General features: G+C 51.5%; 91 protein-coding genes and 2 pseudogenes (2 of these 93 cut by a window edge). 46 read left to right on the top strand and 47 right to left on the bottom strand.

Features of this window, described 5'->3' with window-relative positions; translation table 11 throughout:
• Positions 1–651: the 5' portion of a phosphoribosylformylglycinamidine synthase subunit PurL gene (gene purL, locus NDI45_RS02980; protein ID WP_348246203.1), read on the bottom strand. It extends 1,731 nt beyond the left edge of the window; the window shows 651 of its 2,382 coding nt (coding positions 1–651); the start codon lies at positions 649–651; its stop codon lies off the left edge, out of view.
• Positions 652–707: 56 nt separating this feature from the next.
• Entirely contained in the window at positions 708–950 is a 243-nt protein-coding gene (locus NDI45_RS02975; protein ID WP_190793359.1) for a hypothetical protein, read from the bottom strand.
• A gap of 476 nt (positions 951–1,426) precedes the next feature.
• On the opposite strand from NDI45_RS02975, the gene NDI45_RS02970 reads away from it, so the two are divergent.
• A complete protein-coding gene (locus tag NDI45_RS02970; protein ID WP_348246201.1) occupies positions 1,427–3,397 on the top strand; it encodes an acetate--CoA ligase family protein in 1,971 nt (656 codons plus the stop codon).
• 140 nt (positions 3,398–3,537) lie between these two features.
• On the opposite strand, the gene NDI45_RS02965 is transcribed toward NDI45_RS02970, so the two are convergent.
• From NDI45_RS02965 to NDI45_RS02955, 3 genes are all read right to left on the bottom strand, one after another.
• On the bottom strand, positions 3,538–5,901 hold the full coding sequence (locus tag NDI45_RS02965) for a chromosome segregation ATPase (RefSeq protein ID WP_348246199.1): 2,364 nt from the start codon (positions 5,899–5,901) through the stop codon (positions 3,538–3,540).
• A 193-nt stretch (positions 5,902–6,094) separates the two neighbouring features.
• Positions 6,095–6,526: a hypothetical protein gene (locus NDI45_RS02960; RefSeq protein WP_190793356.1), complete on the bottom strand. Its 432-nt coding sequence runs from the start codon at positions 6,524–6,526 to the stop codon at positions 6,095–6,097.
• A 93-nt stretch (positions 6,527–6,619) separates the two neighbouring features.
• A complete protein-coding gene (locus NDI45_RS02955) occupies positions 6,620–7,171 on the bottom strand; it encodes a DciA family protein (protein WP_190793355.1) in 552 nt (183 codons plus the stop codon).
• 381 nt (positions 7,172–7,552) lie between these two features.
• Here NDI45_RS02955 and NDI45_RS02950 point away from each other — a divergent pair, with 381 nt between their 5' ends.
• Complete coding sequence (locus NDI45_RS02950) at positions 7,553–8,989, top strand: SPOR domain-containing protein (protein WP_348246196.1); 1,437 nt, start codon at positions 7,553–7,555, stop codon at positions 8,987–8,989.
• A 46-nt stretch (positions 8,990–9,035) separates the two neighbouring features.
• Here the strand turns inward: NDI45_RS02950 and fni are convergent, their stop codons facing one another.
• Complete coding sequence (fni, locus tag NDI45_RS02945; RefSeq protein ID WP_348246411.1) at positions 9,036–10,085, bottom strand: type 2 isopentenyl-diphosphate Delta-isomerase; 1,050 nt, start codon at positions 10,083–10,085, stop codon at positions 9,036–9,038.
• A gap of 141 nt (positions 10,086–10,226) precedes the next feature.
• Positions 10,227–10,772, bottom strand: a complete 546-nt coding sequence (pyrR, locus tag NDI45_RS02940) for a bifunctional pyr operon transcriptional regulator/uracil phosphoribosyltransferase PyrR (protein WP_348246194.1) — start codon at positions 10,770–10,772, stop codon at positions 10,227–10,229.
• A 214-nt stretch (positions 10,773–10,986) separates the two neighbouring features.
• Here pyrR and NDI45_RS02935 point away from each other — a divergent pair, with 214 nt between their 5' ends.
• Positions 10,987–13,527: an HAD-IC family P-type ATPase gene (locus NDI45_RS02935; protein WP_348246192.1), complete on the top strand. Its 2,541-nt coding sequence runs from the start codon at positions 10,987–10,989 to the stop codon at positions 13,525–13,527.
• A 231-nt stretch (positions 13,528–13,758) separates the two neighbouring features.
• Entirely contained in the window at positions 13,759–14,172 is a 414-nt protein-coding gene (locus NDI45_RS02930; protein WP_190792244.1) for a response regulator, read from the top strand.
• A gap of 62 nt (positions 14,173–14,234) precedes the next feature.
• Here NDI45_RS02930 and NDI45_RS02925 read toward each other — a convergent pair whose 3' ends face one another.
• Positions 14,235–16,349: a helix-turn-helix domain-containing protein gene (locus tag NDI45_RS02925; RefSeq protein ID WP_348246190.1), complete on the bottom strand. Its 2,115-nt coding sequence runs from the start codon at positions 16,347–16,349 to the stop codon at positions 14,235–14,237.
• A 267-nt stretch (positions 16,350–16,616) separates the two neighbouring features.
• Here NDI45_RS02925 and NDI45_RS02920 point away from each other — a divergent pair, with 267 nt between their 5' ends.
• Positions 16,617–16,853: a hypothetical protein gene (locus tag NDI45_RS02920; protein WP_348246188.1), complete on the top strand. Its 237-nt coding sequence runs from the start codon at positions 16,617–16,619 to the stop codon at positions 16,851–16,853.
• Here the strand turns inward: NDI45_RS02920 and NDI45_RS02915 are convergent.
• The gene (locus NDI45_RS02915) at positions 16,828–21,108 is read right to left on the bottom strand and encodes a PAS domain S-box protein (RefSeq protein WP_348246186.1); all 4,281 of its coding nucleotides are present in this window, start codon (positions 21,106–21,108) and stop codon (positions 16,828–16,830) included. The two genes, NDI45_RS02920 and NDI45_RS02915, sit on opposite strands and share 26 nt — an antisense overlap.
• 697 nt (positions 21,109–21,805) lie before the next feature.
• On the opposite strand from NDI45_RS02915, the gene NDI45_RS02910 reads away from it, so the two are divergent.
• Positions 21,806–22,258 carry a DUF2141 domain-containing protein gene (locus NDI45_RS02910; protein ID WP_348246184.1) on the top strand — a complete coding sequence of 151 codons (453 nt, stop codon included), beginning with the start codon at positions 21,806–21,808 and terminating at the stop codon, positions 22,256–22,258.
• Positions 22,259–22,362: 104 nt separating this feature from the next.
• Here NDI45_RS02910 and NDI45_RS02905 read toward each other — a convergent pair whose 3' ends face one another.
• Positions 22,363–23,055: a hypothetical protein gene (locus NDI45_RS02905; RefSeq protein ID WP_190789704.1), complete on the bottom strand. Its 693-nt coding sequence runs from the start codon at positions 23,053–23,055 to the stop codon at positions 22,363–22,365.
• Between the two features lie 194 nt (positions 23,056–23,249).
• Positions 23,250–24,071, bottom strand: coding sequence for a hypothetical protein (locus NDI45_RS02900; protein WP_348246182.1), 822 nt, complete (start codon positions 24,069–24,071; stop codon positions 23,250–23,252).
• Between the two features lie 334 nt (positions 24,072–24,405).
• Between NDI45_RS02900 and NDI45_RS02895 the strand changes: the two genes are divergently transcribed.
• The gene (locus tag NDI45_RS02895) at positions 24,406–25,446 is read left to right on the top strand and encodes a hypothetical protein (protein WP_348246180.1); all 1,041 of its coding nucleotides are present in this window, start codon (positions 24,406–24,408) and stop codon (positions 25,444–25,446) included.
• Positions 25,447–25,469: 23 nt separating this feature from the next.
• Here the strand turns inward: NDI45_RS02895 and clpP are convergent.
• The 3 genes and pseudogenes from clpP to NDI45_RS02880 all read right to left on the bottom strand — a co-directional run.
• Positions 25,470–26,087, bottom strand: a pseudogene (clpP, locus tag NDI45_RS02890) (ATP-dependent Clp endopeptidase proteolytic subunit ClpP); the annotation flags it as partial.
• An 18-nt stretch (positions 26,088–26,105) separates the two neighbouring features.
• Positions 26,106–26,447: a hypothetical protein gene (locus NDI45_RS02885; RefSeq protein WP_347277896.1), complete on the bottom strand. Its 342-nt coding sequence runs from the start codon at positions 26,445–26,447 to the stop codon at positions 26,106–26,108.
• Between the two features lie 158 nt (positions 26,448–26,605).
• Entirely contained in the window at positions 26,606–26,839 is a 234-nt protein-coding gene (locus tag NDI45_RS02880) for a hypothetical protein (RefSeq protein ID WP_348246178.1), read from the bottom strand.
• Between the two features lie 423 nt (positions 26,840–27,262).
• On the opposite strand from NDI45_RS02880, the gene NDI45_RS02875 reads away from it, so the two are divergent.
• From NDI45_RS02875 to NDI45_RS02865, 3 genes are all read left to right on the top strand, one after another.
• Positions 27,263–28,087 (top strand): photosystem II manganese-stabilizing polypeptide, encoded by an 825-nt coding sequence (locus tag NDI45_RS02875; protein WP_190792911.1) that lies wholly within the window; start codon positions 27,263–27,265, stop codon positions 28,085–28,087.
• Positions 28,088–28,854: 767 nt separating this feature from the next.
• Positions 28,855–29,628: an RNA polymerase sigma factor SigF gene (locus NDI45_RS02870; RefSeq protein WP_190792912.1), complete on the top strand. Its 774-nt coding sequence runs from the start codon at positions 28,855–28,857 to the stop codon at positions 29,626–29,628.
• Between the two features lie 208 nt (positions 29,629–29,836).
• Positions 29,837–31,687 (top strand): tetratricopeptide repeat protein, encoded by a 1,851-nt coding sequence (locus NDI45_RS02865; protein ID WP_190792913.1) that lies wholly within the window; start codon positions 29,837–29,839, stop codon positions 31,685–31,687.
• Between the two features lie 196 nt (positions 31,688–31,883).
• Here the strand turns inward: NDI45_RS02865 and NDI45_RS02860 are convergent, their stop codons facing one another.
• Positions 31,884–35,771, bottom strand: coding sequence for a CAAX protease (locus NDI45_RS02860; RefSeq protein ID WP_348246175.1), 3,888 nt, complete (start codon positions 35,769–35,771; stop codon positions 31,884–31,886).
• Between the two features lie 140 nt (positions 35,772–35,911).
• Between NDI45_RS02860 and NDI45_RS02855 the strand changes: the two genes are divergently transcribed.
• Complete coding sequence (locus NDI45_RS02855; protein ID WP_190792914.1) at positions 35,912–36,817, top strand: YihY/virulence factor BrkB family protein; 906 nt, start codon at positions 35,912–35,914, stop codon at positions 36,815–36,817.
• 878 nt (positions 36,818–37,695) lie between these two features.
• Positions 37,696–39,279: a serine/threonine-protein kinase gene (locus NDI45_RS02850; RefSeq protein WP_190792915.1), complete on the top strand. Its 1,584-nt coding sequence runs from the start codon at positions 37,696–37,698 to the stop codon at positions 39,277–39,279.
• A gap of 3 nt (positions 39,280–39,282) precedes the next feature.
• On the opposite strand, the gene NDI45_RS02845 is transcribed toward NDI45_RS02850, so the two are convergent.
• From NDI45_RS02845 to NDI45_RS02810, 8 genes are all read right to left on the bottom strand, one after another.
• Positions 39,283–40,194, bottom strand: a complete 912-nt coding sequence (locus NDI45_RS02845; RefSeq protein ID WP_190792916.1) for a hypothetical protein — start codon at positions 40,192–40,194, stop codon at positions 39,283–39,285.
• A gap of 273 nt (positions 40,195–40,467) precedes the next feature.
• Complete coding sequence (locus NDI45_RS02840; protein WP_348246172.1) at positions 40,468–41,418, bottom strand: DUF3365 domain-containing protein; 951 nt, start codon at positions 41,416–41,418, stop codon at positions 40,468–40,470.
• A 19-nt stretch (positions 41,419–41,437) separates the two neighbouring features.
• A complete protein-coding gene (locus tag NDI45_RS02835) occupies positions 41,438–42,301 on the bottom strand; it encodes a PhnD/SsuA/transferrin family substrate-binding protein (RefSeq protein ID WP_190792918.1) in 864 nt (287 codons plus the stop codon).
• 30 nt (positions 42,302–42,331) lie between these two features.
• Positions 42,332–43,948 (bottom strand): Calx-beta domain-containing protein, encoded by a 1,617-nt coding sequence (locus NDI45_RS02830; protein ID WP_348246169.1) that lies wholly within the window; start codon positions 43,946–43,948, stop codon positions 42,332–42,334.
• Positions 43,949–44,310: 362 nt separating this feature from the next.
• Positions 44,311–44,757 (bottom strand): hypothetical protein, encoded by a 447-nt coding sequence (locus NDI45_RS02825; RefSeq protein WP_190792920.1) that lies wholly within the window; start codon positions 44,755–44,757, stop codon positions 44,311–44,313.
• Between the two features lie 132 nt (positions 44,758–44,889).
• Entirely contained in the window at positions 44,890–46,953 is a 2,064-nt protein-coding gene (locus NDI45_RS02820) for an FHA domain-containing protein (RefSeq protein ID WP_348246167.1), read from the bottom strand.
• A 36-nt stretch (positions 46,954–46,989) separates the two neighbouring features.
• Complete coding sequence (locus NDI45_RS02815; protein WP_190792922.1) at positions 46,990–47,529, bottom strand: FHA domain-containing protein; 540 nt, start codon at positions 47,527–47,529, stop codon at positions 46,990–46,992.
• Between the two features lie 1,129 nt (positions 47,530–48,658).
• Positions 48,659–52,099, bottom strand: coding sequence for a plasmid replication protein, CyRepA1 family (locus tag NDI45_RS02810; RefSeq protein WP_348246164.1), 3,441 nt, complete (start codon positions 52,097–52,099; stop codon positions 48,659–48,661).
• A 943-nt stretch (positions 52,100–53,042) separates the two neighbouring features.
• Between NDI45_RS02810 and NDI45_RS02805 the strand changes: the two genes are divergently transcribed.
• On the top strand, positions 53,043–54,179 hold the full coding sequence (locus tag NDI45_RS02805; RefSeq protein ID WP_348246162.1) for a HAMP domain-containing sensor histidine kinase: 1,137 nt from the start codon (positions 53,043–53,045) through the stop codon (positions 54,177–54,179).
• Positions 54,180–54,240: 61 nt separating this feature from the next.
• On the opposite strand, the gene NDI45_RS02800 is transcribed toward NDI45_RS02805, so the two are convergent.
• The 3 genes from NDI45_RS02800 to NDI45_RS02790 all read right to left on the bottom strand — a co-directional run bounded on the left by NDI45_RS02800 (position 54,241) and on the right by NDI45_RS02790 (position 56,118).
• A complete protein-coding gene (locus NDI45_RS02800) occupies positions 54,241–55,140 on the bottom strand; it encodes an EamA family transporter (protein ID WP_348246160.1) in 900 nt (299 codons plus the stop codon).
• Positions 55,141–55,225: 85 nt separating this feature from the next.
• Entirely contained in the window at positions 55,226–55,876 is a 651-nt protein-coding gene (locus NDI45_RS02795; protein ID WP_348246158.1) for a class I SAM-dependent methyltransferase, read from the bottom strand.
• A gap of 17 nt (positions 55,877–55,893) precedes the next feature.
• Entirely contained in the window at positions 55,894–56,118 is a 225-nt protein-coding gene (locus NDI45_RS02790; RefSeq protein WP_190792924.1) for a hypothetical protein, read from the bottom strand.
• Between the two features lie 265 nt (positions 56,119–56,383).
• Between NDI45_RS02790 and NDI45_RS02785 the strand changes: the two genes are divergently transcribed.
• The 5 genes from NDI45_RS02785 (at position 56,384) to NDI45_RS02765 (ending at position 60,695) form a co-directional block, all read left to right on the top strand.
• Positions 56,384–57,454 (top strand): gluconolactonase, encoded by a 1,071-nt coding sequence (locus tag NDI45_RS02785; protein ID WP_348246156.1) that lies wholly within the window; start codon positions 56,384–56,386, stop codon positions 57,452–57,454.
• Between the two features lie 102 nt (positions 57,455–57,556).
• A complete protein-coding gene (locus NDI45_RS02780; protein WP_190792927.1) occupies positions 57,557–58,243 on the top strand; it encodes an ATP-dependent Clp protease proteolytic subunit in 687 nt (228 codons plus the stop codon).
• Positions 58,244–58,269: 26 nt separating this feature from the next.
• Positions 58,270–58,935 (top strand): ATP-dependent Clp protease proteolytic subunit, encoded by a 666-nt coding sequence (locus tag NDI45_RS02775; RefSeq protein WP_348246154.1) that lies wholly within the window; start codon positions 58,270–58,272, stop codon positions 58,933–58,935.
• A gap of 38 nt (positions 58,936–58,973) precedes the next feature.
• Positions 58,974–59,579 carry an ATP-dependent Clp protease proteolytic subunit gene (locus NDI45_RS02770; RefSeq protein WP_190792929.1) on the top strand — a complete coding sequence of 202 codons (606 nt, stop codon included), beginning with the start codon at positions 58,974–58,976 and terminating at the stop codon, positions 59,577–59,579.
• Between the two features lie 381 nt (positions 59,580–59,960).
• Positions 59,961–60,695: a J domain-containing protein gene (locus NDI45_RS02765; RefSeq protein ID WP_348246152.1), complete on the top strand. Its 735-nt coding sequence runs from the start codon at positions 59,961–59,963 to the stop codon at positions 60,693–60,695.
• 12 nt (positions 60,696–60,707) lie between these two features.
• Here the strand turns inward: NDI45_RS02765 and NDI45_RS02760 are convergent, their stop codons facing one another.
• From NDI45_RS02760 to NDI45_RS02745, 4 genes are all read right to left on the bottom strand, one after another.
• Positions 60,708–61,805, bottom strand: a complete 1,098-nt coding sequence (locus tag NDI45_RS02760) for a tetratricopeptide repeat protein (RefSeq protein ID WP_348246150.1) — start codon at positions 61,803–61,805, stop codon at positions 60,708–60,710.
• 184 nt (positions 61,806–61,989) lie between these two features.
• Entirely contained in the window at positions 61,990–62,856 is an 867-nt protein-coding gene (locus NDI45_RS02755) for a 16S rRNA (uracil(1498)-N(3))-methyltransferase (RefSeq protein WP_348246148.1), read from the bottom strand.
• 218 nt (positions 62,857–63,074) lie between these two features.
• A complete protein-coding gene (locus NDI45_RS02750) occupies positions 63,075–63,266 on the bottom strand; it encodes a hypothetical protein (RefSeq protein ID WP_190792933.1) in 192 nt (63 codons plus the stop codon).
• A 433-nt stretch (positions 63,267–63,699) separates the two neighbouring features.
• Complete coding sequence (locus tag NDI45_RS02745; RefSeq protein WP_348246146.1) at positions 63,700–66,105, bottom strand: MASE1 domain-containing protein; 2,406 nt, start codon at positions 66,103–66,105, stop codon at positions 63,700–63,702.
• A 242-nt stretch (positions 66,106–66,347) separates the two neighbouring features.
• Here NDI45_RS02745 and NDI45_RS02740 point away from each other — a divergent pair, with 242 nt between their 5' ends.
• The 4 genes from NDI45_RS02740 to NDI45_RS02725 are packed head-to-tail and all read left to right on the top strand — an operon-like array spanning position 66,348 to position 69,511.
• Positions 66,348–67,499 carry an NAD-dependent epimerase/dehydratase family protein gene (locus NDI45_RS02740; RefSeq protein ID WP_190792935.1) on the top strand — a complete coding sequence of 384 codons (1,152 nt, stop codon included), beginning with the start codon at positions 66,348–66,350 and terminating at the stop codon, positions 67,497–67,499.
• Positions 67,500–67,503: 4 nt separating this feature from the next.
• Positions 67,504–67,800: a hypothetical protein gene (locus NDI45_RS02735; RefSeq protein ID WP_348246144.1), complete on the top strand. Its 297-nt coding sequence runs from the start codon at positions 67,504–67,506 to the stop codon at positions 67,798–67,800.
• A 39-nt stretch (positions 67,801–67,839) separates the two neighbouring features.
• Positions 67,840–68,973, top strand: a complete 1,134-nt coding sequence (locus tag NDI45_RS02730; RefSeq protein ID WP_190792937.1) for a glycosyltransferase family 1 protein — start codon at positions 67,840–67,842, stop codon at positions 68,971–68,973.
• Between the two features lies 1 nt (position 68,974).
• Positions 68,975–69,511: a hypothetical protein gene (locus tag NDI45_RS02725; RefSeq protein ID WP_190792938.1), complete on the top strand. Its 537-nt coding sequence runs from the start codon at positions 68,975–68,977 to the stop codon at positions 69,509–69,511.
• A gap of 7 nt (positions 69,512–69,518) precedes the next feature.
• Here NDI45_RS02725 and NDI45_RS02720 read toward each other — a convergent pair whose 3' ends face one another.
• Positions 69,519–69,737 (bottom strand): hypothetical protein, encoded by a 219-nt coding sequence (locus NDI45_RS02720; RefSeq protein ID WP_348246141.1) that lies wholly within the window; start codon positions 69,735–69,737, stop codon positions 69,519–69,521.
• Positions 69,734–70,516, bottom strand: a complete 783-nt coding sequence (locus NDI45_RS02715; RefSeq protein ID WP_190792940.1) for an amino acid ABC transporter ATP-binding protein — start codon at positions 70,514–70,516, stop codon at positions 69,734–69,736. The genes NDI45_RS02720 and NDI45_RS02715 overlap by 4 nt, the downstream gene beginning before the upstream one ends.
• 269 nt (positions 70,517–70,785) lie before the next feature.
• On the opposite strand from NDI45_RS02715, the gene NDI45_RS02710 reads away from it, so the two are divergent.
• Both NDI45_RS02710 and NDI45_RS02705 read left to right on the top strand, forming a co-directional pair.
• The gene (locus NDI45_RS02710) at positions 70,786–72,375 is read left to right on the top strand and encodes an ABC transporter permease subunit (protein ID WP_348246138.1); all 1,590 of its coding nucleotides are present in this window, start codon (positions 70,786–70,788) and stop codon (positions 72,373–72,375) included.
• Positions 72,376–72,679: 304 nt separating this feature from the next.
• The gene (locus NDI45_RS02705) at positions 72,680–73,384 is read left to right on the top strand and encodes a glutathione S-transferase N-terminal domain-containing protein (protein WP_190792942.1); all 705 of its coding nucleotides are present in this window, start codon (positions 72,680–72,682) and stop codon (positions 73,382–73,384) included.
• 12 nt (positions 73,385–73,396) lie between these two features.
• On the opposite strand, the gene NDI45_RS02700 is transcribed toward NDI45_RS02705, so the two are convergent.
• The 3 genes from NDI45_RS02700 to NDI45_RS02690 all read right to left on the bottom strand — a co-directional run bounded on the left by NDI45_RS02700 (position 73,397) and on the right by NDI45_RS02690 (position 76,394).
• The gene (locus tag NDI45_RS02700) at positions 73,397–74,251 is read right to left on the bottom strand and encodes an aldo/keto reductase (protein ID WP_348246136.1); all 855 of its coding nucleotides are present in this window, start codon (positions 74,249–74,251) and stop codon (positions 73,397–73,399) included.
• A gap of 720 nt (positions 74,252–74,971) precedes the next feature.
• Positions 74,972–75,244, bottom strand: coding sequence for a GlsB/YeaQ/YmgE family stress response membrane protein (locus NDI45_RS02695; protein WP_190792944.1), 273 nt, complete (start codon positions 75,242–75,244; stop codon positions 74,972–74,974).
• A 346-nt stretch (positions 75,245–75,590) separates the two neighbouring features.
• On the bottom strand, positions 75,591–76,394 hold the full coding sequence (locus tag NDI45_RS02690) for a TIGR00297 family protein (protein ID WP_348246134.1): 804 nt from the start codon (positions 76,392–76,394) through the stop codon (positions 75,591–75,593).
• A gap of 228 nt (positions 76,395–76,622) precedes the next feature.
• Here NDI45_RS02690 and NDI45_RS02685 point away from each other — a divergent pair, with 228 nt between their 5' ends.
• From NDI45_RS02685 to NDI45_RS02675, 3 genes are all read left to right on the top strand, one after another.
• A complete protein-coding gene (locus NDI45_RS02685) occupies positions 76,623–77,051 on the top strand; it encodes a VOC family protein (protein WP_348246132.1) in 429 nt (142 codons plus the stop codon).
• A 263-nt stretch (positions 77,052–77,314) separates the two neighbouring features.
• Positions 77,315–78,130 (top strand): ion transporter, encoded by an 816-nt coding sequence (locus NDI45_RS02680; protein ID WP_348246130.1) that lies wholly within the window; start codon positions 77,315–77,317, stop codon positions 78,128–78,130.
• A 360-nt stretch (positions 78,131–78,490) separates the two neighbouring features.
• Positions 78,491–78,958 (top strand): orange carotenoid protein N-terminal domain-containing protein, encoded by a 468-nt coding sequence (locus NDI45_RS02675; protein WP_190790617.1) that lies wholly within the window; start codon positions 78,491–78,493, stop codon positions 78,956–78,958.
• Positions 78,959–79,067: 109 nt separating this feature from the next.
• Here the strand turns inward: NDI45_RS02675 and NDI45_RS02670 are convergent, their stop codons facing one another.
• The gene (locus tag NDI45_RS02670; protein ID WP_190790618.1) at positions 79,068–79,388 is read right to left on the bottom strand and encodes a hypothetical protein; all 321 of its coding nucleotides are present in this window, start codon (positions 79,386–79,388) and stop codon (positions 79,068–79,070) included.
• Positions 79,389–79,879: 491 nt separating this feature from the next.
• Between NDI45_RS02670 and NDI45_RS02665 the strand changes: the two genes are divergently transcribed.
• The 7 genes from NDI45_RS02665 to NDI45_RS02635 all read left to right on the top strand — a co-directional run bounded on the left by NDI45_RS02665 (position 79,880) and on the right by NDI45_RS02635 (position 85,462).
• The gene (locus NDI45_RS02665) at positions 79,880–80,602 is read left to right on the top strand and encodes a dienelactone hydrolase family protein (RefSeq protein ID WP_348246127.1); all 723 of its coding nucleotides are present in this window, start codon (positions 79,880–79,882) and stop codon (positions 80,600–80,602) included.
• Positions 80,603–80,656: 54 nt separating this feature from the next.
• Positions 80,657–80,782, top strand: a complete 126-nt coding sequence (locus NDI45_RS02660; RefSeq protein ID WP_277879046.1) for a hypothetical protein — start codon at positions 80,657–80,659, stop codon at positions 80,780–80,782.
• A gap of 47 nt (positions 80,783–80,829) precedes the next feature.
• Positions 80,830–81,192, top strand: a complete 363-nt coding sequence (locus NDI45_RS02655) for an HPP family protein (RefSeq protein WP_348246408.1) — start codon at positions 80,830–80,832, stop codon at positions 81,190–81,192.
• A gap of 188 nt (positions 81,193–81,380) precedes the next feature.
• Positions 81,381–81,908, top strand: coding sequence for a hypothetical protein (locus NDI45_RS02650; protein WP_348246125.1), 528 nt, complete (start codon positions 81,381–81,383; stop codon positions 81,906–81,908).
• Between the two features lie 33 nt (positions 81,909–81,941).
• Positions 81,942–82,661 (top strand): hypothetical protein, encoded by a 720-nt coding sequence (locus tag NDI45_RS02645; RefSeq protein ID WP_348246123.1) that lies wholly within the window; start codon positions 81,942–81,944, stop codon positions 82,659–82,661.
• Positions 82,654–83,079: a CoA-binding protein gene (locus tag NDI45_RS02640; protein WP_348246121.1), complete on the top strand. Its 426-nt coding sequence runs from the start codon at positions 82,654–82,656 to the stop codon at positions 83,077–83,079. The genes NDI45_RS02645 and NDI45_RS02640 overlap by 8 nt, the downstream gene beginning before the upstream one ends.
• A gap of 784 nt (positions 83,080–83,863) precedes the next feature.
• Positions 83,864–85,462, top strand: a complete 1,599-nt coding sequence (locus NDI45_RS02635; RefSeq protein ID WP_348246119.1) for a gamma-glutamyltransferase family protein — start codon at positions 83,864–83,866, stop codon at positions 85,460–85,462.
• Here the strand turns inward: NDI45_RS02635 and NDI45_RS02630 are convergent.
• The 3 genes from NDI45_RS02630 to NDI45_RS02620 form a co-directional block, all read right to left on the bottom strand.
• Entirely contained in the window at positions 85,451–85,852 is a 402-nt protein-coding gene (locus NDI45_RS02630; RefSeq protein ID WP_348246117.1) for a hypothetical protein, read from the bottom strand. The two genes, NDI45_RS02635 and NDI45_RS02630, sit on opposite strands and share 12 nt — an antisense overlap.
• A gap of 287 nt (positions 85,853–86,139) precedes the next feature.
• Positions 86,140–86,526 (bottom strand): hypothetical protein, encoded by a 387-nt coding sequence (locus tag NDI45_RS02625; RefSeq protein ID WP_348246115.1) that lies wholly within the window; start codon positions 86,524–86,526, stop codon positions 86,140–86,142.
• A 101-nt stretch (positions 86,527–86,627) separates the two neighbouring features.
• Positions 86,628–87,611, bottom strand: a complete 984-nt coding sequence (locus NDI45_RS02620) for an endonuclease/exonuclease/phosphatase family protein (protein WP_348246113.1) — start codon at positions 87,609–87,611, stop codon at positions 86,628–86,630.
• Between the two features lie 587 nt (positions 87,612–88,198).
• Between NDI45_RS02620 and NDI45_RS02615 the strand changes: the two genes are divergently transcribed.
• Positions 88,199–89,071: a hypothetical protein gene (locus tag NDI45_RS02615; protein WP_190793030.1), complete on the top strand. Its 873-nt coding sequence runs from the start codon at positions 88,199–88,201 to the stop codon at positions 89,069–89,071.
• A 49-nt stretch (positions 89,072–89,120) separates the two neighbouring features.
• Here the strand turns inward: NDI45_RS02615 and NDI45_RS02610 are convergent, their stop codons facing one another.
• Together NDI45_RS02610 and NDI45_RS02605 are read right to left on the bottom strand one after the other, a co-directional pair.
• Entirely contained in the window at positions 89,121–89,441 is a 321-nt protein-coding gene (locus NDI45_RS02610; RefSeq protein WP_348246111.1) for a DUF6464 family protein, read from the bottom strand.
• Positions 89,442–89,576: 135 nt separating this feature from the next.
• A complete protein-coding gene (locus NDI45_RS02605; protein WP_348246109.1) occupies positions 89,577–90,950 on the bottom strand; it encodes a GH1 family beta-glucosidase in 1,374 nt (457 codons plus the stop codon).
• Positions 90,951–91,061: 111 nt separating this feature from the next.
• Between NDI45_RS02605 and NDI45_RS02600 the strand changes: the two genes are divergently transcribed.
• The 4 genes from NDI45_RS02600 to NDI45_RS02585 all read left to right on the top strand — a co-directional run bounded on the left by NDI45_RS02600 (position 91,062) and on the right by NDI45_RS02585 (position 95,349).
• Positions 91,062–91,541, top strand: coding sequence for a YbjN domain-containing protein (locus NDI45_RS02600; RefSeq protein ID WP_190793027.1), 480 nt, complete (start codon positions 91,062–91,064; stop codon positions 91,539–91,541).
• Positions 91,542–91,750: 209 nt separating this feature from the next.
• On the top strand, positions 91,751–92,005 hold the full coding sequence (locus tag NDI45_RS02595) for a hypothetical protein (protein ID WP_190793026.1): 255 nt from the start codon (positions 91,751–91,753) through the stop codon (positions 92,003–92,005).
• Positions 92,006–92,037: 32 nt separating this feature from the next.
• Positions 92,038–93,306 carry a murein transglycosylase A gene (locus tag NDI45_RS02590; RefSeq protein WP_348246107.1) on the top strand — a complete coding sequence of 423 codons (1,269 nt, stop codon included), beginning with the start codon at positions 92,038–92,040 and terminating at the stop codon, positions 93,304–93,306.
• Between the two features lie 150 nt (positions 93,307–93,456).
• Positions 93,457–95,349 (top strand): cation:proton antiporter, encoded by a 1,893-nt coding sequence (locus NDI45_RS02585; protein WP_348246105.1) that lies wholly within the window; start codon positions 93,457–93,459, stop codon positions 95,347–95,349.
• A 34-nt stretch (positions 95,350–95,383) separates the two neighbouring features.
• Here NDI45_RS02585 and ppk1 read toward each other — a convergent pair whose 3' ends face one another.
• Positions 95,384–97,546, bottom strand: coding sequence for a polyphosphate kinase 1 (gene ppk1 / locus NDI45_RS02580; protein WP_348246103.1), 2,163 nt, complete (start codon positions 97,544–97,546; stop codon positions 95,384–95,386).
• A gap of 2,679 nt (positions 97,547–100,225) precedes the next feature.
• On the opposite strand from ppk1, the pseudogene NDI45_RS02575 reads away from it, so the two are divergent.
• The 5 genes and pseudogenes from NDI45_RS02575 to NDI45_RS02555 all read left to right on the top strand — a co-directional run.
• Positions 100,226–100,669: pseudogene (locus tag NDI45_RS02575) on the top strand (M23 family metallopeptidase); the annotation flags it as partial.
• A 415-nt stretch (positions 100,670–101,084) separates the two neighbouring features.
• Entirely contained in the window at positions 101,085–101,534 is a 450-nt protein-coding gene (locus NDI45_RS02570) for a hypothetical protein (RefSeq protein ID WP_190793022.1), read from the top strand.
• A gap of 516 nt (positions 101,535–102,050) precedes the next feature.
• A complete protein-coding gene (locus NDI45_RS02565) occupies positions 102,051–102,695 on the top strand; it encodes a hypothetical protein (RefSeq protein ID WP_190789909.1) in 645 nt (214 codons plus the stop codon).
• Positions 102,696–102,785: 90 nt separating this feature from the next.
• Entirely contained in the window at positions 102,786–103,922 is a 1,137-nt protein-coding gene (gene mnmH / locus NDI45_RS02560) for a tRNA 2-selenouridine(34) synthase MnmH (RefSeq protein WP_348246101.1), read from the top strand.
• A gap of 61 nt (positions 103,923–103,983) precedes the next feature.
• Entirely contained in the window at positions 103,984–105,024 is a 1,041-nt protein-coding gene (locus NDI45_RS02555) for an RsmB/NOP family class I SAM-dependent RNA methyltransferase (RefSeq protein ID WP_190789910.1), read from the top strand.
• Positions 105,025–105,530: 506 nt separating this feature from the next.
• Here the strand turns inward: NDI45_RS02555 and rlmN are convergent.
• From rlmN to NDI45_RS02535, 4 genes are all read right to left on the bottom strand, one after another.
• Positions 105,531–106,577, bottom strand: a complete 1,047-nt coding sequence (gene rlmN / locus NDI45_RS02550; protein WP_242067115.1) for a 23S rRNA (adenine(2503)-C(2))-methyltransferase RlmN — start codon at positions 106,575–106,577, stop codon at positions 105,531–105,533.
• Positions 106,578–106,959: 382 nt separating this feature from the next.
• Complete coding sequence (locus NDI45_RS02545; RefSeq protein WP_190789603.1) at positions 106,960–107,910, bottom strand: alpha/beta hydrolase; 951 nt, start codon at positions 107,908–107,910, stop codon at positions 106,960–106,962.
• Between the two features lie 82 nt (positions 107,911–107,992).
• Positions 107,993–108,457, bottom strand: a complete 465-nt coding sequence (locus NDI45_RS02540; protein ID WP_190789604.1) for a tRNA (cytidine(34)-2'-O)-methyltransferase — start codon at positions 108,455–108,457, stop codon at positions 107,993–107,995.
• Positions 108,458–108,716: 259 nt separating this feature from the next.
• Positions 108,717–109,070: a DUF1830 domain-containing protein gene (locus NDI45_RS02535; RefSeq protein WP_190789605.1), complete on the bottom strand. Its 354-nt coding sequence runs from the start codon at positions 109,068–109,070 to the stop codon at positions 108,717–108,719.
• A 277-nt stretch (positions 109,071–109,347) separates the two neighbouring features.
• Between NDI45_RS02535 and NDI45_RS02530 the strand changes: the two genes are divergently transcribed.
• On the top strand, positions 109,348–110,931 hold the full coding sequence (locus NDI45_RS02530; RefSeq protein ID WP_348246097.1) for a photosystem II high light acclimation radical SAM protein: 1,584 nt from the start codon (positions 109,348–109,350) through the stop codon (positions 110,929–110,931).
• A 295-nt stretch (positions 110,932–111,226) separates the two neighbouring features.
• Here the strand turns inward: NDI45_RS02530 and NDI45_RS02525 are convergent, their stop codons facing one another.
• A complete protein-coding gene (locus tag NDI45_RS02525) occupies positions 111,227–111,970 on the bottom strand; it encodes a WecB/TagA/CpsF family glycosyltransferase (RefSeq protein WP_348246095.1) in 744 nt (247 codons plus the stop codon).
• Between the two features lie 416 nt (positions 111,971–112,386).
• Between NDI45_RS02525 and NDI45_RS02520 the strand changes: the two genes are divergently transcribed.
• Positions 112,387–115,343 carry the 5' portion of a glycoside hydrolase family 15 protein gene (locus NDI45_RS02520; RefSeq protein ID WP_348246093.1) on the top strand. 334 nt of this gene lie beyond the right edge of the window, so 2,957 of the gene's 3,291 nt are visible here — the first part of the coding sequence; it begins with the start codon at positions 112,387–112,389; the stop codon falls past the right edge of the window.

The following is a 115,343-nucleotide window of genomic DNA, read 5'->3' as shown; positions in this document are numbered from 1 at the left end:
GGTCGTAGAACCTACATACAGCACCGGATTGCCACTGCCATTCGCGCCCGATTTGACGATTTCCGGCGTTTCCATTAAGCCGATCGCCATTGCATTCACTAAAGGATTGCCCGAATAGGCGCGATCGAAGTACACTTCACCGCCGATCGTAGGAACGCCAACGCAATTACCATAGTGTGAAATTCCCGCGACCACGCCGCTAAATAGCCTTCTCGTCCGGGCATCTTCTAGATCGCCAAACCGCAGCGAGTTAAGAACAGCGATCGGACGTGCACCCATCGTGAAAATATCACGTAAAATGCCACCCACTCCGGTTGCAGCTCCCTGAAAGGGTTCAACGGCAGAGGGGTGGTTGTGTGACTCGATCTTAAATGCCAGATGCAGCCCGTCGCCCATGTCTACTACGCCTGCATTCTCACCAGGCCCCACCAGGATGCGGTCACCTGTAGTCGGGAAATTCTTGAGAAGAGGGCGCGAATTTTTATAGCAGCAGTGTTCTGACCACATCACCCCAAACATTCCCAGCTCTGCTTTGTTGGGATGCCGCCCCAATCGCTGCAAAATCTCCTCGTATTCTTCGGGCTTAATGCCTTCGGAGGTAATTTCTTGCAGCGAAAAAGGAGCGTTGGCGATCGAAGGAGCATCAGACATGAAGGCTTGCACCGTAGGGCGAAACAGAACAAGCTTTATTGTATCGGGTCGATCGGCTAATTGAAGTCCAGGTGGTGATTGAGATGCATCAGGTGGGGCGGCTGCTTGTGGTTAATGAGTTGGCGCAGAAAGTTGCGGGCGTATTCCAGCGAGAAATGGCGCGGCTTGCCTTCATAGATGATTTGATATTCATTGCTGGATTCTCCGTTGCCGTAGCCGGAGATTAAATGACGATGAAAGGCTTCCTCTGCTAATCGCTCAATCTCGTTTTTCAAGTTGGCTTGAGGACGGTTTGTCATAATTGACATTACTTAAAACTCAGCACTCCATTAGTTATAGAATCTTGATGGTTTTATTGCACCACTCATCGGTCATACGCCGATTGATAGTGAGAGAATCATTAGGATGAAATTGCCTTGGAAGATTAAGGAAAGCTTGAGAATCCTTTATAAGGAAATGCTAAAAGAGTGGGTTCAGAGAATATTGAAAGAGCGATCCCTGTGACTGGAACTGCCCCGCGCTGCGGCAGAAATCTAGCTCTCCCCATGATTTCAAAGTGTCTGCTTCTCTTAGGACGAAAAGTTTTGTGTCGTTCCAATGGGATTAGAACAAAAGATTCATTTGTGAATTTGCGCGTTTAACACTGCTCAAACAGCCTTTGAACTCCGATATTTTTATGTCATCGGATCAGGGAACGGCTTATCTAGAGATAGAGGTAAGTCCCGCATTCCCGTTATAAAGTTTCTCATGATGTGAAAGAGAAAACGATCGCCTCATGGTACTCAACCCAAGCCGGGGTTACAGTCAAGAACCTCATTTCGACCGTGGCTTCGATGCTTCCGACCTGTCTCCCGTGAATGCACGCCGAAGCGATGCCTTTGATATCTTTAATTTTCGTCATATTGAAGGTCCAAATCCTTATTTAGAAACGGCTGCTTTTGTCTTCGATTTTGCGCTAACCGGAGCGGGTGAACCGCTTGCGATCGAAGACTATCTGGATGAACTGAGCCAGCGGTATCCGCACCTGCGCGACGAGCACTATCCGTCCCATGCCCATTTGTTTGCACGGACGGCAGCCGAAGTGAACAAGCTGGAAATGGGTTTGCACTTCGAGCGCTGGTCGGTCCTGCTTCAGGACGAAAAGGCGCAGGGCGACAAAGCAAGAATCGCAATCGAGTGTCTTCATGCTCGCACTTGTCGGGAAGTGGTGTACTGTGTCTGGGACTGGTTTGAGGCAATTCGCCAGGACAAGCCTTTCTCGCTCGACGATTCGCTGGAAGTGATGCAGGGGTTATTCCGGCGATCGGTGTACGGTGGTCCCACCGTGTACGCGCTGCTGCGGACAGCTCATCAGAAGGGAATTCCTGCGTTTTACCTGTGGGATGAGGGCTTAATGCAGTACGGCTACGGACGCAAGCAGGTGCGAGGCATCGCAACCACCTTTAACCACGATAGCCATCTGGATTCTGACTTCACCACGCGCAAAGACGACTGTAAAGCTTTTCTGGAAACGCTGGGCTTTCCTGTGCCCCGGGGTCAGGTGGTGCGATCGCTGCAAGACGCACTCAGAACTGCTGATCGCATTGGCTATCCTGTAGCGGTAAAGCCTGTCAGCGGACACAAAGGCATCGGTGTGACGGCAGATGTGCAGGACGGCGCTGAGCTAGAAGCTGCCTATGAGCGGGCGGTACAGGCAATCGAAGAAGATCAGCCCGTGCGAATTATTGTGGAAACCAGCATTTCGGGACGCGATTATCGCTTGCTGTGTGTGAATGGGCGATTTGTGGCGGCAACCGAGCGACAGCCAGCCTCGGTGAAGGGCGATGGCAAATCCACAATTGGTGAACTGATCGATCGCGAAAACCGGTCGCCCCTGCGTGCGGATACTCCAACTTCACCAATGGGCAAAATCCAGGTTGATCAGGCAATGCACCTGTATCTGGAGCAGCAGAACCTCTCGCTGGACTCGGTGCTAGACCGCGATCGCATCGTGTATCTGCGAAAAGTGGCAAACCTTTCGGCGGGCGGAGTCAGCATTGACGCAACCCACAGCGTCCACCCAGACAATATCATCCTGGCGCAGGATATCGCCCAGCATTTTCAGTTGACCTGTTTGGGAATTGATGTGATCGCGTCGGATCTGGCAACGTCCTGGCGACAGGGCAATCTCAGCATTATCGAAATCAATGCGGCTCCGGGCGTATATATGCACCTGCGTCCGTCGATCGGCTCCAGCGTTGATGTAACGTCTCCGATTCTAGAAACGTTTTTTGAGTCAGGCGAAGCGGCACGAATTCCGACGATTACCTTCAACCGGGTGTCGGTGAAGGAGTTGGAGGAACTGATCGATCACATTCTGCTGCATCACCCCAACTGGACGATCGGGGCAGTCTGCCGAGAAGGTGTGTTTGTGAATCGCTCCGAAAAGATGATGCACTCGGATTACAACACTAACCTGATGAGCCTGGTGCGAAATCCGCGTCTGGATCTGCTGATTACAGAGTATCCGGGCGAAGTGCTGGAGCAGCAGGGAATGTTCTACTACGGCAGCAATATGGTGATTCTGGACAATCCTACCGAAGCCGAGAAAATGCTGAGCCGCGATGTATTTCATGAATCGATCGTCGTCACCCGTGAAGACAGCACGATTTCGATTTACCGGAATGGATTAATCGAGCAGTATCATCTCAGCCCAGAAGAGCCGTTTAGCCGTGTCTTCCTGAAGGAGGTTGCTGTAATTCTGTAATCAGACGATCGGCATGGGCTGGTTGTTCGAATCCAAGGCGATCGATTCTGCCCGCTCCGGGTAAATCATGCCTGCCGCTCCTAAGAAGGAATTGGAGGCTTGCTTATCCCTCCTCCCCTATCCCTTATCTCGTCATCCACTTACCGAGAACGGCTCTGCCAGACCTGGATCTGCTGCTGCGCACTCTCATAAATCGATGAGCTTGACGGAATGCTCTTGGCAATGCGAATTGCGCCCGTCACATCATAAAGTGCCTGGGATTCAGCCCTTTGCAGAATCTCCTGGCTCCACTGGTCGATCATCCGATCGGCTTCTGCGCGGGCGAGGCTACCGGAGGGGATGCGGTTTGCGATGCGAATGGCAGAAATCAGCATTCGGGTGCTTCCGGCACTGGCGGCGCGGTATGCCTCCTGCATCTCGCTTTGTCCCTGCGATTGCTGGCTCCACTCTTGAATGTCAGACTGTGCCTCGTCATAAAGCGACCGACCGCTGCCGATCTGGGTGGCGACCTCGATCGCATCTCCGTATCTGCCCTGGTTCGCCAACTGCCTTGCCCGATCGAGCAAAGGCTTATCTATCGAATCTTCAGCCCGATCGCGCCAGGTACGAATTTCGTCCTGAGCTTCAGCGTGAAGCGATCGACCATTGCCGATCTGACTGGCAACCTGGATCGCGCTGTTCCAATCGCCACCCGCCGCCAACTGCCTTGCCTGATCGAGAATTGGTTGATCTTGAAACTGCTCGACCCGATCACGCCAGCCACGAATGCGATCCTGTGCCTCGCCGTAGAGTGCCCGACCGGACTGGATTCGACTGGCTTCGTTAATGGCAGCCTGGAGCGCGGCAATATCACCATCGTTGGCAAACTGGTCAGCGCGATCGAGAAAAGGCTGGTCTTCGGTGGTTTCAATCTGCGTTCGCCACTCATTGATCTGATCTCTGGCTTCCGTGCCACGCGGGTTGCTGCGGGGAATCAGCTGCGCTTCAGCAATAGCAACTCGCAAATCATCGAGGGTTCCACCTGCCGCCAATTCTTTCGCGCGATCGAGAATGGTGACATCTTTGATTTCAACCTGCCAGCGGCTGATCCACTGTTGTGCTTTGCTGTAGAGCGGGCGATCGGACTTGATGCGCTGTGCCCCAATGATCGCCGCTTCCAGATCGTCCACTGTGCCGCCCCATGCCTGAGACTGAGCCATTGCCAGGGTATTGAAGTCCTGCACTTCCGACTGTAATTTGGCAGATTCGGGAATCAGACTGGTGATGTTCATTGCCTGACTGTAATCCCGGCGATCAAGGGCGGCTTCTGCCAGCGCAAACAGTTCGCGTCCCAGATCGGGCAACATTTGCTGTGCTTTGCCGTAGACATAGCTAACAGGCTTGATTTCCTCGATCAGCTTCAGAGCAGCCAGAAGGTTATCCACACCGCCCCGATCAATCAGTCCTTTTGCCCGGTTGAGTTTGCCGATGTCGTCACGGGTAATCGTAATCAGGTTGCTGAGTTCCTGATATTTAGTGGTTGCCCAGTAGCGATTATCTACGTCCGACAGACGACTAGTCAGCAGAAATGCCTGCCGCACGTTTTGCTGCTTTAGCGCGGCTTCTGCCTGCTTGTATAGGGCTTCTGCCTTAGACCAAACGGTTTGCCACAGCTTGACCCGATCTTCGACCAGCTTGTGCGCTGCTGTGTTCGATGGAATTTTACGGGCAGCATCAACAGCTTCATTCAGTTTTCCCGCCTGAAAAGACCCCTCCGCTAAATCAAGAATTTCGCTTGCCCAGGCTTCAATGCTGCGATCGATTTCGGGACGCAAGGGGTGATCCGCAGGCAAGGCATGCACCAGATCGATCGCTTCCAGCAAATCCTTCAGGGTTCGCTTCTCGGCGGCGACCTGAGCGCAGTAGAGCCGTAAAGACGCAGAAGCCGTCGGCAAAAACATTTCCGGACAGTTGGGCAGAGAGGGCAACCTCAGCAGGGCGATCGCAGACAAAATGCCAATTCCGCTCAAGCCAAAAACCAAGATCACTGCCCACCAGTGCAAATGGCGAGCCGAAAGTTTGAACCAGAAGGGGCGGGTCGTCACTGGCTCCTTGCTAGCAGGACGGCTCGATCCGTTTACGAAGGGAACGGCTGAAGAAACGGTCGATGCCAGGATGTTTTCCTTAAAGCCGTCTTCTTTTAGATTGTCTGATCCGGAATCTGAACGATGATTTAAATCTGAATCATTTTCGATCGCCTCGGCTTCATCCCAAAGCAGCGAGTCTGGCTCCTGTACAGATTTTGCCGGAATCGGATCGCGCGGCAAAGGGGCGGCTGAAGAGGGATTGGGCAACACGGCTCTTGCAGGAGAACTGCTCGGCGCAGGCTGAGGCGGCTTGCTCGGCGGAGCAGCATTTTGCGGCACGGGCGGCAACTTCAGGGGTGGAATTGTTTTGGGCGGCACATGCCCCGGTCGGCGATTCGATCGCTCTGGCGGTTCTGGCGTGCCATAAGTTCTCGTCATACCTTACCCCACACGACGCTAACCCACTCTACCGCATCTCGGAAAAATCACTCTATCTTTTAATACCAGAGAAATCAATCACGAGCAGGTAAAAATCATATCAAATCGACTGAAATCTCCCGAACGGAGAAGAACGATCGGTTTCATTCCCCTATGCAGCTTACCCGAACGAAAGATTAGCAAAGATAAAAGACTACCCTGCACGAAAGAACGGATTCAGGCTCACTGACCACCCTACTACCAGCCCTGTAAAAGAAACGAGCGTCAGAACGATTAACGACTGCACGCGATTGCACCCCATATTTTGCAGATCAAGCCGCGCCAAAATTTCTGCTGCAAGCACCACCAGGCAATAGCCAAACGCCCGAAACCAGACGAGTGCAAACGTGACGCTAATCGCCGCGATTAAAACTAGGCAAAAGTAGCCCAAGTCTGACTGAAGCCACCGTCGCGCAAACAGCCGCAGCCGCGCAAACAGCGTGGTGAGCAGAAGTGCCTGGAGCAGCGTAAAGGTAATCGCCAAACTCCAGGTCAGCCAGGAAACCGTTGTGCGGGCAACAAACCAGCTAAAAGACGTATAGGCAATAAACAGCAGAAAAAGCGATAACCAGGGCAGCTTTCGCATGAAATTTATAGGGTTCATCCAAAATTCTGAGCGGGCAGCAATATCAGACTGCGCTAGCTCATTCTTTAATATCCTGACCCTTTTATTATGAAGTCATCGAAACTGCTTCGCCGCACACAGAGCACAGGCAGACCAGCGAACCAACTCGCCTTCTGGGGTGGGACAGTGGCAGGTGGGGCAAAGAGGCAAATGCTGCGATCGGCTTCGCATCTGTTGTGCCCAGCTTCGGAAAGCCGTTTGCGGATCAGTCGCGGCAGCGGAAGTAAACGGAGTCGGATTCTTGAGGCGGCTGGGGTGGCTCTGCCAGAGGGAAAGGCTATCGGTTTTAAACAGACGATCACCCATTTGCCACTGCGCCGCCGAAAAGCGGATATCTTTTAGCCCTAGCGCGAGGCGATCGTTGAGCTTGGTGAGAATTAAGTGCCGCTCAAAGGCAAGGTTTTGCGCCCAGGCAGGACTGGATGTGGCGACCTGCAAAACTTTGCGCTGAATTTCAACCGGGCGAGTCTGGGCAGCGACAGCAAGCCCCACCACCTCATTCCAGCAGGCAAGCAGCTTTTGAAACTGACGACGACTTTGCCAATTTTCCTGATGCTCGATCGCACCCAGGACATGATTCAGCGAGTTAAAACGATGACTCGGCATTCACTCATCCTTCTTCTAAAACAGCAGGCTGAGAAAATTTAAGACGGAAACAAGTATTTTTTCAAAAATTGGTTATGATATGCCAGTAGAAATCTGGCAACCGCTGTAGACTCTACTGATAGAGTTATATCAGCAGATTAACTGGATCTCAACTCCAAATCTAGATACTAGATAAATGTTTTCCCTCTAGATCGGGTTGTCCATCGCTTGAGCTATAGGCAACCGGAGTCAAGCTCAGTCGCAGTTGCATGAGTAGAACAGGCGATCGTGTCACGATTGTATCCCTAAAATCTCTGCAAATCTCTGTCCGCAGATTTATAAACTGAATTTTTTGTTTGATTTGATTTTTGTTTGATTTGTTGTTTTGGCAGGAGTACCGCTATGAGTCAACAATCCCAGAGGGGGAACTGCGTCGCACCGTCCTCCCAGACGATTTCCTCGATCGCTGCGTCATCCGCTTCTTCGCTGCATCCGCTCTTGCAGACTGCCCTGGAGAATCTTGATGTGCAGCTTGAGGAAGAGTTGACTCGCTATCGGCGACAGCAACGCCTACAGCCAGAAACCAGTCGGCGTAAATTCAGTTTTGCCAGCTCGAAACTGCTTCAACAGCCAGCAGGTCTTCAGCTTCCGCAGGTTGCTGCCCCAACGCCGGCATCGCCCGATGAGACTCCTCTTGTACCAGACCATTCGCCCATCAGCATTGCCCCATCCATTCCGATCGACCCCGCTGCTGTCGACCCCGCTGCCCCGGAATCCCCCACTGCTCCCTCAGCAGAAGTAGCTCAGCTTGCGACCTTAGAAGCAGGGTTGAGAATCGATTCGCTCCAGTTGCCCGATGCAGAGCCAGCCGCCCCCGAAGACTATCTCGCCTCCAGCGAAGAACTGCTTCGCAGCATTGCCGAAGAAGATCCACAGCAGCGCGTTGCTCAACCCGATCGTCTGCTAGATACCCTGCTCACGCCGCTGGGCATTGGGTCACTGCTGCTACTGCTGCTCTCCACCGCGACGCTGGGCTATCTGGTAATGAACCCAACCAGTCTCGGCTTTCTCTCGGCTCAAAAGCCAGCCGCAGATTCACCTAATGCTGCCCCTAATGCTGCTCCCGCCCAGCCGTCTCCGGTTCCCGGCGTAATTGTCGCACCCTCTCCAAACCTAGCTGCAAAAGAGTTTGTTGAACTGAACCTGAACACGCTCAGCACACTACCCAAGCCTAGCCCAACCGCCCCGCAGAAACCGTCTGCCAGCCCTTCTCCCCAGGCTGCAAACAGACCCTTAGAACCGCTCATTCCACCTGCAACAAATCGCTCTGGGACAGGCAGCTCTGGGGCAAGCAGCAATGAGCTAGCCACAGTCATCGTTCCACCTGAGCCTGCGGTGATGGCTCCTGCTCCCGCTGGAAATTCTCGTCCTGCTGCACCCAGCCCCCGGCGATCGGCTTCTGCGCCATCCCAGTCTTCCGGGCAATCATCGCTTCGGGAAACTGCAGAGCAGCCGACTTCACCTGTTGCCCAACCCGCTGTATCGGCTCCTGCTCCTGCTCCCGCCAGTGAACCTGCCCCCCGTGCTGAAAGTCCGGCTCCTGCGGTGGCAGCCAATCCTTCGTCCGGGCAATCGAATTACTACTATGTTGTGACTCCCTACCGCAGCGACTCTGACCTAAATCAGGTACAGGAAGCCGTTCCCGATGCCTATGTGCGGAACTTTTCTGATGGAGCCAGTGTGCAAATGGGGGCGTTTAGCGATCAGTCTAAGGCACAGGAGCGAGTTCAGGAACTTCAGCAGCAGGGGATTGAGGCGGAGGTGAAAGCGCCGGAGTGAGAATGGATGGGTAGGATAAGGGGCAGTGTAAAAGCTTTCACGCTATTCAAACTGTCTCTAATATAGGGGAAGTTTTTAGGTCGGCGATCGTCCTCGTGCCGGTACAAAATAAAACGGTGGTTAGCTCTGCTTTCAGGGCTGTGACCAGTTCTTGTAGGGCAGTTTCTGAGTCGGCGGCGGCTTGCAGGAAGGGCAGGGCTAGACCACCCAGATCAGCACCCAGGGCGATCGTTTTTGCCACGTCGAGTCCATGACGGAGTCCGCCAGAAGCAATCAGGGGCAGGGTCGGAGCGATCGATCGGACAGCGAGAATGCAGTCTGCGGTGGGAATGCCCCAATTGGCAAAGGTTTCGCCCAGACGACGCTGAAGGGGGTCATTGGCGCGTCCACTTTCGACTTTTGCCCAGGAAGTTCCACCTGCCCCAGCGACATCGATCGCCCCCACTCCGGCTTCGAGCAGCCGCTTTGCCATTGCCGCAGAAATGCCGTTGCCGACTTCTTTCGCAATCACGGGAACGGGCAGTCTAGCGCAAAGCTGGGCAATTTTGTCCAGCAGTCCGTGAAAGTTGGTGTCACCTTTGGTCTGCACCGCCTCCTGGAGCGGATTGAGGTGCAAAATCAGCGCGTCGGCTTCCAGCCAGTCGATCGCTTTCTGGCATTCTTCAATTCCGTAGCCGTAGTTCAACTGAACGGCTCCCAGATTAGCAAACAGCAAGATATCGGGGGCAACCGATCGCACGGCAAAACTCGATCGCACTTCTGGCTTTTCGATCGACACGCGCTGCGACCCTACCCCCATTGCCAGCCCGTATTCCTGCGCGGCTTCCGCTAAGCGATAGTTAATCGTCTGTGCCAGCTCGGTTCCCCCGGTCATTGAGGAAATCAGCAGCGGTGCGCCCAGCATTTTGCCTAAGAAATTCGTCCCGAGGTCAATCTCACGGCGATCGAGTTCAGGCAGACAGCAGTGAATAAAGCGATAGCGTTCCAGTCCGGTCGTCTGGCGAAACTGCACATCGTCTTCCAGACAAACCCGCAGATGATCCGCTTTGCGTGCCTGAGTGATTTCGGCTTCTGCGGGAGCTGCACTGGGAGAAATTTGACGGTTGGGGTGAGAACTGCGAGATAAAGTCACGATCGTTGGAAACTGCGAGAAAACGTTGGCTTTCGCTAGTGTCTCACAGGATTAGAGCGATAAACCCCGTATCTTTTTTTTACGGTATCTGCAATCTTGAAAACGCTAAAGTCCGCGTCGAGTCGTCAGCTCCACCGCATCGCGTCCATCGATCGCCTGAAGATAGACCTTGACCTGCTCATCTCTAGAAGTCGGCAGCTTTTTGCCCGTGAAATCAGGGTGGATCGGCAGTTCTCGATGCCCACGATCGACCAGCACTGCTAGCCAGATTGCTTCGGGTCTGCCATAGTCATGCACTGCATTTAATGCGGCTCGAATCGTGCGTCCTTTAAAAATCACATCGTCCACCAGCACCACAATTTTTCCCGATAGGTCAAATGGGATCTCGGTTGTCTCTGGCGTTCGCAGATCGTTGCGATCGAGGTCATCCCGGTAAAAGGTAATGTCGAGTGCGCCGATCGGAACCCGCACCTGCTCCAGCACCTCGATTTGGCGCGCCAGCAGCTCCGCCATCGGCACACCTCGCGTATAAATGCCCAGAAGCACCAGCTTCGACAAATCATCTGCCCGCTCCACAATCTGAGAAGCCAGACGAGTCAGGGTGCGGCGCAGTTCGTCAGCAGAAAGAATTTCGACCAGTTCGGAAGACATGGAGGTGGGGAGTGGGGGGACTTGTGAATATTTTAAGGGGTGCGGGGATGGGGAGTAGAACCGTAAGGGAGTAGAACCGTAGGGGGCGGGTAATATTAAAACCTGGAGATTGCATAATGGCATAGTGGACTGAGACCCACGATCCCCCTTCACGCCCTCACCCACTCACCCCTGCTCACGCACCCTCCACTCATCCACCCCGCCACCCTCCAACATGACCGCCCTCCCCGATCGCCCTACTCCTGATTCTGAACCATCGCTCCAGGGTTTAACGCAGCAAGAAGTCATTGCCCGACGGGCTGCGGGACAGGGTAATGTTGCGCCGCTGAAAACGAGCCGCTCCTATAGTCAGATTCTTCGCGAGAACTTGTTTACGGTAATTAATTTCATTTTCTTTGCGATCAGCCTGGTGATGTTTCTGCTGCAGCGGGTAGGGGATGGAATTTTGGTGGTGGTGGTGATTTTTGGTGGGGTGCTGGTGAGTATTTATCAGGAAATTTGGGCGAAGCAGCAGCTCGATCGCATTGCGCTGTTAAACCGTCCACAGGCAACGGTGATTCGGGAAGGGCAGGAAGCGGAGATTGATCCGAGTGAGATTGTGCTGGGGGATATTTTGATTGCGCGTCCAGGCGATCAGTTGGTAGTGGATGGGGCGATCGTCGGTACGGGACGCATGGAAGTCGATGAATCGCTGCTGACAGGCGAATCGGATCTGATTCCTAAACAGAAGAATGCTCTCGTATATTCGGGCAGCTTTTGTGTGAGTGGCACTGCCTGCTACGAGGCGCAAAAAGTGGGGAGCGAGACGCTGGCTTATCGGCTAATGGCAGAGGCGCGGGCATTTCGGCGACGGTTTACGCCGCTTCAGGTGGAAATCAATGTGGTGATCCGCGTGTTTATGCTGATCGCCTGCTTTTTGTGGGTGCTGGTGGGCATTAGCTTTCTCAGCAGCCGCTATTCGCTAAATGAGATTGTGCAGCGGTTTGCGGTGATTGCCGGACTCGTGCCTGCCGGACTGCTGCTAGCAATCACGCTGGCGTATGGGTTGGGCGCGGTGCGAATGGTCGGGCAGGATGTGCTGATCCAGCAGGCGAATGCGGTGGAATCCCTTAGTAATGTGGATACGCTGTGTCTGGACAAGACTGGAACGCTGACCACGAATCAGATCCAGCTTGAGGAGGTTTACCTGGTGGCTTCATCGTTGGGTGAAGGGATCAGTGCTGCTCAGGGTCCCGAAGGGGGGATTGCTCCGCCAAATAAAGCCGAGCCAGATAAAGCGGAAATTGTGGCACAGCTTGCCGACTATGCTGCCAGTGTCACCGCTGGAAACCGCACCAGTGAGGCGATCGCCCTGGCATATCCCGGCAAAACCCGATCGCTGAAAGCCGAATTGCCCTTTTCGTCTGCCCGTAAGTGGAGTGCGATCGCGTTGGATGATGAGATGCGCCGGGGAATTTACGTGCTGGGTGCGCCAGAGGCACTGTCTCGCTATCTGACGTTGACAGGTGAAATGCTGGACTTTATTCAGTCGGGAGCAGAGCAGGGGTTGCGGGTGGTGCTGTTTGCCTATCATCCTGACCCGACGCTGCTGAGTGCGGATGTGGCTGAGCTGCCGATCGGGTTACAGCCTTTGGCTCTGCTGCGGTTTAGCGATCGGCTGCGTCCAGAAGCGTATGAAACGCTGGAAGGATTTGCCCGTGCCGGGATCGAAGTGAAGATCATTTCGGGAGACAATCCGCACACGGTGGCAGCCCTGGCAAAACAGGCGGGTTTACGCGAAATTCGATCGGTGTCGGGCGCGCAGCTTGCAGAATTAGATGAGGCGCAGTTTGCCCAGGCAGCCCGAGAAGGCACGGTGTTTGGCCGCGTTACGCCAGAACAAAAGGCGTTGCTGGTGAAGCATCTGCGGCAATCGGGGCGCTATGTGGCCATGATCGGGGACGGGGTGAACGATGTGCTGTCACTGAAGCAAGCAGATCTGGCGATCGCGATGGAAAGCGGCAGTAAAGCGACTCGCGGCGTTGCAGATATTGTGCTGCTGAAAGATTCGTTTGGGGCGTTGCCCCGTGCCTTTCGGGAAGGACAATGTATTCGTAACGGCATTCAAGATGTGCTGAAACTGTTTCTGGTTCGTACGTTTTGCGTCACGCTGCTGATTTTTGCAACGGCGATCGTCACCGAAAGCTTTCCGCTGCAAAACAAGCAAAGTGCGATCGTGGCTTTAATCGGTGTAGGGTTTCCCACTATGTTTCTGCCAATCTGGGCAAAGCCGGGACTGCTGCCGCGCCGGAGTATGGTGCGATCGATGCTGCATTTTGTGATTCCTTCGACGCTGACGCTCACCCTGGTATCGCTGCTAGTCTATCTCTTTTATCTGGTGGTTGCGGTGCTGAATCTGCCGCCTGGATCGGACTTAACCCAGGTGAACTATGCAATTCCGCGCAGTGCCCTGGTCACAATTTTGATTATGGGTCAACTGCTGCTGCTGCCTTTTCTGAAGCCGCCTAACCGTGCCTGGGTCGGAGGAGAACCACTGAGCCGCGACTGGCGATATTCGATCGTGTCAGGGGTGCTGCTGATAGGATACTTCCTGATCGTGTCAATCCCATCGCTGAGCCGCTTTTTTGAGCTTTATCCGCTGGGGGCAGTCAACTATTTGTTTATTGGGCTGGTGGCGATCGAGTGGTGTTTTATTTTGCGATCGATCTGGCGCAGTCGATTTTTCGATCGATTCCTGGGGATTGATTTGAGCTGAAAAAGAATTTGAGCCAGAAGAAGGATTTGAGCTAGCAAGATAAGGGGATCAAGCGATCCCACGACTTCCCTTCGCGAATCTATCGTAAAGTGATGAGTCAATCATCCCAATGGCAGAAACTAAGGAAATTTGGATTGATTAAACTGAACCCATTCAAAACTGCTTAACGGGTATCAAAAGTTCGTCAAGATACTTAATTAAGTTTCAAAGTTCTTTTGGCAGAGTGGGTTTATGGTGAGGATTGCAATTGTTGATGACAACGAGGGCTGGTGCTTTGCGCTAGAAATTGCGCTGCGTCGGCGGGGCTATGAGACACAGGCGTTTTGTGATCCCTGGCAGTTTCTTCAGTGTGCCGATCAGTTTGATGTGGCGATCGTAGACTTTTGCATTCCTGCGCCACGATATCAGCTTGAGTTAGATGGGATATCGCTGATTCGGCAGGTCAAAGAAAAGTTTGTTCATTCCCCGCTGCTGCTGCTGATTTCCTCTTATTTTCCAGATGATGCTGGCGAAACGCTTGGGGCGTTATGTGAAGAGGCGGATCGGATAATGCCTCGTCCCTCCGGGATTGATCAATTGCTGGACCCGGTTGAAAAACTGCTTGCCCAGCGGTCGGCTTCTCGCTCTCGTTCCTCGGTGGCTTAGAGCTTCTGCGGCTTAACTCCCTTGCAGCTTGAAGCCTTTGCAGCTTAAAGGCTTTTGCCACGCTACAAATGCAGCAGCTTTCTCAGGCGCGACTCTAGCTCAGGCGTAATCACTCGATCGCCCCGCTCCAGCTTGCCGATGTAGTCTGCGCTGAGGTCAAGAAATCCGCCTAGCTCCTTCCGGCTCCAGCCCAGTTGCTCTCTAGCAATCCGCACTTGATCGCCCGTCAATTCTTCTACAGGGGGCAGTTCAAGCAGTTTGGGCTTGCGGGGTTCTTTCATTTTGCCCAGCAGTTCCGGGATCGGGTGAGGCGGTTTGATCGTGAGCTTGGCTTGCAGCAGGCGATCGATCACTTTCACTTTGCGCCAGTCGTCGGGTTTGGGGGCAGTGCTGCCGGGTTGCAGCCAGTCGGGATAGGTAGCGGGATCGTATTCAATTTGCCAGCCCAGGCTAAGCAATAGTTTAATGGCGCGGTTCCAGCGGTTTTTGAGGTCGCGTGCCCGGTGTTTGTCCTGCAAAGCTTTTTCAATTTCGGTGCGAGGCAACACTTCTTCCAGCAAGCTGACCACGCGATAGTCGTAGGGATTTTGATTATGTACCCGAATCCGCGCATCCAGCGTTAATTGAATTGCCAATCGCAACGCCATCTCGTGATGATAGGGGTCGATTTTCAGAATATCTTTTGCCAGGTAGCCAAACTGATGCAGGGCTTCTTTGGCTCGGCTACCAGCACGGTTCAGAAAATGCTTGGTCCACAGTCCCGGGCTGACCGTGATATACACTTCGTCCGGCTTCTCAATCTTGCCGCTCACCCAGTCAAACTGACCGTGCAAATCGATCAAGACATCCCACATACGACCGATCGGCGTACTAGCATCGATCGGTCGTTTGCCCCGTCCCTCGATCCACACCGATTTCACCAGCAAACAGGACAGTGCGTAGGCAGTCGTCGCTACGGCATTGCGCTTATCGGGCAGGCTAGTGCTGTGGTTGCGATCCCAGCCCAACAGATGAATCATATCGCTGGCTTTCAGCGTAAAGGTGCTCTTCCACGGCTCATCTTCTTCCATGGTGCGGGCGGCAAAAATAAGCTGAAGCTTGACGGTATCAAAACCGAATTTGTTGATAATTTGCTCGGCAGCTTCCCAGGGCAGCAATGCAATATCACCAGGATTAGTAATGTAATGTTCAATGTAGTTATTCGGATTGGTTTTGCTGCGGTAGCGAAAGACAGCAAGCCGCTCAGCGTTTTCTTCCCAGAGGTCGGGGCGCAACTGAGCACGAATGCTGCTGGCGATCGGGATCGCGGTTGGAATCACCGAAATCGGGTCAAGGGTCAAACGGGTGCTGGTGATTAAAACGGGCTTTTGCCGCAGACCCAGCAGCTTATCCATTTCCTGGAGCGAACAGTTGGGCAGATTGAATCCCTGAAGAATCTTTTTAGTAATCTCCTGACAGTAAATTTGTCCGAGTAAGCTAATGCGCTCTTGCAAAAGCGGCGGACATTCTAAAAGCTGCGTTTGAATTTGTGCAACAAGCTGAGCCTGATCGGTCACGTTTTGTTCTACAAACTTATCTAGATTTTCGGCAATCCAGATCATCAAATTTGTGCCGATCGTCTTTGAAAAATCCTCCCAAAAGCCTGCATAGTTAAAAAACTCATCCAGTGAACTTTTCAGATAAGCATGAATCTTTTCCCGATTCAGATTTAGCTCAATTTTCTTTTCTCCGGTTTTGCGCTGCGTGATTCGCTTAAAGTGGGGCAGACTGCTATCGATCGCGTCGATTCCCTGCGTTTGAACTGTCACCTCAACTTTGTGCTGATACACCCGCAAAAGCTGCTGAAATAAATGCTCTGTGACTAAATCCGGCAGCGAAGATCGATCGCGCAAAATCATGATTAACTGATTCAGCGTCTCGACCGTTAACACCTCCTGCGTTAGACTTGCCCAATCAATCCCTGAGCGAACTTTGGGTAAAAGTGGCTCAATCGCGATCGCTGCTGTGCCCAGGGCGATTGGCGTAGCCTTGACTGAGACTGGTGCATCTTCAGGTAAAGTCTCTTCAGGCAGACTCTGCCGGAAAGCCAGGGGTGGCTCGTCCAAAACCGTCATCTCCGGCTCGAAGATGTACAGATTTTCCCCAAACGGGCTGACTTCTGCAAAATTTTGTGCCATGTCGATCGCCTCGCACTCTTCCAAAGGGAAAATCGCCCTGTTCTGCCTCTGAATACCTTACCGCAAGCTTCGAGCGATGAAACAAGAGTGGAACTCGATCGCGTCTGTGTCTAGCGCGTCTATGTTTAGCGTCGAGAACCGCAAGAGTCTATCGCAAGATAGCTGAATTTCACCCTGGGACTGCAACTACACTAGAGCGCAACACGAGAATACAACCTGAAACACAACTGTTGTAGAGCGTGATTATTTCAAGGGAGAACAGTGAGTATGACGGTCAACGAATCAAGAAACGTGACTGAGCAAGTTGCTGAGGAAGATTGGTTTAGCCGGGGCAGAGCGGATGCGCTTATGGGATATTCCAAACAACCGCCTGAAACCGACCCAGAGCAGTCAAGCCTGTATGACCTGGGCTACGGGGAAGGCAGTATTCAGCACTCGCTTGCCCAGAGGACGCTGGAGTCAGAAGATTCAGAATCCATTACTTCCGGCGATTCACCAAATTAGTCACTACCGTAATCAATCGGGCAGGCTCGATCGGCTTTGAAATATGAACGTCGAATCCGGCGTTGATTGCCTGCACCCGGTCTTCCTCGCGGGCAAAGGCAGTAATTGCGGCGGCGGGAATTTGTCCGCCTCGATCGCTCGATCGCTGCCGCACCTGTCGAATTAGCGCGTAGCCATCCTCGGTAGGCATTCCAATATCGCTGAGCAGAATGTCGGGCTGCGATCGATCCAGTTTTTCCAGTGCCTCCTGAGCAGATGCTGCCGTCAGCACCCGTACGCCATATTGCTCCAGAATGGTCATCAGCAGCTCGCGCACATCTGCCTCGTCATCCACCACTAAAGCACAGATGCCCTCTAAATTTGCAGCAGCGGGAATAATGCTTGGAGGCGCATCTTCGGGATTGGTCAACTGGGTGGGCAGCAGCGGCAGATACACCGTGAATGTCGCTCCCTTTCCTTCGCCATCGCTCTCTGCCTGAATAAAGCCGCCGTGCAGCTCGACCAGATTGCGAACGATCGCCAGTCCCAGCCCTAAACCCCCTTGCATTCGGGTGGTTGCACTTTCTGCCTGCCGGAAGCGATCGAATACCTGAGGCAGAAATTCTGCGCTGATGCCTCTCCCCGTATCGATGACCTGAACCTGAGCATAAGCAACATCAGGCATAAGGGTGGGCAGCTCAGAAGCGTTGTGCTGCGAGCCAGCCTGGAACTGCGCCTGCGTGACGATCGACAGCCGAGCCGTGACCCGACCAGCATTAGGCGTAAATTTAATGCCGTTAGAAAGCAAATTCCAGATTACCTGCTGAAGCCGATCGGGGTCGCCAGAAACTTTGACCGGGGAACGGACATCCATCTGCAAATTGAGCGCGATCGATTTGGTGTCTGCAGTGGGGCGGACGGTGTCGATCGCCGCTTCGATCACCTGCACCAGGTTCACCGGACGAGTATAAAGCCGCACTTTGCCGCGAATAATCCGCGAGATGTCGAGCAAATCTTCGATGAGTTGGGTTTGCGCCTGAGCATTGCGCTCGATCGCTTCCAGTGCCTTACGAGTCGTGGTTGCGTCCATTTCGCGTGTTACCAGCAGGCGCGACCAGCCCAGCATTGCACTCAGGGGCGATCGCAGCTCGTGGGAAACGATCGCGAGGAATTCATCTTTCGTACGGCTGGCGGCTTCTGCCTGTTTGCGGGCTGCCTGTTCTCGCGCCAAAATTTGGGCACGTTCCGATTCGATTCGCTTGCGTTCGGTCAGATCCAGCACATAGCCCACGCCTTCCCCATTGCCGATCATCGCGCCGCCAATTTCTACCCAGATGCGGCTGCCGTCTTTGCGAATAAACTCTTTCTCAAACGGGGTACAGGTTCCGAGCGTTCTGATTTCTGCGGCTCCGGTCTGCATCCGATCGAAATATTCGGGCGGGGTAAGTTCTGCCCAGCGCAGTTCTCCCTGTTCCAGGTCTTCGCGGCTGTAGCCTGTAATTTGCAAAAATGCTTGATTTGCGTCGGTAATAGCTCCTTCAAGCGACCCAAAAAATACGCCAATCAAATTGGAATCAATCACGCTTCGCAGGCGAACTTCACTGGCTTTCAGGGCTTTCTCTGCCTGCACTCGCTCGGTGACATCCAGCAGCAATCCATCCCAAATAATGACACCATCGGTTCGCCGTTCGGATTTTGCCCGACCCTGCACCCACTTCAGCTTGCCCGAAGGGGTAATAATGCGCCACTGACAAGACCACTCACGGTTTTGCTCAACGGCATTGGCAAGCGACTGCCGGAACGCCTCCAAGTCATCAGGATGAATTACACTCCAGGTTAGAGCTGTATTTTGCAGCAGAATATCGGCTTCCACCTCATAGAGATCGACACAGGCAGAGCTGATGTAGTTAAACCGATCGCTACTGTCTGGGTGCATCCAGTACTGATAAATCACGCCCGGAACGTTCTCTGCCAGTCGAGAAAAGCGTGTTTCGGACTGACGCAGGGCGGCTTCGGCTTTCTGACGTTCGCGCTGGGCAGCATCCTGCTCGGTGATATCCTGAATAATCACCATGCCGGCAGTAATGTCGCCCCGATCGTTCTTCACAGGTACTCCATTCACCAGATAAAGGCGATTGCCATACCAGACTTCTTCCAGCGAGGAAACTCCTTGTAGCGCGTTGCGATAGAGCGGCTCAAGCTGGTCGAAGGCTTCCGGCGGCATCACGTCCTGCATCAGCTGATTTTCCAGGTCTTTGCTGCTAAAACCTGCTTGCTCAATCGCAGATCCCTCTGCCAGGGTGTAGCGCAAATCGCGATCGAACATCAGCACCGCCCCGTTAGGCAAATTTCTCAGCACCGTGCGAGATAGCTCCTCACTGCGACGCAGGGCAGCTTCAGTTCGCTTCAGGTCGGTAATATCTCGCGTCACCCCCAGCACCGTCTCAACGGCATGATTCACGTCAAATTCTGGCACAAATCGAGCCTGATAATAGCGATCTTCCCCAGTCGGGGCAGACAGCTCAAACTCGATCGTCTGTTCCTTTCCGGTTTCAAAGGCGCGCCCGATCGCCGAGCGCCAGAGCTGAGCTTCTTTGCTAGAAAACCCTAACTCCAGATAATCTTTGCCGATAAAGTCTTCCGACTGAATTCCGGTAACGCGGGTGATCGCAGGATTGATATAAACGTGGCGCAGTTCAGCATTCAGGCGAGAAACGATATCCGGCGAGTTTTCCACCAGTGCCTTAAACTCCTGCTTACGGCGAAATAGCTCGTCTTCAGCTTCTTTGCGATCGGTAATATTGCGCCAAGTTGCAGCAATGCCATCGCCTAGCTTAACTGCACGGAGCTCAAAGGCGCGCCGCAGGTATTTGCCATTGTAGTAGTCGGCATAAACGAGCGAATCTTTGACCAGGGGTTCTCCCGTTTCCACCACATGACAATACCTGTCAAACAAGCCCGACGCTTTGTAATTGGGCAACAGCTCACATAAGCCTCTGCCAATTTGCTCTTCTTTCGTCATCTGGTTATTGTCACAGGCAGCGGGGTTCACATACTCCGTCCTGAAGTCCACAATCTGTCCTGACTCGTCCCGAATCGTCGAGTAAATGGCAAAACAGTCGAGCATATTCTCAACCGAGGTACGAAACCGCTCTTCGCTCTGCTGAAGCTGCTGGTTGGCTTCCGTAAGCGAGTAGTTGAGCTGCACCAACTGTTCTGCCAGCAATGCTCTTGCCTGACTTTCTCGGGTTCGTACCCGTTCTACTGCCAGTGCCACCTGCGCCGCTGCCCGCTCGGTCATTGCGGTTCCCACAAAGAGGCTCACCGCACACTGCACCAGCAAACTGAACTTGTGAATATTAAAAACGCCCATCAAAACGGGAAAGCTGGGCAACAGAATTACATTGGGATAGACCACCAGATAGGCAAGCAGCGTCAGGATGACACACAGGCTGGCGATCGTCATGCCACCCGTTGCACCGAACCGCGCCGCTGCCCAGAGAATCGGCACAAAGCTTAGCAGCGAGAAAAGCTGAAATGAATAGTCCGCGTGTTGACTTTCGAGCACGGTCAGCACTGCTGTAGTTGCACAGGTAAGCAGCAAAAACAGCAGCTCTGTCCAGGGGGCAGCGCGCACAATTTGAGACAAGGAAAACGGAACAGGATCATCGGAAGCAAACAGCTTGGACTCCAGCATAAAACTGGACTTCGCCAGCCAGCCCGATCGATACAAAACAGGCGTAATGAGCAGCAGTGCCGTAGGAACGATCGCCATCGTCCCGATCGCATTGCCCAACCACCATTTGCCAATAACGCCTGCAAGTTCATCCCCCGGAATGCGCCCCAGCCCCACCAGCACCGTTGAGCTAACGATCGCCGAAGCAGCGCAGGCAATCACCGGGGCACTCACCAGAAACGCAACCACATTCCGTAGACCCCTGAGAAACAGTGACCCCTGAAAAAACTGGCGATAAAGACACCAGGCAAGCAGAGGCTCGATCGCATCAATGAGTCCAACCAGCCGATACCAGCCTTCACTGCCCCACAGCGGAGCCATGACGACTGAAGTCAGCCCGGCCAAGATTGCCCCGATCGGCCCCAGCCACAGCGTCAGAACGATCGCTACCCCAGACGGCGGAAACCAAAGCGACACCGCAGGCTGTACCCGAAAAAGCAGTGCTGTTCCATGCGCCAGGAACAACAGCAGAAATGCAAAAGGTAAAGCAATCCACCAGCGCTTGGAGGTGAGAAACGGAACGCGAGACAGAGATGGCACAAAAGTAACCAACAGAATTGAGAATTTAAGGGCAAGTATAGCTGCAAATCGCCTGAGCCAGTCGCGTTAGCCCAGCCAATGCAAAGCGTTTGATTGAGATTTAATTGAAAAAAGTAAAAAAGCTTTATTTAGAGCAATAAAAACCGAATGCGTTACGGCGGATGTGTCGCGGCGAGCGCAAGAAATTGATTAATGGAAAATCAATCGGGAATCAGTAGGGAATCAAAAGTTTGTATCACTTCAGTATCACCCTCTGAAGTCGGCTTCGAGTATCCCTCCTAAGGGAGATTCGTGGAGGTTTGAATTTATGCAATCCCTCTCAAGAAACAAATCTCCGGTAAATTCTCGCTGTAACGCTCGCCAGCAATCTTCTGTTACAGAAAATGCTCCCTCTTGGGAGCGAAACCCTAGTCCCGCCTTGCTCCACTGGGAATAGATAGTGATGTGAATCAACAGTGAATAGATAACGATGCACGAATCCACTGCTGGGTCAGGAAAGACGATCGCAAAAAAATTGCCATCTGTTCCTACCCTCAACAACAATAAGAAGCGGTATCCCCTCTGTGACCCTGCGCTTGATAGACATCCTTTCGCACCGGATGGTGTAATGCCACTGCTGGTAGATGATTAGTGGATGATTAATAGTAAGAGCGCAGATGATTCAGTGGGGATTTAAGTCCTTATGATTGGAGCTGCTATGACCTTTCGTTTCAAAACTTGTGCTGCTTTGCTCACTGCGCTAAGTCTGTTTTTTCCCGCTGCCCACGCTGCGCCGACTAGCCAATTAACGGTAAATATCGATGGACTGAGAAATCGCCAGGGACAGGTCTGCCTCAATCTGTTTGCCGACGATGATGGGTTTCCTACAGAAGGCGATCGAGCCATCCAGCAGCAGTGTGTGGCATTAACAGGACAGCCCATTCGAGTGAACTTTAGCGGCTTGTCCCCAGGAACCTACGCGGTTGCGGTACTGCACGATTCCAACAGCGATGGACAGGCAAATCAAAACTTTTTGGGGATTCCAATCGAAGGCTTTGGATTTTCGGGCAATCCAACGATTCGCCTGGGTCCACCCAGCTTTAACGAAACGGCAGTAAGCGTCTCTGGCCCCGCAACAGCGATCGAAATAGAGATGCGCTATCTGCTTTAGAGCATTTTTTAGAGCATTCGTGAATTAGATAGGAATGTAGGTAGGAATTAAGCAGGAATCAGCAGTGAATCAGACGGAGATAAGCTACTCGTAATCCCATCTCCTCATCCCACCATCTCCCCATTTCCCATCCACTCACCCACCCATTCCTCCCGCTCTCCCTGCCGCACCTGATGCCCACAAACTCCGTTTGAGTCCCATTGCAGTTCGGCAATCAAATACACACTACAGCCAATGACAATGCCCGTCGTTAAGGGCTGCCAGGATGCCACATAGGGCAGAATCCCGATCGCGACTAGATGCAGCAACGCCGCCAGAAAAAACGCCCGTGAGCGCATTCCGATCGCCGTAATTAAATAGCCGATCGTGCTGAGGCTCAGCCAGAACGCGCAGATATGAGTGAGTACAGGAAGCCAGCTCAAAAGAATGCTCAGATCAGTGACAATCGCACCAAGCAGCATCAACCCCGCCCAGGCAAATAGGACGATCGCCAGCCGTCGTTCTGCGGTGAGATACCAGGTCAGGTAAATCATGCCCGCGATGCCCACCAGCGTGACACCAGAAGCAAAGATTGCCTGCGTAATCCAGCTTACGGGCAGGAATTGAGCAATCACAAAAATACTACCCGAAAGCAAGCTCCACAGCAGGCACGCTTGGTCGTGTTTTGTATAAAAAGAAGAATGAATTGTGAACTCGCCAATCTGCCAATGAATTCGCAGCAATCCAGGAGCAGGAGCGATTTCAAGTGCCGATTTCTTCTTAGAAATAACAGGTATATCAGGATTGAAAAAGTTCATGGCTAACAGAATCTGCGAACTAAAAAGAAGCCAATGGTTTGTTACCATCAGCTTCTCTCAGCCCTTCTGATTTAGAATCTGTCAGCAGAGCAACGTCAAGTTATTCGAGGATCTACCTATAGAAACAATTGAAATAAATTCACCCAATCCTTCATACCAAGCAGGCAGATAGAAGATAAGCGTAGACAATACAGCTAATCGGCAGAAAGCTCTTGCGCAGCTCTGGGTTCTAAACTGGCGGTTTCCAGGTCAACGGGTTCGGCTACACTTGCAGTCATTTCGGAGGGTGCGATCGTTTCTTTTAAAGCATTGCTTTGGGTCGGCTCTTCTACGGCTCGCTTTGAGAAACCCCAGGCAAAGATCAGCGCAATTATCGGTACCATCAGCCATTCAGGCGGCACAAAAGACGGATTAACTACCCGCACTAGCAACCTTAAGCCCACCAACGCCACCGTCACAAAGCCAGCATCCTCCAGATGCTCATAGACTTTTAACCAGCGAATAAACAGCCCCGCCATAAAGCGAAGGGCAACAATTCCAATTAATCCACCCGTTAACACTAGCCAGAGATTCTGGGAAACGGCGATCGCTGTCGTGACGCTGTCCAGCGAAAATGCCAGGTCAGTGAGGGCAATCATGGGGATCGCCTGCCACAGGGACTCAAAACGGGGACGGTGAACGGAATGCGTTTCACCAGAGGCCTCATCGTCTCCTGCCGAGAAGAAATGCTGATACACCAACCACAGCAAATAGCCTGCGCCCAGCAGCTCAAATTGCCAGTAGCGAATCACCCAGGTTGCTGTCAGGATCAAAATCACCCTTAAGCCAAAGGCTGCGACTAAGCCAAAATTTAGAGCGCGTTGCTGAAGCCGCTGTCCGTTTAACCCCTGAGCAATAGCTGCCAGGGCGATCGCATTATCGGCAGATAAAACTGCCTCCAGCGCGATCAAAACCGGAAGGAGAATAAGCGTATCACTCCCAAAGTTGGGGGATTGATCAAGCAGTTGGTCTAGCATTAATTGGCAACAAGCAAGAGAAGAACAAGGCGATCGGCGAAGCGCAAAATCTGTATTGAAGACAATTGCCCTTCAAGCCTATCTTAAACTATCGTCTTTCCCCAGCTTAGCTTGCTTCCTCCTACTCAGGAGACGAACGCTTCGCCTCTACCGCGATTGCCTCTATCGCGATTAGTTGTGGCAAAATGCAAATTTTGAAAGGTAAGCTATACTAGCTTTCCATCGATCGCAATTCTAATCCCCGCACTACTCAATTACTTCCAAAGCACTTGCTGCCTGCCACTGGGCATTCCTCACAATTTCCAGACTTTGCCGCGTCACCGCTATTACCGCTATGTCTTTATCGCTGCCTGCGCTGATTACCCAACTTCATACCACTTACCCGGCTGCTAGCCTAATATCCGAACTGCTAGCGGTCGAGTCAAATCGATTTGTGGTACGTGCCCTGATTCAAATCGGTTCGGTGACGTTAGCGACGGGGCTAGCTGCCGCTGCCGAGGTAGAAGCCGCAGAAGATCGGGCGAAATGTCGGGCGATCGAAACCCTGCTGCCGTCTGCGGTCAACGCTTCAATCCCTTCCCCGGCCATCTCTGCGGTTGAGCCTACCGCCGCTCCCTCGCCCGGTCGAGCTGCCAATCTTTCTGAAAGAACTGGTTCTCCTGCAATTTCACCCCTGCCTTCGCTTACCAGCACTGTTTCCAGTCCGATCGCCCCGAAGCCAGAACTGCTCCGCACCGCCGCTTCCCCGATCGCAGACCTATCGCCTCAAACAAATTCGCCTCAAACAGACTCGTCAGGCAGCACCGATTCCTCAGATGCCCTGACGGATTGGGATGATCCTCTGCGATCTTCTCCCAGCTCAAATCTTGATCTCGATTTTGACCTGAACAACCTGTTGCAGGACAGCCCCCCGCCAGAGGCTCTCCCCGATGCTCCGATCGAGGAAACTTTCCAACCTGCCGCAGCCGATCTTTTTGCAGCCGTCAATTCCGATCTGACGACTCCGCTCGATCCACCAGTCAGCCTGGCTGACTTAAATCTGACGAAATTAACGCTGCCCAACACCGATCCGTCTGAAGCCGCAGCCTCTGCTGGAGCAGCAAAATCAGCCCGACGCAAAGGCACAGCTTCCACAATCACTCCCCCCGAACCAGAGCCTCTTCCGATCGCTCCCCCTGTGGAAATCGATCGCTCTGGGGAAATTGCTCGCATCGGAGTCGAGATGAAACGGCTGGGCTGGGACACCAAAAAAGGACGCGACCATTTGCAGAAAACTTACGGCAAACGATCGCGTCAGGAATTAAATGATGATGAGCTGATGGATTTCTTGCAATACCTGGAAACGCAGCCTTCCTCGGCGCAGATGCCTTTCTAGCTAATTTGCCGAATCAGTGTGAGCTAGACCTGGCTTGCAACCGCTATCGGACGACCCCCGATCGCCTTTCGATCGATCACCTGATCAATCAAGCCATAGTCAGCCGCTTCCTTCGCAGACATATAAAAGTCGCGCTCGGTGTCTTGCTCGATTCGCTCAAGCGGTTGTCCGGTGTGGTCAGATAGGCACTCATTCAAACGCCGCTTCAGGTAAAGGATCTCTTTTGCCTGAATCTCAATATCTGTTGCCTGACCCTGTGCGCCACCCAGCGGCTGGTGAATCATAATCCGCGAATGGGGCAAGCTCATCCGTTTGCCTTTTGCACCCGCACTCAGCAGAAACGCACCCATGCTGGCAGCCAGACCGACGCAAATGGTAGATACGTCAGGGCGGATGTGGTTCATTGTGTCATAAATGCCCAGTCCTGCCATCACCGAGCCACCGGGGGAATTAATGTAAAGATAGATATCCTTCTCGGGGTCTTCGGCTTCCAGAAACAGCATTTGCGCCACGATCAGGTTTGCCAGATCAGAGTCGATCGGCTGTCCCAGAAAGATAATGCGTTCGCGCAGCAGTCGGGAATAGATGTCAAAGGCGCGTTCGCCGCGACCAGACTGTTCGATAACGGTAGGAATCATGCTTGCTCTCTCTGATTTTTCCTACCATTCTAGCGATTTCGGTTCGGCTGGAGAACATGAGGAGTGCGGATTACCGCCAGAAAGGGAGTTTCCGAGAATGCGGTTAATCGTTTCCTGATCAGCCACAGGCAGTTTTTTCAGAAAAGCCTGGAGTTTCATACGGTGGATATAGGGCCAGCCGCCATTGGCTTCGATATCGCGCAGGAGGGCATAAAGGGCTTGACGGTTTTCTGGCAGAGCAGATTGAAATAAGCCATCTCGGATTTCCCGGTGTAGTGCCTCTAGCTGTCGCAGCAGGGCGAGCAGCTCAATTCCCTGTCCCTGATGTTGTTGGGCAACAGCACGAACCACCGCAGCCAGCATGTCAAGCTGATCAGCGATTCCTCCTTCGAAAGACTGCGAAGCAATTGATTCTGTTAATTCGACTCGCGCTTCCAATTCCAGCTCTGAGTGTCCATTTTGCCATTCTGCCATGTGCCCTCCTGTTTTCCTTGCGATGTCCGAACGAATGCTTGAACAGATTACCAAGTTCGAGTTTCAGCCCAAAGCACCCAAACGGATTCAATAACCCTTTCGACCACCTTTTCGCTTTCCGACAGCCCTGTCTGTATCAGGAGATGCGATTTTTCTTTGCAGCCTAAGCTTGTGATGCGAAGCAGTTTCCCCAGTGAGACGATCGGCTCGATCGACTTCCATACAGACTCCAAAATCGTGAGACACTCTGGCAGCATTGAAGCATCATCAAAAAAGCTCACTTTGCGATCGCAATCCCTGAGTTCCTCACATTCCCAAATAACTAGAGCTGCATGAGTAAGATTAACCCCCTGCCCCAGCCACAGTTACCACACCTGTTTATGCCCAGCTTTCTTGCAAATGCCATAGCAACTAGATTGCCATCGCATCAGAACGGGAAGCAGATACCGCAACAATTAGCAATTCATTTCTCATTTGCATCTCTCATCTGCGCTGTGTCACCCCATCATCACCGTCCGCGTCGCCACCCAATTCAAACGACTTTTACAGATCTTCTGTCCCTCGACAGGGAATTTATGAGATTCTGCAAAAGAAAGGTAACAAGGTCTTGTAGAATTCAGTATGAACGGGATTGACCCGCTTGTCATAGATACTCCTTAACAAAATACTGTAAGGTTTTCACAATTAGAAGCTAGAGGTTGACCATGAGGTATCGCGCTTTCATCGCTGCATTCCTGGCTGTGTGCATAGGGCTGCTCACGGCTTGCAGCGATAGTTCTTCCAATGCGAACGTTGCACTCACTTACGAGCAAATTAGAGGCACGGGTCTAGCAAACACCTGTCCTCAGCTTTCCGAAACGAGCCGGGGTGCAATTCCGATCGATTCCAATCAAACCTATGTTATATCCGACCTGTGCTTGGAACCCACTAACTTCTTCGTCAAAGAAGAATCAACCAACAAGCGTCAGGCAGCACAATTCGTCACCGGAAAGCCCTTGACCCGGTACACCTCATCGCTAGACCAGGTGAAAGGCTCACTGAAGAGCAACAACGGTAAGCTAGTCTTCTCCGAAGAGGATGGCTTCGACTTCCAGGCAATCACCGTGAAGTTGCCGGGTGGCGAAATGTATCCGTTCCTGTTTACGGTGAAGGGATTAGTTGCAGCAGCACAAACACCAGACAGCATCAATACTTCCACTGACTTTGAAGGAGAGTTTCGCGTTCCGTCTTACCGCACGTCAAACTTCCTTGACCCTAAAGGGCGTGGCTTAACAGCAGGTTATGATACTGCGGTCGCGCTGCCTTCTCGCGGAGACAGCGAAGAGCTGCTACGGGAGAATATGAAGTCTTTCAAGACCGGACAGGGCAAAATCTCGCTGCAAATCGCAAAAGTGAACAGCGCGACAGGCGAGATCGCAGGAACCTTTGAGAGTGTTCAGCCCTCTGATACAGATATGGGCGGCAAAGAACCCGTTGACGTGAAAATTCGGGGACTGTTCTACGGCAGAGTTGAGCCTGCTCAAGCTTAATTCAGCAAAGAGTTTGCTCAAAATAGACTGGCTCAGGGCGTATGTTAACGATATGCCCTGATTTTTTGTTTCAAGACACCTTGCTCTTAAAATTTTGCATAGCAAGAAATTGAAGGGTGATGTAGAACACTTGCTACTGGTCAAGCACCTCTAAAGCGAACCGATCAAACTGATGCAATCGATGAATTGATTAGAGAATTTGCACGCAATCCATAACACACATGTTTTTACTACCATGCTCGACTAATTAATTCTGCCAATCTTCAAGACCTTTTCACAAATAAGCAGAGATCTTCTATTTCTCCTTAAGTTTTTCCGGGTTGTTTATCTGTAGAATTCGCAATATTCATTTAAAAATGAGGTTTTCTACGTAACGCGAACTTCAAAATATTTCCGCTTAAAAATTGTGCCTGTGCAAGTGCTGCTGGTAAATTGACTTAGAGACTTGTGAAGGGAGACTGCAAATTCAGGCTTCCAGATGTTCCGTGAAATTGCCGTTGTGATTACTTTGTCCAACCGAATACCTTGTGGAATGCAGGTATGGAAGTCGGTCTCGGTTTGAACAATTGCCCCATCTAAAATGTGTGTTCCTGCTTTAATTGGCTGATGACTCAGGTTAAAAAGGGTGCGATGTCTAACGTGATTATTTAAGAGACGGCTTCTATCTCTGTACTCCAAAGATCTGCTTGCTGCCGCTCCTGAGCGTGCATTTTGGCGGGTGTTGTGAGTTGATTTAGTTGTCTGCCTCATCTACCCTGAAACTCGTCATGCAAACTCCTGTCGCTACCGAACTTAAAAGTGAGAGTCTGCAACTGCTGCGGGAATATCAAAAATCGCCCTCTGCTGCACTCCGCAATCGATTGGTTCAGTTAAACTTTGGCTTAGTCAGAAAAGAAGCTCACCACTGGGTTAATCAATGCACTGAGAGCTACGAAGATCTGCTTCAGGTGGGAAGCCTGGGCTTAATTCGAGCGATTGAGCGGTTTGATATGTCAAAGGGTCACGCCTTTAGCTCATTCGCCATTCCCTACATTCGCGGTGAAATTCAGCACTACCTGCGTGATAAAGGCTCACCCGTGCGAATTCCGCGTCGCTGGCAGGCATTGCAGCACCAGGCTGCTAACATTACTCGCCAATTGCAAACCGAGCTGAACCGCCAACCAACCGATGCCGAACTCGCAGACGCACTGCAAATTCCCCTAACCGAATGGCAGGAAATCAAGCTGGCTTATCGCAATCGTGCGCCGCTTAGCCTCGATGCCCCGATGCGCGACGAAGAGGAAGGTTCAACTTCTCTGGGCGATCTGGTTCCTGATGCACAATACCAGAGTTTTCAGCTCGCGCAGGAAGACCAGATTCGGCTTCAGCAAGCACTGCATCAGCTTGAGAACCGCACCCGCGAAGTCCTGGAATTTGTGTTTCTATACGACCTGACCCAGAAAGAAACGGCAGAACGGCTGGGGATTAGTGCAGTGACGGTATCTCGCCGGGTTAAGCGAGGGCTGAAGCTGCTCAAAAAGTTGATGGTAACTGCAAACTAAGGATTGCAGATCGAATTTTTGCTGGGTGTTCTCTACCAAACTAGACGAGCAAGATGTCCATCCCACAAGAAGGACTGTGGATTAACTCTCGTTCTACGGAAAACTTGGCTGGAAGCTCAGCGGAAAAAGAGCAAGGAGAAAAATTATTATGATGAAGGCACGGCGATGCCCCTCGTCGCCTAATGAATCCTTCATTTGATAATCTCTTATGTCCGATGTTTCCCTCAGCGATCGCTATACTGCTCTGATTGAGCAAATCGTGCAGATGACCCTCAAGGGCAACATTCGCTCGAAAGAGCAAGTTCTGCAAATGCTGGCCGAGGGCATCGAGGCAGGCACAGGCGAACTGTTTGAGCGATGCTTGAGCGATCGAATCACGGCAACCGAGCAGCAGGCAGCCTCCGGCAATGAGCTAAAGCAGGCAAAGGCGGGGCGAATTCTGCGGGCACTCCAGACGATTCGCAGCGAGTGGGAACGCTGGCAGGTGCAGAATCAGGTAAATGCTGCCCTGGAAAGTGCCGTTCAGCAAATCGTAATGGCAAGTGGCGCAGAAACTGAAGATGCGTTGCGGGAGCTAATTCGCGTCACTGATCCGAACCGATCGCAGCCCTTAAGTCTCTCGCAGTGGCAGCAGCTTGGCAAACGGCTCCGGCAGTCACCTGACACCGAGGATTTGCAGCAGCTTGGGCAGGGCTTGATTCAGGGGCTGGAATCTTGGCAGCGGTTAGAAAATCATCTGGTGAGCTGGATCTATGACCAGAGCCAGGGACAGATTGGGTTTGAGGGCGTTCCGGGGCAGCGCGGACCCTGGAGGGTGTGGGCAAAGCAGGTGAATCGATCGCATCCGGCGAGTTTGTTTAATGCGCTGGCAATGAGTCAAGCCCCGATCGAATGGGCAGAGTCCCAGCCGACAACGCTGGCGGATTTTGTAGAGCTGGTCGTGATTTTGCGCTGCCTTCAGCAAGGGCTAGTGAACTGGTTTGATAAGCTGGTCTATAACTCAAAGGTGGGGGCAAAGCTCTCGATCGCCACATTCCTCGGATTTTCCCTGATTTGGTCACAGCTTGGGGATGGCTGGAGTCGCGCTTCATTTGCCGGACATCACCGCCTGATGCAGGCATCTTTTCAAATCACGCTGCAAATTTTGCGAACGTTTGCTCAGCAGTCTTACTTTCCGCTCTATGGCGGCATTTTTGCGTCCTTTACAGGTGAATATCTGCGGGATGCCCTCAGCTATCTGGATGAACCGCTGCGGCAGGCAGAAGGAACCCAGGAAAAAGCCCGAATTTTAACGCTGTTAGGATCTTCTGCAAGGGCAATGGGGCAGGTCGATCGGGCGATCGAGTTTCATCAGCAGGCGTTAGAGATTGCGCGAACTGCAAACGATACGATCTGCGAAATTGCCAATCTGAATCATCTCAGTCGCACCTATGTCGCGCAGGCAAACTTCAACGAGGCAATCAACTACAGCCAGCGTGCCGTAATCCTGAGCCGTCAGGCGGGCGATCGATCAGGAGAAGCAAATGCTCTGGCAAATTTGGGCTTTAGCGAAGTGTTTCAGGCAAGACAGCAGGAATACGTTGAGCCAGAGGTTTACGAAATGGCGATCGAGCGGCTCCAGCAAGGACTTCAGCTTACAGAGCGGTTAGGCGATCGGCAGAGCCAGGCGTTGTGCTACAGCAGTTTAGGCATTGCTCAGGTATTGGCAGACCAGCCGCAGGCAGCCCTGGAAGACCTGGAAAAGGGAATTTCCGCCGCCCAGTTCACGGGCGATGTTTATTTGCAGGGCATTAATCTGGCGTACCTGGCAGAGGCACACTATCGCCTGCAAAACTTTAGCAAAGCGATTCTCACGGGTTCACTGGGGATGTATCTGCTCGAGCAAATTGGCTCGACAAGCTGGCGACAAACTGCCGGACTGCTGATTGTGATTCGCGGACAGCTTGGGAAAACCGAGTTTCACAACCTGCTGGAGCAAGAGCGGCGATCGATCGTGGGGGTGATTGGGGTGGATGGATTTGATTATGTGCCGGAGCTGTTAAAGCGTTATCAGGAATAGTGGTCGTGAGATTTGGGAGGTTATTTGAGGAGTGGCAGTTCTCCTACATTGCCCCCTAAATTCCTTAACTTTTAACTTGCCGCTCTAAAAGAGCGAGGGGGGACTTTGAAACTTAGAAGAAGCTAATTTTCTCCAGAGTTGAAGGGCTGTGAGCAGTTTGGGCAAACCTCAATATCTTTCAATTGTCTGTTTGAAGTTAAAGGGTCATGGGGGCGATCGGCTCAATGTCAGGATCGTTGCCGCCGATTTGATTGGTTCGCAGTACCCAGACCGAGGCTCCTTCGCGCAGGAAAACCCGGACGACTGCATCGTTTGCCAGCCGGGGCAGCAGGGTACGCCAGCTCGTTAAACCCATCCAGAGGTTACGGAGGGGGCTATCTTCCAGGGTGCAGCCGAGGTTGTATTCGCCGCGTTTCCAGTCCGATCGCGCATCGCCTAAGGGCTGCAATTGTCGCTGGAGTGCTTTGCCGAGTCGGATGAGCTGGTCGTAGCGATCGGCTTGTGCGGGGTGAGTCTCGATCCATGCCTTGATAATGTCTGGATTGGTCCGTACGACGTGCTGAATGGCGCGAATACTGGCAAACAACGCTTGATTAGAATCTTGGGAGCAGTTGTTGGCAGGGCCAACATAGGTTCCGCCTGTGCCGTCGCCGATGCGATAGCGAGCGGTCATCACCTGGAGTTGGCGCAGCATAGTATCGAGCGGGGAAGGCTTTGTGCCGTTGTAGTCAAAATAGCCCGTAAATGCCTCCAGCTTGATCAAAATATCGCAGACCGGACGCACCCCCACCCAGCCAAACTGACGATCGCCTAGATATCTTGACCAGTGCAGCGTTCCGGCAATCAGTCCGTCGGTGTTGTGGGTGTAGACCTGATGATAGCGAATGTCAAACCGCAGCTCGTCAGCTAAGGGATCACGAACCACTTCTGCGACGCCATAGGCAAAGTGCCCGAAGAAGATCGGTGTTGCTGCCGCTGGCTCTCGCTTTTTGCCACCGATGCCGCCATAGCTGTGCAGCACGAGTGCTCGATCGCCTGCTTTCCAGGTATTCACCGCATCCTGAATTGTTCCGTCTTTAACTTCCTCGGACGCCTCAAGCAGCACAGAGCTAATTTTGCCTTTCTGTGCCTTGACATCTGCCCAGGCTTCGCGGTGGATATAGCGATAGGCGCGATTTCGTCCAAATAAAACGCGATCGGGCTGGAGCCGCAACAGCGATCGAGGGGCGATCGACTGCACGACAAACATTCCGGTCTTGTTCTGTGCCCCGTAGATATACCAGCCGGTTTCGTTCAGGTAAGACTGTTCGATGCCTTGAGTCGTGGAAGGAAAGCAGCCGTTTTGATCAGCGATTACAGGCGGCATCCTGACAATTTCGGTTCCACCGTCAAATTGGCGTGAGGCGCGGTTAAAGTGAACAACCTGGAAGCAATCGGTTCCGGCAATGGGCTGGATAAATTGGACGAGTGCGTAGAAGCGACCTGTAATCTGGACGGGTTGGGTGCGGATATAGAGGGTGGAGGTGGATGTAGAGGGGAGGGGATGCGGGGATGCGGGGTTGGGAGGGCTAATTTGGACGGGGTCGATTTGGACGGGGTCGTTGAGGAGGACGATAACATCATCGGCTGGATGCGAGCCTGGGATCGATTCGAGGGGATCGACTTGCTGCCAGTGGTTGAGGCGTTCGGGGTGGACGAGTCCGCCATATTCGCTGCTGAACTCGGCGTTGGGACTGAAGTGAACGTCGCGGGTGACTCGTTTGACGAACTGCTGGACTTCGGGATCGGTTGACCAGCGCAGTTTTACCCGTTGTCCAATGAGCGATTCATACTCTGGGGGCGTGTGATAAACCTCGAACCAGACGCCGCGCACCTGCTGCCGTTCGGAATGCTGAGGGAGGATGAGCCGTCCCATCCAGTTGCCGATCGGCTGATAGCGATCGAGATCGAGGGATTGCTCAATCGGGTAATAGTCGGGCGAATTAAAGGGGGCGCGTTTGTATCGTTGATAATTGCTGAGCTGATGTGGAACTCGCTCGATCGCCGGAATGAATTCACCGCGCAGGATTTTGAGAATCGATGCGATCGTGTGCTGAAGGCAGGTTTGCCCATCGGGAAGTAAAGCCTCCGGGTCCATCATTCCGCCCGGAATTTGATGCGCCATTGCCCCCATCGAGATCATGCTGATTTTGCCCTGCCGCTTTGCCCGATTCCAGTAGGACAAGAAAAATAGCTTCCAGCGACCGGGAAACATGACAGGACCAATTCGCTCGACAAAATCCTTATCCCCCACCAAATGGTAAAGGTGTTCAAGGACGAGGATATTATTGTTCGCGCTCATTACGCCGCCAAGGGAAATGACATCGATCGGTGCGCTCGTGGCTCTGGTCAGATACGGAGCGGCTGCAATCGACATTTCCCCGCCGCCGCTATAGCCGATCAGCGTAATCGGAACCCCGCTTCCGACGACATAGCCTCGCTCCTGTAAGCCGTTAAACAGCACTTGAGCAATGCCCTGGTTGTAGATCGGTCCATAGCGTTTGTCGGCGGAAACCGCGACGATGAGTACATTGCGGAGGTTAAGCAAAATTCCCAGCAGCGCAGTCGGATTGCTGAACCGCACCTTATCCGCCAACTGCCAGAGAAACGCGAGGGGACGGTCTTCGTTCAGCGGCTTGTTCAATACCGAGTACATCATCAGCCCCCGCACTAGCATCACGTCCCTGGGCAGGGCAGATTCCAGGGCATCTAGAAAGTCCATCACGTCCGGCGTGTATTCGTCGCCCGATTGCCCGATGCCATCCAGATAAACGATGTAGCGCGAAACGTTTGGGGCGGCTGAAGCCGTGTCCGCTGTTTCCGGTTCTCGCAGTGCGGTATTGCCAGAACTCGTGTCTAAATCATCGCCATACCAGCCAGCCCACCAGCCCAGCGTTTCCAGAGGAGCCAGGATTCCAGCAAAGACGATCGCCACTACGCCAATCCAGAGCAGGTCGACCAGAAAAATCAGCAAACTGGGCAGCGTGTTATACCAGCCAAACAGGGCTTCTTTGACCGGACGCAGCAGGATCGCAATGACGACAAACAAAATCGCCATTGCCAGCAGCGACAGCAGCTTAATTTGCTGAAATGAACTTTGTGCAGAAGATTGCGGCTCACTCGAACCGATCGCATTTACCGCCATCGGTTCTTCGATCGAGAACGGTTTCCGTGCTGGCACATTCCCTTTAAGAGACTGGGAAGCGACGGTTGCCGATGCTTGAGCCGCCTCTGCCAGCGATCGAACCCGATCGGGTTCTACTCGATTGCCACGCAGCCTGGTAACGCCCTGCTGAATTGGCTGCTCCTGATTTGCCTGTGGTGTTCGAGCTGCCGGGATTATCGGGGAGGCTGCCTGGGAAAAGCTCGACCGCACCAATTCTATTAGCTCTGCCTGCCTCAGTCGCAGCGGTACACCTGCCACCCGCTCGGCGAGCAGCTTTCCTAATCGGGCAATGGGCTGTCCGATCGTTCCTTCTAGGAGCTGAAGCACAATCCACCCGATCGCAACATAGCCAAACCCGGTTCCTGCCGTCACGCCTGCCACTGCCGAGAAGCCTACCACCGCAGACAGCAATCGCCACACTGACAGCACCGTGAGAATTGGAACCCCTAGATAGGGCAGCGCGCCCAGGAAGCTAAATAGCAGCGGCGCGTAGCTGAGTCCCAGCACTTTAATCAGGGTCAGGAGCGGGAAGCTCACTGCCCAGGAGACCCAGCAAATCAGCCAGGTACTTGCCACCAGAAACAAAAAGCCAAACGTAAACAGAATGGCATTCAGCAGCAAACTAAACACAAAGCGGGCAGGCTGCACCCGATTCACAAACAGAACGATCGCCTGCCCCAGTGACAACGACAGACCCGCTAGGAGAACGGTGAGCAGGGCAATCCAGAATTCGCTGGACAAAGACAGCGGCAAAGCGAGTGCGTCTATAAACTGACTGACGCTACGGTATGTCTCAGAATTCAGGCTTAGAGCTCCGCTCAGTAATTTTCCTGCGGTTTGCAACCCTTGAATTTCAGCACTCGACATAACGCTCGACATAGCAGCGGATTCAATCAGAAGATTTTGAGGAAAGATTAATCTAAGTCAGTTTAGCGTACGGCATCCCTACCCACAGATCGCCTGCAATTGGGGATAATTTTGCTGGAGACTCCCATCCGCCACTCGTAATTTCACAACCCATGCTCTCTTCGCGCTTTGTTCGATTCTTTCTGCATATTAATTTTCGCAATCTGCGTCAGGTGCTTCAAGAAGTTGGCGATCGACGGCTGTTTGGACTGTCGGCAGAGATGGCGTACAACAATCTGTTGGCACTGTTTCCCATGCTGCTCGGCATCTTGGCGGCGATCGGTTCGCTGAAAATTCCTCAAGATCGGGTCGATTTTGTGGCGCGTCAGCTCCTGCCCGTTGCGCCGCCCGAAGTCATCTTTCTGGTTCAGGGGTTTATTAACCAAACTCGGCTACCGCAGGGTCGAGTCGTCATTTCAATCAGTATCATTATTGCCCTATGGATTGCATCAGGGGCGGTTAGCGCGGCAATGAACGCAATGGATCAAATTTATCAAACGCCGCCTGCCGTGAAGCGATCGTTTTGGCAAGCAAAGGTAGTCGCCCTCATCCTGACCGTCGTTATGCTTGCTTTTACAATGAGCGCGTCCTATCTGGTGATGATCAGCGATTGGCTGCTGCGGTTGGGACTGGAGCGATACAATACATCGGCGGTAGTGGAGGCGTTTAGCACACTGATTGGCAGCTGGATGCGCTGGCTGGTAGCGTTGGGAATTGTGACGATCGCCTTTAGCATTTTGTATCGTCAGGGACCGAGCCGCTGGCTACCCGGCACGCCGCTATTACCCGGAGCGATGATTGCTGCTTTCCTCTGGGCATTAATGTCGCAGACGTTTAATCTCTACGTTCGCCACTTTGCCAATTTCAACTTCACCTACGGAACCCTGAGCGCGGGGATTGTGCTGCTGCTCTGGCTGAACTGGAGTTCGCTCATTGTGCTGCTGGGGGCACAAATGAATGTGACGATCGGGAAGGCAATGAGCAATCGATCGCGCAAATCTTCGCGGCAGGTGGGGTAGACCTGACTTGAGAAGTTGAGGCGATCGACTGAAGCGGGGTTCAAATGAGGGTTTAGGATAAGCGCGATCGTTTTGAAATGGTTATCCTCAATCCGTCTGCTGCCAATGAAAGCAGAATAACCAGAATATTATTTATTCATTACCTAACCCAGATTAGGACTCTGTGCTAATAAATTTGCCAATCAATATTAGAAGCTTGCCGATTAGTTTTAAGTTTTTAGATTGGTTAAAGGATTGATTCCCGAATTTCCATTTTCATCCGTGATTGTTTTCTTTCGTATTGTAGTTTCCTAATTTAATGATTAGTCAATTTTCTTCCGGGGAATATCTGAATTATCACTAATCTCCGACGCTGCCCCCGCTATTTCCCGTTATCCCCAACCGTGAGGGACTTTGGAACCCAGAGTGAGCAAGGTTTTTCCCCGGAACTTAGAGGCTAGAGCATTTGTTCGAGATCTTAATAGTTCCCCAAACTTTCGCCAGTTCAAGTCTCCAGACCCGTTTTCTTGATTGATGGACAATTTGGGAAGGGCGATCGATTCCGTAACTAATTCCTCAATCAATTCCGCAACTAATTCCGTAGTTTAGTCAGGCGAGGAACCGTGCAAGAAACCATGAAAAAGACTGTGCAAAAGACTGTGTGAGGTTTCAAAAGACATCCTTAGAAAGCAGTTTGCTTCTAAGAAACAATCATTTTGTATTGCTCATTTCATCCACTTTGCTAACGCTGCACAGAAGGAGCAGAAAAAGTACAGAGAAACGAATTAGGGTCAAGTTGCTTAAAATTTCGCAAAAAGCCTGCCCCAGAATCGGGAATTCGGACGAAGATATTAGAAGGTAAAGCTACGGCTTGACAGCACTGATCGAAGAGGCTTTGCATGGACATCTACTGTACTCGTCCCAGTTGTCCAGATCCGGTCAACTCCTTCTCTGCGCTCGACAACAGTGTCACATTCAAGGCGGTGCAGCAGCGGTATTGTGCAGCCTGTACGATGCCCTTGATTCTGGACAATCGCTATCTGCCCCTGAAGCGACTGGGACGGGGAGCCTTTGGCCTGACTTTTCTGGCACTTGATCTGCGATCGGCAAAGCGGCGGCAGTGCATTGTCAAGCAGCTTCAACCCACAGGCGAACTAACTCCCAGCCAACTCGAAGCCGTCAAACGCGCCTTTCGCCGAGAAGCCGAAACCCTGGAAACCCTGGGCGATGAGCATCATCAAATTCCGTCGCTGTATGCCTACTTTGAGCTGACGACCCCTGAATTTATGGGGATGAAGTTTCACCAAACAGCGTCCAGCTATTCAGAAGAGTATTTTTATCTAGTTCAGGAGCGCATCGATGGGCAAGACTTGACTAAAGAAATTAACCAGAAGGGCCCATTGTCCGAGGCAGAAGTGCTGGAAGTCTTACGGCAAATTTTGCCCGTGCTTCAGTTTATCCATGAGCATGATGTGATTCATCGAGATATTAAGCCAAGCAACATCATGCGCGACCAAAATAACCGCATCTTTCTGATTGATTTTGGGGCAGTCAAGCAAGTTACCACTGGGATGCCGATGCAAAACTCGATCGTCTTCGGTACGCTGGGATTTGCTCCACCCGAACAGGTTGCAGGGCGACAGGTCTTTCCTGCCTCAGATTTGTATTCGCTGGCAGTGACGCTGCTCTGTTTGCTCACAGCCCGCGATCCCCAGGAACTCTTTCAGCCCTATGGCAATCCGCTAAGCTGGCGATCGGCACTTAGCGCAACCTCCAAGGAATTGCACGTTCAGGTGAGCGATCGGCTGGGAGAAGTCCTCGATCGAATGCTTCAGCCCATGCCCAAGCAACGGTATCAAACTGCGATTGAAGTCATGGGGGTGCTGTTTCCAGAGCTGTTGCCCTGTCACGGTCAGTCAATGGTTCAGGCTAAAAATCCAGCAGCTTTGCTCAATGCTGGGGATACAACTTTGCCCTTTCAAGATGACAATGCCACGATTGTGGCTCAGTCTACGAATGGTGCTGCCCATCCCTTGCCTAGCCCGGTGGCGAATCAGGCAGTTAATCAGGCAACCAATCAAAAAGCCAATCAGGCAACCAATCAAAAAGCAGAAGCCCCTGTCGATCCAAATGCCACGATCGTCAAACCTCCTGCAACCTCATTCCAGAAACCAAAACCGGAGATCATTCCCCCGAAAGCCCCACCGCCCGTGTTGCCAACAACAGTTCAACCGCAGGGTAATCCTCTGCCACCTGAGGCTCCTCTGACTCGGATTGCTGCTCCCCAATCAGGACTGACCGCAGATTTTCTGGTGCGCTGCCGGGAAGCTCTGGCCTATTACATTGGACCGATCGCCGGATTTGTCGTTGAGGAGGCACTGGAGCAGGGCAGCTACAGCTCTCAGCATCAATTTGTGGAAACACTGGCACAAGAAATTCCCGACCCTCAGGAAGCCCAGGAATTTAAGCGTCGCTTATTCTAGATGCTAGGGGTTTGGGTTAAAAGCAGGGTAGTTGATCAGAGAAGACGGTCGCATTCTAGCGAATAGCTGAACGCGAGTGCGGTGATATAAAAATGCAGATTGCATTGCAACTCGCTTTGCTGAACGTTGAAGAAGATTGTGATTTCCTTGTTCAATGCTGCTTTGCTGATGAAAATATTGTGCTTTTGCTTCTGGGGTCGATTGACCTTCTCTAATTCTCACTTTTTCGATTCTGTCATCAAAGAAATCTAAGCCTTTCATCTCGCTATGATGAATTGGAAATCCGCTTTTAATTGCTGCTAAAGCCATCGCGTAAGTTGGATGCTGATGCATTCCTAAAGTATCAGCGTAGATTGCTAGTTCGCCCCAAATCTTCAAAAATTCAAGTTCACGCTCCTCGCAGGCATTCACGGTAAACAAGAATTCATTAATGAACTTCAAATCCGGGCGATCGATATCAACACCGACTCGACGCGCCATTCTTTCAATTACAGATTTTTTATAGTGAAGCTTAGACGAGTTAGGATATTTATTAAACTGTTCCTGAATGTGTTTCTGAAAACTTCCACAGCTGCGTGCGGTTAAGCCGGGAAGAAAACTCAGGGTTTTAGGCACGGGGGCACAAATTCTTACGTCTGCATCTAAATATATGACTGTGGAAGCGATCGAGAGCGCGTGCCAGATCGCAAATCTTCTTTCGTGATAAGGCAGTACGCCCCGGCATGAATGTTTCACTGCACAAACATTAGAATTGCCTTCAAACCAATGAGGTCTATCTGTATAAATCACAAAGGAAGCATCTGGAGCAAACTGCTTCAAATCCTGTGCCAAAAGTTTTGCCATCAGATTATATTTCTCACCGAAGGCAGACGTACAAAAACAGAGAGAATCGATCGCCTTGCTGCTTTCAGCCATCGCTAAACTACACTCATTCGGTTTACAAAATTAACATCCAAGTATTCCGAAGAGGTTTCGGGGCAATGACAGCTCAAAACTCATCAACCCCAAAACTCATCATCGATACGGGTCAAGTATTCCCGAAACCAGGATGTAAGTATCTGGCATTCCGCAGGTAGACGAGAGGATCAGTGAAAAATCGATGCAAAGCAGAATCTAGGCGCAAATGAATCGTGCGGTCAGGATAAACCCAGGTTTGATCGCGATCGCCGCTTCGATTCGTCCCCCAGATCAGGAATTGGAATTAGAACTGATTTCCTGACTCATATCCTTGCCAATTTCTCTGCCCTTATCAGCCCGATTGAGCCGTCGCAGTGCCATTTCCAGACTGAGCTGCATCCGACGAAATGCGCGAGTTAAGCTGCCGATCTCGTCGTCAGACAGTTGCTTGAACTCAACGCCTGTCTGTCCGGTGCTCACTTCTTCGGCAAGTCGGGTAATGTGTTTGAGCGGACGAATGACATAGCGATTGAGCAATAGGTTGATCAAAAGAATAATGCCAATGAACGTAGCAAACACGATCGCAAGAATCAGCAGTGAAGATTGATTGGCTTTATGAATTACCGTATCTGCAGGAACCGAAATCATTTTCGCGCCTACAATTTCGTTGAGATGCCAGCCAAAGCCATTGCCCGAGCCATAGCGTTCGATCACTGTTGGGGGAGCAGCTTCAGGGGTGCTATGGCACTGAAGACAGCTTGCCTTACCAATCACGAGGGGACGCGCAATATAAAATGTTTCTCCACTTGCAGTCGCTCGAAAGCCGCTCAGCTCTTTTAGCTTGTCGTTAGCTCTAAACTGTTCGACCAGCTTGGCTTCAAAAGTATCTGCCTTGTCGCGCAGATTAGTGGGATTTAGCGTCGCTTCTTTGTAAAAGAAATCGCGGTATTCCGGATTTTTTCGCAGCAGTTCAAACACTTCTCGCGCCGAGTAGGCCGGTATGGTTTGCGGCAGGAATTTTTCGTCTAGCTGTTGAATCAGCTCTGGGTTGATTTGATTGGTAGTGTAGTCCCGAACGGAGGACATCGTTTCCAGCAAAATCAGCGCAGTTGAAGTGATATCGCGACGGGCGTTTTGTCGCAGCACTGCCGAGAGTGCCATGCCGCTGAGCACCAGTCCGCCCAGGAGGATGACGAGGAGGAGGGCAGTAAATTTTTGGCGGAGTTTGAGTTTTTTGAGCATGGGAGGGGTAGGGGCTGGGTTAAAGGCGGTTGATTAGGGTGATGGGGGTTTGTTTGATGTCGTCTTCGAGGGGGCGAATTTTGGCAACGAGCTGAATGAACTGGTCATAGTTAGGAAGTTTGCCGATCGATAAGTAGCCCGCATCAGAAACAATATCGGAAGGAGCTTCGAGCATTGCCTGCTGAATCTGCTGCTGAAGGGCAGGATCAAGGCTGGGGTTAATCAGCACGACTCCGGGAGGAATCCAGCGGCTTTTGTGCAGGACGCGGAAGGGGGTGGTGGGGAATTCTCGGTGATATTGCTCGAAGTCTTTTTCAGAGAGGGCAACGACATCAACGGATTGATCGTTGAGCCAGGTTAGGGCATCTTTGGGCGTTGGGGCAAACTTAACTCCGGCAAGGGTCAGCCCATATAGATCATACAGGGGCAGATAGTAGCCTGCGGCAGAGCCAGGTTGTCCGAGGGCAACGGTTTTTTGGGAGATGTCAGCGATCGCTTGCATCGGGCTATCTGCGCGCACAATCAAAAACGAGCGCTGCGTGTTGCTCAAGCCTTCGAGCGGAAACAGGGGTTTATACTGCTGTTCTCGAATCGCGATCGCTGCCAGACCGGGTGGGGCAAAAACCACATCCCATCGTTGACCTGTTACCTGATCGATCGCCTGGAGTTCGTTATAGGCAGGTTCAAGCTGGATAACCGCTTTGGTGCGTTCTGCCAGATATTCCTGAAACCGCTCGTACTTTGCGGTCGAAGTTGCGATTTCGCCATAGCTGACCATGCCGATCGTAATTTCTTCAGACAGCACCGACTGATTGCCGCTACAGCTTGCGACGATCAGCCCCAGCAGGAAGCACAGAACCAAACGAACCAGACGTGATCTCATACTCCAAACTCCAGATAGAGCGCAGATGAACTAGGATGAAACACCAAAATCAGAGCGAGACAGAGCCGCATCGGGCGATGAGAAATTGCTGAGCGTGGCAAATAAACCGCCTGTCCCAAAGCCTGCTGCCGATCGATTTTCGTTGTAGTAGAGATTACCGGACGAGCGAACGTAGGTGATCAGGGCGTTGCTGTTCTGTGCCCTGGTTTCGTTTTTGACGGTAGCAAAAGAAATTCTTCTGTCCAGTTGAGTAAAGGTCGTGCGATCGAGAACAATTTTATCTTTACCGCGTCTAAAATCTGTAATCACATCAACCCCCATTGTCACCGCATTAAACGGACTGTTGATATCAAATATGAATCGGTCTTTACCGCTCCCACCCGTGAGTTGATCATTGCCTCCGCCACCTGTAAGCCGATCGCGCCCTCTTTTTCCGAAGATGTAGTCATTTTCTAATCCTCCAACAAGAATGTCAGGGGCATCTGTACCCATAAGGATTTTTTCATTATCAACAACGGTCAGGGTGGTTTGGGTTGTTGCACCTAAAGTCGCTCCTCCGGTTGGGTTGGTTAGCGTGAAGAGAGCAGTTTCGTTGCCTTCCACCAGGATGTCATTAACAATGGGCACGCTGACAACTTGTTGAGTTTCTCCGTTAGCAAAATTAACCGTTAGCGGAGCTGCAAGATTATAGTCAAGCAAGTTTTGGGCAGTGCCACCAGTTGAGTTGAGCTGAACACTCACTGCGCCACTGCTGCCGCCTGTGCGAGTCAGAGTAATGCTAGCCGTTCCGTCTGCTTCATTCACTTGAATCGTATTTGAACCAAACTGAATTTGACCAGAGTTTGGAGGGGCAATGTCATTATCAACAATGGTCAATGTGGTTTGGGTTGTTGCGCCTAGAGTCGCTCCTCCGGTTGGGTTAGCGAGTGCAAAAAGAGCAGTTTCATTTCCTTCCACCAATGCATCATTAACAATGGGAACACTGATAACTCGCTGGGTTTCTCCATTAGCAAAGTTAACGGTCAGTGGAGCTGCAAGATTATAGTCAAGCGAGTTTTGGGCAGTGCCACCGGTTGAATTGAGCTGAACACTCACTGCACCACTGCTGCCACCTGTACGAGTCAGAGTAATGCTAGCTGTTCCGGCTGCTTCATTCACTTGAATCGCATTTGAACCAAACTGAATTTGACCCGGAGGAGGAGTATCCAGCACGACGTTGAACGCATAGGCTGTGTTTGCTCCAGTTTCCTGATACCACACTGAGTAAGTGCCCGGACCAAGCTGACCTGTTCCAGCAGGACCAGCCGCCACTCCTACCGATGGCTCAAGCAAGTCTTGCCCTATCTCATCGGTATCAATTAACTTGCTCACCGAAAAAGTACTCGCGTCTGTGAGTGAAGGGAACGCGCTACCCGGAGTTAGAGCAAAGTAGGAGTTGCTTGCTCCGCTATAGCTCTGTAAACCAATCGCAGTGACCGTAGAGCCAGCAGGAACCACAAACGTAAAGAAATCTCGATCGCCTGGCGGATTGCCCCCGCCTATTGTGGTTCCGGTAATCACGTTAGAGCCGGGAGACAGAGCGATATTCGTTGGTACTGCCGAATTACTAGACAAATCCCCATTAATAGCTTCGTTATAGTCTGTCATTTTCTTTCACCTGTTTAGATCATTTTGCCAATGAAGCGATGTACAGGAAATTAAGCAAGAATCTGTTAAGAGAAAATACATTAAGCGAAATAGACTGCACGAAAGAGTAAAAACGATCGGCTTAATGGGTAGATGAACAGCTAATTGACAAGCCGTAAATGACTGAAGCACAAAACAATGAACTTATATTGGTTGAATCAAGGAATGCGATCGCAAACCAGGAGGAAAAGATTTTTCAGAGACGATCGCAAACCACTAGCAAGCACATTAAGCAGTGAAACAATCTGAAGCCGAGAACACCAGAGGGAAAACGATTTCAATCAAACACACGACTGCCGAACCCATCTAAAAGCAACATCAAACTAAGCTCTCCGCCATTTGCCCATCCATTCACCACCGCGAAATCGCCAGCGCGGAAACAGCAGGCGCATCACCATCCAGGAGGTGAGATAGACCGCCAGCCAAACTGCGCCATAGTGCAGCACAAATGGTCTGAAGTGAAAAGCAGCGCGATCGAGATGGGGCAAAATATCAACTTGAAACAGAATTGCAATCAAAATTCCTTCGGCAATGCCCGCGAAAAACTGAAGCAGTCCGGGCCAGTCGTGATCCCAAAGATATTGCTGCAAAAAGTTATACAGCACGTCCCAGGCTAAGCCAATGATGCCGACGTAGAGCAGCACCCAGTAATAGATTGAGCCTGCCGGAGTGCCCGCCCAGCCTGAAGCAAAAATCCAGGTGACGAGTAAGCCGATCGTGCAAAGGAGGAAGATTCGAGTTTGCCAGCGTCCGTAAAGGGTGGGGGTCATAGGAGGAGGGAGGTAGAAGATAGCAGGGGAGTAGGGATGGGGGCAAGCTTTGCTGTTTGTTCTGGAAATTTTGGGAGAACTGGGTTGCTGAACCTGCCCGTTTAAGCCTGAGGGAGGAGGAATTTAGAGAAATTAAGGGGATTGGTTGCCGAGCCATCGGAGCCATTGCACGATCGAGTTAAGGCCTTCGATGTAGTGAACTCCGGGAGCGCGGTGGCGAGCAAGGGATTCGATCGAGCGATGAGCAGCGTACTGCAAGCCTAGAAACGTATCGACGGGGGCGTAGGGTCCACCAAGGGTAATCACGCCTGCCGCGTACATTTTGGCGCGATCGTTCCGCATTTGCTGAATCTCGAAATCGTTGGCAACGTTCAGCCGTTTTTGCGGATTGAGATCCAAGTTGTAATGGGTGATCAAATCATTCAGCAGGGGGTGTTCTTTGGGATCGGAGATCAGTCCGGTACAGTCAATCACAAAGTCTGCTTCGATTTTGTCGATGCCGTCGTAGTCGCGGCTGCGGATGTAGGTCATCACTTTGCCGTCGGGACTGCGATCGACCTTATCCACTTGACCAAACTTGATCGTGTACCAGCCTTCCTGTAAGCCTTGCTTGATCGTGCGTCGCCAGGGTCCACGACTGGCAGTGGTGGTTCCGCCCCAGGCCGTTAGCAGTTCGCGTCGACGAAGGGGGTCGGCAGCTTCCAGCATCGATCGCATATCGCCACCCCAGGTTCCTTTGGGCCAGTTAAAGGGCTGAAACTCCCAGTGGTTTTCGACTTTGCGCTTTGCCCGTCCAAATTTGTTGCCCGAACGCGGCGATCGGCTCAGATGAACCACCGCAATGCGCGGATTCACTTTACGGGCTTTGGCAATACGATCCATGATTTGCGACCCCACAATACCAAATCCGCGAATTACTAGCGTCCCGCCTTTACGTTCGAGCTGCTCAAACACATGATCGTGTGGCTCGTAGCCATGTACCACTGATTTTGTATCGCCTGTGCGTTCGCGGTATTCTTGCAGATCGTCTAGCAGTTTGATTGCCGGATAACCCGTGCAAAGATGCACATACTTTGCCAACAAAAAGCGATAGTCGGGTGCGCCGGGAGGTCGGGTAGCCGAGTAAGCGATCGCATAGCGTCCGTCTTCGGTTTTGCGAATGCTGCGAATACTGCCATAGCGCACCATCCGATCCCAGCCAATCCGCTCAGCTTCTCGATCCATTGATTTGAACACATTATCCGCGATCGGCGTATAGGTATCTGCCGCGACGGGTTCTGCAAACACCTGCCATAGATAGCCCAGTGCTGCACCTACTCGACCGGAGAAGGTATCGCGCCATGCCTCACGCAATGCGTATCCAGGGAAACCCCAGATATTATCTGGGCAAGAATCTGAACCCGATCGAATTCGCTTATAGCGGGGAATTTGGCAGTTATTCAGCAGGGTTGCGTAGCGTCCGTAGGGTTTTTTCTGAATGCTGAGAACGGCAATGCGATCGGGCTTCACGCCTGAAACTCGCAGCGTATCCACCCAAACAAACGATCCCATTCCACCACCGAGAGCTGCATAATCAATTTCCTCAACTGGATAACCCGTGGCGTGCAGCGCAGAAATCGAAACCCGATCGGCGGCAAACACGTCGGCGGGAGGAAACACATTGCGCGTCGTCACCGTAGGACGAGACGGAGCCACATTCGATTCAACGCGAGATTCAATGCGATCGGTTTCTGGATTAAAGATAATGGTCGAGAGTCGCGCTGGGGCTGGGGGAACCGGAATGGAAGCTTCCTGCGGATTAATAATAATCGTAGACTGGGGGGCAGCAAGCGGTGGATTAATGACTTGAGTCGGAGCAGCAAGGCGAGCAAACGCGATGGTGATCAGATAAGCACCAATTTGCAGCCTGTCGCCCGGATAGAGCCGGAGCCGATCACGGGAGATAGACTGTCCATTCACGCTGGAGCCGTTGGTGCTGCGATCTTCATAGATGACCTGTCCTTCGACTTCGAACAGCAAGCCGTGATACCGCGAAACTTCGTGATCTGCGTTGAGCAGCAGTAGCGGAAAAACGGGCTGGTCGTCCAGCATTGCGGGCAAAAAGGGCTGGTCTCGTCCGATCGCGATCGGCAAGCGTGCAATTTGCTGCTGAGGCTCTGAAGTAACAGGATCATTCCAGGTTAGTTGGATTTCCATTGCGGTTCACCAAAAAAGGGGGCGATGAAACGGGGACTATTCTTGTTCAAAAATGAGCGTTGCACCGAGGATGGCACGTCCGCAGACTTCGCAAGTCAGCTTTTTGTAGTCCATCGGGAAAAAGTGGGACTCTCGGACATTGCTGCATCGCAGGGCATATCGTGATTGAGGCGGACGCGAGGGAGATGCGCTGACTTGAGCAAGCTCTACTTCGATCGTTTTGACATGCAGCAGCATCTTGCCCAGCTGAATATGACTGCCCGAATGAATCGGCAACTCCTGACCAATCACAGTCTGTCCGTCTACCAAAACCGGATTGGCGGCACTGGGGGGCTGACGATCGCGTGTTAAATTTCTTACGCAAAACTGATTGGAACGAGGATCAAAAAAGATTTCTGCATGAAGTCCAGAAACTGTTCTTTCGATCGCCGTATCAGGATGTTTCAAAACAACATCACATTTTGTTTCATCCCGACCAATCCGAATTGATCCCGGCTCCTTTGTGTTTTCAGTTGGCGACAGCGTTTGAGAAAGGTTCTGGCTTAAAACGCGCCACTCTAGGGTGAGGTGAGACATAAAACTAAAACCAGTGGAGGCTAAAGAGAATGGACGAACGACGACTCGAAAAAACGCTCAGAGTTTGCTGTTTTGTACCCGCCCGCTCAATTTCCCACCGTTGGAAAAGTTAAATCTAAATTTGTAGGACAAACTTTCCTCCAAACTGGAAGCTGAGATGAGAAATGTACTTTTTGATCAAGCAAAGAACCTGATCAAATCAAAACAACAAAATCGATCGTTTTAATCTTTTTGTTTCAAGACATTTACACTGCTCGGAAAAATATCTTGCTTGGAAAACATCGGACTGGAAAATATCAGGCTGGAAAACATTGAGCTAGAATCGATCGAGTGACAAAAAACAATTCAGGCAAATGCTTTCGATACAGTGCTTCAAGCAGAATGTTCCAAGCAAAGCATTTCAAACCAGGGCAGCAAGAAGTTTGCGGACAAGCAATTACTGAACTGCCTTGTTTCGATTAGGAAAATAGACTAATAATTGATAGTAAATATACCAATTACTAGACGAATTGATCTAAACGAAAAATGAAACTTTACTCTGGACCTGCTGTTTTTGCGAGGACGATCTATAACATTTTGTAAACCTTGCAAATCATCATAATCGCAGGAGCTCGGTAAGTCATTCCCCTAAAAGGGAATCTGCTTTACAGAAAACGGTAAGGGGGCTGACGGCTTTTCGAGCGAGAGAACGGGAGTGAATGTGCTTGATATCCTAAGTAACAATCCCCCCTGCTCCAATTCCGTAAGAAAGGCGGTCGATTTTATAATTTGAACAATTTTTTAAGCGATAGATAGAGCCAGAATCCGAACTGGCACTTGGATTAAAAGAAGCAATTAAGAAAAACGATCGCCCTCAATTCCCCCTGATTTGGAAGCCGTTGTTCTGTTGCGGGCAAGCCAAACAAGTTCAGAGAAAATGTTCATGATTGCTGTTACAAAACGCAAACTTCTGGGGATGAGTTGGGAGCGATCGATGATTAACGTGCAGTAGAGACATTTACTGTCCTTCGCCCTTTGCAATATCTAGAGTGAGCAATGCCTGTACTCATTGACTGACCACTAGACTACAAAACCCGGTGGGCAATGCCTTGGGTTATACAGCAAAGCTTAAAGAAGCTGCGATCGAATTTCACCTAATGAGCGTTAGTAATTCAATTGCAAGGACTTCATGATGCTGATGACTTGCGAGGGAATCGGGCAATAAGGAATCAAGGGCTACATCAACGTTGATTCTATGACGATAAGAATTCAACGAGGATTGCTTTTGGGTTTTTCCTTGTAACTGGTTTGATCCAGCTTTTGATCGATCGAATTGATCTATATCAGAGGGTGGATCAGGGTCGGCGATCGGAATCATTGAAATTAATGCTGATGTTGCAGCATGCTGGCTTGCTTCTTTGGTTTCGGTAGTTTCAGTTGCCTGAGCGATCGTCTCTTGCTGCTGCCACTGGGCAAAAATTATGTCTCGTCCGTCTTCAGGTTGGCGATACTGATAAACTCTCAACCCTCCTCGTCGCCCATCTTGCGCCACATCGCGCCCTACACAGGTTAATTTCAATCCCAGTTTGCCTAACAGCGCCTGGATAACCTCGATCGGTTTCATTTTGTTTGAAATCGTCAGGTTGAGAATGGTTTTGATGTCGTGACGGTATTGGTTAGCGCGTTCGTAAAGCTGCTGCACATCGGTATCGGTTGCGCGAACTCGGCGATCGGAATCAAGGAAATTTAGAATGCCTAAAACTCGCAGGGTTTCAACCTGGGCTGTGAGCAGTTTTACGTCCTGGAGTGCTACCTTGCCATTGCCGTGATCGAGGTGTTCCTGCAATTCCTTCAGGTCGCGCAACTGCACAAAGCTCAAATCGTGACTCAAGTAATAATGCAGTCGAAGCTGAGCGTACCATCCCTCGTCGTCTTTAATTTTTAGCTCTGGCGTTACTGGAATGGGATAGCGTCGCTGCAATTCATGTTTAGTTTGGGCATAGCGTTCGTCGATCGTCTTCGATCGCTGGTCTTTGAGGCGATTGTATTCTGTAAAAGTCAAATCGGCTGCCCTGGAGATTGCCTGTGCTTCTCTGAGCCGGCTCTGCTGCTGAATTGCTTTGATTTGTGCAAGGATTTCTGCAATGGTCTGTTTTGCGATCGCTTCATCATTTTGTTCTTGTGGCGGCTCGCCTCCAGGCAGTTTTAGGACATTGCTTTGGAGGTCTTCCTGAATAATTTGTTCGATCGATTGGGTTTTAGATTTTTCAGTTTGTTGGGAATTAAGCTGTTTGGAATCGAGTTGCTCGATGTCAGGCTGTTCGGTGTCAAATTGCTCAGCATCAAGCGATCGAATGTCAACCGGCAGGTTCAGGGAATCATCAGTGACTGTGGTAACTTTGTGTCCTTCCATAACCAAGCCATTGTGAAACTCGTTGCGATAGCTCCACAGCGATAAGTTGACCCGCGCTGCCATTTTTGCCCAGCTTCGCAATGTAATTGGATCAGTCTGGACATCAATATCAAAATCGACTTCTTTCAGCAGTGCAATGTTGTACTTTACCGCTTTCGTCGTGGAATGAATGACATCCTGATAGCTGCAACTGCCGTTACCGACTTTTCGAGGACCAAAGCGTGCTGCCCAAACCAATCGGGGAACTGGCTCCCGCACCCGTGCTAATGCCTGCCGTGATTCTGTGTCGGATGTAACGCCCTGAAAGATGCCGAAAACGGCTTGAAAGTGCCCTTTAATATCGATCGAAATTCCCGTTCCGATCGTTGGTGTTGCCAGCACAATATCGTAGGTGGAAATCACCTGATTCAGCCGCTTCAAAATTTCATAGGCAGGATGTAAAGGGTCGGCAACGCTCTCGGAGTCAATGCGAAGAATGCGTTTGTGCGGGTAGCAGGATTGCAAATAGGTTTCGAGGTTTTTAGAACTCCATTTGCCGCTGACCTTTTGGGAATCTACTGCAATATAAACTGCGCCCTTCTGGATAAACTCGTTTACCTGAGACAGCAGCGGAGCCGGATTTTTGGTGTCGTAAAACGAGACTGCCCACCCGGTTTCTGGCTTCCAGTCATTGACAACAATCCAGGGATCGATCGGTTCATCAACCAATCCTTTCAAATAGTCGATGCTGACATCCGATAAATCGGCATCCTGAGCAATGATCAATCCTCCACTGCTTAGCACAACCTGCACCAGCTCTCGCAGCGTCTCCAGGATCTTAATTCGATGTTGATAGCAAGTGCTGGAATTGAGAACGTGCCATAACACCTGCTCCACCTCATCTAGAATGACGATCGCGCCTTTCCAATTTTGTGGGTTAAAGCGTGCCTGAGACGTTGGATGGAGTGAATCAATACAAAGTCCACATCCTGATAAATTTTGTAGATTTTGGATCTCCAATCCTTTGATTTCTTCGATCCAATCAATTCCAATATCTTTGCAAATCGCACGTCCGAGCTGAATTCGGTGGCTGATCACCAGCACTTTGCGTCTGGTGCTTGCTGCTTTTTGAATGAGCGGCTGGAGTGCAGTGGTCTTGCCTGTTCCCTTAGCACTTTTGATGCAGGCTAACCCCGAATCAGGATAGGGCAGATCGCTCACATAAGGAGTGTTCAGCGCGATCGCCGCAGGATAAGTCAGTGCCCAAAGTCTTGATGCCAGCCAGAACTGAAGCGGCAGCGCAACCTGATAGAGATCCTCAAAGGATTGCTGCCCGTGCGCGACGATAAAATCATCCACGCCTTTTTGTGAACCGGGCAGCGTGATCACCTGAACCAAGCATCCAGCAGCGTCGAGCAATGTGCCAAGCTTAGTGATTGCCAGGTTGATATTTTTAATGATCTTGGGCTTGGTTTCGTAGTCAAAGCAAATATAAATCGAGCGATCGACCGTCGCAAAATAAGCCAGTTCGGGAATAAGCTGCTGAGTTTCTTTGCGATAGCCGCTAAAAATTCCTGGCAGGGCGATCGCTGCATATCCCTGCGTCAACAGGCAACCTGCCTTCTTTTCCCCTTCGGTGACGATAACGGGAATATTCCACTTCCAGACCCAGCACCAGAATCCGCAGGGGCGATCCGCAGGGGTGATCAGAGTGTTGTAGCGTTGAGCAACCTTATCCCAGAGCGACTGCGGTACATCCAGCAGAACAAGGCGACTAGACCCAGCACCGAGCCGGGGACTGAGGTATTTTGCGGGCTTGCCTTTGGTGCGATCGAGCACAGGCGTTGCAGCATCGGGTTTGAAGCGTCCCCATGCCATGCGCTGCCAGGCGTTGAAAGGGTCAACTCCGCTCACCCACCAGCCGCGCAGATGCGATCGGGTTTTCTGTCCAAATCGGGTAATGTTCCAGTTCAGTCGCTCGGCGATCGGAAACAGGCTCTCTGCGTAGCCATTGACGGCAGTATCAATCAGCGTTTCGACATTAAGCGCAATAATGCCGGGGTCAACTCCGCTATCCAACCACTCTTGAACATGGTCTGCTGCGGTCTTGTGACTCCAACAATTTGTCTCAATCGATCGTAAATTTTGCAGGCTTTTAATGTTTGCCTGATTGCTTACCTGATCATTTAACCCGATCACAGAATCATCCTAATTGCGATCGGATCGGTTATATCAGACTCAAAAATTATAGTTCGACTTGAGATCGCCGCACTTGTAATCAACTTGATTACAAAACTATCTCCTTAAAAGGACTCAACGCCTTATTCTGTCGATCGTGCCTGCTGAGATTAGAGGGGGGGATCTAGAAAGTTGAGGGGCAGGGATCTAGAAAGTTTGGGTCAGGGATCTAGAAATCCTTGTAATCATTTTGGGGGCGGGGTTCTAGAGACTTTTGTAATCACGGGCTTGGGGGCAAGGTTCTAGACGGCTTTGTAATCATACCGGGTTGGTGCAACCTGAAACCCTTGCAGCATCAGGAAGAGCGGCTCAGGAACCGTTGTAATCAGCTTAGAGATAGAGTGGATTTTGCGGGAGATGGGAAAGGGTTCTGGGAAGTGTTGTAATCAGTTTGAGCTGGAATCGTGAAAAAGTGATGGGGATAGGCTCCTAGAAAAACTGTAATCACAAATTAGGAATCACAGATTAGGAATCACAAATGAGGGTTGGGGTTCTAGAGTTGCGTGTAATACCAATTCTCTTCTGAGGAGTGAGTTTTTCCAGTCGTTCTCGTAGCTGTTGGCGCAAGTGGTCAAGGGTAGTCGGTAAACTCCAGCGCAGTCGCCGCTTGAGATATTGCCACACTTGCTTGATGGATTTATGGACGAATTGGGCTGAGCAACTCATGCGCCTCAAGCCGCAAAAACGCCCCTTTTCCCAACGAGGGCTACGGGCAATGTCCTTGATTCAGTCTGCCTTCTAGCTTCTCCGTCACCCCAGAAGGAGACGAGTATTCAGCAGACCGAATTAACCTACAGTTGAAAGCTTTAAGTAGGGGATTGAATACCAGCAAAGTGGTTTGTTACTCCAATCAACATAAAATTTTCACATACTGACACTTAGGCAGGGAGGAAAAGTACATCTTATGAGTAATCCAGCGTCTGAGCGTCTTCAGCACAATGCGGATCGAATCATGCGATTGTGGGAAAAGCGGGCGCGTGATGAAATTAGTGCCTCCATGCATCACAACTCGCTGATCTTGCAAAATTCGCTACCGCAGTACTTAGGCTTCCTCGTCACTGAACTGTCAATCACCATTGAACGCACATCTGCCCGTATCGACGCTGATAAAGTGGAAAGCGATCGCATTGGCAGGCAGCATGGACGAGAACGCGCAGGGTATGCTGATTACTCAATGTCTCAACTGATCTTGGAGTATCACATTCTCCGCCAGGTCGTCTTTCAAGTGCTAGAGGAAGAAGCGCCCCTAACTCCACGGGAACGAGACATTATCATCAGTTCCGTTGAGCAAGCAGTCAATGATGCGGCAACGCAGTTCTCAGAAACGTTGAGCGAGATTCAAGAGTTGTTTATGGTGACACTGACCCACGACCTGAAAAATCCCCTTAATGTGATGAGAATGGGCACACAACTGGTTCTACGCCGCTTTGAACGAGGGGATACCCACTTTGATGTCACCGCTAGAATGCTCGGTGCGATCAATCGACTCGATACGATGATTCAAAATTTGCTCGATGCGAGTCGGCTACGAGCGGGGCAGAGCTTGAATCTAACGTTCGAGAATTGCGATTTAGAGCAGCTAATTCAGGAAGTTATAGAGGATTTGAACTTCGCTTACGAAGAACGCTTTGTGCTGGTTTCTGATAGCGCAGTTGAAACCCGTTGCAGTCGCAAGGACCTACGACGGGTCATTGAAAACATCGCCACGAATGCGGTGAAATATGGTGCTCCTGATGCGCCAATCACCCTCACACTGCAACACACGGCAACGACCATCCGCATCACGATCCATAACGAAGGGCAGCCAATTCCTCCAGAAGCACAGTCTATTCTCTTTCAACAATTTCGTCGGACCAAGACTGCTGGGGAGCAAAAAGGATGGGGCTTAGGCTTATTTCTGGCGAAGAACTTGATTGAAGCACATCGCGGAACCATTGAGGTTGAAAGTGGAGAGGGCAAAGGGACAAGCTTTATCATCACGTTGCCAATCGTCTCGACCGAGACAACTCAACCTCAGTCAAACCAGATCGAGAATGGTTGAAATAATTTCTTCTGGATCACAGTGCTTGGGCATGAACCGCTCCAACCCCTTCTGATAATGATTAACTGCGATCGAACGATTGCTGATGAGACTGCTGAATTTGCAGGGAAGTGACTGCCGCCAGAATCAATCCGCTGCCTAGGATTTGCAGAACGGTGAGCGTTTGACCCAGCAGGAGCCAGGCGAGAATTGCTGCTATTACGGGTTCTAGCGTTGCGGCGATCGTGCCCCGTTCCACCGAGACTTGCTGAATGCCCCAGCAAAGCAAACAAAACGGAATCAGCGTGCCACCAATGCCCGTGAACAAAATGCCGGGAAGATTGCTGGGCTGAAAGACTGCCTCTGGAATGCCCTGACTGAACTGAACGCCTAGCCAGAACAAGCTGGAGATCAAAAAGCCACGAAACATCACCCCGATCGCCCCGTAATCATGCACCATCGCTTCGCTAAACAGCGTGTATCCGGCGAAGAAAATCGCGCTGAGAACTGCCGCAATCAGCCCCAGCGTATCGAGCTTGAGTTCACCCGCACCTACACCCGACACCAGCGCAACCCCCAGCAGCGCAATCCCCGCCGCGATCAACATGGTGAGGTCGGGCAGTTTTTGCTTCCGAAGGGCACTGGTTAAAACCACGATCGCCGGAGCCGTGTACTGAATCACCAGCGCGATCGCCACCGAGAGCCGATCGATCGCCACATAATAGGTAAACGTCACCATTGCCAGTGAGATTCCTAAACCGATCGATCTCGTATCCCACTTCAGTTTTTGCCCTCTCCAGGTGAGGACTGCTAAACCAATCACCGCGATCGTTGCCCGCGCAGTCGCAAGCTGAACCGGAGTCACCCCCGATCGAAACAGATTGCTTGCCACAATTGCCGCCACTGACCAGAGAAAAGCTGCCAGTGCGATCGCCGCCAAGCCTAACCCACCCGATCGATGGGCGGTAAGAGAGTTTGACAAAATCGTTGCCTCGTATCAGTAGAAGTTACTCTTCACCATAGAAGAAATCCGAGGCGAATACCTGCCGAAACCTGAGCGACTTAACCTAAGTGAGTTTACGAAATGCCAGCGCGATAAATGTATAGTCCCGGTTGTACCAGCTTACGGGTGGCTCTTGACAGGTAGGGAAGGCAGTTTCTTGAATCAGGCTGAGTCCGTGTGCTTGGGCGAGATCGATCGCCTCCTGAATCTCCTCTTTTGAAAAAATCTGCCAGGACAGCCCGAAGGGCTTGATCGCGGAATCAATCGGAATTTTAGTTTCCCAGTAGTCTGTGGTAACAAACAAGATGCCGTTGGGTTTGAGCAGCCGATCGGCTTCTGCAAAGAAAGCGTCTAAATTTACACTATGTTCAATCACGGAAATACTGGTCAGAACATCATAGGCGGCATCTGCAAAAGGTGTGTGCATCAGATCGCCCTCAAAAAGCTGATAGCGATCGGAGACCTGTGGCTCCTTGATGTGCAGATCAATTCCGTGCAAATTTTTGAACCCCAGTGCTGCTAAAAAGTTCAATGTGCAGCAGTCACCGCAGCCCATATCGAGAATGCTGATCTGGCGATCGAAGGGTTCAATAAGCTGAGCTAGCAAACCCTGATCCCAGTTTTTTTGCGGTGTCAGGTGGGTTGGTAAGCCTCGTTGCTGAAGCTTTTCCGTTACCGCTTGCACCGTTTGCCAATCAGATAAAACTTGAATCACTGCCGGTTTCCCTCACCCTACGACTGACCCAACTGATCCTGGTAATAGGATTGCAGCATCATCTCCAGCTCATCCTCTGAACAAATCTCGACCAAATCCCCAAATACTTCCAGCAGTTTCGCTGCCGTATCGCCCAGCGTCGGACTCATGCCCCACACATCCTGCACCCACTCGTCAGGCGGATCATCAGCAAAAATCAGACGCTCAAGGAGCTGTCGGGCTTCAGATTTAGAGATCGGCATAGGATTTGTCAATAAAACTTGCTAGCAGTAGAAAAATTGGTTTGTATGGATTCTACCGACTTCTCGATCGCCTCAATTACCCCCAAAGAGAGAACTCAGAGGGATGGATTGCTAGGTCGATCGCTAGCCTGCTTTTACAGGAAGCTATGTGAGAATTTTCTAACAAATGGGCAAGTAACGGCAAAAACTAGCCGATTTTCCAGGATCAACATTTTGAGAGATCCGCTAAGTTTGCACTAGTCTCTATTTGGAGGAAAGCAGGCTCATGAGCAACAGCGGACTAAACAATAAAGCTGGATTCATTACAGGCGCAGATAGGACAGGCACAAACAAGACAGGCGAAAACAAGAGATTCAGTTTTGCTCTGGCTTCTCGCTGGACTTCAGTCGTTTTGTCTGGCGTAACGCTCATTGCTTCAACCCCACTCTTGCTCCGACCTGGTTTCGCACAGTCCGCCCAATCCTCAGTGCAGCTTGTTCCTGCCCAAACGCTGGCAAGCTACCCGGAGGGATCGTTTCTAGAGAGCATTGTGATCAACTCGTCTGGAACAATGTATATCTCTCGGCATGAAACGGGGGAGGTCATTCAACGATCGCCCAACGGAACGCTTTCAACTTTGGCAGCCATTTCTAACGGAATGATTGTTGGATTAGCCCTGGATAGGGACGAAACGCTGTACGCCGTGGGAGGGCAAAAAGAACAGCCCCTGAAAACGGTTTATCGCATCAGTGCAGCCGGTTCAATGGAGCCGCTGATGACCATTCCTGACGCAAAATTTCTCAATGGTATGACGCTACTTCAGCCTGGGGTATTTCTGGTGGCGGATAGTACGGTTGGAGTCGTGTGGCGTGTGGATGTTGGAAGCCGGACTGCAACGGTTTGGTTGCAAGATGAATCGCTCAGCCCACAAACTCCCGATAGCCGCTTTCCCGGCGCAAATGGGATCAAGATTTTTGACGGTGCGGCTTACGTTTCTAACTCCGATCGTAGACATATTATGCGCGTGCCAATTCAGGCAAATGGAGCCGCCGGGCAGCCCGAATTATTTGCATCAGATACGTTCGCTGATGATTTTGCCTTTGCCCCAGATGGCACCCTTTATCTTGCAACCCATCCGACAAACACGGTGGTTGCATTTTGCCGTGATGGAAGCCGTCGTGTGATTGCAGAGGCGGCACAGGGAGTCGTGGGCAGTACAGCCGTTGCATTTGGCGTAGGAAGCGATCGTAACCATCTCTATGTCGTGAGCAATGGAGGTGTTTTCGCTCCCCTTAATGGAGAATTGCAGCCTGCAAAGCTGGTTCAGCTCACCCTGAGTGAATCGGTCTGTCGCTAAAGACGATCGGTTATCCCTAATTCGCCACAACCCCAGGACTGAACCGATCCCCAGAGGTTCACGATACTATGGTAGAAATAAAGCCGCGCTCAACTGCACGCTATGTCACCGATTAAAGCTGTTCAATCGACTTATTACGGAGGAGATTCCTTTTACCGGACTCCGCCGCCAGACCTCCCTTCCCTGCTGCTGAAGGAGCGGATTATCTATCTCGGCTTGCCGCTGGTGTCGTCTGATGATTTTAAGCGACAGATGGGCGTCGACGTGACCAAGCTGATCATTGCTCAGTTGCTCTATCTGCAATTTGACGATCCCGATAAGCCGATCTATTTCTACATCAACTCTACCGGAACCTCTTGGTACACCGGAGACGCGATCGGCTACGAAACCGAAGCATTTGCCATCTGCGACACGATGAGCTACATCAAGCCTCCGGTTCACACCATCTGCATTGGTCAGGCAATGGGAACCGCCGCCATGATTCTCTCTGCCGGAACAAAGGGCTTCCGCGCCAGCTTGCCCCACGCCACGATCGTCCTCAACCAGCCGCGTACAGGCGCACAGGGTCAGGCAACGGATATTCAAATTCGGGCAAAAGAAGTGCTAGTGAACAAAGCCGCGATGCTCGACATCCTGGCTCACAACACAGGTCAGACTTCAGAAAAGATCGCCAAAGACACCGATCGGATGTTCTATATGACTCCAGCAGAAGCGAAGGAATATGGACTGCTCGATCGAGTTCTGGAAAGCGTTAAAGACCTGCCGAAACCGATTCCTGCTCTGACCTAACTGGCAAACTTTATTGGCAAAGCTCTATGTCCGTTGATCCTATTTTGCGCGTTCCCTATAACATTCCGGGCAGTCCGAACTGGCAGTGGGTTAACATCTACACGCGCATGAGCCAGGAGCGGATCATTTTTCTGAATCAGCCGATTACGGACGGTTTGGCAAATTCGATCGTCTCAGCACTGCTCTACCTGGACTCCGACGACCAGAACAAGCCCATTTACCTCTATATCAACTCGCTGGGCGACCCGCTTGCCGCAGGCATGGCTTCGATCACAGCAGGCATGATTTCGGTGACGGCAGGGCTGGCAATCTACGACACGATGCAGCACATCAAATCGGAGATTATCACGATCTGTATGGGTCAGGCAGTCGGAATGTCTGCGCTCTTGCTGTCTTCGGGAACCAAGGGTAAACGCGCAAGCCTCCCCCACGCCTCGATCGCCCTGATGCCCACCCGAACCGGAACTCAAGGACAGGCAACCGATATTGAGGTCACTGCCAGAGAAGTGCTGGGCAAGCAGTCCCTGATTTTAGACATTCTCTCGAAGAACACTGGACAGCCCGTTGAGAAACTTGCCAAAGACACCGACCGCATCTTCTATATGACGCCTCATGAGGCAAAAGAATACGGACTGATCGATCGCGTTGCCGAAAGCAATAAAATTGCTCAACCCCAAGCTGCCCTGGTGTAACCCACTCACCCATCCACACCCCTACCCACACATCCCCTATGCCCATTGGAATTCCCAGCGTCCCCTATCGCCTCCCCGGAAGCTCCTACGAGCAGTGGATCAGCATTTACGAACGGCTGTTCCGGGAGCGGATTATCTTCCTAGCTGAAGAAGTCGATGATGCCATTGCGAATGCGATCGTCGCCTATATGCTCTATCTCGACTCCGAAGACCAGAGTAAGCCAATTTATCTCTATATCAACTCGCCCGGTGGTTCTGTCACCGCAGGCATGGCAATCTACGACACGATGCAGCACATCAAGTCGGAAGTCGTCACTATCTGCGTTGGTCTGGCTGCTTCGATGGGGGCATTTCTCCTGACTGCAGGCAACAAAGGCAAACGGCTCGCCCTGCCCCACGCTCGCATCATGATTCACCAGCCTCTCGGCGGCACGGGGCGCAGACAGGCAACCGATATCGACATCGAAGCCAGAGAAATCCTGCGAACCCGGACTCGTCTGAATGCGCTGATGGCGTATCACACAGGCAAACCCGTTGAGCAAATTGAGCGGGATACCGATCGCGATAATTTTATGTCGGCTCAAGAAGCGAAAGAGTACGGGCTGATCGATCAGGTGATTGAAAGTCAAGCACTCGTTCGATAAGGGATTGTTAGATTCGTCTCAGAAGTCTTACATTGCCCCCTGAATCCCCCAATCTTGGGGGACTTTGAGTTTTTAAAGAGAATTACGTTCTGCTCAGTTCCATGTTGTAGAGGGCTTTTTTAACCACAGGTCATTGGCATTATCCAATTGCCTGGGGAACTGCCTTCTAATCTGCGATTTTAGTACCTGAGATTTTGAGAAAACCGATCGTTCAAAGCCTCCTGGAGCGGGAGGTTTAGGGACTAAGATCAACCTTCTTTAGCGATTCGATCGATTTCTTGAAAGAAATAAAAAGCGGGATTTCACTATCAAGGTCTATCTATTTCCCGCAGTCAGTGGCAGAATCGAAGTAACTCTGCCTTTTTTGTATCCTTGTTCCCAATGGAATTGGCTGATTGCTATCGCGTACTGGGCTTGAGGAAGGGTGCTTCTCACGACGAAATCAAATCGTCTTATCGTCGTTTGGCAAGACAGTATCACCCGGATGCCAATCCGAGCGATCTGATTTTCGCGAAAGAAAAATTTATTCAGCTGACTAATGCCTACCGATTGCTGATTAATACCGTTCCTCCAGGTCAGTCTGATACGCCCACCGTTGATCTGAAGCGAGGGCGCGAGCATACCCAGAGTGGAACGGCTTTCAGGCGACAAACTCGATCTGGGGCTCATTCATCCACTGCTAAACCATCGGGTCGAACCTCTGCTAAACCCACTGCCCACCCCGATCGCCCTACAGCCAACAATCTTTCTGAGCCTGCCGCCGAAAACTCTGCCCCACCTTCACCGTTTCAGAGTGACCCCAGTTTATCCGTTGTCGATCGCAAGCTGAAGGAACGAATCTACGAGCAGCTTCAGCAGCTTTTACGCGATCAGCGGTTTGCAATGGCAGTGACGGTGATCGAAGGCTTGGCGCAGCGATTGCCTAACGACGTGGAAGTGCGGCAGTGGCAGGCAATTACCTATCAGCGGTTTGGACGATACCTAATCAATGACAAGCAGCCCGACAAAGCCCGGATTTACCTGCAAAAGGCACTTCGCACCGATCCTCAAAATCGATCGCTCTGGTATGAGGTCGATCGTGAAATGCGCCGAATAGACCAGATTGAAGTGCTTTGACCGCCCGAATTCTTAAGCCGATCGCTTCGACTTTTGCTCAAACACCAATCCGCTATAAAGCTGAAAGGCAGTATCCCAGGCAGTCGGGGTTTGGCGAAATAGATCGATGTGGGAAGGCAGTCGCACCATTGCCAGAGGCTCGATCGCACTTTCACCAAAGGCAGGAAAGTCAGACCAGACCGGGACATTTCCCAGAGCAGCCTCGATCGATCTCACAAGCTGATTCCACTTCAGGCGATTGCTCGTCAGGGGGGTCGATCGAACTGCGTCAGACGGGACAGCTTCTTGGCCCTGCTCAAATTGATAGCTCCAGTCGCCAAAGCGCAAAATGCTATTTCGGTGCGGCAGATGCAGATCAAGCACCTGAGCGTAGTCCTGCGTTTGTTCTTTTCGGACGAGCTGATTGTGGATGTTTTTATCCACGACCTGTTCAAAAATCGGCAGTCTACCCTCGGCTCGACCCGCAACTTCTGACCAGTTAAACCGCAGAGCCCCTTTCTGGTTTGTCTCACTCTGGCAAATTACCGTCGCCTGCTGCGAAGTAGATTGAAGCGACTCGACTCGAAATACGCGAATTCTTTGAATGGCAGCCAGAGGAAGCCAAAATACGGGAATTTCGGCGGCAACGAGCTGTTGACCCCATTCTTCTAACTGGTCGATTGCCCCCAGCCGATAAAGCCGCCAGCCGCGACCGGGCAACAGTAAACGCGCCGCATAGGTATCCAGCCGCATAATGCGGGCAAAGTTTTGGGCAGCGGTTTGTCGTGCCTCTGGGGAAATGGCTTCTAGCACCAGTGCTCCGTTCACTGGATTTGCCAAATCAGCTTTTGCTTCTGCGATCGTCGGATGAGACGGAGTCTGATGAGCCTCGGCTTCTAAACGGTGTAAGCCCTGCCGCGCCTGAAGCGCAATTTTGGGATGGGTAGTGTCTCGCAGCAGCGTGCGATAAATCTGCTCTGCCGAGGCAAACTGACCACTCACTTCCTGAAGCCGCGCTACATAAAGCTTCACCCACGGGTGATTGGGAGACTGCTGTTGCAGTTGCTTCACTAAACGGGCAGCCGTTTCATAATCCTGACGGGCAAAGGCAGCAGCCACCTGATCGAGCATGAGCAATCATCCCTTTAGATCAACGGGAAAATCCCTTTTTTAGCAGTGTAGCGGACGTATTAGGGCTACGGGGCATTCACAAGTCGATCGTGCTAACGTTCCAGGTTTTGCAGTCAATCCCTGATTCAGAGTTAATCCAATCTCAATCCCTCATTCATAATGAGCTTTAAAGCCTAAAAGAGAGCTAGATTCCGTCCAGAATTGACTCGCCAAGGGAGCGGTTTGGGTGATCATCCTTCTCTAAATCTCTGACAACCAACTCGTTTGCTTCTATCACGGCCCCCACCAGTGATAAAGCCACGATCGGCGCGGTGACTGCCCGCAGAATTCGTGCCCCCAGCGACACGGGCTGATACCCTGCCTCGGTCGCCTCCTGCACTTCAGTTTCAGTCCATCCGCCTTCGGGACCGATCGCCAGCGTCACAGCCGGGAGCGGATTGAGTTGATTGATCCGATTTAGATTGATTTGGTTTGGATTGATTAGTTGAGATTCCAGGCAGGAGAGCAAATGAAGACGGTTGCTTCGCAGTTCCCCGGAGGGGGAATCGCCTCGCGGCTCACAGAGGTAGCAGCCTGCCCCCTGCCACTGTTGCAAAGCTTCTTTCCAACGATGGGGCGGTAAAATGGTGGGAACGATCTGTCGTTCAGACTGTTCGGCGGCTTCCTGAGCAATGCGCTGCCAGCGATCGAGCTTTTGCGGACTGGGATTGAGCAGGCTACGGGCACTCAGGATCGGAACAATCTGGCTTACGCCCAGTTCAGTCGTTTGGCGAACAATGTCATCCATTCCGGTTTTGGGCAGGGCAATCAGCAGCGTTACAGCGATCGGCAGCTCGGTTTGTGCTGAAATTGGCTCCAGCAAATCGGCTTCTGAACCCGCTTCTCGTAGAGCTGCCAGCCACCCCTGACCTGCCCCATCCATTGCAATAAAACGATCGCCAGCCTGCAAGCGGAGCACCCGCCCCAAATAATGCTGCTGACGATCAGTTAATAGAATGCGATTGGCTTCAATCTGACTTGGAGAAACAGCAAGACGCTGAAGCTGAGTCATGTAGGGAATACAAATAGACGCGATAAGTTAGGGTGGCAGAAATGGAATTTGGATTGGTTATTGGTCATGAGTCATTTGAACAGGCGGTAACTCGTGGCGAATAACCAATAATAATTCTATCTGCCGTCTAATCTTATCGAATTGACTGGAAAATGGACGTTCTTTCCCAGTAACCAACGACCATTCCCACGTTACTAAACACAGTTTTTCCTGGCAATTTAGTAGCTGTCGTCTCCGGCAATGCGATCGCCAGATTGAGATTCAGTGCTTTGAGCAAGAGCCGCGATTCGGATTGCTTGCCACTGTTGAAACAAGTCCTGATTCCATTCGCTGTTACGGTAGCGATCGATCGCCTGTTCGAGTTCCTGAAGGGTTTGTGGAATGGAAACCGAACGAATTGAATCAAGCATCGGTCAACCTCCTGAATTGGATTGCTTACTGTTCTAAGGCAGAACGGTTTGGATGCCCCTATTATGACTCCGATTTTATGAAAGGTATTTGATGATACAAAACTATTTTCGGTTATTTGTATGAAATTTTAATCAAGGTTGGGCGATCGTCCGTAGATTCAATGAGGGATAAAGGCGGAATTCTCAGTGAAAATACGAATAGAGAGACTGAACCTGCACTTTACTTGCCCTGGTTCTTGTTCTGATCAGAGCCTGTTTTGTTGGAGCCTGTTAGAGAAGCGACAAATCTCCTACGGTGCCTCCTAAAGCATTGCCCCCTAAAGCCCCCATCAGAAACCGTGGATACGCCAGCCTGGAGAGCAGGGAGACAGGTTGGGCAACGATCGCTACTCCTCAAACCTTTTCTGAGGATTAACTTCTTGGGATGAACTGCCTAGAGCGAACTGCCTTGAATTGGCAGAGTAAACCAAAACTGTGATCCGGTTCCCGGACAGCTGGTTACGCCCATTTTTCCCTGATGCGCCTGGATGATTTGCTGACAAAAGGGTAGTCCCAAACTTAGCCCGATCCGCTTGCGCTCGTCGCAGCGACCCAGCCGCAGGTCAAACAGTCGATTGCCCTGGTCTACGGGAATTCCTTTGCCGTTGTCGGTCACGGTGCAGAGCAGGTGTCCGGCTTCGATGCCCGCCTGAATGACCACTTTGATTCCGGGCGGATTGTGTTTTGCAGCGTTGGTGACAAGCTGATGCAGGACGCGCCGCATCTTATCGCGATCGATTTTCACAGCAGGCAGATCGGAGGGAATGTGTTGGCACAGCGTTACCTGATTTTGCAGCAGGATGGGTTCGCTTTCTTCGATAACCGATCGCACCAGATCCGCTAGATCGACCTGCTCCCAGTGCAGCACCACGTCCTGCGTCTGGTTCTGGTAGACCTCCAGCAGCATATTCAGCTTGCTTAACTGCACCTCACCCGACTGAATCATGCGCTCCAGCAGTGATCGGCTCACTGAAATGGCATCTCCAGGCTGTTTTTGCAGCGTTTGCAGCACCATCAGCGTTCCCATCACAGTGGTTCGCAGATCGTGAGATACAGCATGAATCAGCACATCACGTAACTGGTTGAGCTGCTCCAGTTCTGCCATGTTGTCCTGAAGCTGAAGCGTTCTTTCCGTGACTTGCTGTTCTAGGGTAGCGTTGAGCGACTGCACCTGTTCATAAAGCTGGGACTGCTGAATCGCGATCGTGACCTGCGTTCCAAGCTGTTCGATCAAATCAATTTCGGTCTGCTCCCAGTGGCGCGGAAAACTGCACTGATTCACAATCAAAATGCCAAACAGACAGGGTTGATTTTGAGCCACAGACTTATTCGGGGGAATCTGCCCTGGAGAAGACTGAGGGCAAACGCTAGACTGTGCATCTACAAACAGCGGCACGGCAATTCCGGCTTTCACCCGATAGCGATCGTGATAGCTCTGAATAAACGGAGAGGCGTTAATCGATCGGGTATCATCTATCACGCTGATCGGGCATCGTTCAAACAGGTCTTGCAGTTCGGCATAAGTGCTTGGTGCAGTCGTCCATTGCTCTGCGGATGCCCAGCCAGGGATAACTGATTCGGCAACTACTCGTCCGCCGCCATCGAAGTCAAACCGACAAATAAAGACGCGATCGGCTTGAAGAAACTGCCGCACTTCCTGCACGGTGGTATTGAGAATGGTGCTTAAATCCAGCGATCGACGAATTCGGAGGGCCATTTCGCCAATCAATCGATTTCGTTCTGCGGTGAGCTGCAACTGTGCCTCTGTCTGCCGCCGCTCTGCCATTGCCGCCGCCAGAATCAGGGCAGTAATTGTGACGACGCCAATAAACGCCTGAAGCAGCAATACCACCTGACTCGAATCCTGTGCCTTGGTCACAAACGGCCCCAGCCCGGACACCGTGCCGCCGATTGCAATCGTAGACAGCAGCAAACTGGCAAGGATGGTGTGGGTCTGTCCCAGCCGCAATGCTGCCCAGACCACGAGCGGAAACGGCGCGTATTCCAGGGGATATTGGGCGATCGCCTCGGTCGGACGGGAATAAAACACAAAGGCACTGATCAAAATCAGCAGCCCTGCCCAGATACTTTGCTCTAGCGCAGACTCCGCCGCAAAAAACTTCTGAATTCGATCGGTTGCCCTGCGAAGGTCATTCCTCTGAAGTGGCTCTGCGGAAAGACTGTGAAGCGGCGGTCTTGCGGTGAGGCAGTGCGCGGCGTTTAGCAATAGCGGTGTAAAGACCAAAATGCCCATTCCATCCCCCAGCCAAACCGTCCACCAGTTACGGCTGACCTCGTTCCAGGCAAGATAGCCCACACTGTAGGCCATCAAGGAGCCGATCGTCGCATTGACCAGCGGTGGAATCAGAACGCCCTGCGCCACAAAATGGAGTGCATCTCGCGATCGATCAAGGGTTAAGCTCACCCTAAAGCGACGCAGTAAGTAAACGCCGACCAGAGCTTCCAGGGTGCTTCCAGCAATCGACCCCAGCGACAGCAGCCAGGGAGCCGACAGCGAATAATTCAGCAGCAAAGCACCTAGCGCAACCCCAAGCCAAACTCGTTCGCCAAACCACAGCAGCGCGGCTAGGGCAATTCCAGCGGGAATCCAAAGCGGTGAGGCATCAACTTGCAGATTTAAAAGTCCAAGGCAGAGTTGAGCCGTCCAGCAATAAAGCAGGGCGATTGACCCAGTCACTAGCCAAAAATTCCATCTCAGCAAGTGATGAAAACGATGGGAAGAGCTTGCCGTAATATCTACCACCTCAAACGTATCCATTGCTGATGGGCAGGTTTGCATCTGTTTCTGCTAACGCTGATTGTGCCGCTGGAATGATGCTAATGATGCTTCAGTGAGTGCTCAAATTTTTGAAATTCTGCATCTTTGCCTAGCGTGGCTCACCTGCCCCGATTCCTACTTCCCCCAGGCGGATGAACTGATTGGATTTGCCTTCTGTATAAAGACCAGGTGAAGATTAGTGTCGAATTCTGTCACTAAGAATGGTAGATTTAGCGGAGTATCCGTAAGCAGATCAACTCAGCATGAAAGTCCTAGTTATTGGTGGCGATGGCTATTGCGGTTGGGCAACCGCGCTCTATCTGTCAAATCGCGGCTACGAAGTCGCTATCCTCGACAACTTGATTCGTCGGCATTGGGACAATGAGCTTTGCATCGAAACCCTGACCCCGATCGCCTCCATCCAACAACGTATTCAACGCTGGAAAGACCTCACAGGCAAAACGATCGATCTCTTCATTGGCGACATCAACAACTACGAGTTTCTCAAGAACGCCATGCTGCGGTTTGAGCCAGACTCGGTCGTTCACTTTGGCGAACAGCGGTCGGCTCCTTTCTCGATGATCGATCGTGAACACGCCGTGTTGACTCAGGTGAATAACGTTGTCGGCACGCTGAATCTGCTCTACGTGATGCATGACCATTTCCCCGACTGCCACCTGGTGAAGCTGGGCACAATGGGCGAATACGGAACCCCCAATATTGATATCGAGGAAGGCTACATCACGATCGAGCACAACGGTCGCAAAGATACCTTGCCTTATCCGAAGCAGCCCGGCTCGTTCTACCACCTCAGCAAGGTTCACGATTCGCACAATATCCACTTTGCCTGCCGGATTTGGGGTCTGCGGGCGACTGACCTGAATCAGGGGGTGGTCTACGGTGTGCTGACTGACGAAACGGGCATGGACGAAATGCTGATCAACCGCCTCGATTATGACGGCGTGTTTGGAACGGCACTGAACCGCTTCTGCATTCAGGCGGCGATCGGGCATCCGCTCACGGTCTACGGCAAGGGCGGACAGACACGCGGCTTTCTGGATATTCGCGATACCGTGCGCTGTATTGAATTGGCGGTGAACAATCCTGCCGATCGCGGTGAGTTTCGCGTGTTCAACCAGTTCACAGAACTCTTTAGCGTTGGCGATCTGGCAAACATGGTGCAAAAAGCCGGAACCTCAGTGGGCTTGAAGGTCGAAATCAACCACCTGGAAAACCCCAGAGTCGAAAAAGAAGAACACTACTTCAACGCCAAAAATACCAACCTGCTGGATCTGGGCTTGCAGCCGCACTTCCTTTCCGATTCGCTGCTCGATTCACTGCTTAACTTCAGCATCAAGTACAAGCAGCGTGTAGACGAAAATCAAATCCTGCCCAAGGTGAAGTGGAAAGGTTAACCGCATGGGTTTGCGAGTTTGGGCACTGCTGCTGTTTGCAGTACTCCCCGGTGCATTTTTTGCTGGTATAAGCGCCTATTGGCTGTTTCCTGACTGGGCGCAGCTTCAGGCAAGCCAAAAACGCTATGCCGAACTTGCAAATCGCCCTGCTGTGACTGCAACGGATCTCATGATTGCTGAAGCCGCCGAAAACCGACACCGCATCAACTGCCTTGCTGAGGGCGTTGGAGTGTTGTTAGGCAGTACAATTTTGGCGGTCGGCATTCATGGACTTTGTGTCTTGCCCGATCGATCGCGATAAATTTCTGTTCCCTGAGTCCTGTCTTCACATCATCACCCTATGAAGATCGCCCTCTTCACCGAAACGTTTCTACCCAAAGTTGACGGCATTGTGACGCGCCTCAGCCACACGGTTGACCACCTGCAACGGATGGGCGATCGGGTGCTGGTGTTTTCCCCCGAAGGCGGGCTCTCTGAATATCGGGGCGCCAGGATCTGCGGTGTTCCGGGCTTCCCTCTCCCCCTTTACCCCGAATTGAAGCTGGCTCTGCCCCGTCCCTCGATTCGGCAGGCGTTAGAAGACTTTCAGCCTGATCTGATTCACATTGTTAATCCCGCAGTGCTGGGACTGGGTGGCTTGTACTATGCCAAATCGCTGGAAGTACCGCTTGTTGCTTCCTACCACACCCACCTACCAAAATATCTGGAGCATTACGGGCTGGGAATGCTGGAAGGGTTAATGTGGGAGTTGCTGAAAATGGTGCACAACCAGGCACAAATCAACCTTTGCACCTCGACTGCAATGGAAGAAGCCCTCACCAGTCATGACATTGAGCGGGTAGAAGTCTGGCAGCGCGGCGTCGATACTGAACTCTTTCGCCCAGATCTTGCTAGCCAGGAAATGCGATCGCACCTCTCACAAGGAAACCCGGACGCGCCTTTGCTGCTCTATGTGGGGCGACTGTCGGCGGAGAAAGAAATCGATCGCATTAAACCCATTCTGGAAGCAATTCCCAACGCAAGACTGGCTCTGGTGGGCGACGGCCCTTATCGGCAGGATTTAGAGCGAATTTTTGCCGACACGCCAACTCATTTTGTGGGATATCTCACGGGCGAATCTCTGGGAGCAGCGTTCGCTTCATCGGATGCGTTTATCTTCCCTTCCCGCACTGAGACATTAGGACTGGTTTTACTGGAAGCAATGGCGGCAGGCTGTCCCGTGATTGCAGCAAACGCAGGCGGCATCCCCGATATCGTTACTGACGGGGTAAATGGCTATCTATTTGACCCAACCGATGATCAGGGGGCGATCGTCGCCACGCAACGCCTTCTCGCCAACCGGGAAGAACGGGAACTGTTGCGCCAAAATGCCCGCCAGGAGGCAGAACGCTGGGGTTGGGCGGCCGCGACTAGACAACTTCAGGGCTTTTATCGATCAGTGTTAGCCGCGCATTCGCTTCCCTCAGCAGCGTAGCATGGTATTTTTGGCCGCAGAATTATTTAGCGCAGGCAATCTGGAAACGCTGAAGCTGTTACTGCCTCTTGCCGGATCGCTGCTAGGAGTTTTGCTGACAGGGGCGATCGGTCTAGCAACCTACTCTTGGCAGGAAAATACCAAACGCAAGTCGGAACTGGTAGAGCGGCGACAGAAGCTGTATGAGGATCTGAACAGTGCGCTGTTTGGGCTGATCCTGGCAAAGGCGATCGAGGACCGGCGACGCATTCTGGCAGAAATCGAAAAGGGCTGGCTGTTTGCTTCTGATGAAGTGCTGGCAGCCCTATTTAAGTATATGGAGACCTACGATCGCCACTGGACAACAGCATCAGGAGACATCCAGAAGCTGATTCGCGAAGACGAAACTGTGCGGCGCGATATCGAACAGGGCATGGCAGAGATTTTCCTGGCAATGCGGCGTGATTTGCGCGATACTCGCCTTTCCGATGCGATGGCAAAGAACTATATGCACTTTTATAACTGCGGGATGCTAAGCCAGGAATCTGATGCACTTTGAATCACGACTATCCACCAAACTCTGATTTGCCCAGCGAAGAAGCAAGAGGACATTGATAGCGCGTCACAATCATTGTTGTAGACAACTGCTCATTAAGCGCCCCAGAAATTTTCATCGCTGAATCACGATCTAAATCTATATCAAACTCCAGACTTTGAAGGCTTGCAAAACTCAAAGTCCCCCATAATTGGGGGATTTGGGGGGCTAAAACACCTGAAATCTTCAAGAAACAGTTTGCATCTGATCCTGGCGCATCCTCTGCAGGAAGGTCTTGAGTCGATCGCTTTGGGGGTTGGTCAGCACGGCTCTGGCATCGCCTTCTTCGGCAACTCGTCCCTTATCCAGGAACATGACGCGATGAGCGACTTCGCGGGCGAATTGAATTTCGTGCGTCACGACCACCATTGTCATGCCATTTTCGGCAAGCTGCTGCATGACGGCAAGCACTTCGCCGACCAGTTCCGGGTCGAGAGCAGAAGTTGGTTCGTCAAACAGCATAACGCTGGGTTCCATACAAAGCGATCGGGCGATGGCAACGCGCTGCTTCTGTCCGCCAGAAAGTTCGTCGGGATAGGCGTCTGCTTTCTCCGACAGTCCGACTTCTTCCAGGTAATAGTGCGCCCGCTCCACGCACTCGCGCTTGGGTCGTCCTAAAACTTGCTGCGGAGCCAGCGTCAGGTTGTGAACCACCGACAGGTGCGGAAACAGGTTGAACTGCTGAAACACCATGCCGACCTGCGAGCGAAGCTGCCGAAGCTGGCTACTGCTCAGGTTGGGATGGGAAAGATCCATGCCGTTGATCTCGATTCGTCCGCCGTTAATGGTTTCTAAACGGTTGAGACAGCGTAGCAGTGTACTTTTGCCGCAGCCCGAAGACCCGATCACAGCAAGGACTTCGCCTCGGTTGACATATCCACTAATGCTTTTGAGAACTTGAAGAGCACCAAAGTTTTTTTCAACTTGGTCGAATTGAATTGCGCGGGTAGCTGTCAGGCTATTTGTCATAACAATTACTCAAATGGGTTCACTCAAACCTACGGCAGAAGCAATTTGGACTTTAGACGGAGTAAAGTTTTTTGCTATTAGACCATTTATAGAAGAAGTAACTGATGATTTCGATCTTCTGGAAGGAGGATTTTGAGAGGATTTTGATCAGTTTTTCAGGTAATGATGACGATTTTGTCGTTGCCTGTTTTGGTCTAAAGGGCGATTGAGGATCGGTTGAAACCGTTGCTGTACCTCTACTCTGTATCAAATTAAACAAAACGAATTCTATGAAAATTAAAGGATTGAATCGCTGGCGATCGTTTCTCTCAGGGTTGTGCTGCTTCCTGCTCATCTTAATTGTAGGAACGGCTCATGCAACTGCGCCACGCTCCTTAACTGTTGCCATTGAACCTGTTTATGCTCCGTTTGAATTCACATCACAATCCGGTGAACTTCAGGGATTTGATGTTGATGTGATTCGGGAAATTGGAAAGGCATCAGGATTTGATGTCGAGTTTCAAAATATTGCCTTTGACGGCATGATTCCGGCTCTACAAGCTAAATCAGTCGATGCGGCGATCGGGGCAATGACGATTACGCAAAAACGGGCGGAATCCGTCGATTTTTCTCGCCCTTACTTTAAGGCAGGTTTGGCAATTGCCGTCAAAGAAGGCACGCAGGATATCACCCGTCTTGAAGATTTAGACGGCAAAAAAGTAGCCGTGCAAATTGGCACAACCGGAGCCGAGGAAATCAAGAAAGTGCCAGGGGCACGGGTCAGCACGTTTAATGGCTCTGCTCTGGCTCTACAAGAGTTGAGTAACGGCAACGTAGATGCGGTGGTAGCGGATGCGCCGATTATGCTCTTTGCTCTGAATACAGGGAATATCAATGGACTGAAACTGACGGGCGATTTGCTCAGTGAGGAGTTTTATGGTATTCCCACACCGAAAGGATCAGAAAACCTTCAGCTCATTAACCAGGGATTAGGCAAAATTCTTCAGAACGGAGCCTATGAGCGAGTCTATCGCAAATGGTTTAACACCGCGCCGCCCCAATTGCCGCAAGTGGCTCCTGTTCTTGCCGCCGCGCAGCAGGCAGGTTCCCAGCAGCAGGGTGGGTCACAGCAGCAGACCAGCCGATCGATCGGTTGGCTCGGGACAATCCTGAATGCAATGCCGACGCTGTTGGCCGGTGCGGTGGTGACGGTTGCGCTGGCTGCTATTTCAGTGGTTGTAGGGCTAGGGCTGGGGTCGCTGATTGCGATCGCTCGTCTCTCGAAGGTGAAGCCGATTCGCTGGCTCGCCAGAGCATATATCGATTTCTTCCGGGGCACACCGTTGCTGGTGCAGCTTTTTATGGTGTACTTTGGCATCCCGGCAGTGCTTCAGGGCTTGGGCATTCAGTTTTCGTTCGATCGATTCCTAGCGGCGGTCGTAGCCCTGAGTCTCAACGCGGCAGCTTATATGGCTGAAATTGTGCGCGGTGGCATTCAGTCGATCGAGGTGGGTCAAACCGAGGCGGCACAATCGCTGGGGCTAAACTCAACTCAAACTATGCGCCACATTATCTTCCCGCAAGCGCTGCGGCGGATGCTGCCTCCACTAGGCAACGAATTTATTACCTTGCTCAAGGACACCAGCTTAGTCGCCGTGATTGGTTTCGAGGAACTCTTCCGGGAAGGACAGCTCATCGTAGCGACCACCTATCGTCCGTTTGAGATTTATGCCGCCGTTGCGCTGATTTATCTGTTGCTGACGCTGCTGTCGTCGCAAGCGTTCAGCTATATCGAGCGAGCAATGAATCCTGTTGCCCGTAGACGTGCCCAGCGCGAGAGAACCGATCGAGTTCCGGCTGGGGCGGTGCGTCAGCGTTAGGGGTGGTTTAAGAAAGGGTGGGGAAGGAGTGGATGAGCGTGAGAAGTGCTGGGAACTCCCCCTACCCTCCCTTAAAAAAGGAAACCGAATTGATGCAGGCATTCCCGTGGCAACAGAACGTTCTAACGGCTCAAAGTTCCCTGGTGGAAGGGGGGATTTAGGGGGAGCTCAAGCCTTTAAACTCCAACTGAAAGCCTGCTTAAACAGCCTTCTAGATACACGGCTTTCAAAGTCACCTTGTCACCTTATCCTGCTTTTTATCTCCATGATCTAAGGTGAAGATAATTTTCTATCAGGCATTGCCATGATCGATTTGTATTACTGGCCCACTCCCAACGGTCACAAAATCACTATCTTTTTAGAAGAAGCAGGATTGGAGTATCGCATTATTCCAATTAATATTGGTGCGGGCGATCAGTTTCAGCCAGACTTTCTCAAAATTGCGCCCAATAACCGAATGCCTGCGATCGTGGATCACGCTCCTGTAGACGGCGGTGAACCGATTTCTTTATTTGAGTCCGGGGCAATTTTGCTGTATCTCGCAGAGAAAACCGGACAGTTTATTCCGGCAGAGCTGCGCGGACGAAAGGCAGTTTTAGAATGGCTATTCTGGCAAATGGGCGGATTGGGCCCAATGGCAGGTCAAAACCATCACTTTGTACAGTATGCCCCGGAAAAGTTGCCCTACGCGATCGATCGTTATGTGAAAGAAACGCATCGGCTGTATGGGGTTCTCGATCGTCAGTTGGCGCAGCACGAATTTGTGGCGGGGGCTTACTCGATCGCCGATATGGCTTGCTATCCGTGGATTGTGCCCCACGAGCGACAGCAGCAAAACCTGGAAGAGTTCCCCAACGTGCAGCGATGGTTTAACGCAATTCGCGATCGAGCGGCGGTGGTGCGTGCCTACGAAAAAGGGCAACCCTTCAGCAATCCGAGCGCAATGACCGAAGAAAGCAAAAAGATTTTGTTTGGTCAGACCGCAAAATCTGGGCAATCGGAGCAGTAATGCTTCCAAAGATCACAGCATTTCCAGAGCCACTGGACGAGACGGCGGCGGAAAGAGGGCATCGAGTTCGTGCAAATCTGCGGCAGATAGCTTCAGGTCAAGTGCGGCTCGATTTTGCTCAACGTGGGCGAGATCGCTGGCTTTGGGAATGACGATCACATTATCCTGGTGCAGTAGCCACGCGATTGCCACTTGAGCAGACGTAACGCCTAACCGTTCCGCAATTGCCGCAAGCTGTCGGTTTTTCAGCAAGCGACCCTGCTCAACAGGCGAATATGCCATGATCGGAACGCCGTGCTGCTGACACCAGGGCAACAGATCCCATTCAATGCCGCGTCGCATCAGGTTGTACAGCACTTGATTGGTGGCAATCGATTCTCCACCCGGCAGCGATCGAGCTTCTTGCATATCAGACAGATCAAAATTGCTCACGCCGTAATCTCGGATTTTTCCAGCTTGCTGAAGCGTCTGCAATGCGGCCAGGGTTTCAAACAAGGGAACTGAACCGCGCCAGTGGAGTAAGTAAAGGTCTAAATAATCAGTTTTGAGACGGCGCAAACTGCGTTCACAGGCAGCGATCGTTCCTTGACGGCTGGCGTTGTGCGGGTAGACTTTGCTCACTAGAAAAACCTGCTCCCGACGACCCGCGTTAGCTTTGCTCCACGACGTGAACGCTTCTGCAATCACTTCCTCTGCGCCACCTTCGCCATACATTTCAGCCGTATCAATCAGCGTAATTCCCAGCTCTATGCCGTGCTTCAGGGCATTTATTTCGGTTTGGCGATCGCGCGATCGCTCTCCCATCTGCCAGGTTCCCATGCCTAAAACGGGAATCGATTGACCCGAAGGCAAAGCAATAGCTTTCATGATTTCTCTCCGATTGGTGGATTGCTTGCTGAATCGCTGAACTTTTAGAAGAAAGGTAGAACAAAGGAAAGGGTTAAGACGTATCGATCGGTCTTGAGTGATTCTAGGAACGATAAATGTTTGGATAAATCATTTGATCGCACTTGAGACAGTAAAATCGCGATCGAAATTCTGAGTCCTTCTAGAGAAGTTTTTTTCTGCCTATTCCCTAACTATGGATAGAGGTATTGTTTTACTACTAGCCTTTAGTTTATAGGAACACCGAATAAACCAAGCCAGGTTATATTCATGTTTTAGCCTCTGCCTGTAGGTGGGGGCTAAATTTTTATGGAAAAAGCAATTGTTATAAAAACAATCATTATAAAAAATCAACCACAATATTAATTGTTTCTAAGTTATTGAGCTCGCGACATTGCATATATTGGCATTGTGTTGAGCCTATGGTATTGTGTTAAGCCTAAAAAATTATCTACTCTTATCTGGAGCACAAAAATATAAACAAAATAAAGGAACAATTCAAAGCAAAAGCCCCTGCAGTTGCAGAGGCTCCAGTTATATTATTGCTGAACTATTATTTATCTAAGCTGTTACTGAATGCGGCTGAAGTAGACTGCTAACCCTTGACATCTGCAGGATATGCTGCGTAATTGTTACGCATGATGTTCTGGTTCGTTTTTATTCAGTCCGATTCAGCATTTGAGTGGTAAAGCTCAATTTCGCTTAGTAAGCACCACGACGAGCGATCGAGTAGTAGATGAACAGAGCAATAATCGCGCCGATGATTGCAACAATGACACCAGGGATGCTCAAACCTGCTGCGGTAAGGGAAAGCGATCCAGTCGTGAGCAGATTGTAGACGCTGCCACCAACAAAAGCACCAATAATTCCCAAAATCATGGTTCCCAGAATGCCGCCGCCCTGATGACCGGGATAAATTGCTTTAGCCAGTGCGCCAGCGATCAAACCTAATACGATCCAAGCCAGAATATTCATCTTGATTCTCCTTGTGAAAACGAGTAATGAAAGATTGAACTTTTGCGTTTCATTACACATAAATTTAACAGCTACCGAGTGCTGTCTGAACTATCGGAAGAAATAAAACCCTTCCCACAAGAGGGATAGTTGCAGTGAGTCCGTTCTCTATCAAAACACTGAGTAATAACGGGGTGGGAAAGGCTGCTCTATTCACAAAGAAGGATGGAAATCCAGACGAGACACAAAATTCGGTTTGTGCAGGGGAAAAGACGAATTCAGGGGAATGGCAGTTTACCGAATCAGCATCGCATGATCATTCTGCTTAGCATGACCATTTTGCCTGGCATCATAATTTTGCCTGGCGTTACAATCCTGCCCATTGAATCAGCAACGCCAGACCGATCGCCACAACTGCGCCAATGAGCGTATTGAGAATGTTCACCAGTTCATTGGTGAGCCAGTCAAATTTAGTTTGCAGCGTTGCGCCGATCACGCTTTCTAGATTAGTTGCAATCAGGGCAGCAACCAAGCAGATCGGGATGCCAATCAGCGGAATCAGCGATAAGCCCCAACCGACTGTTGCGATCGCAGCAGCACCCAGAATTCCGGCGATCGTTCCTTCCAAGCTGACGGCTCCTTCGGTTCCACGAGCAACGGGCTGAAAGGTGGTAATGAGAAAGGTGCGCTTCCCATAAGCCTTACCGACTTCACTGGCGCAGGTGTCTGACAGTTTGGTACTCATGCTGGCAACGTAGCCCAAATACAGCAGCAGCACGGTATTTCTAACCCACAAATCGCTGTGATCGGCATAAAAGGTTGTCATCGCGTAAGTTCCTAGTGCGCAGAGGGTTGCCACCAGAGCCGATCCCCAAACGTTTTCGGGTCCTCTTGCGCCCGATCGCTTTTCGGCAATTCCGGCGGCTTCTTTTTCTGCCATGCCAATACGTGTGACGGCTGACCCCACCAGGAAGTAAAACAGCATTAGCCCATAGCCGCGCCAGCCTAGCGTGCCCCATAGCGCAACCCCCAGCACCCAAGCATGAACGTATCCCGCAGGCGTGAGCAATTTTTTGGGCAGCAGCCATGCCACACCGAGCAGCAGCGTGTTGATCAGGATTGCGACCAGCCAGGGCATTAGCGTATTGAGCAGAACAGGGGAAATTGCCATGAGTTGTTTCCTTGAGTGCTTCTTTTGGTCGATCGCCTAACGGGTTATCAAACTCATTTTGGCTACAGAATGACCTGATGAATAAGCTTAGAATAATTTTTTGAGTGAGTTTTCTGTTCTAAAGAAATGTAAGACAGCGTGTGCTCTTTAGAACAGCAGAGTCAAGAACAGCAGAGTAAGCAATCTGATTGCCTGAATTCCCCACCCTTTTAATCAGGAGTTAACCCGATGGATTCTGTCTTATTTCACTTGGCATTCCCTGTCGGTAATCTTGCCCAAACGAAAGCGTTTTATGTCAGGGGTCTGGGCTGCACTGCCGGACGCGAGAATGCTCAATCGATCATTTTGAACCTTTATGGACATCAGCTTGTTGCTCATCTCACTGAAGAACCACTGACTCCGCAGAAGGGTATTTATCCACGACACTTTGGCTTGGTCTTCATGCAGGAGTCTGACTGGGAAGCCTTGCTAGAGCGGTCACAGCAGCAGGGGCTAATGTTTTATCAGCAGCCAAAGCACCGTTTTCGAGATTCGCTCCTAGAGCATCGCACTTTCTTTTTGCAAGATCCCTTTCATAATCTGATGGAATTTAAGTATTATGTTCATCCTTCTGCGATTTTTGGTGAGGCGCAGTTGGCTCGAATCGGCGATCGATGATGACGCGCTCTTTGAACAGCAGCCTAGAGCAGGTTGCCTGGTAAACTACTTGGCAAGCTACTTGGCGATCTGCGGATAAGTAAAAAGACATCATTTAATCAAAAACAATGAAATTGCCATCTGCAAGGGCGATCGTCTTGATCGTCATCAGAACTGGTATTATCAGTCTGCATTCATTCGCTGTATTGATTTGGGGTGATGCTGGACTGCAAATCTGCAAGAGATCCTGAAACGCCAGCTTCTGCCAGTGATGCCTCTGTTCCATGAAACTGCAAATAACGGAACTGCGAAAAACGGTTCGCTTTTATTTAGAAGACATTGAAACTGCGATCGGTAAAGCAATTAATTTGACGATCGTGGGGCTAGTGCTGTTGTCTTCCGCCTGCTTTGTGGCAGAAACCTATCCAATTCCCCAACCGGTGCGGCTAAAGCTGAATTTCCTTAACACGGCGATCCTGATTCTGTTTACGATCGAGTATCTGTTGCGCCTCTGGAGTGCCGAGCATCGCGTTCGCTTTTTCTTCAGTCTTGCGTCTTTGATTGATTTAGTCGCGATTCTACCGTTTTTGTTTACGGCGATCGATATTCGATTCATCCGCATTTCTCGCTGGTTTCGGATTTTACGCCTCCTGCGGTTTGTTGAGGGGAAGACAATTTTTGGTTATGTGAGCCGCGAAGACAGCGTGATTTTTGCTCGAATTTTGCTCACGCTATTCACAATTATTTTTATCTTTTCTGGCTTGATTTACCAGGTTGAACATCCGCTCAATCCCGATCGCTTTACGACCTTTTTAGATGCAGTGTATTTTTCGGTAGCAACGATGACAACCGTGGGATTTGGTGACATCACGCCGATTTCTCAGACGGGAAGATTGCTGACGGTGCTGATGATCCTGACCGGCATCGCGCTGATTCCCTGGCAGTTAGGCGATTTGATCAAACAGTTGATTAAAACGTCTAATCAGGTTGAAACAATTTGTGCAGCGTGTGGTTTAGAGAGCCACGATCGCGATGCGAAATTCTGCAAAAATTGCGGTCATTCGCTAATGCAGGTGAAATCTTCTCAAGCTCACTTTTAACGAGATGCCATTCCTTAAACGCTAGCTAGGCGATCGTCTCCTATGGGATTTGCTCTCCTTCTCAGCCTGCTCCTGCTGCTCTCCTGTTGGGGGCGAGGAACCCTGGACTGACTGGACTCCCGATTCTTGCTTCTAAGGGGAGAAGGAGTCGGGTTCTGCGAATAAAGGACAAACTGCAAATTGATGTCCGTCTATTGAATCATTTCTAAATCAATTAAGGAAGGTTTCCTGCAAAGACGATCTCTGCCCAGGGTGCGGTTATCCCTTGAATCTCTATTTGTTAACTTCAGCACAGATTGACAGGGCGTTTTTATTTCCGTCTTTCTGTAATTTTTTTGTAAATGAATCAGGAGATGATTTATGACTTTTACCGCCGACCAGCAAACGAATGAAGCATTACAAATGTTCCAGGGTTTTGATGCTGATACTCAACTCGCGCTGTTGTGGTATGGCTACCTTGACCTGAAAGATCAGCTCACCCCGACAAACGACCCGGCTCAGCACGCGATTTCTCGATCGCTGGTGGATCAAATTCAGGCTCTCTCTCCCGAAGAGCAGCTCGAAGCCCAGCGCAATATTATTGCTTGCGCCGATACGGATGTCAGCCATGCTTACAGTGCGCTCAGCTCCAGCGCAAAACTTAGCTTCTGGCTCCAGCTTGCTCAGGCAATGGATGAGGGTTCTGTGATTCAAGTTCCTTCGGATTATCAGCTTCCTTCTGAAACCGATCGCTTTAGTGAATCGATCAAGAGCCTCGACTTTGAGCAGCGCATTAACTTTTCCCGCAGTGCAGTGGTGGCAATGGGCGCGCAGCCGATCGATAGATAATGTAGAAAGAATATAGTGCGAGAGGATGTAGCGCGTTTTTGATTAAAGGGGGAAATTCCTGATACCGACGAAAGCCGGAATTGGGTTTCCCCCGATTTTTAGTTCAGATTTACTCTTCAAATACATCCCTATCCTGCGGCTGATGCACCTTTCCTGCCCGCTTCAGCAGCTCGTCAGCGCGATCGGGATGCTCAAAAATTAAGTCCAGCAGGTCATATTCATGCAGTCCGGCTTTGTGGGCGTAGTAGCGCACCTGAGACATAATGCGCGGCTCGGACTGGCGTAGATACATACTAAGGCAAGCCAACGCCTGTGCAGAAAGACTGCGTCCTAAAAAATAGGCGAGAGCAGTCAGGAGCTTGAGTTCGTATTCCGGTGGCGGGTTTAGCGTGAGAGGCTGGGAGTTGGGCTGAGAGTTGGGCTGAGTCATAGGTGAATTGCGTCAATTTGAATCAATCTTGCTTTTAATCATCCTGCGATAAGTTTGGCTTTGAGCAAAGCGATCGAATTTCTTCTTGCAGTGCCTAAATTTATTCATGCAAAGATTCATGCAAAGATTCGATCGATGTTGACCTGGCAATCTCGCCGCTATTGCTTTCGGCATTTTTACACTCTGTTCTGTGCGCTCAGCAGGATGTTGATAACAGAACGTTGATCGATCGCTTGATGCATATGATGAGTGGAAGAAATGGCATTTTGTGGGTTTACAGGATGCTGGCTCATGTTAATTCAATAAATTACCCTCGCAATTCACCCTTGTAATTTAAAGTAATCGACGTTGATGAGTCTGGCTTCCTTTGATGAATTAAGCTGTAACCGTTCGATTGTTACAATTTCTCAACCACGGGCAGAGGCTTTTGCGGATTTGAAGCGACACACTAACCCATAGTTACTCTGTGAATGTGTAAGTTGAGTAAAGCAATGCAGACCTTTCACAATTTCATGGACTTGATGCCGCAACACGCGGAAATTGGAGAGCAACAGTCCGATGGCTACCGTCCGGTTCAGCTTACGCTCAACAATACAATCATTCACTGTCAATACTATGCTGCAAAAACAGATGCCGCAAAAACAGACAGTGCCGACGAAGCGGTAGAAAAAACAACTCAGGGAGTAATTTGGGTTGGTGGTGTAGGTGGCGGTTGGGACAGTCCGGCACAGCAGCTTTATCCGCGACTGGCGCAGATTTTATTGCGATCGGGCATTGCTTCTTTGCGGGTGCGCTACCGTCAGCCAACTCAACTCGACCTCTCGGTAATGGATGTGCTGGTGGGAATCCGATTTTTGCAGGATCAGGGCATTGAGGCGATCGCCCTCGTTGGACATTCATTTGGCGGAGCGGTAGTCATTCAGGCGGCGGCGGCGACATTGGCGGTAAAAACGGTTATTGCCCTTGCGCCCCAGTCCTACGGCACGGAAGCGGTTCCCGAACTGGCATCGCGCTGCTCGCTGCTGCTGCTACACGGCACGGCTGATCCAGTGCTGTCTCCTGCCTGCTCAAAGCAGATTTATCAGCACGCCCTTGAGCCAAAGCAGCTCATTCTCTACCCGGACGCTGGCCATGGTTTGGATGAGGTTGCGGATGAAGTTGAATCAGTCGTTCAACATTGGCTGATCGAACAGCTTAATCAAAATATCGAGTAGCCACCCTAAACTGCGAACAGCAGCACGAATGAAAATCTATTTTTGAGTCAGACGATGATGGAACTAAGATGGGGCAGCAGCGATCGAGCCAAAGACCTTTTAAAGGGGCAAACCGCTCCTTACGCCAGCGGCTTAATTGGCGCGGAGAGCCTGCGCTTGCTTTTGCGCCGACGGCAGTAGTTTTAGGTGTGCTTGCTTTTGTCGAAGTGCTGTCCCAGTAGCGGCTACTGTTTGCATCTCTGGCATTCAGCGCGTTTTTGATTTATCTCGATCCACAGCACGGAACGAATACTGTTCGCACCCTGACCATTTCTCACTTAATGGCAGCCATGATCGGCTGGGTATTGTTGCTCTGCTTTGGTAGCGGATATCTTGCGGCAGGAATTTCTCTGGTGATGACCATCGTGCTGATGATTGTTCTTGATGTTGTTCATCCGCCTGCCGTTTCGGCTTCCCTCAGCTTTGCTCTTCGTGCCCACAACGAAACGCACCTGATTCTATTTTTTCTGGCGATTGCGGTGACGGCGACACTCGTTTTACTGGAACGAATTACGCTTTGGATTCTGCCAGCATACGATCGTTCTTCCTGAACCCTCAAGATACAACTTCCATTTTGTCCCGGCTTCTAAGCAGAGATGGCAAGTCTATCTTCCTTTTTATCATCGGCGATTCAAATTTATCTTGTTGCCGATGAAACTTTTGTGTTGAAAATGTTTCACACTTTTGCTGTTTCACCATAGAATGATTGACATATCACTTCATTTCTGGTTAATCCAATATGACAGCAGCAACCCGTGGACGATCGAAAGCCGTGAATGTGAATAAACAGTCTGTTGAACAAGCAGGGTCGTATCTTCAAGAATTGCCGGAAAAACCGAAAGAGAATTTGTCGTTGCGTGAGGCAGTCGGTCAATTGCGTGACCAAATTCAGGCAGCTCTGGCAAAAGGCTACAGCTACGATGATTTAGCAAAAATGCTAACTGAGAAAGGAATCGAAATTAGCGCGACCACGCTCAAGAGCTATGTACCCGCAGGTAGGCGGCAGTCCAACAAAGACAAAACTGCTGCTCCCAAAACCCGCACACGCCGCACTCGCAAAACCGATGATGCAGAGATAGATACTTCAGAGGCAACCGAAGCGGAAACGGAAACCGCTGCACCCGAAGAGACTGAGGAAGCTGAGCGGAAACCGATTCGTCGCCGCACTCGCACCGCGGCCGCCAGTGCAAAAGAAGGTCAGAGCAGCCGTGCAACTGCCAATAAGCCAGCGACTCGTTCTACGCGGGGTCGGCAAAAGCGCAGCTAAGCCTTACTTTATTTTTTCAATCAGGCCTGAATAATGGCAACGGATCTCTCCCCTGCTGCGATTCCCGACTTTGTTCAGGTGCTATCGCAGGCAGCAAAATCCTATCGTGTGTCCGCTCAACTGACTGCAAATCAGCAAGCAGAGCCTTCTGGAGAAACTGCGATCGATCGTCCCCCAGCCGAGGCGGTGGTTCAAGCATTGCTTCAGGCAGAACTTGCTGCAAAACAGCAGCGACTTCAGTATCCGTTCGCGGATTTGGTGGGGGAATGGCGGCTCTGTTTCACCACTGGCGTAAAAAAACGATCGCCCTCCAAGGGACAAACGAAAGGACAAACACGAGGCGGCATTCGCTTAAAAAAAGGAGTTTACCTGCCGCAGTGGACTCCTGCTCAGATTGGCTTTTTTGCTGCTCCAGAAGCAGTGGCAGCGGGATTTGGGCAGGGCATCATCACGAATCAAATCAGCCTGGGTGCAGTGCGGCTTCGGTTTACAGGTCCAGCAAAGTATCTGGGCAAGAAAAACCTGCTTGCCTTTGATTTCACGCAAGTTGCCATCGATTGTTTTGGAAAAACAGTCTTCCAAATCGGATTCCGCGGTGGGCAAACCAAAGCCGCACAGTTTGAACAGATGTCTATTGCTAAGCTGCCGTTCTTTGCCTTTTTCAGCGTTACGCCAGACTGGATCGCAGCGCGAGGACGAGGCGGCGGTTTAGCCCTATGGATTCACGAAGATTCGAGCAGTAGCCATGATTGATTCAACTGATAATCATCTGCGGCAAATCCTCACGCAGACGCAAACGATCGCCGTTGTAGGGCATTCCGATCGCCCCGATCGTCCCAGCTATCAAATCGCCCATTTTTTACGGCAGGCGGGCTATCGCGTCTACCCGGTGAACCCGGCACTTAATGTGATTGAGGATCAGCCCTGCTATCCCACGCTCAACGCAGTTCCAGAGGCAATCGATCTGGTGAATGTGTTTCGACGATCGGAATTTCTGCCAGAGGTGGTGCAGGAGGCAATCGAGATTGGCGCGAAAACAGTTTGGGCACAGTCGGGGATTTCTAGCCCTGTCGCGGCTCAGATGGCAGCCGACCACGGACTAACCTGCCTAATGAATGCCTGTATCAAAATTGAATATTTGCGTTTGGGGCTGAGTGGGCGATCGCGTTAGTGTTCCGCTTGATTTTGTAGCCGCTATCGCTCCAGCGCTGAACCGTTGGCAATAAGGTTTTGTCTAAAATGGCATGACTCAAATTAAGGTCAGCGGGAGTGGCCTGGCTGAGCGATGCCCATTTCAGAATCGTTTTCGTGAATATTGTATCTGTCAAATTGGCACGAATCAGTAAGGCAGCACTGAAATCTGCCTCGGTTAAATCTGCTCTGCTCAAGTTTGCATTTGTAGGCCTGCACGATTCATCAGGACGTGGCTAAAGTTGACCCGTTCTAAGTGCAATCAATTCAACTTTGTGCTGCTCAGGTTTGCTTAATCAAAATTTGCGTCGTTGAGTACAAGGTCTGCAAGATTAGCACCTGCTAAATCTACTCCGGTAAAATCCCGTTCACCTGCCTGATATCTTTTTTGTAATTCAACAGCGTCCATAGTGAATGCGTTACGACTTCTGGCTCATCCTAATATTTATACTGACTAATGTTTATACTGAACCCCTCCTATCCACTGGTTCAGCTAAAAAACTGATACAGTCAGGAAGATGTTCTTGCAGCTTTGCACGGCTCTGATAGTTTTCTGATTATCGGGCAAGTCAGCGGCGAAGCGCTGTCTATCGGGGCAGGGTATCTATTGGGAGCAGGATGTTGAGCAATGCGAAACAGTTTCCACTTCAGGATAATTAGCTTATGTTTCGTCTGTTCTATTTTCCTTTGCTCATCCTACTGTGCCCCGCCCTTGATCAGCGTTCACTGACACTTCTTTTGTTTCTCCCCAATGATTCCGGCCAATGATTCCAGCGATCAATCTAACTGAATATCCCTATGCTTCGGGTCGGCGAGTCGTGATGGGCTGCAACTATGCGGCAGCAACCAGTCAACCGCTTGCGGCTTTAGCAGGCATGGAAATGTTTTGGGCAGGCGGTAATGCGATCGATGCGGCAATTGCAATGGCGATCGCCCTCACCGTTGTAGAGCCGACTTCTAACGGCATTGGTTCAGATGCGTTTGCGCTGGTGTGGGATGGACAGCTTCACGGGCTGAATGCGTCGGGCAGAAGTTCACAAAATCTGACGATCGATCGCTTTGAGGGCATGACGCAAGTGCCGGATTTGGGGTGGTTGTCTGTCACCGTGCCGGGAGCGGTTTCTGCCTGGAGAACGCTGTGGGAAAAGTGGGGCAAGCTGCCGTTTGAGCAGTTATTCGCGCCTGCAATTCGCTACGCCGAATCGGGTTTTCCTGTGTCCCCGGAAACTGCCCGTGCCTGGAAATGGACCGAGTCGCTGTTTGCCCATGCAACCGAACCGGAATTTCAGTGGTTTAAGCAGACGTTTTTACCCCAAGGACGATCGCCCCGTGCCGGAGAAATTTGGGGCAGTGCGGCACATGCAGAAACGCTGCGCGACATTGCGGCCACCGGGGGCGAAAGCTTTTATCGCGGGAAGCTGGCTGAGCGAATTGCGGCGTTTGCTTCCGATACAGGCGGCTTGCTTACGCAGGAGGATTTGTCGCAGCATCGCGCAGATTGGGTGCAGCCTATTTCCACAGATTACCGGGGAATAACGCTGTGGGAAATTCCGCCCAACGGACAGGGAATCGCTGCGCTGATGGCGTTGAATATTCTGGAAGGATTTGATTTATCAAAACAGCCCCGCGACTCGGTAGACAGTTTCCACTGGCAAATTGAATCGATGAAGCTAGCCTTTGCCGATGTGCATCAGCACGTCAGCGACATTGAAACTATGCAGGTGCAGCCGCAGGACTTGCTGGATAAAACCTATGCGGCGCGGCGGCGTCAGTTGATTGGCGATCGTGCCCTATTTGCCAGCGCTGATCTGCCTAAGGGTGGCACGGTGTATCTGGCAGCTGCCGATCAGGATTTCATGGTGTCGTTTATTCAGTCGAACTACATGGGCTTTGGCAGCGGCATTCTAGTTCCCGAAACGGGCATCGCGCTGCATAATCGCGGCAGAGGCTTTACCCTTCAGCCCGGACACGCAAATCAGGCTGCCCCCGGAAAGCGTCCGTTTCACACGATCATTCCCGGTTTTCTAACGCAGGGCAATCAGCCGATCGGTCCGATGGGCGTGATGGGGGCGCACATGCAGCCACAGGGACATCTGCAAATGATGGTCAACCTGAGAGACTATGGCATGAATCCGCAGGCTGCCCTCGATGCCCCGCGCTGGCAGTTCACAAACGGCAAAACGGTGTGGCTAGAACAGACCGTAGCCCGATCGATCGCTCTGGGATTAACCGATCGAGGGCATGACATTCACCTGACCGCAGAAGGCCGAAGTTTCGGCAAAGGACAAATGATTGTGCGGCAAAACGGTGTGCTGATTGCTGCTTCTGAACCCAGAGCAGACGGATTGGCACTAGCGGGATGAAGCGGGCGGGACGGGTTGCGGTGATGCTTGGGGGAATCTTGCTTCGACTGCTTTGAGGCGATCGTCGATGGCTCTTACCTGCTCACCTAGCTCGATCACTAGCGTGGCAAGGCGATCGAACTGGGCAGAATTCGTCTGGGCTTGGGAAGGAGGAGCAATGCGAGGAGCCGATGTCACCGGGGCACGGCTGACACTCCCACCTATCTGAGCCTGAAGCTGGCTCACCTGAAGCCGCAGGGCAGCCACCTCCGAGGAAAGCTGATTCAGCCGAAAATCCGACAGTCCAAATTGTGCCGGGGCGGGCGATTGCCACAGCAGGGTCAACAGTGCTGCAAGGATACTGATCGCCCCAACAAAAGTCCACTTCTTTTGCGGTAATTTCTTTTTCATTGTCCTAGTTCTAAGTCTTGTTCTGTAGAGCAGGCATTGCCCAATAGGAGCCACAGGTGAAAAACTAGAAATTAGAAAAACTAGAGATTAAAAAAACTAGAGATTAGAAAAACTGAAGATTAGAGTGCAACTATAGCAAGCCTGCACAACCCAGGACATCTCTCTGTTGTAAGGCACTGTTGCAAAGCACCGTTGTAAGGCAATCGAATAAAACACAGCGTTAAATAAAAACACAGCGTTACGGGTAAATTCAAAATTAAGTAACCTGTGCCCAACTGCAAAAATTCTCAATCGATCGACTGACCGTCCCGCCTGCCCAGCTCATACACGCCGCAGCCAATACAGGCAAGAATGCCCACGCTGATCGCCCAACTGCGACCCAGGCTCAGCTCCATCAGCCAGTTACAGATTCCGCCTGCACCCAAAAACGGCACAATACTCAGCAGCGACGCATAAAAGGCATTCTGGGATTCGCGTCCTTTACGGGTGCGCTCGTATTCCTCAGCCGAGGTGTAGAGCGATCGATCGGCAAAGTTCATCCATCGGGTCAACTGCTCCATTACCCATTCGCCCACCGGAAAGAAGCCTAGATAAAGAGCCAGTGACCAGAGCGCAATTCCAGTTAAAAGGACAGTATCGAGACGAATCGGGAATGGCAGCAGATCTGACAGCATGGCTAAATCAATCTTGATAAACAGCAATCAATCCGGCAAATTTCTTTATGAGTTGTAATTATCTTAGCTCGATCGCTGCGATCACCCGCTCAAAATCTGCTTTAATTTCGCAGTTCGATCTGCGCGACCACCTGACCGTGATCCGACTTCCAGACCTCTACAGGATGATCCATCAAACTTTTATCCATCAAATGATCATTCAGCACCGAGACATATTTGACGTGCCCGATGTGCCTGGGATTTTGCAGCATAAACTCCTGACTCACCAAAATATGGTCCAAGCTTTCATAGTGGGCATCGTGCAAATGCGTGTAATAAAAGTCGCCACGAGTCTGTCTTGCCTGAATCTCTTTTGCAGAATAAAGCAGCACATCCCACACGACCTCTTTATACTCATGCTGCCAGTCAGGGTCGGGGGGGTCTCCTGAGATCAGGCGCGATGTCACTGCTCGATCGCTGTCATTAATGTCGCCCATCAAAATGACCGGATGACGAGTTTTTTGCAGGACTTCAACTAGCAGCACCCGCAATGCAATCGCCTCAGCTGCTCGCTGAATTAGGGCACGGGTTTGTCCTTTCACAATTTCGATCGGATCATGCCGATCTTTTCCTTCTGAAATCACAGGGCGCTTTGACTTGAGATGCACCACGATAACGGTACAAACCAGCGAATTGGTAATTGCAACCTCAGCCCGAATTACCGGACGCGCGAAGCGATCGAGCGGAATCAGTATGTCTTCTAAATCAAATCTTGCAGCCGCCGGAAAGCGATCGATAATTTCGTATCGAAGGACGGGAAACCGAGAAACCAGTGCAACTCTTGGCTTTTCTCCGTTAGGATCGCCTGTGATCAGCGCTGCACCTTCGTAAGTTGGTATTCCTGTCAGGACTTCTTCTAAGGCCTCCTGATGAAACACCTCTTGAAATCCTACGATGTCTGCCTGCATCCGGTTGAGCTGTGCTGCAATCCATTGCTTTTTCCGCTCATATTCGGCGATGCTATAGCGACGGTTTTCGTAATAAGGAATGTTGGGCAGTAGCAGATTATAGAGATTAAAGGTTCCAACGCGAAAAGAATGACGCATGGGGTGGCTTCAGGCAGGTTCACTAGAGATTACTATAGCGAACAAATAAAGCTCATACCGAATCCACGCACCGGATCTTATTCGATTTATCTGATTGAGCTTCAGTTCTAATAGGACGACCCCCAGCTACTCGCTAACCGGGGGCACTTCGTTTTTACAATCACTTGTTGTGCGTGAATTATGGCAATTCGATCGCCAGAAGACAATCTCACCAAAGAGAGAAAGATTGTTCAACCTACAGCGAATTAGTATGAAAAAACCATATATCGGTATACGTTCCAAAAGCATTCCAACATTATTTCAAAATCATTGGATAACGATCATTCCTGCTTCTACTTCATCAAACGTAATCTGCCCCTTTGGATAGTTGGTACTTCTTTCAGCATTCTTTAGCATCAAAACGCAGCCAAATTCCCCTCAGCGTGGTTTATTGCATGATTGTGGTTTTGAAAGTGCGTTTCACAAACCCGTTCATTTGCTCATTCGCTGACCAATCCGTTGACTAATTCGCTCACTGGTTCACAGGCTGATTCACGGCTGTTTCGCAAACCCTTACTTAAGTAAAGACATCTATCTAAGGAGCTGGCATGGGCTTTTCCGCTTTATTCTGGATTTTCATTGTTATTTCAACCCTTCAACCCATCATTCAACGCAGAGTTGTGGAGTCCCGTCGGCTAGGCTCGATCCAAACCTTTCAACAGAAGCGGCAGAGCCGTACGATTCTGCTCATTCATCGGCAGGAATCCATTAGTCTGTTGGGAATTCCTCTTTCGCGCTACATCACGATCGAAGACTCTGAGCAAATTTTGCGGGCGATTCGCCTGACCCCGCCTGATGTGCCGATCGATCTGATTCTGCATACGCCTGGAGGACTGGTGCTTGCCACCGAACAGATCGCTAGAGCCTTGATTCGCCACCGGGCAAAAGTCACCGTCTTTATTCCCCACTATGCAATGAGCGGCGGCACGATGCTGGCTCTGGCAGCCGATGAAATTGTGATGGACGAAAACGCAGTGCTGGGTCCGGTCGATCCGCAGCTTGGCAGCATTCCCGCAGCCAGTGTAATCAAGGTCGTTGAAGAAAAGCCGATCAGCGAAATTGATGATCAAACCCTGATCACGGCAGATATTGCGCGTAAAGCGATCACCCAGGTTCAGCGATTTGTTCGCACCCTTCTGGCAGACGAATTTCCTCAGAGAAAGATCGCCCCGGAACAAGTCGAACGAATTATTGACGCCATTACGACGGGCAAAGTTACCCACGATTATCCCATTACGGTCGAAGAAGCAAAAGACATGGGATTACCGATTACCGTTGGGCTGCCCAAAGAAATCTATCAGCTCATGGATCTTTATCCACAGCCGATGACAGGTCGCCCCTCAGTGCAGTATGTTCCTCTGCCGTTCCAACCCCGCCCGATGCCCCTTCCCGAAGGCGCAGGTGCAAGAGCCGATCGCTAACAGGGTCTTGCTTCATAACAGGGTTGCTGATCCAAAAACCCCTAGATTCTTAGAGAGACAGATCCAGGTCGGGCAGCTCTCGCTCTCGGTAGTGTAAACATTCCTGGCATGGACCCATCGGATTCACGGCGCAGCGCATATAGCTCGATCGGGCATTAAACTGACAAGTCAGGTCGCCAATCATGTAGCCGATGCCCTCGACGTAGTGATGGTCGGGGGAAAGTCCCAATTTGGGCAGCCCGCGTGTTGAAACCGATTCCATCGCCAGTCGCAGACGTTCCTGTACTTGAGCATCTGCCCGACGCAAAATCCAGAGAGAAGCAAGAAATGGTGTTAAACCCACAATAAAAATGAAGAGTGTGACTATCACAGCAGTTTTTAAAGTGGTTGGATAAGTTGATGTAGCTTATTTACAGCTTAATCAGCAAATTGAGTCTGTCAATCCGGCGGATGGATGAAGGAATGGGGAGATAAGGGGAGGGGTCAGGAGTCAGGGAAAAGGATGTTATAGGACTTGGTTTTGGCGGATGCATTCAGCGTAGTAGTGTGCGCTAGCTTTTGGGATACGTCGCTGAGTGGGGTAATCAACGTAGACAATGCCAAAGCGACGATCGTATCCCCACGCCCATTCAAAGTTATCCATTAAGCTCCAAACAAAGTAGCCTTTGAGCGGATAGCCTTCTTGGGTGGCGCGGTGGGCGGCTTTAAGATATTGGCGCAGGTAAAAGATTCGATCGCTGTCCATCACTTCGCCCGACTGCACCTGATCCTCTGCAGCGCAGCCATTCTCGGTAATCAAAATCGGCAGGTTGGGTCGGTTAAGAGTTTCGCTGATGTGACGCACGCCCCAGTAAATGGCGTCGGGAACGATTTGCAGCCAGGGCATATTCATTCGCGGATAACTATGAGGGAAGGGCAAAATTTCAAAGCCGGGAGCCCGATCGATCGCCCGCACATAGCTTCCCGTGTACACATTAAAGCCAAGCTGATCAATGGGCTGATGAATGATTTGCAGATCGCCCGATTGAATCCGAGGCGCATTTTTGCCTAACTGCCGTAGAAACTCAGGGTGATACGCTCCGGTGAGAGCCGGATACAGAATGCCACCATTTTGCCAGCAAAAGGGAAGAGCGGCCTGGGCAGCGGCAATGTGTTCGGGCGTTTCCATTAAGGGAACCGACACGGCAAAATTGTCTACCAGCGACACGCTACAGGCTACAGGGGAAGCTGATCGAATTGCCTGACAAGCCATGCCGTGAGCGAGCAGCGCGTGATGGGAAGTTTGCCAGACTTCTTGCTGAGTTTTAACGATCGTTCCCGGTGCATGGGGCGGCACTTGTTTTATGCCATAGCCCAGGTGCGTGAAGCAGGGAATTTCGTTGAGCGTGATCCAATGGGTAATGCGATCGCCCAATCGCTCCACGGTTGCAGACACGTAATCCGCAAAATCTTGGGCAATCTCGCGGCTGCGCCAGGAACCATACAGATCTTCTAACGTTTGAGGGCTGTCCCAGTGAAACAGGGTGGCGTACGGCGTAATACCGTGTTCCAGCAGGCAGTCTACCAGTTGGCGATAAAAATCTACTCCTGCCTCGTTGACGGCTCCCCGTCCGTCCGGCACAACACGACACCAAGAAATGCTGAAGCGATAATGCTTGATTCCCAGCTCTGCCAGCAGCTTGATATCTTCCCGATAGCGATGATAGTGATCGCAGGCAGGTTCTCCGCTGTTGCCATTCAGCACCCGTCCCACGATCGCGCTAAACGTATCCCAGACGCTCGGCTTGCGCCCGTCGATCGCTGTGGCTCCCTCAATTTGATAAGCTGCCGTTGCCGCACCCCAAAGAAACTCATTGGGAAATTGATACTTTACGGTCATGCTAAACTGCTCCCGTTTTATAAAAAATATCCCCAGAACGAGGTTCGATCGCCGCGACAGCCGCTAGAGTAGGTCTAGTCATCATTCTCTACTGTCAACTGGGTTACAGCCATGACTTTATACGAACTGGATCTCGATCCCGCAGCAAATGCGGCTGGCGGAGAAGACACTGCCGTTACGCTGAACTATATCGAGGTCATCGAAACGGTGATTGCCAGCTTGCAGCAAGATAACAGCGCGATGGTGAACCATACCGAGGGTGGTGGGTATCTGTGGAAGTTTAAGTATGGCAGCGTTGAAGTCTTTGTGCAGCTGCCCGGCACGTCTGAAGAAGACATTCTCACCGTCTGGTCAACCGTGCTGAAACTGCCTGTCAACAACGAAGCGGGTCTGCTGCGAAGGCTGATGGAAATGAACTGGGGCAATACCTTTGAAGCCCGGTTTGCCATCTCGGAAGATCAGGTTGTGATCTGTGCCCGCCGTACGCTAGCAGAACTGTCTCCTGGTGAGATCTCGCGGAATATTACGATCGTCGCTACCCTGGCTGATGACAACGACGAGGCTCTGCAAGCCGAATTTAACGCTGCCTGAGCGTTTCTAAGCATTCCGTAGGATGGGTCAACGCAGCGTCAGGCATTCTCCCTTAGCCCCTGCCTCCATGCGTTACGGTTTTTCGCCTCCCTATCCTACGAAGCATTACCGAAACTGTCTCACCCCCATTCAGTTTACTTTTTCCGATCGTTCTGGGAATGCTCAACATCGTAGGATAGTCAGTTGAATCTGCTAAAGGAGCCTCTGCGATGCCAAGAACGCCCAACGAATTTGCGGTGCATATTTTGATGGAAGGGGGACATCGCGAAGAAGTGCGGTTTCCCACGATTCAGGACTTCCAGAAGTGGTATAGCGGGGAACTTGTGCCCAAGTCCGGCTCCAGCGATTTTATCAATGTGCCCATCAAAAACATTCAAGGCGAATATATGGTGGTGCGTCCTTCTCGGGTGATTGCGCTGCGCGTCGAGCCTGTCTTCTTTGGAAGTGTTGACCGCGATTTCTAAATTCGTTTTGAGATGGATTGATCTAAAGGTTGATGAGGCGATCGCTCACCCAGTTACTTCGCAAAGGAAACGGCTTTGCATTGCTCCTGTTTTGCCTCGGCTTGCTGCTGAGCCTGCTGCTGGGGCTACGGGTTTTGCCTGCCCAAACGCAGCCTGTTACTCCACCCGTTTCCTCGCCATCCGTTCCGCCGCCCACGAATCCCGTTCAGATTATTCCTTTAAACTCGGTTGAGTCGGCTCCGATCGAGGGTGAAGTCGGGATCGATCGCCAGATCTGGGGAACTGGGGGAATCGCCGCCGATCGCCGGGCACTGCTGCAAGCGATCGACCACTCGCTGACTTATCTCGATACGCCTCAGGCAGAAACGGCTTATGCCAATTATGCGATTTCAGAATTCACTCGCGATCGGGTTCGGCGCAGTCTGATTCGATTTCGGCAGTTGGTTCGCACGGTGCGATCGCCCGAAGCGTTGCAGGCAGCTGTCCGGCGCGAGTTTGATCTGTATCAGTCGATCGGCTCAGACGGTCAGGGTTTAGTTAAATTCACGGGATATTTTGAGCCTGTGTATGAAGCGAGCCGAGTGCAGACTGCTGAATTTCGCTATCCGCTTTATGCGCTGCCGCCGGATTTAGCTCAGTGGACGCGACCTCATCCTACCCGTCGTCAGCTTGAGGGAATGGATGGACTGCAAGGGAGCCAGGGAAGGCTACGCGGATTGGAGTTGGTTTGGCTGCGCGATCGACTAGAGGCATATCTGGTGCAGATTCAGGGATCGGCTCAGCTTCAGCTTACCGATGAAACGCGAATCAGTATTGGCTATGCGGGACGCACCGATTATCCTTATGTCAGCATTGGGCGCGAACTAATCAACGCAGGTAAGATTCAGCCGGAGAATCTCAGCTTGCCGATCGTGATTCAGTATTTTCGCGACCATCCGACGGAATTAAGCGAATACCTGCCGCGCAACGATCGCTTTATTTTCTTCAAAGAAACGACGGGAACTCCGGCAACGGGCAGTCTTCGCGTACCTGTTACTGCCGATCGATCGATCGCGACGGATAAATCTTTGATGCCGTCCGGTGCGCTGGCTTTGATTCATACCGAGATTCCGCTTGCCAATGCTCAACGGCAAATTGTGCCCCAAACGGTGAGCCGCTATGTGTTGGATCAGGATACGGGCGGAGCAATTCAGGGTGCAGGACGGGTGGATATTTTTATGGGAACGGGACAGCTGGCAGGCGATCGAGCGGGACTGACGCTGGCAGCGGGTCAGCTCTATTACCTTCTTTTGAAGGAATAGAAATCGGAGAGCGATGCCGTCAAAAGCAGTAGTACAAAGATTCCAGGCTATGATCAGGCAAAGGAATTTTTACGAACTCCTGGCTAAGATATCGATGAAGTAAACGCCTGATAACCTCCGATCGAGCGGTGAACTGCATAAAAGGATTCTATGGATGCAGATGCGTTTAAGCTAACCTTGCAAATCGTTCTTGCCGTTATTGCAGGAATCGGGGCGCAGGTTATCGCAGAATATCTCAGAGTTCCTGGCATTGTCTTGCTGCTGCTGTTTGGCATGGTGCTGGGAGCAGACGGGTTTGGGCTGCTGCATCCCAACTGGTTTGGCAACGGGCTGGAAGTCATTGTGTCGCTGTCGGTTGCGCTGATTTTGTTCGAAGGCGGACTGAACCTCAACCTGCGCGAACTGGATAAAGTGTCCGGCAGTCTGCGGAATCTGGTGACGCTAGGCGTGTTGATTACCCTCCTTGGCGGCGGCATGGCGGCTCATTGGCTGAGCGAGTTTCCCTGGACGATCGCCTTTCTTTATGCGGCCCTGGTGGTGGTGACGGGTCCAACGGTAATCAGTCCGCTGCTGAAGCAGGTCAAGGTCGATCGATCGGTTGCTGCACTGTTAGAAGGCGAAGGAGTGCTGATCGATCCAGTGGGGGCAATTTTGGCGGTCGTGGTGCTGGATATTATTCGCAGTGGGGATGCTGATCCGGTGCTGATTTTGAGCGGAATGCTGCTGCGGTTAGGCATTGGGGGCGGCATTGGGGCGATCGGCGGCTGGCTACTGGGACAAATTTTGCGACGGGCGACCCTTCTCTCAGATGACTTGAAAAATCTCGTTGTATTGGCGGGTGTCTGGGGACTTTATGGCTTGGCGCAGTTCATGCGAAGCGAGTCGGGACTAATGACGATGGTGGTGGCTGGGGTTGTCCTGGGTGCGCTTGAATTGCCCGCGGAACGCCTATTGCGGCGATTTAAGGGACAGCTTACGACGCTGGCGATCTCGGTGCTATTTGTGTTGCTGGCAGCGGATTTGTCGATCGCAAGTGTATTTGCGCTGGGCTGGGGTGCGTTGCTAACGGTCGCGGTGCTGATGTTTCTGGTGCGTCCGCTAAATGTTTGGCTCTGCACCTGGAACAGTGACCTGAACTGGCGACAAAAGCTGTTTTTGTGCTGGGTCGCGCCGAGGGGAATTGTCTCTGCTTCAGTGGCTTCGCTGTTTGCGATTCTGTTGACCGAGCGGGGCATTAACGGCGGTGACGCAATTAAAGCCCTGGTGTTTCTGACGATTCTTTCGACCGTATTTTTGCAGGGCTTGTCTGCAGGTTGGGCAGCGCGGCTTTTGGGCATTACCTCGACGCAGGCAACGGGTGCGGTGATTGTGGGCTGCAATGCGCTGAGTGTGCTGATTGCGCGATTGTTTCGCGATCGGGGTGAGTCAGTTGTTTTGATCGATACCGATGCGGATGCCTGTAAACTAGCGCAGCAGGAAGGCTTTCGGGTGTTTTCTAGCAGTGCGCTCGATACCCATGTGCTGGAGCAAGCAGGGCTCGATCGCCTCGGAACTTTCCTGGTCATGACCAACAACAGCGAAGTTAATCTGGTGCTGGCACAGCGAACAGCCGAAGAGTTTGCTCCGCCCCGCGTCCTGGCAGTGTTTCCCAGCGAGGCGCAGTCGATGCTGACCAGCGATATGAGCCGCGTTCAGCAGGCATTTACTGATCAGATGTCGCTCAAAACCTGGAATGGTTACCTGAAAGACAATGCAGTGAAATTAGGCGAAACTACGCTGCGCGAGCCTGAATTGCTGTTTCAGCAAGCACACCTTAAAGCACTGATTCGATCGGGTGATTTGATGCCGCTCCTGGTCGAACGCGACGATCGGCTTCAGGTCCTCCCTGTAGCAGAGGAATGGCAGGCGGGCGATCGGCTGATTTACCTGCTGCACGACCCGCGCCCGCAACTGCTAAAGCAACTTGCCGGGAATAACAACAAGCCGCTCGTAATTGAGAAACTGCCGGAAGTGGAAGAAATTCCCTTTAGCGTGTCACTTTAACAGGATAAGCTTTTGGGCATGAGGACGGCTGCACCTATCCCAAATTGCTGATCGTCTGCATCGCCATGTCCATGAAAATCGCCTGGGCACTGCGTTCTGGTTCCCCTGCTTTGGGCTGTCGCTGCTTGTAAGAGCCATCCGGCTGTAGCTCCCAGGCTTGGCGATTATCTGTCAGCAGAATGCCCAGAATTTCTTGCAGATCTTTGGCAAGCTGCGGGTCTTCGATCGGGGTAATCGCTTCTACCCGGCGATCGAGGTTGCGAGGCATCCAGTCTGCGCTGCCAATGTAGACTTCTTCCTGGCCGTTATTGTGGAAGTAGAAAATTCGGGAATGTTCCAGGAAACGACCAATAATGCTGATGACGCGGATGTTTTCGCTCACGCCTTCCACGCCCGGACGCAAACAGCATACACCCCGAATAATCAGATCGATCTGGACGCCGGATCGCGAGGCTTCGTAAAGGGCAGCAATAATCTGCGGATCAACCAGCGCATTCATTTTGGCGATAATCCTTCCTGGCTGTCCGTTCTTACAGTGGTCAATCTCTCGCCGAATCAGTCCCAGCATTCGATCGCGCAAATTCACCGGAGCCACCAGCAGCCGACGATACGATCGCTGATGCGAATAGCCTGTGAGGTAGTTAAACAAATCCGTCAAATCTGCGCCCAGCTCTTCCCGGCAGCTCAGGAGTCCCAAATCTGTGTAAATTCGGGCAGTGCGATGGTTGTAGTTGCCTGTGCCGATGTGGACATAGCGACGAATCCGATCGCCTTCCTGCCGCACCACCAGCACCACTTTCGTATGCGTTTTTAGCCCCACCAGACCGTAAACGACGTGAACGCCGGATTCTTCCAGTCGCTTAGCCCACTGGATATTATTCTGTTCGTCAAACCGAGCTTTTAGTTCAACCAGCACGACCACCTGTTTGCCTTTTTCCGCCGCCGTAATCAGGGCATTCACGATCGGAGAATCTCCCGATGTGCGGTAAAGCGTCATTTTGATCGCTAATACCTGCGGATCATTCGCTGCCTGAATAATAAATCGCTGCACCGAACCCGAAAACGAATAATAAGGATGATGCACCAGCAAGTCACGGCGCCGAATCACCGAAAAAATATCAGATTCATCGTGGGAACTGCTGTTGCCAGATGATCGCCCATCGCCGACCGATCGCAGCCCCGGCAATACTACGGAAATACGAGGCAAATCTTTCAATTCGGGCACGGGCAGCGACAGCAGGGACATCAAATCTTTGAGATTCAGCAGTCCTTCCACTTCGTAAACATCGCTGTCCTCCAGCTCCATTTCCTGCATCAGCGTCGATCGAATCGAAGCCGGAATCGTGCTTTGGACTTCTAACCGCACCACTGAACCGCCCAGTCGCCGCTTGCGAAGTTCCTGTTCGATCGCTTCCAGCAGGTCTTCTGCCTCGTCTTCCTCCAGTTCCAGATCGGCATCGCGGGTAATCCGAAACAGATGATATTCCTGGATATTCATTCCCGGAAATAGTGCCTCCAGATTGTGGGCGATCACCTGCTCTAGCGGAACACCTGTCCAGAGGCTCGGCTTACCATCCTGGTGCTGAAGCTCTGCCGGAAACACCACAAAACGCGGCAGAATTTTGGGCACTTTCACCCTGGCGAAATGCTCTCGATTGGTTTCTGGGTTTTTGACAACCACTGCCAGATTAAGGCTGAGATTAGAAATAAACGGAAACGGATGCCCCGGATCGACGGCAAGCGGAGTCAGTACGGGAAAAATTCGCCGCTCAAAAAAGTCCTGAAGGAAAAGCCGCTGTTCCTGATTGAGGTCGATGTAGTTCAGCAGGTGAATTCTTTTTTCTGCTAGTGCCGGACGCAAGACCTGCTCAAAGTGGCGATGCTGCTCCATCACCATAGGGCGCAAAACCTGAGCGATCGCCTCAAGCTGCTGCTGCGGGGTGCGTCCGTCTGGGCTGAGCGAGCTAACCTGTGCCTCGACCTGCTGTTTTAGCCCGGCAACGCGCACCATGAAAAATTCGTCCAGGTTTGCGCTAAAAATCCCTGAGAATTTGAGCCGCTCCAGCAGCAGCGTGCGCTGATCAAACGCCTCCTGCAGGACACGACGATTAAACTCAAGCCAGCTTAACTCTCGATTGAAATAGAGCTGGGCTTGGTTCAGGTTGACTTCGGTGGGAGTTTCTTTCGCTTTCGGCATAGCATTCTGGGCACTAAGTACTGCTCATCCTCTCAAAAATTACCCATGAAGAAAAGTATTCTGCACAACGCCCGATCGCAGTAAGTACCTCAGGATGGACTTTGCCAATCAGCAATCCTACTCAAGCAACTTAAGCAAAACGAGGAACACGACCACGAAGCAATCTTGGGGTATCGAGCTGACTGAACTGCCCGGAAGAACTGCATCATTCAGGCAATTTGCCTGCAACCAATCCTTCTTGCTTTTCGTCCTGCTTAAAGGAATGGTTAACCTCTGCGTTCCCGCTCGATCGCAATAAAATCCGTTTCGGTTGTGGCTTGTTTGGGTCTGACTACTCCGATCGCATCTCAACCGATCACAAAGCCTTCGTAAAGCTGCCTCGGTAATAATAGGTATCTTCCGAATCCGTGTGGGAGAATTTAAGGAAATCAAGCCCTTTGATGAGGACACCTGTAAGAGGAGATTTGAAAAGGAACATCTATGAGCTGAACTGCCTCCTTAATCAAAAAGGGTGTAATATCAGCGAGGATTGCCTGGGCTGCTTAAATTTGGCAAATTGGTTTGTTGTTCTAATGCGATCGAATCCTAACAAAGACGATTTTGATGAATTTGATGAAAATGGCAATGTCGCAGGCAATTGAACGGAAACCCTCTGAATTTGAAAGCCGCTGAACCTAGCAGCAATTCAATTTAGAAGCGATTTAAAGGCGATCGAATTCAAGTCATTCTCGTTCGATTCACTGTTACTCTTTCCTTTCCCTGTCCTTGGTTCTCTAGTGTATCTTTGGCGATACAAAGTGGTTCTTTCACGGGAGAAATTATGCAGTTTTTCCTGGTAGCCCGTTTCGCTGTTTGCATATTGTCTGGGAACTCTCGATAAAGCTGTGATTGCGCTGGTCTCTCATGAAGCACATCCTCAAGCCTGTTGGACACTGTTTAGCCACAGTTGTCATTACATCATCGATGCTCAAGGTCTATCCTGCCTCGGTCGCCGATGCTTCTATTCCCCCTGAAGTTCCGTCGTCTACCGCTAGTGAGGAATCAGTTCAAGATTTGCCTGATCCCTTATCGGATGAATCGTTGGAGCCGTCTGCTTCTGTGGTCAGTCCTTCAGCCCCGGTGACGGTGGAGTCGATCGTCGCGCCTGAAGTGGCGGGTGTCATCGTTCCCACAACCCCGATCGCGCCTGAGCCATCTCCACAACCTGAGCCTGCTGCGATCGCTCCCGCTCCTTCAACGCCTTCTCCTGCTTCCCCCGCTGCCTCAACCGCTGAACCGACTTCTTCCCCAACTTCAGCAACAGATTCAGCGACGACTCCCCAGTCAAAACCAAGCGGCACTTCAAAACAGGTAGTTGTCAAGCAGCCTGCTGCTCAGCCCCAAACGCTTGGGGCAATGCGCCAACAGCTTGATGAAAAGTTAGCGGCGATCGTGGCGCGAGATCAGGCAAGCCGAGAAGCTCAGCTTCAGCAAAATTTGATGCGAATTGCGCTGAATTATGCCGAAGTCGGAGCCTTTGAGCCAGCCCGCGAGGTTGCCCGCCATCCTGCCCTACCGCTTGAACTACAAACGGCACTGCTTGCCCAGATTGATCAGCTTGCGGCTCAAGTACCAGGTCAGTCAGGCACTCAGTCTTCTCCTGTTGTGGCAGCCCCATCTGCGTCTGCTCAAGCTTCTGGGAGAACGGTTCCCGGTGATGCGATCGCGTCGATGCCTGCCTATACACCCGGCTATGCGCCGATCGGTCGCGCTTTGCCAGAAACCTTTGCAATTCCGCAATGCTCGGCTGCCGATGCGCCTGCTGCTCAAGCCGCTGTTCGCCCTTCCCAGGCTAACGAGAAGAAACCGCTTCCCGGCTTTGGGAATCGAGTTGCTGCAACTCTGGCATCTGCTGTTAAGCGACCTACCGCGCAACCCGTTCGCTCTGCAGATGCGAAGTCATCGGCTGCAAAATCAACTGCCGCAGAAGCGATTGAGCAGAAATCATCGACTGCGAAGCCCATCGCCGAGCAACCGGTTGGTAAACCCACCGCTGCTGAATCTGTAACTGCTTCTGAAAAGGCAGCAACTCCGGCTCAGCCTCGATCGCTTGCGGTTCGCCCCAATTTTTCTGCGGATTCACCGTCGGCTGATTTATCTAAAAATCTCAAAAATTCTACTGCTCAGGCTCGAAATCTCGATCGCTTCAACCTTCAGCCTGCATCGCCGATCGAGATCATGGGCTACTGGCTCAGTAAACCGCTAAAAGAAGCTGGAATTCGTCTGCCCTTTGTACCTGTGCACTCTCAACCAGAACCCGAAACCCAGATAGAAGTCCAGATAGAAGCCCAGATGATCGAAACGGGAGATGAAAATTCTGCGGAGTCTGCTGCGGTGCCTTCCTTGCTGTCCTCGGCTTATGAACAGACGGATCGATCGCTTGATTTGCTTCAGCCTGCCCTCAGCATCAGTCCTTACCTGCTCGACCTGAAGCAGTCTTTGGCGGACTTCCAGCTTGTGGAGAAAGATGCAGTTAAGCTTTCCCCACCCGCAGCCAGCGTTACTCCCCAACCGAAAGCTCAGACCGTCAGCCAAAAAACTGTGACTCCGCAGACGGCTCCGCTGGATTGTTTCTCGCCCCGCGCCGAGTCCACCAGTCTCACGGTTTCGCCTGCTCTAGCAAGACAAATGGGATGGGGAAATTTAGTCTTTCCGTTGCCAATTCCAGCCATGCTGACTTCGGCATTTGGCTGGCGAATTCATCCCATTTCGGGCGATCGTCGCTTTCATGCAGGCGTTGATCTGGGTGCGCCGATGGGAACTCCAGTGGTGGCGGCAATGGCAGGGCGCATCGTGGCAGCAGATTATATGGGCGGCTATGGATTAGCGGTAATTGTCGAAACAGCAGCCGGAAGCTACCGCAACCTCTACGCTCACCTTTCAGGAATTGCCGTTCGTCCTGGAGCGGTCGTTCAGCAGGGCAGCGTCGTGGGCTGGGTCGGCAGTACAGGTAACTCTACTGGACCGCACCTGCATTTTGAAACTCATATTCCAACCGAGAACGGCTGGACGGCGATCGATCCGCTTTCTGCTACGGCAAAGACGATCGCGAGCCGGGAACTGGGGCAGGGGGGAGGCGAGTGATGAGGTAAGGTAGGCGGATGAGTGGATGGGTAGGTGGAGCTGCTCAGGGAATCGGGTTTTGAAGGCAATAGCGTTTTATTTCTCTTTTGTCTTGCTCACTTACCCCCGACCTGAGTTAGCACAGATTTAACACGGACAAACCAAGGGCATCTTTATCCACCCGCTTACCCCTCCACCCCTTCACTGATCTACCCGTGATCTATCCATCAATCCACACTCTTCTCCCGATTGACAGAGTGCTTCTTTATACACTTAGTTAAGATTGAATGAGACAGATGAATTATCTCCGGTTACGGGGGTGCGCTACCGCGTTTGAGTATATAAGCCCTTAACTCATTGTGCGGAGCAACTGTATATGAGCAGTGTTTGTTCAAGTCGTGTTCGTTCTAGTCATGGTATCCTCACTGCCGTTCTAGTGGCAAGTACTGTTTTTTCTGCCATGACTTTGCCCCTGGTGATGCAGCAGCCAATTCCGGTGCTGATGGATTTTCCGCCTCAGTGGAGTGAGACCCCGCCTTCGCGAATGGATCGCGAAACGAGAAACAGTATTATTCGCTATTTGGGGATTGCGATCGTTTCTAGCGTAGGAAGCGGTCTGGGTGCAGTCGAACTGTTGAGGCGGCAATATCGGGCAAAGCAGCGGCTCCAACAGGCAGGATCGGGATTGCAAGAAGGAATTGTTTTACCGGATCGCGCTCTGGAGCCTGCATATGTGCCGTTCATGCCTGTTGCTGAACCCAATTCCTTTTTTGCAGAACCTGCTCAATCGAGTGTTAGCTCTGTCGCCTCTGAAGAACTGCTTGTTTCGCAGAGTGCTGCTTCAGAGTCTCCGATCGAACCCTCGGGTTTTATTGCTGAAAGCTAAACCGTGGAGAGCTAAGTTCCGCAGCTGCCAAATCTGCATTACGTGTTCGCTTGGTTGTGAGTCGCTCGATCGCATTTAAGCTATCGATTCGCTTCAATTTGTCATGCTTTAATCTACCACTGCTGTCACTGCTGTCACTGCTGCCATTTGAGCGCAGGCAAAAGGAGAGCGGGCACTGTCTCTGCGTTTGGAGATAACCTTGCGCCTGGTCTTCATGCGCTGGCAATGTGCTTTATCCATTGACACGGTGCTGATCATGCACTGGCAATATGCTGACGATCGCCGTCCGCTTTTCAGCGAGTGTCTAAACGAAAAGTAATCGGACGCTTTAGCAATCCCTATCGTTCTGCCAAAATTCTGCCGATGGAAAAGGGATGGTTTCCGCCTATAATGTAGCCTAAGTTGCACTTATATATCGTTTTATTCACGATCGGCATCATCCCTTTAAACTAGTTGACTTGAAGCTAGTTGATTGAGCTTCAGCAAACTGATTTAGCGCAGGTTGGAGTGTAGGCAATGGGCACAAGTTCAGCGGGGGGTTCGACCGGGGGAAGAAGCCGCAGAAGCAGAGCAAAGGCAACGGCGGTGGTAAATCCGTCAGATAATGCACCAAGTAACGCACCAAGTAACCCATCAGATAAAGCACTGGTACAGGAGGAAACGATGGCAGAGAAGAGCGCGGGCAACGGCGAAGTGACTGAGTCAAAAGCAGGCAAGCTGGATCTGGCGAAGAAACCGGAAACCAATGGTGGGGATTCAAAGCTGGCAGTGCGAACCGAGGACTCTAAGGGAGATCTGCAAGGGTTTACGGGCTACCTGGGCGATCGTCCGATTATACATGGTGCGATCGAGGTTGTAGAAGAGTTCACTGCTGCAGGGGTTCGCCCGATCGCTGCAAGCCACATGGATGTTTTTAGCACGATTCTGAACGGTCGTCCGATCATGGCAAGCCATCTGCAAGTGATGGAATATGCTCTTCCAGGCAATCGTCCTATTTTCGCTAGCGATATGGTGGTATGTGATGACCTGACGCTGCCCGGCGGTCGCCCGGTCATGGCAAGTAACCCGGATCTGCTGGCTGCAACCCTTCTGCCCGGTGGTCGTCCGATCGCTTCAAATGAAATCGACGATAGCGAAACCCTGATGGGCTTTATCGACTAACGGCAGCTAAGCCTCAAGGCATTTCATTTTCTCACTTATCCTGTCGATGGCTCAGTAGTCTTGCAGATATGGCAGCTACTGAGTTTTTTATTGCCCCATTTTCGACCGCTGAGTCAAACTCGCTACACTGGAAAATGCACGCTTCGAGTTCTGGTTTGGCTTTTGATGCAAGGCTTAAACGCGATCGATTTTTTAGCACACCCTGGGGTAATGCTGGATGTTCGGAGTCCAGCCGAGTACAGACAGGGTCATATTCCTGGGGCAATTAGCTTTCCTCTGTTTACCGACCAGGAACGGGCGCAGGTTGGGACTTGCTATAAGCATGAGGGACGTGACGCTGCCGTTGAGCTAGGCTTTCAGTTGGTTGGACCGAAATCCGCTCAGTTTCTTGCGACTGCCAAACAGCTTGCCCCTGATCGCCGAGTGCGAGTTCACTGCTGGCGGGGTGGAATGCGAAGTGGATCGGTTGCCTGGGTGCTCAAAATGGGGGGTTTTGAGGTTGCGACCCTGCATGGCGGCTACAAAGCATTTCGCAATTGGGCGTTAAAAACGTTTGAGCAGCCTAAACCGATCGTGATTCTGGGCGGCATGACTGGAACTGGAAAAACCGACATTTTGCTGGCTCTGAAAAATCAAGGCGCTCAGGTGCTTGATCTAGAGGCGATCGCCAGTCATCGTGGCAGCAGCTATGGCTCGCTGGGGCTACCTCCTCAACCGACAAACGAGCAGTTTGAAAACGAGGTTGCCGTGCAATGGGCAAAGTTTCAGACCGATTCCCCGATCTGGGTCGAGGCAGAAAGCAAGCGAATTGGAACCTGCTGCATTCCGGAGCCTTTGTTTCAGCAGATGGATCAGGCTGAGGTATTAGAAGTTGTTCGTCCTCGATCGGAGCGATTGGCATTGCTAGCGAATGTGTATGGCTCAGCCGATCGCGAAGCAGTCGTAACTGCAACAGAGCGCATCCGCAAACGGTTGGGTGGGCTGCGAACTCAGCAGGCAGTAGATTTTATTCGTCAGGGACAAATCAGTGAAGGCGTGAGCATTGTCCTGGAATACTACGACAAGACCTACACCTACGATCTGCAGCGGCGAGATGTGGTGATTCATCCGACTGACGTTGCAGGGCTGTCCGCCGAAGAAAGTGCTGCAAAGCTGTTGGTCGCGGTTCAGCAACTGCAAGCGAAATCAGAGCCAATGCTTAGTGCAAAAGTGAAAGCTAATGTTTAGCGCAAAAGCGAAAGCTAACGTTTAGCGCGAAAGCGATCGAAAGGTGAAGTCGAAAAGTGAAATGGAAGCTTCTAAGTTACTGATTAAATTTAGCCAGAAACTCTGGACGGATGCCGAACAACAGCAGCAGTTTATCCATGCGCTGACTCAGCCGCGATCGTTTTCGCCCTGTATTCTCTGGACAAAGCCTCGTCCTGAGCCATTTCCCTTTGCCGTCGAACCTGCTCTTCTCTGGCAGGCAGCCTTTGTCGATCGATTGACGCTTGGAGAAAGACCAGGACAGCATTCGCTGCATAAAGCGGGCTATTTTTACTGTCTGGATTTTTCTTCAGTGTTTGCGGCCACACCGCTGCTGGCGATACGAAGCAGTTCCCAGGGGGGGGTAATTAATGCTCCTGTTCGCCTCGTGGTCGATATGTGTGCTTCTCCCGGCGGAAAAAGTATTTTTGCTTGGGCTGCTCTGCAACCGGATTATCTGCTGTCCAATGAAGTGATCGGCAAGCGAATTGGTGCCCTGCTGTCGAACCTGAAGCGGTGTCAGATTGAACCTGCTGTTGTGTCAAATTTAGACCCTGAAGTGCTGGCAGAGGCAATTCCGCAAACGGCAGAGGTGGTGCTCGTGGATGCGCCCTGTACTGGACAATCGTTGCTAGCAAAAGGCGGCAAGGCTCCGGGCTGCTTTCATCCGGTCAGCATCAACAAAAATGCAAATCGACAAAAGCGAATTATTGCCAATTCAGCGCGGGTGGTTGCTCCCGGCGGATATTTGCTTTATATGACCTGCGCCTATTCTCCAGAAGAAAATGAACAGGTTTGTGAATGGTTTTTAGAAAAGTTTTCGCAGTTTCAACCAATCGCCGTTGATGCCCTGTCAGCTTATCGATCGCATCTGGCGCAGTTTCCCTGCTATCGAATGTTTCCTCAGTTGGGGCTGGGTGCAGGCGCCTTCAGTGCCCTGTTTCAAAATACGGCTGGCTTTACGATTAACGGGGAGGCTATTGATAGGGAGTCTGCTGACAATAACGCGATCGAGGAAGCTGCCGCACAGCGGCTCAAGGAATTTCTACAGCGTCCGAGATTGATTTCTACATCGCGCTCTTAAACCGCTGCATTATCTTCCTTTGAGATATCCTGCATGGTTCAGTGAGTCCATGAGCAACAGTACAAGCAAAGTTTACGCCGGGCGTGCTGTTGTCAGCAAGTTTTCTACCTCCTGGTCGAGATTTGTTTTTCTCTTATGTTTATTCTCAAGATTTTGCTTATTCTCAAGATTTCTTCATCGATCGATTTCAGGATCAATTCAGGATCCAATAAAGTTTGGTTCTTGCAAAACGATTTGCGATCGTTGAGCCTTTCCTTCAAACTTATTATTCACACGTTTAACCTTGAAAAGATTGAACGATCGTTCCTGAATAGGTCAATTTTGTTTGTGAGTTGCTTTTAAAAATAAATTCGTTAGCTAGATATTCTTTGTTTCCATCATGCCTGACTAGACTTCAATTCCTTATAAATTTTTGCTCTACTTATTTTCTGCGGTTGCTGATGGATCAGTAGGTGAATCAGTAGCCGCACAAGCGCTTTGGGTAGTGGCGATCGTTGCCCTGGTTTCTACAGCGTTGCCTTGGAAGCACGAAGTTGACCGCAGGCGGCATCGGTATCTAAGCCTCTGGAATAGCGAATGCTGACGGCGATGTGTTTGTCCTGCAAGGCTTTAACAAATGCCTGAATGCGCTGTTCGCTGGGACGCTGGTAGTCTGCTTCGCTAATCGGGTTATAGGGAATCAGGTTCACATGGCTCTGGAAGCCACGCAGATGGTGGGCCAGCTCGATCGCCTGCTGCTGACCGTCATTCAGTCCTGCCAGTAGAATATATTCAAACGAGACGCGCCGCCCCGTGAGGCTGACATATTCGCGGCATTCGTCCAGTAATGCCTGAAGCGGGTAAGCACGGGCACTGGGGATGAGTCTTTCTCGCGTTGCTTGATTAGAAGCATGGAGGCTTACTGCCAGCGTTACCTGAAGCTGATGTTCGGCAAAGCGACGAATGCGTCCGGGAATGCCAACGGTGGAAACGGTTATGTTGCGCTGCCCGATGCCTACGTCTTGATTAAGCGATCGAATGGCAGCCAGCACGTTGTTCATGTTCAGCAGCGGTTCGCCCATGCCCATAAACACAATATGGCTGACGCGCTGCCCTAGGTCTTCCTGCACAGTCAACACCTGATCGATAATTTCGTGTGTTTCTAAGTTGCGAAGCAGTCCGCCTTTTCCGGTCGCGCAAAAGTCACACGCCATCGGACAGCCCACCTGAGAAGAGACACACACGGTCAGCCGCTCACTGGCGCCGCGTCGCACTGCCGAATTTCCAGGTAAGTCCGTGTATTTGTACGTGGGCATTCCCACCGTTTCGATGATGTGCCCGTCTGCTAGCCGCAGCAAATATTTCACCGTGCCGTCTGCCGCTTCCGATCGATAGTGAACCGTTGACCGCCCGATCGCCCCATCCACAACTGTCGCTCGCCACTGCTTGGGAAACACCGAGATGTCCGCAAGCGATCGTGCCCCTTGCTGATAAATCCACTGATAAAGCTGCTTGCCACGATAGGCGGGCTGACCCTGCTGCTGAACCCATTCTGTGAGTTCCGCCTGAGTCATTCCTAATAAAGGGCGAGTTGAGGTCGGGTGATTATCATCCCTTTGGGGAACAGCGAGGCTATCGATTGCAGCTTCCCCTGTACGCTTGGTTACAGCTTTCCCTTGGGGAGAATCGATCGAATCAGCATCAAGCGGCGTTACAGCAGACATAGGAATTCGCACAGGAGGTCACTCTTTCCATGATACGAGATTCCCTGAGACTCGACTTTTTGCCCGAATTTCTCCTGGAGGATGTTTGAGGAGTCTTAGAGTCCTGCGTTGCCCCTCAATTCCCCAATTCTGGGGGATTTTGAACTCCTTGAAGGCAACTAGGTTTCTCATCGTACCGACCGACCGCCAGAATAGGGGGGTGCGGGGGCAGTTCGGGTCACAATCAGAACTTTCACCCTCCTAGCCTGGTTGCTCCACAGTTCTCTGAAGGCGTAATCGCATACGCCCCTTTAATATCCTCCAGAGCTTCGCGGAGATCCTGAGCGTGAAACCAGCCGACATATCCGGCGTAGAGGCATTCTCCCTCAGGGGAAGTGAGGAAGGCATAATCCATGCCAAACCAGTTTCGCCAGGTGCGAATCGTACCGCCGTTTGCCAGCGTCATGGCGATCGCTGCCTGATCGAAGTCGCCGCAGTGTCCATCGGTCATACCCGGAGTTGCGCGCAGTCGCCGGATGATGTCGTTATCCAGAATGGTTTCGCCGATCGTCGTATCTACCCAGAAGTCGCGAATCGTGGCTGCCACGTCTAGATGGTTTCGCAGCGCAGAATGGGAGACGCCCGGTAGGCAAACATATTGAGCATTGGCAAACCGCATACAGGCGATCGGCACTGTTCCGTCTGTTCCCTGCCCCACATCTCCGGCAATGATCAGGGTGGGAATCTTTTGGGCGATCGACTCTGCCAAATGCACCCGCGACACGCCCAGATCGGCTGCAATCCCAATTCCCAACTGCCAGGGGTCGATCAGCCGACTCAGATCCGAACCCCCAACCGGAGAACCAATCAGTACCAGCGAGTGAACCCGCGACCACCATTCTGGGTGACGATGCAGCACCTCCAGCCAGATCAACCCGCCCATTGAGTGACCGACGATCCGGATCGGAGTCTGGGGATAGGGCGTAAGGTGAGCGGCGGCGATCGTTTCGACTGCATCAATCAGCGGGTCAATTTTAAGCCAGGTTTGAATAAACCCTAGATCAGGCGCAACGACCGGCGTAATATCGGTCACTAGCCGCTTCGCCAGACTCAGTACAGCCTGATTATCGTCTGCCCACCCATGCTGCACAAACAGCAAAAACTCAGGTTCGACCGCCCCCGGATCGATCGTAGAACCGCCCATTCACTCCTCCTTTGCTCAAATGTTGCTACAGATTTTGGCATTGTTAAGCAAAGGTTGGGATCTATCGCTGTGCCACATCGCCCTATTCCGCTAGATCGCCCAATTGCCGACGCGCCTCAAATAAGCCGATCGCCACACTCACCGAAAGATTGAGACTGCGAACTTTGGGATGTGCCATTGGAATTCTCACCACCGTATGGCAAGCTTCCAGCACATGAGGCGGTAGTCCTGTTGTTTCGCAGCCAAACAGGAGCCAATCACTCGGCTCATACTGAAACTCAAGGTGGCTACAGCGTCCTGAGGTGCTAAAGCCAATCCAGCGTCCGGGGTGCTGCTGGGTTTCGGCAACAAAGTCTTCTAACGAGGCGTGATAGTGCAGATCCACATAGTCCCAGTAGTCGAGCCCGGCTCGTTTCAAATATCGATCGCTGATTTCAAAGCCCAACGGTCCAACCAGATGAAGCGGGGTTTTGGTTGCAGCACAGGTACGAGCGATGTTGCCCGTGTTAGGCGGAATTTGAGGATGAACCAGAACAACCTGCGGCATAGAATCGATCGTTTCACAGTTTCGAGTTTTCTGTCCTCTAGTTATAGGCGATTTGGGCGCGTTGCGGTTGGACACTGTGCCCAGGTAATAAAAACTCCTCCAGGTGATTGACCCGAAGGAGAAGATAAAGTTGAGCAGCCCTAACAAGAACTTGCAGATACCTGGATTTCAAAGATTTCTAAATCAATTTGTATTAACCATCCTGTGTATCAACTATCCTGTAACGATCGACGGTTTAGAAAAAAGCAGGTGTCGATACTTAGTCTGCCGTTGCCGCCGTTGCCAGGGGAGCTTGCTCACTCGGATGCGATCCAGACTCCTCAGGATTGAGGCTCATGCCCAAATCTTCCTCTAGCGCAGCTTCGATCCTCAATTGATTGCAGGAGATGATATCCGCCAAGATTGCACTTGCCATCGCGCCAGAGTGAATTTCGAGCTGTGCCTGTGGCAATGCCTCAAACACGAGCCGCTGTCCGGGAAAAATGACGCGCTCAAAATACCAGTTTGGAATATTGGTAATTCTGCCAATCTGAATTCTGCTCGTGGCATTTACGTAGCAGCAGACGATCGGATCGGATGCACCTGGAGGAAGGGGATCAAAAATTTGCGCCATAGGATTGAGCTGCGTTGGAGCGAGGTTTTCTAGTATTTAGACCCTAACACTGTCTGATCCCCGCTAGCTGTAAACCCGACTACCATCCCCCTATCTCTGCCTTGGGAAAGAGCGATCCGTTTTGTTAATCCGCTCTTTCTGAACATTTAATATTTACCTTCTTCCTAACTCAGGTTGGTCGGTTAGTAGCAGTCTAGGGGAAATCCATGCAGCCCAAGAAAGTCAGTGGTATCGTGAAGTTATATAAACCTCCCGTTCAGATTTCTACTGCCCGCACATGAACGATCGCATTCTCTACGTGCGCCTGCCCTGCAACCCCATCTTCCCGATCGGAGTTGTTTATCTGGCAGATCATGTTCACAAGCTATTTCCAGACGTTTCTCAGCGCATTCTCGATCTGGGAACAATTCCACCGCTAGATTTTGGAGCTGCGCTCGATCGCTGCATTGACGAGTTCAAGCCAACGCTGCTGGTATTCTCCTGGCGCGATATTCAGATTTACGCTCCGGTCGGCGGACGAGGCGGTAACCCGCTGCAAAACGCGTTTGAGTTCTACTACGCCCGCAATCCATTCACCAAACTGAGAGGGGCGATTGGCGGACTGCGGATGGTGTCATCCTACCTGACTGAGCTGTGGCGCAACCAGAATCTGATTCAGCGAGGGCTGAAGCGCGCCCGTCAGTATTGCCCGGAGGCACGATCGGTCGTTGGGGGCGGTGCGGTCAGCGTATTTTATGAGCAGTTGGGCAAAGTGCTGCCGAAAGGGACGATCATCTCGGTTGGGGAGGGAGAAGCTCTGCTCGAAAAGCTGCTGCATGGACAGGATATTGCAGACGAACGCTGCTACATTGTGGGTGAAACCCAGCCTCGCGATCGCCTCATTCACGAACAGCCTGCCCCCCTAGAGAAAACTGCCTGCAACTACGACTACATTGCGGAAATCTGGTCGGATTTTGACTACTATCTGCAAGAAGGCGACTTTTATATTGGGGTGCAGACCAAGCGCGGCTGTCCCCACAACTGCTGCTACTGCGTTTATACCGTGGTCGAAGGTAAGCAGGTGCGAATCAATCCGGCAGACGAAGTCGTGAAGGAAATGCGCCAGCTCTACGATCGCGGCGTTCGCAATTTCTGGTTTACCGATGCTCAGTTTATTCCGGCACGGCGGTTTATGAATGATGCGATCGAGCTCCTGCAAAAAATCCTCGACGCAGGCATGACGGATATTCACTGGGCGGCGTACATTCGGGCAGACAACCTAACCCCGGAACTCTGCGACCTGATGGTGAAAACCGGGATGAATTATTTTGAGATCGGCATCACGAGCGGTTCCCAAGAGCTGGTTCGCAAAATGCGGATGGGCTATAACCTGCGGACGGTGCTGCAAAACTGCCGCGATCTCAAAGCTGCCGGATTTAATGACCTGGTCTCGATTAACTATTCGTTTAATGTCATTGATGAGACGTTTGACACCATTCGTCAGACGATCGCTTATCACCGGGAGATGGAGCGCATCTTTGGTGCAGATAAGGTGGAGCCTGCTATCTTCTTCATCGGACTCCAGCCCCACACGCACCTGGAAGAGTACGCCTTCAAGAACAATATTTTGAAGCGAGGCTACAATCCGCTTGCCATCTACTTCCCCTGGGTTGCTAAAAAGCTGCTTTGGAATCCAGAACCGCTCGGCTCTTTCTTTGGCGAGGTCTGCCTCCAGGCATGGCAACAAAACCCAAACGACTTTGGACGGGAAGTAATGAATATTCTGGAACAGCGTTTGGGCGTGGCTCCGTTAGAGGAAGCTCTCACTGCCCCGATCGACTCTAAAGAACCGAAGGAACCCAAGGAACTGACTGCGGTTTAAGCTTGTGTTAAACAATCTCTAATCACACTCTCGAATCAGCTGCAAATCTCCTATGTCCTTTAAATAGGCCAACTTTGGGGGACTTCCGAACCGTTCAAAGCGCAAAGCTTGGGAGCGAGATTCAAGAATCGTGAATTGGATGAAGGCATCAGAGGCGAACTTCCCTTGCTCCGAATCTTAAAGTTCTCCCAAGACTGGGGGATTTAGGGGGCTACGAAGCCTCAAACCCAAACCAGAGACAATTCAAGGTTCAAGGTAAGACGACAGCCCCGAATTGAAAAGCGACTTGTTCCAATTACCGTTGCGGATCGAGCAGGGCACGCAGGGCAAACCTTGGCAGAGCCAGCATCCGTCGCCATCGCCAGGGTTCCTGATACAGCCGATAGACCCACTCCAAATGGTTATTTGCCAGCCATCTTGGAGCGCGGGTCTTTTTGCCAGACCAGATATCAAAACTGCCACCGACGCCAATCCAGATCGAATCAGGGCAAAGATAGCGATGCTCAGCGATCCAGAGTTCCTGGCGGGGGACGCCCAAGCCCACAAGAATCAGGCGCGGCTGAAGCTGCTGGAGGGTTTCGTTGAGCTGCGATCGTTCTTCTGCCGATAAATATCCGTGCTGAACGCCGACGACCTTAAGTTTGGGAATGTGCTGTTGAAGGCGATCGGCTGCGGCTTGAGCCACTCCGGGCGCACCACCGTAAAAGAAAACTGTGCCTTCTGAACCTAGCAGCGGCATTTGATTGATCAATTTTTCTGCTAGCTCGATGCCAGGACATCGCTGCACTTTCATACCCCGTAGCCGCAGATAAAGGACGACTCCAGAGCCATCGGGAATCACAAGTTCTGCTTTGCGGATCACCGCTGCCAGGTCGGGCGTTTTCTCTGCCTGCATTGCCATTTCTGCATTCAGCGTCACGACATGAACGCCGCAATGATGTTTTGCATGGGACAGTAGCCAGCCCGGATAGTCGGAAACCAGGTGGATTGGTAACCCTAACACGGTCGATCGTCTGGGAGCTTGGAGCAGGTCAGGCATGGGGAAGACGACAGAATTTAATGCCTTCCAATTATAGGGGGCTTTGTTTCCGTGAAGATTCTGAGAAATTACTCAGATTTCGTATCGGCTTTGCTATCCTCTCGGCAGAATTAAGGTTAGGGATTGAATGAGGCGACGACCAGCACGGTTTCACTCTGGCATCTGCACAGAGTATGATCATTAAGAATTTATTAACTGCATCAGTACTTCTCCTCATGAGTAGAGAAACACTGCAAGCACTTTTTTGAGGGCAACTCAGCAAAGTAAGGAGAATTTATCTTTCCCCCTTGCCTGGCTCTTGTTCCGTAATGCGTGTGATTGAAGAATGCCTGTGATTGAAGCTACCCGCTTTGGTTATCTCCGCTGCTGTCTTCTACGCCCTTCAGAATTGTTCTCCCGGAAACCTGTGAGGATCTATGGCTGCTCATCTGACTACCTCTGCTCATCTGACTGATGATCTTGCGCTCCAAAGTCGCTTGGATACCTATTATCAAGAGATTTGCGCCGTTATTCTCGATCGCCAGCATCCGGTGACTGGACTTTTGCCTGCTAGCACTGCCATTACTGCTCACGGCAACTATACTGATGCCTGGGTGCGGGACAACGTTTACAGCATTCTGGCGGTCTGGGGGCTGGGACTGGCATACCGAAAGGTGAATGACGATCGTGGCAGGGCGTATGAGCTAGAATACAGCGTCGTGAAACTGATGCGCGGCTTGCTGTTTGCCATGATGCGGCAGGCGCACAAAGTCGAAAAATTCAAAGTATCGCAGGGGTTGCTTGACGCGCTGCACGCCAAATACGACACCCAGACTGCAGATGTGGTGGTGGGGGATGACGGCTGGGGACATCTTCAGTTGGATGCCACGTCGCTCTATTTGCTGATGCTGGCGCAAATGACGGTTTCCGGGCTGCAAATTGTCTTCACGATCGATGAAGTGAATTTCATTCAAAATCTGGTGTATTACATCGGTCGCACCTACCGTACCCCGGACTATGGCATCTGGGAACGCGGCAACAAAATGAACCATGGCAAGCCCGAACTCAACGCCAGCTCGATCGGCATGGCAAAGGCAGCCCTGGAAGCCATTAATGGACTCGATCTGTTTGGTGTGCGTGGCAGTCAGGCTTCGGTGATTCACGTCTTGCCGGATGAGATCGCCAGGGCACGAATTACGCTGGACTCGCTGCTGCCCAGAGAATCGGCTTCCAAGGAAGTGGATGGGGCACTGCTGAGTGTGATCGGCTTTCCAGCATTTGCGATCGAAGACAGAACTCTGGTCGATCGCACCCGCGACAACGTGATTTCTAAGCTGCAAGGCAACTATGGCTGTAAACGGTTCCTGCGCGACGGACACCAAACTGTTATTGAAGATGTGACTCGGCTGCACTACGAGCCGAAAGAGCTGAAGCAGTTTGAGCATATCGAGTGCGAGTGGCCCCTCTTTTTCACCTATCTCCTGCTGGACGCGCTGTTTCGCGACGATCGGGAACAGGCGGAACGCTATGACCAGAAACTTCAGCCGCTGCTGATCGAGCAAAACGGTTTTAAGCTGTTGCCAGAGCTTTATTTCGTGCTTGCGGACAAGATCGAAGCAGAGCGATCGACTCCCCACAGTCAAACTCGCTTGCCGAATGAAAACGTGCCGCTGGTCTGGGCACAAAGCCTCTATTTGCTGGGGCAGATGATTCGGGAAGGGCTGCTAGCGATCGGCGATATTGACCCCCTCGGACGGCATCGGCAGTCGGGCAAGCGTCAGAAACCCCTGGTGCAAATTGCGTTGCTGACCGAAGACGAAATGCTTCAGGCAGAGCTAGCCACCTATGGGATCGCCACCCAAACTCCGGCACAAGTTGCCCCCATTCAAGTCAGACGGGCAGAGGAACTGTCTCGTGTCTATTCCCAGATCGGACGCAATGACAAGCTGAAGCTCACGGGTCGCCCGGTTCGGCGGCTTCGCAGCATGACGACTTCGCGGATTTTCAAGGTTCGAGGGGAAACGATCGTCTTCCTGCCTGCCTTCCTCGATCCGCAGCAGTTTTACCTAACGTTGGACTATCACTTTCTGGTGGCACAGATCAAAGGCGAACTGGCATACATTCAGCGACACTGGCGTCAGCTCGGCAGACCGACGATGACACTGCTGCTGACCCATGCCATGTTCCAGACCGAGGCAGAGCAGGGATCGCCCGATGGGGTTGCTGAATCCTCTCCCCTACTCAAGCTGCTGCGGGAATTACAGGAAGGAAGCTGCAACGGCGTTCCGGTTAAGCTCGGCGACTTAAAACAAATGATGCTGACCGCAGGCATAGAGCGGGTTGATTTTCTGCACGACTTTGAGTTTGCTGAGGCATCAGTGCAAAATGCAGCTCCGGCAGAGTATTACCTAACGTTTTATCCAGATCGCAATGCGCCCCTGAGCAATACGCAGGAATTTTTGCTGGCTTATGAAACCAATATTCCACGATTGCTTGATTTGCTGCAGCAGTCGGTGAACCTGTATGAGCAGATTGATTTGCTGGAAAATCTCAGCAATTTGTGTGATCTCACCTTTGACACAGGATTGGGGGGTTCGGGTCAGCCTGTGACGATCGCGATGCTGTTGGATGAGGTTTACAGCAAAGCCAGTCAGATTCAGCTCTGGGCAGTCATTCGGCGCGTTGCCGGGCTGCTGCACAAAGTTGATGTCAGCCTCTCGGATGCGGTCACCGATATCCTGGTACGGGGCAAGCAAATCTCGGTGGGCAAGGCCTATACCGAAGCTTCGCTAATCACCAGTCCCCTCCCTGCGACGGACATCATGGACAAGATTCAGCACTTTTGCAGCAGCGACGTGCGCGAGCGTCCGCTCACCCAGGAAATCCTAATCTACCTCAGTGTGCTGATCAAGACCGATCCCCAGCTTTTTAAAGGATTACTGACACTGCGGGTGAGCTATCTGATTCTGCTGATTACCACCGAACTGGCACGCGAGCAGCAAATCACGCAAGACGAAGCATACGAGCGGCTGATGCGCCTCAGTCCGTTTGAGATTAAGCTGCGTCTGATGCAGGTTCTCGCAGGCTACAACACGCTGAACCAGTCGCTATTTCAGCAAGAATCGCTGCACGTTCGCCAAACCCAGGAAATCGAATGGGTCATTTCCGCTGAGGCAAATGTAGAAGCTCCGGCACAGTCGATCGACTGGTGGAAGCAGCGGCAGCGAGACGGGGCCCTGAATCGCGTTCCCACTGGGTTTTATCCCAGCGTGTGGCAGGTGATGCGGCACTGCAAAGGCGTAGTGATTGGCGACAAGCTCGATCGCCGCAATCGGCTCGATAGTGAAGTGCTGCTGGCAGAAATGACTCCAGGCGAGAAAAACTTTGCGCTGCG

Source organism: Leptolyngbya sp. GB1-A1 (assembly GCF_039962475.1).
Lineage (GTDB): Bacteria > Cyanobacteriota > Cyanobacteriia > Elainellales > Elainellaceae > Leptolyngbya_A.
The sequence above is the reverse complement of the archived record's forward strand: the minus strand, read 5'-3'. Positions and strand labels throughout refer to the sequence as shown.

What these genes read in the sequence shown, in the direction of transcription:
- NDI45_RS02975 (WP_190793359.1), bottom strand. Translation starts at nt 950, where the DNA reads ATGACAAACCGTCCTCAAGCCAACTTGAAAAACGAGATTGAGCGATTA.
- NDI45_RS02970 (WP_348246201.1), top strand. Translation starts at nt 1,427, where the DNA reads ATGGTACTCAACCCAAGCCGGGGTTACAGTCAAGAACCTCATTTCGAC.
- NDI45_RS02965 (WP_348246199.1), bottom strand. Translation starts at nt 5,901, where the DNA reads ATGACGAGAACTTATGGCACGCCAGAACCGCCAGAGCGATCGAATCGC.
- NDI45_RS02960 (WP_190793356.1), bottom strand. Translation starts at nt 6,526, where the DNA reads ATGCGAAAGCTGCCCTGGTTATCGCTTTTTCTGCTGTTTATTGCCTAT.
- NDI45_RS02955 (WP_190793355.1), bottom strand. Translation starts at nt 7,171, where the DNA reads ATGCCGAGTCATCGTTTTAACTCGCTGAATCATGTCCTGGGTGCGATC.
- NDI45_RS02950 (WP_348246196.1), top strand. Translation starts at nt 7,553, where the DNA reads ATGAGTCAACAATCCCAGAGGGGGAACTGCGTCGCACCGTCCTCCCAG.
- pyrR (WP_348246194.1), bottom strand. Translation starts at nt 10,772, where the DNA reads ATGTCTTCCGAACTGGTCGAAATTCTTTCTGCTGACGAACTGCGCCGC.
- NDI45_RS02935 (WP_348246192.1), top strand. Translation starts at nt 10,987, where the DNA reads ATGACCGCCCTCCCCGATCGCCCTACTCCTGATTCTGAACCATCGCTC.
- NDI45_RS02930 (WP_190792244.1), top strand. Translation starts at nt 13,759, where the DNA reads ATGGTGAGGATTGCAATTGTTGATGACAACGAGGGCTGGTGCTTTGCG.
- NDI45_RS02925 (WP_348246190.1), bottom strand. Translation starts at nt 16,349, where the DNA reads ATGGCACAAAATTTTGCAGAAGTCAGCCCGTTTGGGGAAAATCTGTAC.
- NDI45_RS02920 (WP_348246188.1), top strand. Translation starts at nt 16,617, where the DNA reads ATGACGGTCAACGAATCAAGAAACGTGACTGAGCAAGTTGCTGAGGAA.
- NDI45_RS02910 (WP_348246184.1), top strand. Translation starts at nt 21,806, where the DNA reads ATGACCTTTCGTTTCAAAACTTGTGCTGCTTTGCTCACTGCGCTAAGT.
- NDI45_RS02905 (WP_190789704.1), bottom strand. Translation starts at nt 23,055, where the DNA reads ATGAACTTTTTCAATCCTGATATACCTGTTATTTCTAAGAAGAAATCG.
- NDI45_RS02900 (WP_348246182.1), bottom strand. Translation starts at nt 24,071, where the DNA reads ATGCTAGACCAACTGCTTGATCAATCCCCCAACTTTGGGAGTGATACG.
- NDI45_RS02895 (WP_348246180.1), top strand. Translation starts at nt 24,406, where the DNA reads ATGTCTTTATCGCTGCCTGCGCTGATTACCCAACTTCATACCACTTAC.
- NDI45_RS02885 (WP_347277896.1), bottom strand. Translation starts at nt 26,447, where the DNA reads ATGCTGGCTGCGGTGGTTCGTGCTGTTGCCCAACAACATCAGGGACAG.
- NDI45_RS02875 (WP_190792911.1), top strand. Translation starts at nt 27,263, where the DNA reads ATGAGGTATCGCGCTTTCATCGCTGCATTCCTGGCTGTGTGCATAGGG.
- NDI45_RS02870 (WP_190792912.1), top strand. Translation starts at nt 28,855, where the DNA reads ATGCAAACTCCTGTCGCTACCGAACTTAAAAGTGAGAGTCTGCAACTG.
- NDI45_RS02865 (WP_190792913.1), top strand. Translation starts at nt 29,837, where the DNA reads ATGTCCGATGTTTCCCTCAGCGATCGCTATACTGCTCTGATTGAGCAA.
- NDI45_RS02860 (WP_348246175.1), bottom strand. Translation starts at nt 35,771, where the DNA reads ATGTCGAGCGTTATGTCGAGTGCTGAAATTCAAGGGTTGCAAACCGCA.
- NDI45_RS02855 (WP_190792914.1), top strand. Translation starts at nt 35,912, where the DNA reads ATGCTCTCTTCGCGCTTTGTTCGATTCTTTCTGCATATTAATTTTCGC.
- NDI45_RS02850 (WP_190792915.1), top strand. Translation starts at nt 37,696, where the DNA reads ATGGACATCTACTGTACTCGTCCCAGTTGTCCAGATCCGGTCAACTCC.
- NDI45_RS02845 (WP_190792916.1), bottom strand. Translation starts at nt 40,194, where the DNA reads ATGGCTGAAAGCAGCAAGGCGATCGATTCTCTCTGTTTTTGTACGTCT.
- NDI45_RS02840 (WP_348246172.1), bottom strand. Translation starts at nt 41,418, where the DNA reads ATGCTCAAAAAACTCAAACTCCGCCAAAAATTTACTGCCCTCCTCCTC.
- NDI45_RS02835 (WP_190792918.1), bottom strand. Translation starts at nt 42,301, where the DNA reads ATGAGATCACGTCTGGTTCGTTTGGTTCTGTGCTTCCTGCTGGGGCTG.
- NDI45_RS02830 (WP_348246169.1), bottom strand. Translation starts at nt 43,948, where the DNA reads ATGACAGACTATAACGAAGCTATTAATGGGGATTTGTCTAGTAATTCG.
- NDI45_RS02825 (WP_190792920.1), bottom strand. Translation starts at nt 44,757, where the DNA reads ATGACCCCCACCCTTTACGGACGCTGGCAAACTCGAATCTTCCTCCTT.
- NDI45_RS02820 (WP_348246167.1), bottom strand. Translation starts at nt 46,953, where the DNA reads ATGGAAATCCAACTAACCTGGAATGATCCTGTTACTTCAGAGCCTCAG.
- NDI45_RS02815 (WP_190792922.1), bottom strand. Translation starts at nt 47,529, where the DNA reads ATGTCTCACCTCACCCTAGAGTGGCGCGTTTTAAGCCAGAACCTTTCT.
- NDI45_RS02805 (WP_348246162.1), top strand. Translation starts at nt 53,043, where the DNA reads ATGAGTAATCCAGCGTCTGAGCGTCTTCAGCACAATGCGGATCGAATC.
- NDI45_RS02790 (WP_190792924.1), bottom strand. Translation starts at nt 56,118, where the DNA reads ATGCCGATCTCTAAATCTGAAGCCCGACAGCTCCTTGAGCGTCTGATT.
- NDI45_RS02785 (WP_348246156.1), top strand. Translation starts at nt 56,384, where the DNA reads ATGAGCAACAGCGGACTAAACAATAAAGCTGGATTCATTACAGGCGCA.
- NDI45_RS02780 (WP_190792927.1), top strand. Translation starts at nt 57,557, where the DNA reads ATGTCACCGATTAAAGCTGTTCAATCGACTTATTACGGAGGAGATTCC.
- NDI45_RS02775 (WP_348246154.1), top strand. Translation starts at nt 58,270, where the DNA reads ATGTCCGTTGATCCTATTTTGCGCGTTCCCTATAACATTCCGGGCAGT.
- NDI45_RS02770 (WP_190792929.1), top strand. Translation starts at nt 58,974, where the DNA reads ATGCCCATTGGAATTCCCAGCGTCCCCTATCGCCTCCCCGGAAGCTCC.
- NDI45_RS02765 (WP_348246152.1), top strand. Translation starts at nt 59,961, where the DNA reads ATGGAATTGGCTGATTGCTATCGCGTACTGGGCTTGAGGAAGGGTGCT.
- NDI45_RS02760 (WP_348246150.1), bottom strand. Translation starts at nt 61,805, where the DNA reads ATGCTCGATCAGGTGGCTGCTGCCTTTGCCCGTCAGGATTATGAAACG.
- NDI45_RS02755 (WP_348246148.1), bottom strand. Translation starts at nt 62,856, where the DNA reads ATGACTCAGCTTCAGCGTCTTGCTGTTTCTCCAAGTCAGATTGAAGCC.
- NDI45_RS02750 (WP_190792933.1), bottom strand. Translation starts at nt 63,266, where the DNA reads ATGCTTGATTCAATTCGTTCGGTTTCCATTCCACAAACCCTTCAGGAA.
- NDI45_RS02745 (WP_348246146.1), bottom strand. Translation starts at nt 66,105, where the DNA reads ATGCAAACCTGCCCATCAGCAATGGATACGTTTGAGGTGGTAGATATT.
- NDI45_RS02740 (WP_190792935.1), top strand. Translation starts at nt 66,348, where the DNA reads ATGAAAGTCCTAGTTATTGGTGGCGATGGCTATTGCGGTTGGGCAACC.
- NDI45_RS02735 (WP_348246144.1), top strand. Translation starts at nt 67,504, where the DNA reads ATGGGTTTGCGAGTTTGGGCACTGCTGCTGTTTGCAGTACTCCCCGGT.
- NDI45_RS02730 (WP_190792937.1), top strand. Translation starts at nt 67,840, where the DNA reads ATGAAGATCGCCCTCTTCACCGAAACGTTTCTACCCAAAGTTGACGGC.
- NDI45_RS02725 (WP_190792938.1), top strand. Translation starts at nt 68,975, where the DNA reads ATGGTATTTTTGGCCGCAGAATTATTTAGCGCAGGCAATCTGGAAACG.
- NDI45_RS02715 (WP_190792940.1), bottom strand. Translation starts at nt 70,516, where the DNA reads ATGACAAATAGCCTGACAGCTACCCGCGCAATTCAATTCGACCAAGTT.
- NDI45_RS02710 (WP_348246138.1), top strand. Translation starts at nt 70,786, where the DNA reads ATGAAAATTAAAGGATTGAATCGCTGGCGATCGTTTCTCTCAGGGTTG.
- NDI45_RS02705 (WP_190792942.1), top strand. Translation starts at nt 72,680, where the DNA reads ATGATCGATTTGTATTACTGGCCCACTCCCAACGGTCACAAAATCACT.
- NDI45_RS02700 (WP_348246136.1), bottom strand. Translation starts at nt 74,251, where the DNA reads ATGAAAGCTATTGCTTTGCCTTCGGGTCAATCGATTCCCGTTTTAGGC.
- NDI45_RS02695 (WP_190792944.1), bottom strand. Translation starts at nt 75,244, where the DNA reads ATGAATATTCTGGCTTGGATCGTATTAGGTTTGATCGCTGGCGCACTG.
- NDI45_RS02690 (WP_348246134.1), bottom strand. Translation starts at nt 76,394, where the DNA reads ATGGCAATTTCCCCTGTTCTGCTCAATACGCTAATGCCCTGGCTGGTC.
- NDI45_RS02685 (WP_348246132.1), top strand. Translation starts at nt 76,623, where the DNA reads ATGGATTCTGTCTTATTTCACTTGGCATTCCCTGTCGGTAATCTTGCC.
- NDI45_RS02680 (WP_348246130.1), top strand. Translation starts at nt 77,315, where the DNA reads ATGAAACTGCAAATAACGGAACTGCGAAAAACGGTTCGCTTTTATTTA.
- NDI45_RS02675 (WP_190790617.1), top strand. Translation starts at nt 78,491, where the DNA reads ATGACTTTTACCGCCGACCAGCAAACGAATGAAGCATTACAAATGTTC.
- NDI45_RS02670 (WP_190790618.1), bottom strand. Translation starts at nt 79,388, where the DNA reads ATGACTCAGCCCAACTCTCAGCCCAACTCCCAGCCTCTCACGCTAAAC.
- NDI45_RS02665 (WP_348246127.1), top strand. Translation starts at nt 79,880, where the DNA reads ATGCAGACCTTTCACAATTTCATGGACTTGATGCCGCAACACGCGGAA.
- NDI45_RS02660 (WP_277879046.1), top strand. Translation starts at nt 80,657, where the DNA reads ATGATGGAACTAAGATGGGGCAGCAGCGATCGAGCCAAAGACCTTTTA.
- NDI45_RS02650 (WP_348246125.1), top strand. Translation starts at nt 81,381, where the DNA reads ATGACAGCAGCAACCCGTGGACGATCGAAAGCCGTGAATGTGAATAAA.
- NDI45_RS02645 (WP_348246123.1), top strand. Translation starts at nt 81,942, where the DNA reads ATGGCAACGGATCTCTCCCCTGCTGCGATTCCCGACTTTGTTCAGGTG.
- NDI45_RS02640 (WP_348246121.1), top strand. Translation starts at nt 82,654, where the DNA reads ATGATTGATTCAACTGATAATCATCTGCGGCAAATCCTCACGCAGACG.
- NDI45_RS02635 (WP_348246119.1), top strand. Translation starts at nt 83,864, where the DNA reads ATGATTCCAGCGATCAATCTAACTGAATATCCCTATGCTTCGGGTCGG.
- NDI45_RS02630 (WP_348246117.1), bottom strand. Translation starts at nt 85,852, where the DNA reads ATGAAAAAGAAATTACCGCAAAAGAAGTGGACTTTTGTTGGGGCGATC.
- NDI45_RS02625 (WP_348246115.1), bottom strand. Translation starts at nt 86,526, where the DNA reads ATGCTGTCAGATCTGCTGCCATTCCCGATTCGTCTCGATACTGTCCTT.
- NDI45_RS02620 (WP_348246113.1), bottom strand. Translation starts at nt 87,611, where the DNA reads ATGCGTCATTCTTTTCGCGTTGGAACCTTTAATCTCTATAATCTGCTA.
- NDI45_RS02615 (WP_190793030.1), top strand. Translation starts at nt 88,199, where the DNA reads ATGGGCTTTTCCGCTTTATTCTGGATTTTCATTGTTATTTCAACCCTT.
- NDI45_RS02605 (WP_348246109.1), bottom strand. Translation starts at nt 90,950, where the DNA reads ATGACCGTAAAGTATCAATTTCCCAATGAGTTTCTTTGGGGTGCGGCA.
- NDI45_RS02600 (WP_190793027.1), top strand. Translation starts at nt 91,062, where the DNA reads ATGACTTTATACGAACTGGATCTCGATCCCGCAGCAAATGCGGCTGGC.
- NDI45_RS02595 (WP_190793026.1), top strand. Translation starts at nt 91,751, where the DNA reads ATGCCAAGAACGCCCAACGAATTTGCGGTGCATATTTTGATGGAAGGG.
- NDI45_RS02590 (WP_348246107.1), top strand. Translation starts at nt 92,038, where the DNA reads ATGAGGCGATCGCTCACCCAGTTACTTCGCAAAGGAAACGGCTTTGCA.
- NDI45_RS02585 (WP_348246105.1), top strand. Translation starts at nt 93,457, where the DNA reads ATGGATGCAGATGCGTTTAAGCTAACCTTGCAAATCGTTCTTGCCGTT.
- ppk1 (WP_348246103.1), bottom strand. Translation starts at nt 97,546, where the DNA reads ATGCCGAAAGCGAAAGAAACTCCCACCGAAGTCAACCTGAACCAAGCC.
- NDI45_RS02565 (WP_190789909.1), top strand. Translation starts at nt 102,051, where the DNA reads ATGGGCACAAGTTCAGCGGGGGGTTCGACCGGGGGAAGAAGCCGCAGA.
- NDI45_RS02555 (WP_190789910.1), top strand. Translation starts at nt 103,984, where the DNA reads ATGGAAGCTTCTAAGTTACTGATTAAATTTAGCCAGAAACTCTGGACG.
- rlmN (WP_242067115.1), bottom strand. Translation starts at nt 106,577, where the DNA reads ATGACTCAGGCGGAACTCACAGAATGGGTTCAGCAGCAGGGTCAGCCC.
- NDI45_RS02545 (WP_190789603.1), bottom strand. Translation starts at nt 107,910, where the DNA reads ATGGGCGGTTCTACGATCGATCCGGGGGCGGTCGAACCTGAGTTTTTG.
- NDI45_RS02540 (WP_190789604.1), bottom strand. Translation starts at nt 108,457, where the DNA reads ATGCCGCAGGTTGTTCTGGTTCATCCTCAAATTCCGCCTAACACGGGC.
- NDI45_RS02535 (WP_190789605.1), bottom strand. Translation starts at nt 109,070, where the DNA reads ATGGCGCAAATTTTTGATCCCCTTCCTCCAGGTGCATCCGATCCGATC.
- NDI45_RS02530 (WP_348246097.1), top strand. Translation starts at nt 109,348, where the DNA reads ATGAACGATCGCATTCTCTACGTGCGCCTGCCCTGCAACCCCATCTTC.
- NDI45_RS02525 (WP_348246095.1), bottom strand. Translation starts at nt 111,970, where the DNA reads ATGCCTGACCTGCTCCAAGCTCCCAGACGATCGACCGTGTTAGGGTTA.